The sequence below is a fragment of the Crateriforma spongiae genome (assembly GCF_012290005.1).
Classification (GTDB): Bacteria; Planctomycetota; Planctomycetia; order Pirellulales; family Pirellulaceae; genus Crateriforma; species Crateriforma spongiae.
Genome location: NZ_JAAXMS010000006.1, coordinates 230,686 through 346,028 on the forward strand (window position 1 = coordinate 230,686; position 115,343 = coordinate 346,028).

Sequence of the window (115,343 nt, forward strand, 5' to 3'; positions counted from 1 at the left end):
CAATGATACGGTTCCAATGAACAACGGGGTAATCTGGCCTGTGATGTTACGGTTCGCAAGGTCCAATCCAGCGACGATTCGCCAAATGTAAGGAAAAATGTGTCACCGTCGATGTGATTGTAACACGGTGTGATAGACACAGGGTTAGATGTTCACCACCATCGCGACTCATGTTTGGGGGCTCATAGTCGGGGGCGGCAGACATGCCGAATCGTGGGCATGTTCGTGGGCTACGGTTGATCCGATTCCTCGCCGACCCACTGTCCCACGGTGTCGGTGCCCAGGATCAGCCCCAAGAATTCTTTTTCGTCCAAGACCCGAATGTTCTGGCCGGCGGCGCGGCGTTGTCGGGCGGTTTGTTCTTTGACGCTTTCCGTTCGGCCCGCCGCAGCGGTTCGTTCGTCGGGGCATCCGCGGACCAGCAAACTGGTTTTTCCGTTCACATTGCCTTGGCACTGGCCGCCCGATTCGCAAGCCAATCTTTCGGCCTGTTCACGCTGCAGGACGCGCAGGCGACCGGTGAAGACGATCCGCTGTCCCGCCAACGGCTGAATAAACTGGGCGCGGATCAGCAGACGCTGAAAATCGACGCCGGGTGTGTCTTCCGGTTCACTGTGCGATGGCGTCGGTGTGGATAAAGCAGCGTCGTTCGCTTGGGATGCTTGGCGGCTGCGGCGACGGCGGCGCTGAGTGGTTGCCCCGCGATATCCCCAGGGGCCGGCCCCGCCGCGGGCGAGTCCCAATCGCGATTCCAGATCCGCCACCGATTCGGCTTTGCGGCTGATCCCTGCAGCCAACAGGATTTTGGCACAGGCGACGGAGTCTTCCAAAGCGTCGTGGTGACGAAAATCAACACCCAGCCAAGTGGCCAGCGGCTTCAGACCGTAGCGGCGCCGATCGGGCCAAGTGCGTTTGGCGATGGCGCGGGTGCAGGTGAAGCTGAGCTCTGGAATCTCGCAGCGATGTTGTTGCAGGCAAGCACGCAACACGCCGATGTCGAACGCCGCGTTATGGGCCACCAAGATCTGATCTTTCAGCCACGGTTGGATATCGGGCCAAAGCTGGCCGAAGGTCCGTTCGTCGGCGACTTGATCGGGAGTGATCCCGTGGATGCGGATATTCGATGGGTTGAAATACGCCGGGACCGGGCGGATCAACCAGTTGGCCGAATCGATGATCTTGCCTTCGCTGACACGCACCGCCGCCAATTGGCATGCGCTGTCTTTGCGGTGGCTGGCCGTTTCGAAATCGATAGCGGTGAAATCCATCCGTGATCCGGCGGTGGTCCAGGCAAACCGGCGGTGGCACTTGAAAACAATCGCGACCGCCATCGGGAAATTGCCGCCGGCTCGCATCTTCCAACTCGGGCCTTTCGGCTGGAATTTTCCGGCTCGAATCTTCCGGATCGGGCGGCGGGCATGCCCTGATTGTCGCCGCTGGAAGCGCCGCTGCCAATCGGCGGTATGCGTCGCGGTGTCCGGGAAGGAGAGCCCGCCCCGATCGGATCACGGCCCGCGCTGACAGAACCGGGTCAGGCCACGCTTTCGGGCATCCGAATTTCGCCGAATTCTTGGACGACCAAAGGTCGGGTCACGAACAGTTCCGATTCCTTCAGATTGATTTGGCGGCCCGCTTCGTCGATGTCTTGGACGATCGGGTATCCGTAATCGGAACCGTTGGTGTGAATCGGGCGGACTCGCGATGCGTCGCTCAGTTCGACCATGCTGCCAAGCGGGTAAAGCGAAATGGTTTCCAGTAACCCCGACACCGCGATCGGGGCGAACTTTCCGGAACTCATCCCGTTGACGATGTAGGCGACCGCGTCACAGGGAACGATGCGGGGAGCCGACGGCGGCGGGCTTGTCAGCGTCAGATAGGTGTCCACCACGGTCAGGATGCGTCCCAGCGGGTGAATCGATTCACTTTTCAAACGTCGTGGGAAACCCGTTCCGTCCAGACGTTCGTGAACCTGGCCGACGATCATCGACGAGGTCGAGGAACACCGTGGATCGGCCGCCATCATCTGTTCGCTTTGCAGCGGATGCTGTCGATAGATCGCTTCGCCGGCTTCGTCGCGACTTTGATGGGGAAAGCGTTGGTCGGGCGGTAATTCGAACAGAGTCCAATCGTGCGCCATCGCCGCGCGGCCCAGGTCCATGACGTCTTTGTGGGCCAAGTTCATTCGCAAGCCCACGCCGATCGCCAACGTGGAAAACTGGACGCACCGTCGGGTCAGGTCCAGATCGCTTTGCCGCAGCAGGGTATGGGCGACGACCGGGTCGGATTCGTCGGTGACTTCGTCGGCGATGTTTTCGATGGCCGGGTCGACGGTGCGAAGGTCGACGCGACCGGTTTCGGCGTATTGCTGAAGCAGGTCGTCGACAATGGCCGCGTTTTCGAAGAACAGTTTGGCGGTCCGTTCCCGTTTGATTTCGTCGTAGGCCGACATCGCCGCATCCGCTTGCTTTTGTGCGGGCGATGCGGGGGCAGTGGCTTTGGCCGCATCCGCGGATGTTGGGGCGGTCGGGGCGTTGCCGTCTTTGCCGCCACGACCGGGCGTCGTGTACAGCTGTTCGACGCCGTTGCGCATCAGCTTTTCGATCAACAGCCCGGTGATCAATGATCCCTGGGCGATCATCAATTCGCCGGCCGAGTCATAAAGATCCGTCTCGGTCTTCTGCCCCAGCTCCAAATCCGCGGTCTGGATCATTTCCGTAAACTCAGCCTTACTCATCCGATAGTTACCCCCTTTGGTTAATTCTTAAAATCGGCAATCGGGCAAAGTGGCGCACAGGCAAGCTGTCAAAACTGCGGCGCTTCGCGATGATTTATTGGCGATTTCCTGCGGCTTTCGCCAATGATGCGGGTCGCCACAGGCGAAATTCTCGCCCCCTCGCCGAAACCGGCCCGGCGGTAGCCGTTCAGGCGTATAGCGGGCCTCGGGGGAATCCCCCCAGTGAATCGGTTGATCCGGAACGTTGAAGAGCAGTTCGATCGCGGCCGGAGCCGGCGAGCGATGAAAACGGGCCAGCGAGCGGTGAATTCTGAGTCCGCTTGAACGATTCGGCCGAATCGATCTTGATTGTGGGGGGCACGTCCTGCTTTTAAACTGCACCGTCCCCGTGGCGGAATCAAAGTTCGCGGGCAACAGTTTCTTCGACGTGGCGATTCATGGCATTCCTTTCCTGCAGTTCTCGTATTCCCGGACAGGCCGACGCGGCACCCGCCGAACGGTTTGAATTGACCGAGGCGGTGACCACCATCGGTCGCCACCCCGATTGCACCATCGTGGTCGAAGCCGGCGCGGTCAGCCGATTCCATGCGCGGATTCTGCACACCGACGACGAATTTCGAGTCGAAGATTCCGGCAGCCGAAACGGCACGTTCTTAAACGGACAATTGATTGCCGAACCGCATGTCTTGCAGGAAGGCGACCGCGTCCGGATCAGCGACATCGATTTCGTCTTCCACCGCGAAGATGTCCCGCAGTTTGCCGCCGGCCAGGCGATGACGTTCGACGGTTCCAGTTTCGGAATCGTGATGGTCGATGAAAACGAAACGAAGAACGAACCGTTGCCTCAGGTGCAATATTCGTCTTCGCAAGAAGGCTTGAAGATGTCCGCCACGCCGGAAGCCAAGCTGGCGGCGCTGATGCGGATCAATCGAAACTTGACCGGTGCACTGACGCTGGACGAGGTCTTTCCCAAGGTCTTGGAAAGCTTGTTTGAAATCTTTCCGGCCGCCGATCGCGGATTCATCGTCACGCAAACCAGCGAAGGCAAGTTGGTTCCCCAGTGGGTCAAGACACGCCGCAGCCGTGATGAAACCGAAACCGTCCGGATCAGCCGGACCATCATTCGCAAAGTGATGGAAAGTGGCGAAGCGATTCTGTCGTTGGACGCGATGGACGACAGCCGATTTGACAGCAGCGAATCCATCGCCGATTTTTCGATCCGGTCGATGATCTGCGCACCGCTGCAGGACGAAGATGGAAATTCGATCGGTGCATTGCAGATTGATTCGACTCAAGGTCACGGACAATTTCGCGATGAAGACGTGGACTTGTTGTCCGGCGTCGCGGCCCAGGCCAGTATTGTCATTAACAACGCTCGGATGCACCAACAAGCGCTCGCGCAACAAGAAGTCGAACAAGATCTGCGCCTGGCGACCGAGGTCCAACAAGCGTTCTTGCCGCAAGCGTCACCCGACGCGGTCGGTTTTCGGGTCCGCAGTTTCTATCAGGCCGCCAACCACATCGGCGGTGATTACTTCGATTACATCTCGCTGCCCGATGGTCGCATCGGTGTCGTCGTCGCCGATGTTGTCGGTCACGGTGTTGCCGCTGCGATGTACATGGCGAAGCTGTCGGCGGAGACTCGGTTTTGTTTGGCCAGCGAACCCGATTTGGGCAAAGCGATCGAGATGTTGAACAATCGGATGAGCCGTTTGCATGTCGAACGGTTTGTCACGTTCTTGTTGGTGGTGATCCAGCCCAATGAAGATCGCATCAGCATCGTCAACGCCGGTCACATGCCGCCTATCGTTCGCGATTGCGGCGATGGCCAGCTGTGCGAACCGGGCGAAGAAGAATCGGGCTTGCCGATCGCGATCGACGAGGGCATGGACTATGAATCGGTTGATTTTCAAATGTCCGTCGGCGATCTGTTGGTGATGTACACCGACGGCGTGAACGAAGCGATGAACGTGGCGGACGAAGAATTTGGAACCGACCGGATCAAGGATTTGACCGCCCAAAGTGGCACCGCGGACGAAGTGAAGCAGCGAATCGTCGACGCGGTGTTCGAACACATCGGCGACGGTGACCAGTTTGATGATATGTGTTTGGTGGTCATCGAACGCATCAGCGAAACGCAACCGCCCGATGGCATCAGCGATACCGCGGGCGAAATTGTGGACTCGGTCTGATGGCGGCTTCGTCGGATTCACGCAAGCAACGTGTCGATGACCGATCGCGCCGAGTCGTGGTGACCTATCGTGGGCATGTCCAGGGCGTCGGCTTTCGCGCCACCGCCTTGCACTGTGCCCGCGGGCTTGCGGTCGATGGCTTTGTCCAAAATCTGCCTAACGGCGACGTTCGCATGGACGTGCAGGGACCGCGGGGCGATGTCGATGAATTGATGCGACGGATCGCGGTGGAAATGTCGGGACGGATCGATGACACGCTGATCGACCCGCGCGACGCCATGACGACGCGCGACGGATTCCGTATTCGATATTAGTGGCCGATCATCGCTGGGCGGCCGTGCTTCGGTTTTCTTTCGCGAGTGGCGTTCAGTGGCATCCGGCGGCGGTCAAGAAATTCATCAGGTTTTCAGCATCGTCGGCGGACTGATCCGATAAGCTTGTCGGCCACGTCATTTTGGGGCATCCGTCGTTTTTCGGCACCTTCCTTGGGATCGGTTTGCCACGCGGGCATGATGAACCGGGCCTTTCTTGTTCTTTCGGAGACCTCATTTGATGAATCGATCATTCCTGGTCGCATCCGCGATCGCTGTCTTGTCTGTATCGGTGGTTTCACCGGTTGTTTGGGCTGGGAACTGGGGACACTGGCGCGGCGAAGACGGCAATGGTGTGGCGACCGATGCCAATCCACCGGTGAAGTTCGGCGCCGATGAAAATGTGCGTTGGAAAGTCGACTTGCCGGGCAAGGGATCGGGATCGCCGGTCGTCTGGGATGATCGCGTGTTCGTCACGTCGGCTGTTGCCCTGTCGTCTGACCCGCTTGGGATGCATGAGTTTTTGGTGATGGCCTTTGATCGCAACACCGGGCAAACGTTGTGGTCGCAGGTGGCGGTCAAAGCCAGGCCGCACGAAGGCACGCACAGTACCAACGGATTCGCTTCCGCATCGCCGTGCACCGACGGGCGTCACGTATACGCATCGTTCAATTCACGCGGCTTGTTTTGCTACACCATGGACGGCCAATTGGTTTGGAAGCGTGACTTGGGCGACATGGCCATGCGCAACGGCTTTGGCGAAGGCAGTTCGCCGACGATCGAAGGCGACATGTTGTTGGTGCCCTGGGATCACGAAGGTGCATCCAGTCTGTATGCCTTGGACAAGAATACCGGCGACATCATTTGGAAAACGGATCGTGATGAGCCGTCCAACTGGGGAACGCCGTTGGTGATCGAAAGCGAGGGGCGTTCGCAGGTCGTGTTGACCGGCCAGAACAAAGTCCGTTCGTATGATTTGCAAACCGGCCAGGAACTGTGGTCGTGCGGCGGTCAAACCGAGCGGCCGGCGGCATCGCCCGTGGCGACCGACGATTTGGTGATCGTCACCAGCGGATTCCGCGGTGCGTTCTTGGGGGCCTTTGATCCTCGTGGCCGTGGCGACATCGAAGGCACGTCAAGTGTCGTCTGGACACGTCATCGCGATACGCCGGACATCGGATCGCCGTTGCTAAGCGGAAACCGCCTGTACTTTTACAAAGGCAAATCCGGTGCATTGACTTGTGTCGACGTCTCGACCGGACGTGAGCACTATGTCGCGCAGCGAATCAGCGGTTTGCGAACAATCTATGCGTCGCCGGTCGCCGCCGGCGGACACGTTTACCTAAGCGACCGAAGCGGATCGATCGTGGTGATCAAGGACAGTCCTGAGTTGCAGATCGTGTCGGTCAATCAAATCGGCGAAACCGTCGACGCGACTCCCGCACCCGTGGACGATCAATTGATAGTTCGTGGGGAAGACCATTTGTTCTGTCTGCAACGGTCCGAGGAGGGTTGACTGTTGAAGCCTTCGCGGGAATCAAAAACGCATCATCAAGTCGGGGGCTGGGGGTAAGGTCGGACAGAGTGCCGGTTTTTCAGGCTGGACCTGTTTTGGCGGATTTCATGGCTTCAACCGCCCACTTGGCGGGATCGCCCGCCGGGATCGGTGGGCCAAACGGTCGCAAGCGAGCTATGCATTGTTGTTGACGATCGACGGGATCGTCGGCGATGCCATTGACCTGACTTGTTTGTTGCCGCGTTGGCACGGGATCGACCCCTTATGAAGGTGCAGCGTTTTGTCGTCGTTGAACCTCGCAATTTCCGCGTGATGCTGGGCGGGTTCCTGGCCACGCTGGCGTTGGTCGCCGGTGGCACTTTGGCGTTGCTTCAGCAGCGTTACGATTCGACCGGTCGGTCGTTCGATGCCGCGGAAGTGACGCAACAATTGGCTGCCACGCCGCTCGGAATGCAAATCGTGCGACGTGTCGAAACGCTGCGTCCCGATGCCGACGGCACGGCCAGTTTGCAAGTGGTGATCGGTCAAGCGATCGAAAAGTTACCGCCACAAGCCGACGTGCTGCGGTATCTGGGGATCGCCACCGCGGTCGCCGTGCTGGGGTTGGTGATATGTGGCAGTGGCGGGCCGTCTGTCGTCGGATGCATCTTGTATCCGATCCCCGCGATTCTCAGTCTGTTAGGGTTTTGTCTGCGTTACGGTCGCGGCACGGTGATGGTGCGTCTGGTGCACTTGGTCGCAGGTGTGGGCATGCTGGGGTACGCCTATCAGTTGGGCTGGATGCCTCAGGACGCATCACCCTATTCCGATCCGGCGACGCCGTGGTCGATGGTGCTGGCGGTTTATGGATTGGGCACGCTGGGGATGGCGGCTATTGCGGGCGCGATCATCAACACGTGCCTGGGCGGAAAGCGATACGATCCGGATTGTTTGAACGTGCACACCGCCGCGATGATGAACGCCCCCGATTCACAGGTGTCGCGTCAGTTGCAAAACGTTGCGGCGTCTTGCGGCGAAGACGGCTTGGCGGGAATGAAGATTGATCATGTTGTCCGGCACTACCATGACCCGTCGATCACGATTTCGATGGACGGCAACCTTTCACCCAAGCTGGCCAAGTTCACGTCGGAACTGGAATCGTTGGATTTCGAATCACCCTTGGTGATCGAAGTCGGCGGCCACGAAGGGCTGGTCAATCAAGTGGTTCAGGTCGGCTGTCAAAACATGGTGCTGGCGGTCAGTTTTGATCGCTCCGGTGCAAATGATGGTTCGGACGGTTTGTGCGTTTGCCTGTTCGGCGTCTTGGCCGACGGTCAGGTCGTCTGCACCGTCACCAAAGACGCCGTGGCGGGAATCACCAAGCGGAACGCCAACAGTGGCCAAATTCAGATCGCAGGCAGCCGATCGGCGGCGGGGATCCTGAAGCAGCATCTGGAAACGTTGGTCCAGCGGGCTCGTCGATCGGGAACGGAGGTCGCCGAACTGTATCCGGGCGAATGGCGTGACGTTTACGCATACGTGCACCGAGTGATGCTGGATATCGGGCACCAGCACGGCGACAACGGTTTTAAGGTGACGCCGTCATCGCACGGCCGTTTCCAATTCCCATTTCAAGCCGTGCAGCCGCTGAGTGTGGCCAGCGGGTCGGCACCGGTTTGACCGTCCGGGTTTGGCGAACCGATGGGGGAACACCGGTGACGTGATCGGATCAGCGTGACGGCGGCGGGACAAGGTTGCACCGCGATTGCGGTCGGCCGCTCAAGTTCGGTCGGCCACTCAATTCTGTGCGGTTCGCATGTTGTCCATGCTTTCGCGGACGATGCGTTCGACGCCGGGGGAATAGTCGAACACTTCGACGCTGACATAACGGTCGTACTTCGCGTCCTTCAGCGCTTGGAAGATCGGTCGAAAATCGACGTCGCCCATGCCGGGCCCCAGCAGGTTGGGATCGTTGGCATGGAAGTGCAGCGTGACATCGGCGTTGTCGTGAATGATGTCGGGGATCGGATCGGCTTCGCTGCTCATTGCTTTGACGTCCAAGTGCAATCCCACATGATCGCTGCCGACCAATTCGATCAACTCACGCGCCTCGGCGGCGGTGTTCAGGAAGTTTCCTTCCTGGGGGCCCAAAGGTTCCAGGGCGATTTTGACGCCACATTCTTCCAGCGTCGGGCTGATGTCCTGCAGGACCACCGTGGCGGCGGCCGTCGCATCGACCATCGATTCGCCTTCGGGGACGTTACGTTGTTGCGGTGAACCCAGCACCATGACTTCGCCGTCCAGGTCGGCACACAATCGGATCAGATCGCGAAAGTACTCGACCGTTTCCAAGTGAATCCGCGGATCGGTGCTGGTCAGGTGATAGCCCTCGGTCTTTGCCAACAGCCAGTGCAGCCCGATCACTTCCATCCCGGCCGCATGAACCGCATCGCGATAGGCGCGGCGTTGCGCATCACCGTAACTGCGGATGTCATCGGTCAGCATGAACGGCGCGACTTCCCACCCGTGGTAGCCGGCTTCGGCGGCGAACTGGAGGGCACGGTTCAAGTCCCAATCGCCGAACGTTTCGTTACAGATGCCGTATTTCATGGGGGGCCGTTGCTCCGTGATGGCTTTGGCGTTTCGTTCGTCGGTCCAAAAGGATCGTCGGTAAATATGCGGTGACGCGACGTTTTAACCGCGCACCCACGCTCGTCCCAGGCGACGCGGTTGGTCGGCCGGTCACATCGCCCCGATCAAACGTTCGCCGACGGGCCGAAACTCGTGTCAGATGGGGCAACCGTGTCGACCGTGTCAGGGTTCGTTGACGTGGTGCTGATGGGCGCCGTTACGGCCGGACTTTGGTTGACATCTTGGCCGACGAAAGATAGGCTCCAAACATTCGAGTCCAGCAAATGCACGTGTGCCCGGGCCCATTCAGGTTCGGGCTGTTTTTTTACACCCCCACGCCGACATGAATCCACAAGACATTCTTCGCTACGTCGATTCCATGCATCGCGAGAAGAATATCGATACCGATCTGGTTTTTTCGGCAATCGAATCCGCGCTGCAATCGGCCGCGAAGCGTCAGTACGGCGAAGAGTCGGATATCACGGTCAATTTGGACCGCAGTAACGGCCGCATCATGGCGACGCTGGACGGTCAACCGTTGGGTGACGACCAGATCGGGCGTATCGGTGCCCAGACCGCCAAGCAGGTGATCATTCAAAAGGTCCGCGAAGCCGAACGCGATTCGTTGATGACCGAGTACCGCGAACAGATCGGCGAGATCGTCAGCGGCATCATCGGAAAAGCCGACGGCGGCGTTGCCACTGTCAATCTAGGTAATGTCGAAGCGATCTTGCCGCGCAGCGAACAGATCCCCGGCGAAACGTTGCACGCCAACGAACGCGTTCGTGCGATCGTGTTCGAAGTCCGCGCCGCGGGTAATCGCGTGCGGGTCGTTCTAAGCCGCACGCGGCCGCAGTTGGTCCAGCGTTTGTTCGAACAGGAGATCCCCGAACTGTCCGAAGGCGTGATCAGCATCAATTCGATCAGCCGCGAACCGGGGTACCGCAGCAAAGTGGCCGTCAGCAGTGTCGATTCTCAGGTCGACCCCATCGCCGTGTGCGTGGGTTATCGCGGCAGTCGGATCAAGGCGGTTCGCGAGGAACTGGCGGGCGAACACATCGACGTGGTGCGTTTCAGCGATGACCCGCAGGTCCTGATTCCCAATGCCTTGCAACCGGCGGAAGTCGAACAGGTTTTGCTGTGTGACTTGATCGGCCGGGCCATCGTGCTGGTTCAAGAAGACCAGTTGTCGTTGGCGATCGGTCGTCGCGGTCAAAACGTTCGGTTGGCTAGCAAGCTGTGCGGCTGGGACATCGAAATCATGACCGGCGGCGAGCTGGAAGAACAAATCGAACGCGCTGTGACGGGCTTTAGCCAGATCGATGGCGTCACCGAAGAGATCGCGCAGGCTTTGGTCGAACAAGGCTATCTGTCCTACGATGACCTGTCGGTGATCGAACCGGACGTGTTCGCGGAAATGAGCGGTTTGCCGCTGGAGACGATTGACCGGATCGTCGAAGTCGCCGAAGCAAGAGCCGAGGAAGCCGAGGAAGCGGCGGCCGAAGAACGGGCCCAGCGTCGCGAACGCGAGAAGGCGCAAAAGGCCGTGGAGGCTCAGGGCGGCGAAGCCCCGGCCGGTGAGGCTCCCGCCAGCGAAGCACCGGCGGATGAAGCGGCCGCCGAGCAAACGGCGTCGGCTGAAGCGGAGGCGGTGGAATCGGAAGCTGAATCACCCGAGCCACCGGTCGCAGAAGCGGAGGCTGAGCCAGCCGAAACTGAGGTTGCGGCCGAAGAAGTCGAAGCATCGGCGGAGGCCGAAGAGGTGGTTGCCGAATCGGCTGACGATTCAGCCGAGTCGGACGCATCGCAGGCCCAGCCGACGGCGGTCGGGCAAGACGGCGGTGACGTTGACGGTTCGGACGACCCCCAGCGGAACGAACCGAGCTGACGTCGTGTCGGGCCGTCAAGGCCGGGGATGTCGACCAACAAAGTCGGCGTGTCGGAGCCCCGAGTCGCGAAATTGACGGCTTTTGGCTACGGAAGCGGTTTCCCAATTGTGGAACCTTGCGTTATTCTACCCGACTGGCAGAGCCGCGCTCGCCGTCCCCCGATGGCATCCCACCGAAAGCGGACGCTTTGATTCTTCGGTAATTCCCCCCGGGATTCCTCACAGATCGATGAATCCCGGCGTTGGAGGACCAAGTTTATGTGACCGAATATTTGAACCAAGGATCGGGGTGCGCCGACGCATTGCCGATTCACCATTGATTTCCCCAGGATCTTACCCCCGTGCCCGTACGCATTTACGCGCTCGCAAAAGAACTGAACCTCGACAGCAAAGACCTTGTTGAAATTGTCAAGAAAGTCGGGCTGACCGGCAAAGGTTCGGCGCTGGCCAGCTTGACGGATGACGAAGCCGTCAAGGTACGCGAACACCTTTCCGGCGGCGGTGCTCCGGCTGGCAAGAAAGCCCCGGCCGCCAAAGCCGCTCGCGCCGATTCGAGCCCCGCGGCACCCGTTGCCGCTGTCCGCGACGCCGTTGTTCCCAGCGGGCGTCGCCCGATCACGATCCGAGGCGGACGTGGGGCAACCGATCGACGAAACGAGGCCACCGCGACGTCCGGTGACGTGACCACCGCCGATGCCCCCACCGGTTCCGGGGCCGACGAAGTTCCGGTTTCCGAAACACCGACGGCGGAAAAAGCATCCGCCCAGGCCAAACCGCCGGTCAAACCGCCACCGGCCATGCCGCCGCTGGAATCCGATGCAGCCGCCTCCGGTTCGGATGACGCCTCGGCCAAGGATCGCTCCGCCCCGACCGAACGCCCGGTGCCCAAGATGCCCAAGGCCGGTCCGCTGTCACGCGGCCCGCTGTCCAAGGATGCGTCGCCATCGCGTCCGGTTCCCAAGATGCCGGCCAAGTCAAACAAGCCGGCCGGCCAGCCGTCGGCGCCTGCGACGCCACCCAAAACCGAAAAGAAGGCGGCACCCGCTTCGCCGGCTGCCAAGTCCGGTGATTCGTCGATGGCCGAACGCATTGCCAGCCGCATGGGGTCCACCGGTAATCGCGTGGTGCCCAATCGCCCGGGACAGCCGGTGGCTCCGGTCCGCGGCCAAATGGGCGCCGGCAATCGCGTGCGGTCGCTGGATCGTCCACGACGTGGTGGTGGTGAAGGTGACGCCAATGTCAAAGGCGGCGGCGACGCCGGCAAGGGCAAGAAACGCGAACCCAAAATCAAAATCAATCTGGCCCAGCTGCCCGATGCTCCGGCCCCGGCCGAGAAGCCGGCTGCCAGTGGACCCGCTGCTCAAAAGCCCGATATCAAGCTGAGCAAAGACTTGATCGCCGGCCACAAGAAAGGCATGTCGGCACCGCTGCAAAAACTGGAATCGGAGGAAAAGGAACGCACCGCGGCCAAACGCGGCGGGGGCGGTCTGAAAGGTTTCAGTGGCCGCAAGAAGGGTGCGGAGGAAGAAGAAGAACGATCCGGCCGCAAGAAGGGCAGCTTGGCCGGCATGGCCAGCGCCCGCGCCGAACGTGTACGTGGCGGCGGTGGCCGTCGAAATCTGGGCACCGGGGATTACCGCGGTGGTCGCCGATCGGCCGGCAATTTCCGAAAGACCACGCTGAAGCGTAAGGGGACCAACACGGCCGCGCCGCGGAAGGAAAAGGTGACTTTGGAGTTGCCTTGTACTCTGCGTAGCTTCTGTGAAGCCGCCGGGGTTCCCGTTGCCCAAGTGCTGCGTGTCCTGATGGGCATGCAGATGATGGTCAATATCAACAGCGAAATTGATCTGGAAACCGCCGATTTGCTGGCGACCGAATTGGACCTGGATATCCAGCTGAAAGAAACCGAGACGCTGGAAGAAGAGGTCATCACCCAGCTGGAGGAGACCGAAGACGATCCGGAATCCTTGATTGCACGGCCGCCGATCGTGACGTTCCTGGGACACGTCGACCACGGGAAAACCAGCCTGCTGGATTACCTGATCGGAATCGACGTGGTCAGCGGCGAAGCCGGCGGGATCACCCAGCACATTCGTGCTTACCAGATTGACAAAGACGGCCAGCCGATCACGTTTGTCGACACGCCGGGCCACGAAGCGTTCACCGAAATGCGAGCCCGTGGTGCGAACGTCACCGATATCGCAGTGTTGGTCATCGCGGCCGATGACGGCATCATGCCGCAAACCGAAGAAGCGATTAGCCACGCCAAGGCCGCCGAAGTGCCGATCGTCGTCGCGTTGAACAAGATCGATCTGGAAGGCGTCGATCCGAACCGCGTGATGACGCAGTTGACCGAACACCAGTTGACGCCCAGCGAATGGGGCGGCGACGTGGAAGTGGTGCCCACCAGTGCGATCAAAGGTACCGGCATGGACACCCTGTTGGACACGTTGCTGACGGTGGCCGAACTGCACGAATTCACTGCCAACCCCAACCGTCAAGCTTTGGGCGTTTGTTTGGAAGCCGAACAGCACGGTGACAAGGGGGTGATTTCTAAACTGGTGGTTCAGAACGGTACGATGAAGGTCGGCGACATCATCGTTTGCGGTCCGGCCCACGGTCGTGTCCGTGCGATGACCGATCCGTTGACCGGAAAACCGATCACCGAAGCCGGACCGTCCACCCCGGTCAGTTTGACGGGCTTGGATCAACCGCCCGGTGCCGGTGACCGTTTCCACGTCTTGGATGACATTTCCAAGGCCCGTGAAATCGCCGCACAACGTGCCGAATCGTCCAGTCGCCAATCCCTGTCGGGCATCACCACCAAGGTGTCGTTCGAGAACTTCCAAGAAATGTTGATGGAAGGCAAACTGGGATCGCTGGAAGACAAGGTCAAGTTGAACATCATCGTTCGGGCCGACGTCAAAGGTTCGTTGGAAGCGATCGACAAGGAATTGGGCAAGTTCGATCACCCCGAGGTCGAAATCCGCGTGCTGCAACGCAGTGTCGGCGGGATCACCTTGGCCGACGTCACCCTGGCCAGCGCATCCGATGCGGTGATCATCGGTTTCAACGTCATCCCGGATGAACAAGCTCGGTCGATGGCGGACGAACGTGGCGTCGAAATTCGCCGCTATGACGTGATCTACAAGTTGACCGACGACATCAAGGCGATGATCGAAGGCCGCTTGAAGCCGGAAGAACGGGTCGTCGAATTGGGACGTGCGTTGGTCAAACAGACCTTCAGCATCAGCCGCGTCGGAACGATCGCCGGGTGCTATGTCGCCCAGGGCGTCATCGAACGTGGGTGCCGCATCCGCGTCAACCGCGACGGCCGGACCATCGGCGATTACGCCTTGGACACCCTGCGACGGGTGAAAGAGGATGTCAAAGAAGTCCCCCGCGGAATGGAATGCGGGATTCGATTGGCGAACTTCAACGACGTCAAACAGGATGACGTTCTGGAGGCTTACAAGATCGAAGAGGTTGCTCGTACGCTTGATTGATCCGTCCGACGGCCCTGTGCCTGATTTCGGCGGGATCGTCCGTGGCGGCGATCGACCTTGCGATGGTTTCGACCACCGGAGACGCTGGACGAAACGGATCACGGATCACAACGGCGGAACCCATCGCCGTGGTGCCGGCGGCCCGGGACATCGTCCGATTTCCGCGGATCATCGACCCGCGGCACGAATCGGCAACCCCCGGCAAAGATCCCACGCCATCGTTTTGGTTCGTCCGGACGCGTTCAAAATCCCGGCCTTCCACCACGCGATGAATGCGGCGATTTGGCAATCACGATCCGGATTGATTGCACGCGCGAGGGGGGGGATGCCGGGCCTGTCGAATCAATGCAGACGTGATCCCATCGGCACCGGACATCGCCACGATTTTCATCACGGCGATCCGTTCCGGCAAAACGGGTCCGCCGATCCGTTGGCCCCCGGGTGGGGAGGCACTTGGCGGTCGTGACGATCGCATCGGTGCGTTCCCCGCCACTAGCCGCCCGACGACCGACGTTGCAATGGTCGCCGGGCCCGCCCGAATTATTCTGACCTGTCCATCATCCACGAATCCTTATCGACCACCTTTGTCCAGCCGACGCCTATTGAAAGCCGCCGAAGCGATCCGCGAAGTCGTCGCCCAGGCCATCTTGACCGAACTCCGTGACCCCCGCGTCAAAGACGTGACGGTGGTGGGTGTCTCGGTCAGCCCCGACATGCGCGAAGCCAAAGTGGCCGTCAGCGTGATGGGCGATGAAAAGCAACAGAATCTGTCGCTGCGTGGTTTGCAGAACTCCGCCGGATTCTTGCAAAGCAAAATCGCCCAACGGATCGACACGCGTTACACGCCGCGGCTGCAATTCAGCCTGGACAAAGGCCAACACAACGCCATGGTCGTGGGTGAATTGCTGGCCAAGATCCGCCGCGAACAACAAGACGATTCTGACGACGACGGGGCCGACGATGTCGACACGTCGCCGTCCGATGACCAACCCACATCCTGATTGACGCTACCCACACAAACGAATGTCCGCAAGCAATCGCGCCAAGCTGATCGAAAAGCTTCACAAGGCACTGAAGAAGAACTACAAGGTGCCGCCCACGCAACCGTCGCGTCCACTGTTGGAACACGTGTTGTACGCGTCGCTGTTGGAAGACTGTCCCGCCGATCTGGCCGACGAAGGGATGGCCAAGCTGGAACAGGACTTCTTTGATTGGAACGAAGTCCGGGTGACGACCATCAGCGAATTGGCCCAGGTGTTGGGCCGACTGCCCGATCCGATCCGTGCCGCGTCACGGCTAAAAGGAAACCTGCAGGCGATCTTCGAGGAGTTCTACACGTTCGACCTGGATCACCTGAAGAAGGAAAACTTGGGCAAGGCCGTCAAAAAGTTTTCCGAGATGCCGTCGATGAGTTCGTTCGTGCTGGGATACACCATCCAGCACGGTTTGGGCGGTCATTCGATCCCGTTGGACTACAGCGCGATGGTCGTGATGTTGGTCTGTGGCATCGCGTCGACATCCGAAGCGTCGACCGGAAAGGTCCCCGGCTTGGAACGGGCGATTCCCAAGAGCAAAGGTTTGGAGTTTTGCGCGCTGTTGCACCAGTGTGCCGTCGACCTGAACCAAAACGCCAAAGACAAGACCGCGATGCAAACGCTGGTCGCCGTCGATAAGAACGCCGAAGCTAACTTGAAGGATTGGTTGTCCAGCAAGAAGGAAGCTCGCAAACGCGCCGCCGAACGTAAGGCAGAAGAAAAGGAAGCGGCACGCGAAAAGGCCAAGGCGGAAGCCGAATCGGCACAGCGGGCCGCGATGGAAGCCGCTGCTAAGAAATCGGCTTCCGCGTCGCGACGAACCAAGAAAGCCGCCGCTCAACCGTCGGCGGCCGAACAAGCCGCCGCCGAACAGGCCGCCGCGGCAAAGAAGGCCGCTTCGAAATCAAAGTCCAAGTCGACCAAGACGTCCAAGGCAAAGTCGGACAAGCCCAAGGCGGAAACCGCCAAGCCCAAAGACAGCTCGACCAAGACCAGTTCGACCAAGTCTGGCACGACGAAATCGTCATCGTCCACCAAGTCGGCTTCGTCGGGAAAATCGGCGTCGAAGTCCACCGCAAAAAAGAAATCGTCCACCACGGCTGATGCCGGAAAGAAGCCGGCCAAAACCAAATCGTCATCGACCGGTGACACCAAATCGGCGTCCAAGAAAGCGGCCAAAAAATCAAGCTCTCGTAAGCTGAGCAAACGCAAGCCGCGTTGACGGCCAGGTGGCGGATGGTGACGTTATCGGGTCGACGTCCCCGGACGTTGAAATCGAACCGATCTTAAAATCTTCTGTGCAACTGAATTGATACCGGAGTGTTTCCATGGCAGGCCACTCGAAATGGGCCAACATTCAACACCGCAAGGGACGCGTCGACGCGGCTCGCGGCAAGATGTGGAGCAAGCTGAGCAAAGCCATCATCATGGCCGCCAAATCCGGTGGCGGTGATCCGACGGCCAACTTTCGGCTTCGCAAGGCGATCGATGACGCGAAAGCCGTCAGTATGCCCAAGGACAATATCGAACGTGCTATCAAACGTGGTACGGGCGAATTGGACGGCGGGGACATGGAAGAAATCCTGTACGAAGGCTACGGCCCCGGCGGCGTCGCGGTGATGTGCGAAGCGATGACGGACAACCGGAATCGTACCGCCCCGGAGATGAAGCAACTGTTTTCCAAGTTCGGCGGTAATCTGGGAAACAGCGGCTGTGTGTCGTACTTGTTCGACCGCAAGGGCGTCGTGGTTTTTGATGACGGCGTGGACGAAGAACAGGTGACGATGATCGCCATGGAACACGGTGGCGAAGACATCGACCACAACGACGACGGCAAGCTGCAGGTGACCTGCACGCCCGACGCTTTTGACGGTCTGGTCGAGGCTTTCACCGATGCCGAGTTGGCGATCGATTACAGCGAAGTTTCACAGGTCCCCCAGACGACCGTCGATCTGGAATCGGACATGGCGCGAAAGGTGTTGTCGCTGCTGCAGGCGTTGGATGACCATGATGACGTCCAAAATGTCAGCACGAATCTGAACATCACCGACGAAGCGTTGCTGGAAGAAGACGCCTGAAAACCGGGCGGATGACCTAAGCTGGTCAAACTTTGACGGTTGTGTGGGCGCGGGCCGGTGCGCCCGGTTATTCGCTCCGACACTGTTCAAAGGTTCGTGTGGGTCGTGCCGATCGCAACGATATGCGTTCTGGTACACCCATCATCCGATTCCCGCGACAGGGCGTTGCCCCGTCGACTCGCTGGCGCCGCGGCCGATCGCTGCGACGCGGTCGACGATGGCTGGTGATCGCGCTAGGGGCAATCCAGGTGGTGGGGGCCACGCCGATGGCAGCCCAACCGCCTTGTCCGATCCGCTTGCCCGCGTCCGATTCCGGCCCTGCGACTGCCGACAGTCGCCTCCGTCCCGGTCAAAAGTCGTTTGATCTGGCGTCGGTTCGAATCCAGGTGACCGACGATTTCGCGTTGCCACCCGAATCGTCCGACGGGGCAGATGCCGTCGATCCGCCATCGCTGGGATCGGCTCAAGCGGAACCGACGCCGGTCGCACCGGTGGCTATTGATGCCCCATTTGTTCCCTTGGAAACGCCCGACACGGTGTTGCCACCAACACCCCAGGTGCCGGGTGATGTTTTTTCGCTGGCGACGCCGATCACCGACAATCACGGTTGGCTGGATCCGTATCGCGGCAGGGTGCTGGAGATTGAAACGGATGCCACGGATGTTACCGAGGCACCGAACGGCCAAAGCATCCCGTCGTCGGACGAAGTTCACCTTTGGTGGCAAGACGCCCTGAAGCAACCTTTGGGCATGTCGCCACGTGCGATCCCGGTCGACGTTTCTTGGCTGACCCGGACGGCACTGCAATCATCGCCGCTGGTTCAATCTTTGCTGACCCAGCCAAAGATTGACCAGACGGCGGTGGTGATCGCCGACGCGGAATTCGATGCCGCGGTTTATCTGGAAGGCAAGTTTGTTGACACCGATGAACCGGTCGGCGACACGTTGACGACCGGCCGCGCGTTCGGTCGCTACCGTGACGAAACGTTTTCCGCCGACGTCGGCATGAATCGCCAGTTGCGTGGCGGGGGAACGTTGGAAGCGGTACAGCGTGGTGGTTTTCAACAAAACAACAGCGACTTTCTGGTACCCAATCCTCAGGGAACCACACGGTTGGAACTGAACTATTCCCAACCGTTGCTGAAGAACCACGGACGTGCGGTCAACGAAATCAGCATCGTTCTGGCCAGCATCGACGTCCGATTGACGCGTGGCGAAGTCCGGCAAGCGTTGGAAAAGCATTTGGTGTCGGTCACCCGTGCGTATTGGGATCTATACCAGGCCCGTTGCGAATGGATGCAGCGGAGCCGCTTGCTGCGACGCACCGAAAAGCTGCATTCCATCGTCGTGGCACGTCAGCATGTCGATACGATCACACGGCAACGTTTGCGATCCGAGGCGGCTTTGGCCGAACGCCGCACGGGGCTAAGTCGTGCGGAGGCATCGATCGGCGACGCCCAAGCCAAATTACGGATGCTGACGGGCAGCGAGATTTTGCAGCACGACGTGCATGTCGAATTGACGCCCCAGGAAGTCCCACCGGCCGTGCTGATTCCCATCGCCACGCGTGATGCGGCGGTCATGGCGCTGGATAATCGTCCTGATTTGGATGTCGCAATGCAGCGGATTCGATCGGCATCGGCCAAGATCGGGGTCGCCAAAAATCAGGTTCTGCCGCGGCTGGATTTGTTGCTGACGGGATACGTCGCGGGTCTGGATTCACGCCGCGATACTTGGGGGGCCTTTCTGAACCAATTCTCCGACGGTGCACCCACCTACGCGGCCGGATTGCGCTGGGAATTGCCGGTCGGCAATCGCGCGGCGCGGGCACGATTGACGCGCAACCGTTGGGAATACTGTCGGGCGCTGGAAGAATTCCGACAAGCGACCGAGTCGGTGTTAGCCGATGTCGACATCGCCACACGCGAAACCAAGACCAGCTATCAAGAAATGTCGGCTCGCTATCAGTCGATTTTGGCCGCGCGTCGCGAAGTCGACTACTTGCAACAACGCTATGAACGCTTGGTCGAACCGCAACAGTCCGCAATCGTACTGATCGAAGACTTGCTGGACGCCCAACAGCGATTGTTCAACGCGGAAAAAGACTTTGTCGACGCGCAGGTGGCCTATGCGATGTCGTGGGTCGAATTACGTCGATCCATGGGGGTCTTGTTGCGGGCCGCGTCAAACCAAACGGATGACGTGGACGCTGTGCAACAGGTTGATGCACCGGAGATGATGTCTGGCGATGTCGTGGAGCTGACGCAATGATTCCGCGATTCACCATGGGTTTGGCACGCAAACGTGATCGCATGTCGATCGGGGACCGTTATCGCGTCGGGGTTCGTGAGATGGTTCGTCGTGGCTGCGACGAATTGACCCCGCTGTGTGAAGACGCCCATGATCGCTGGATGGGACGGTCACCACACCAGGTGCGCGATCAGTTCACCATGCTGCGTGGCCAGATCGTTGATGGCATCTTTGCGACCGACGATGCTTCGGTGTGGGCTGATTTGGCGGGATGCATTACCGCGGCGCTTCAGCACACGCTGGGCAAGCGTTTGTATCCGACTCAGATTCTAGCGGGATGGCATATCGCCGCCGGCCGGATCGCTCAAATGCAAACCGGTGAAGGCAAGACGTTGGCGTGTTTCTTGCCGGCTTGCCTGATGGCGGCAACCGGACGCGGTGTGCATGTGGTTTGTCCCAATGATTATCTGGCACAACGTGACGCTCAGTTGCTTTCGCCGGCTTTCGCATCGCTAGGGTTGGCGTGTGGTGTCGTTCTGGATGATCAGGATTCGGCGGCGAAAACGGATCTGTATCATGGCGACGTGGTGTATGCACCGGGCGCGGTGTTGGGGTTCGACTATTTGCGCGACCGATTGGCCGAAACACAGTGGATGCGGCTGGGGCGATCCCAACGTCTGGCCCAATCAGCGATGGGGCACGGACGGCCGCCTGCGATGATGCGTCCGTTGCACGCGGTCATTGTGGACGAGGCGGATCACGTATTGATTGACGACGCCGTGTCGCCACTGATTTTGTCACAGCGTCGTCAAGTCGGGCGGCAATTGGATGACCTGTTGATGTCGGCTCGTCGGGCCGCGATGCGGATGCAATCCGACATCGACTATGTGGTTCGTCAGGAGGATCGCCAAGTCGAATTCACCGCCGATGGGTTTCATCGCGTCTACGCCGATCAATGGCCCGTGGATGATGCAAGACTGAAAAGACCGTGGCATGACTACGTGCGTGCGGCGCTGTTGGCTCAGCACGTGTTTCAACGCGACCGTGATTACGTGATTCAAGATCAAACGGTCCAGATCGTCGATCGGTCCACCGGGCGAATCTTTGCCGACCGCAGTTGGTCCGGCGGCATCCACCAAGCGGTTGAAGCCAAGGAAGGTGTCCCGGTGACGGCCGAAACGGAATCGGCCAGCCAAACGACGCGGCAAGCCTTCTTTCGCCGCTATCAATGGATCGGCGGGATGACGGGGACATCGGATGGTTGTCAGCGGGAATTTGCTTCGGTGTATCGCTGTTGCGTCCAGACGATTCCGTTGCGTTTGGCCAGTCGCCGGTGTGTATTGGCCGACGCGATCTTTGCCGACCAAGATGCCAAGTTCCAGTGGATTGTTGATGAAGCGATGCATGCTTCGCGGATCGGTCGTGCGGTGTTGATCGGCACGCTAAGCATCGAACAGTCGCTGGCGATTTCCCAACTTTTTGATCGGTGCGGTGTCCGGCATCAGGTGTTAAGTGGGATTCAAGACCGTGGGGAAGCGGAGATCATCGCCGACGCCGGGCAAAGTGGTGCGGTGACCGTGGCGACCAGCTTGGCCGGACGCGGGACCGACATCGCATTGGATGCGACGACTCGGCAACGTGGCGGTTTGCACGTCATCGTGTGCGAACACCATCGTCTGGCTCGGGTGGATCGTCAGTTGATCGGTCGGTGCGCGCGTGGTGGCGATCCGGGGACGGCGCGGTTCTGTCTGGCCGCCGACGACGGAATCGCCCAAGGCCGCAACGACTGGTTCGGGGGCCTGATTCGCGGGCACGTTCGGTCGGCCGGAAACGGCGTGGCCGGATCGCATGACCACGGGGCGCTGGTTCATCCAGTCGATGTTCCGCCGGGGCAACTGCGTCAACACGTTTTGGATATTCAACAGAACCAACAACGCAACGAAACCGCCGCGCGGCTGGCAATGATGCGGCAACATCAGGTCGATCAGGCTTGGCAGACGTCACGGCCGGCCTGGCAACCCGATTCCGAGCTTTCCTTTCAAGGATGAATGTGATGCGTTTGTCGATCATGGTGCCGGCCATCGCATGGCTGGTTTGCACATCAATGGTTCGGGCCGAAGGCGTGCGGGGATTCTCCGAACCATATCGTCGCGTGATGGTTTCCGCCTCGGAGATGGGGACGTTGGCGGCGATCGACGTGGTCGAAGGACAGCATGTACAGCGCGATCAAGTTTTGGGCCAATTGGACGATCGCGTTCTGCAAGCCAGCTTGAAGATCGCACAAGCCGCCAAGGATGCCGAAGGAGCCCTGCGGGCCGCCAAGATCGACTTGGAAATCAAGAAGCGTCACTTGGAAGGCTTCGTCGAACTCAGTCAGGCGGGCAATGCAAGTGTCCGGGAAGTGGAGCGGGCCCAGGCGGACTTTGACCAAGCACTCGCGCGGGTTCAGGCCGCCGAAGAACAGATTTTGTTGCGGCAGCTGGAATACGATCGCACGATTCAGCAGATCGAACAACGCCGGGTTCGCGCGCCTTTTGATGGCATCGTGACGGAGATCATCAAGCGCCCCGGCGAATTCGTTTCCCCCACAGACCCGGTGATTTTCGAAGTGGTGCAACTGGATACGCTCCGGTGCAACCTGACGATTCCCAACGATCAGATCCAGCACTTGCGTTTGGGCATGGAAGTCAAATTGGTCGTGGGACAGCGGCAGGAACCCGTCACCGCGATGGTCGAATACATCTCGCCCGTCGTCGATCCACAAAGCGGAACGGTTCTGGTGAAGTTGCGAATCCCTAACAGTTCACAAGAGCTGAAGGCGGGGTTGGTTTGCCGTTTGGATTTGCCAGGTGATACACGCACCGCACGGTTGTTGCGGACCCGCTGATGCATTCGGTTCGCGTGCCTCAAGCCACGCGGATGGGATCGAGTGAACAGGAAGGTGGGAGTTCCGTGTCGCAGTATGAATCCATCACGAATCGCAGCAGCGACGCCGGCGGGCGGGCGGTGCCCGATCGTTCGCACTCTGGTTCGGCCGATGCGACGGCGGCGCTCGATGACGCCGTGCATTTGTTGTCCCGTTTGGGACAGGCCGGTGATTCGATCGATCCTGCCGCGGTCGTTTTGGCCGACGCTTTAGAGCTTCAGATCCGCTTGGAATCGCATCGTGACCTGCACGATGCCATGTGCGAAGCGGCCGGTTGGATGGGACGGTCGTGGGCGGCGCGGACGGTCATCGTCGGCTTCATCGATGCCCCCGAATCGCCTTGCCGCGATGCGATCGTCTGGCACTGTCAAACGGGGGAGGATCCCGAAGAAAGGATCGAAAGCAAGCTTGATTCGCAACAAGACGCCGCGCTGGACGAGGCGCTGCGGCGTGGCGAGCCCACGTGGTTCCCGCCACGGCATTCCGGCGATCGCTGTGGGGCTTTGGCGATCGAGCGATTGGCGAAATCGATCGATGCGACGCTGTTGCTGACCGCTCCCTTGGTCGACGAGCGGCTTCGTTGTTGTGGCGTGGTGTTGCTGGTCGATCCGTCACCACCCGATCCATCCATTTGCATTCAAAACCGCGTGGATGCGGTGGCGGTGCCGCTGGCGGAAAAGCTTGCGCAACTGCATCGGCATCGACCGTCACGACTGCAACGCTGGTTGGGGGACGTCGGCAATGCGATCAGCGGCCGAAGCGGCACGATTCTGTGGTGCTGCGTCGTGTGCGTGTGTTTGTTGTTGATGATTCCCGTTCCGTACAACATTCATGGCCAGTGTGAATTGCTGCCCAGCGGACGCCGTTTCGTGGTGGCACCGGTCGATGGTCCTTTGGAATCTTCGCGGGTGCGACGTGGGGATTCGGTCGCCCGGGGCGATGTGTTGGCCGTCATCAATGCGTCGGAGATGGATTTGGAATTGGCGGCGTTGGAAGCGGAATTGGCGCGTTCTCGCAAGGCAATCGACACCTATTTGGCGGAAAGCAAAACGGCACAACAACAGTTGGCGGAACTGGAAGCAGAACGCTTCGAACTGGAATCCCAATTGTTGCGGCATCGTCGCAGCCAACTGCAATTGACCAGTCCGATTGATGGAGTGGTCATCCGCGGCGATCTTCGTGACGCCGAAGACGCACCGCTGACGCGCGGTCAAACACTGTTTGAAGTCGCGCCTTTGGGACGTCAGCGTTTGGAGATCGCGATCCCACAAGCGGAAATCGCCTACGCCGCCGCGGGGTCAACGGCCACGTTTCGGCTTCACGCTTTTGCCGATCGCGATTGGATGACGACGGTGCGTCGCATTCACCGGACCGCTGATGTCAAAGACCGAGAAAACGTATTCATCGCCGAAGCGGTCATCGATGACCCGGAACATCTTTTGCGACCAGGCATGAAGGGGCGTGCCTGGATCGAATCGGGGACGGCTTCGTTGGGGTGGGTGATGTTGCATCGGCCCATCGCCCGGTTACGTGTCTGGTTGGGATGGTGATCGGATGGCGGAATCATGCGACACCTTGGATGTCATGACACGGCCGGTGCGTCTGGAACCGGGCTTGCGTTTTCGGCCCGTCCGCCAGCGTGGACGTTGGCTTTGTCAGATCGAACAACCGTCACAGCATCGCTTTTTCCGCATCGGACCGGCGGAATATGCGCTAATCAGTTTCTTTGACGGACAGACGACGTTGGCCCAGGCCTGTGCGATGGCGGCGGCCAAGTTGGGCTGCGATGCACCGTCGACCGAACGTGCCAAAAGCGTTTTGCAGTGGATGGTGCGTCAGCGTTTGGCGTCGTTTGCGGACAACAAAAATGACGTCCGGATCAACGAAACCGCCGCGCACTTGCGGCCGCGCGTCTCGTCGCATTCCGCCACGGCGGGGAACTCGGGCCGAACCGCCTGGTGGCACAGATTCAATCCGTTTTGGATCAAGGTGCCGTTGCCAAATGTTCATCGCGTTCTGGATTCGGCTTCGATCGCTGTGTTGCCGTTGTATCGAAGTCTCGGATGCATCCTTTGGTCGATGTTGATCCTGGTCGGACTGGGGATGGCATGGATTCAACGTGGCGAGTTACTATCCGGCGGAACCGACGTCTTTGATCCCGACCAGTGGGCCTACTTGATCGGCATTTGGCTGGTGCTGAAATTGGTTCACGAACTTGGGCATACCGCGGCGTGCCGGCGATACGGTGTGAAGGTTCGGCAGGCGGGGATTGTGGCCGTCTTGTTGATGCCGATGGTCTACGTGGATCTGACAGATGCTTGGATGTGTCGCAGTCGCCGTAAGCGGATGATCATCAGTGCCGCCGGAATCTATTTGGAACTAGGGATCGCGGCGATCGCCGTCTTGGGATGGACTTGGTCGGACGATCCGGTGCAACGATTGGTGTGTCACCAGGTGCTGTTCGCCGCTGGGGTTTCGACCGTGTTGTTCAATGCGAATCCCTTGATGCGTTTTGACGGCTATTACCTATTGGCCGACGCTTTCGATTTTCCCAATCTGTATTCCGTCGCACAGCAAAGGGTTGCGTCGGCAATGCGTTGGTTGTTGTTGGGCCAACGTCCACCGGATTTTGACGAACCGTGGTGGCGTCGCTGGGCGATCGATGCGTATGGATGGGCATCCCTATTTTGGAAGGGAATCATAGCGGTGACGTTGGTGATTGCTGCCGCCTGGATGTTTCAGGGCGCCGGCGTGCTGATCGCCATCCTGGGAATCACACAGTGGGTGGGGCGGCCCCTGGTCGCCGCGTTCAAAACCATGAAGCAAGAATCGGCGGGGACGTCGATGCTGCGACCGGCTTTCGTCACATTCGTCGGCGTGGGGCTGATCACAGGGATTGTGTTTTGGATGCCGTTTCCGACACGACTGGCGGCCCCCGCGGTGGTTCGATTCCCGCCGGAATGTTCGGTCCGCTGCGGCGTGGACGGGTTTGTCACCGCCGTGTTTGTCCGCGAAGGGCAATGGGTATCACCAGGCGATGTGTTGGCATCACTGGAAAATGATGCCTTGCGAATCGAACTGGCCGATGTGGAAATTCAGTTGCAACAGATCGAACAACAGCAACTGACTGCGATCCACCAACTGGATGCCGCCGCCGATCAGATCTTTCAACAGCGGCGGGCATCCCTGATCAGTCGTCGTGATCACCTGGCGGAACAGGTGGACCGTATGCGGCTGGTGGCGCATCGCCCTGGGCGAGTCGAAGCGCGCGGATTGCAAGAGCGTTTGGGGACGTACGTCCAGAAGGGCGATTCCTTGATGAAGATTGTCGATGACGGGCACAAAGAGGTGGTCGCATTAGTCAACCAAGCGGGCATTCGCACCGCACGACGATTCGAAGGTGACGCCACGATCTTTGCTAGCGAAGCGGTGGGGAATTTCACGGGAAAACTGGAACGCATTGAACCTCAGGCGACCGATCGATTGCCCACACCGGCTCTAGCGGCCACGTCCGGCGGGCCGATGGCGGTGCGAACGGATGAATCGCCAGAGGAGACGTTGGAGCCGAACGAAGGGCCCGGTGAATCCATCCGCTTGGTCGAACCGCACTTCATGGCAATTGCTAGGTTGGATGAGCCGACGGCGAAACGGGTACCCGCCGGATTGTTGGTGGAAGCACGACTGGGGTACCGCGACGAAACGATTGCACAGCGAGTTCGCACCGCTTTGTTGCAACGCTGGTACGACGACGCGGCCGATTCGAACCGTCGGTGAACGACAATTTCGCCGTCGTCTACGAAACCAATGATTGCACCTGGCGAATCAGACCGCGGTAGATCGTCGATTGCGTTAGGGGGCCTGTCAGTGTGACGATCGGCTGGCCGATGGCGATGTCGTCGGTCTGTGCGGGGATGTCGGTGCAACGGATCGGTTGGTCTTCTGCGTTCAACCGGCGGCACCACTGCTGGATCGCTTGCGAACACAGCTTTCCTTTTCGAAGCGAATAGACGATCCGTTTGAATCGTCGACTTGAATGAGCTGGATTCGGGACCCGCACCCAAGTATCGAGTCGCTCGGTTTGTGCCCGAACATGCCAGCGGATCAGCGATGGTTGCGTGGCCGGGCTGGAACCGGAGGACTCCGGTGCAAGAGTGTGTTCGACTAGTTCCATCGACGCGGACCACCGTGGATTGACTTCCAATAACCACGGTGGCTGGTCCCCTGAAAGAACGACATCCGTATTGAACAGGCCGCGGTATCCGGTTCGTTTCACCAGGCGTTGGCCAAGACACCGCAGCCGATCTTGTGTCAACGGTTGCAAGGGCATCGGGCCGAGGGAACCGGCATAGATGAACGGCAGATCGCCGAAACTTGTCGTGATGGTTCGGCACGCCCCCAGCAGTATTGCTTCGGTCCCATCAGCGATGAAGGTTACGCCGTACGTTCGCCCGGCGACCCATTGTTGTTGAAACGTCATGCCGCCTTGGGGTTTGCGATTCGGATCCGACCATCGGACGCCCAAGCCGCCTGTGCCCGTCATCAATTTTTCCAGCCAGCGGTCATGGTCGATCGATTGCCGCCGGTGTTGGTGCGGACTGTTTTCTTCATCGGCGATCGAACGAGTCGTGGGAAATCGACAACCCGATTCCGCGGCCAACTGAGCCCAAAGATCGCGGGAGCGGATGGGTTGTGTTTCGCGCCCCAACGCATGATCGACTTCGACGTCGGGCGGAGTGATCAGATCACCGGCGGCGACAACGGCCGCGTCTGGCCACCGGGTCTTGGCCCGGCGAAGGGCGGTCGCGATCTGGTGCGGACCGGAAATCTGCTGGAATTCTTCGCAAAGTTCCCGAGTGTCCGCGTCGCCGAATCGGTCAATTCCCCAAATTCGCAGGCCTCCACGGCGGGCCGACGCGGCGGCGGATCGCACCGACGCCCCCATCAGAATGACTTTGCCGGCCGCAGCGGCCGAATCGGTCGTTTCGGATGGTTCGCCGCCGGGGTTCGGCTGCGGTTTTGGATCGTCCGGGATCGCGTCAGGTGCTTGCATCACGGTGCCGCTCTGCTACGTTCATCACTTCCATGGCCCACCCCCGCCCCCTCGAAATTACATTCTTGAAAGGTACCGACACTCATGCAGTTTTACATCGGCGAAGCCCTGGTCGGCGACGGCAACGAAGTTGCCCACATTGACTTGATGATCGGCAGCAAGAACGGCCCGGTTGGAACCGCATTTGCCAATGCGTTGTCGACCCAGAGTGACGGTCACACCAATCTGCTGGCGGTTCTGGAACCCAACGTTGCTGTGAAGCCGTCGACGGTCATGATCACCAAGGTCACGATCAAGGGCATGAAGCAAGCCGTGCAGATGTTCGGTCCCGCTCAAGCCGCTGTGGCCAAGGCTGTTGCCGATTCGGTCGCCGACGGCGTGATCCCCAAGGACCAAACCGAAGAATTGGTTTGCGTCTGTGGCGTGTTCATTCACCCGGCCGCTGAAAGTGACGAAAAGATCTATACGTACAATTACGAAGCCACCAAGCAAGCGATCGCTGCCGCGATGAAGAACGAACCGTCGGCCGATCAAATGTTGGCCAAGAAGGACAGTGCGGCGCACCCGTTCAAGGGCTTCTAGTCTTGGCGGGTTCGCCCGCTTGCAACGACGCCAACGACTTTCAATTGTTCCCCGGCCGCGCAGTTATTGCCGGTCGGGGTTTTCTTTGGATACACCATGCCCAAAAAGATTCTGTTGCAGTTTGACACCGGCGATCATGCCAGTTCCTTTGATTCGGTGGTGGCAATCGATTCCGGAGTGGATCACCTGTTGACCTATCGTGACGTTCATCCGTCGGCGGTGCGTGGTCTGGTTCACGGTGCGATGTTCACACGTGGTGGTGACGACTTGGCATCGACCGCGATTTTCATCGGCGGCGAAGACGTCCAAGATGCCGAGAAGTTGTTGCAGTCGGTGCGCAACACCTTCTTTGGGCCCGTCCGCGTTTCGGTGATGTTGGATGCCGGCGGCTGTAACACGACGGCCAGCGCGGCGGTGGTCGCGGCGGGACGACACGTCGAACTGGGACAAGCCAAAGCGGCGGTGTTGGGCGGTACCGGACCGGTCGGTCGACGCGTCGCTCAGTTGCTAGCCGGTGAAGGCGCCGACGTGGTTTTGACCAGCCGTTCGCAGGAGCGTGCCGAAGCCGCGTGCCAAGACATTCGTGAAAAAGTGGGGGCGGATCAAGCATCCACCGCGACGCTGACCGCTGCGGCACCCCGCGGCGAAAACGATTTGAAACAAGTGATGGCAGATCGCGACTGCGTGATTGCTTGCGGGGCCGCGGGGGTCCAGTTGTTGTCCGCCCAGGTGGTGGAATCGATGTCCGATCTGGCAGTTGCGATCGACCTGAATGCGGTCCCGCCGGCGGGCATCGAAGGCGTGTCGATGACGGACAAGGCCGTGCCTGTTGGCAGCGGTGTCGGATACGGCGCGATCGGAGTGGGTGGTTTGAAGATGCGAACGCACGTCCAGGCGATCGAGCGGTTGTTCACGGCGAACGATCTGGTGCTGGATGCCGAAGAGATCTATGGAATTGCAAAAACAATCGGGTGACAAGTCGTTGCACCGGAGCCGGCCGGCGTGAAAAACTGGTTTCACGCCGGTCGCGTCGGGGGCATTAGCGGTGTGAAACTTGATCTTTCGTGTTTGACTTGTTTTCCGCACAAAATCTGGGTCAATTTTCGCGGATTGATCTTGCACGGCGTTTTCGCCATTTGGCAATTTGCCCCGGTCTATGGATCTGTCTTTGATAGTTCGAAAGAGATCAGGGTTATTCCCGCCATGCGATCAAATACCACTTGCCCACCCCATCGTTTTCAACGAACGACCCGTCGTTGCATCGCCATCGCCGCTTTGGCATTCAGCATTTGTGTCAATGCCACGGTCGCGAATGCACAGGAACCGTCCGGCGTCTTCAGTGGCGACAGCGCCACACCGCCGGCACCGACCTTTGGTGAAATGGCGTCGAAGATGAATCCGATGAACTGGCAGATGCCCAAGTTCAAAATGCCCAGCTTTTCGGGTGTCATGCCCGGACAAGAGGACAAGGACCGGATCATCAAGAAGAAGGACAGCCTGTTTTCCGACGTCGGCGCCACGGCCAAACGCAGCTGGACGCGGACCAAGGAAGTGCTGAATCCTGCAAGGCTGAACCCGATGAACATGTTCGCCGGAAACGCATCGAAACCGGTGACGACCGAGACGAAGAAGCCGGGCTTCTTTGGGTCGCTGTTCGCACAGCCGGAACCAGAAGAAAAGGTCGCTACCGTGGGTGAATTCCTGAGCCAGGACCGCATCCGTTAAAATCGTGTCGAACCGACCGCCCGATGTTTTTGATCGGGACGGCCCGACTTGTCCGGCGACCTTGGTCGGACGATGATGCACGTGGGGCGACGACTGGACCATTGGATCTCGTCGTCGCGGAACCAACACGCCACGATCAAGTGCATCTAACATGGCCATGCCTCCCTGGACCGTCGAACTTCTGTATCGCCAGATTTCTGACGCCGCGAAACAAGCACAGCAGTCCGAGACGATCGACAAGATCAAGTCTCGCGCATCGGAACTTGTCCAAGACCTGCCCGAATCAGCAGCACGCGGCATCGAATCGGCCGGGCGTCGTTTAGATCGGCTGATGAAGTCGGCGGAACAATCGACCAAGGCGTTCCGACAGTGGTCCGAAAAATTCAACGCGGTGACGTTGCCCTGCGTCAATGCGACCGGGACGTTGTTGGACCCGCGTTGCAGTCCGCCGATCAATGAAATCGTCGTGGCCGCGGGTATCGAAGCGATGCAAGGCAATCGTGTTTGCGATACCTCGCTGGATCTTCGGTTGCATCGACATTTGCACCAAGCCATGAACTTGGGCGACGATCAGGACGTTGCCGTGGCCGCATCCATGTCGGCGGCACTGATGGCGGTGTCGACGATTTCGCTGGATCGCCCGTTCTTGGTGCCCCGCAGCGAAGTTTTTCGCGTCGATGGTCGGCCCACGTCGGATTTGTTGGGCGGGGTTTTCGCAATGACCGCAGAAATTGGCGACAGTCGAACATTTGTTGCCGAGGATTTGGCCGGCAATCCCGATGCGATTCTGATCCGCGGCGACAGCGGGGCGGCGCCGATTTCCTGGGACACCGTTGCGGCGGATGATCAACCTTGGGCGGCGGTGCTACGTTGCGGGACGCTGCGCGGCGGCGGCGATCCGGCAACGGTTGGATCGATCGAAGGCGGTGATCTGGCTTCCGTTGGCGATCTGTTGAATCAGGGAGCCGAATTTGTTGTGGTCCCCGGTGATGGTTTGATCGGCGGTCCGGCTTCGGGCGTGATCGTCGGGAAGAAATCGGTGTTGGCCGACATCATCGGTCACGAGTCTTGGTCCGCATGGTCCGCGGGCATCGCGACGATTGCGATGTTGTGTGAAGCTTGTGAACGTCAAGCGTCGGCCGCAGTTGATGGATCCGCCGCATTGTCGATGCTGAACACATCGGTCGGAAACCTGAAGGCACGATGCGAACGCTTGGCGACGCGACTGAGTGCGACGGAAATCGAACAGACGATTCAGATCACTGATCGGCCGGCCGGAATCATCGCGGACGGTCGCTGGCAATTGCCGTCGCGACAGATTGAATTGCGACGTCCAGGTTTGGACGCGAAAGCCTGGGCTGAAAAGCTGGCCCAGCATCACCCGTCTGTCTTGGTAGACGCCGAAGACGATGCGCTGCGGATCGATTTGCGTTGGGTCAACCCGGCCGATGACGGGCGAATCGCCGAAGCGATTCTGGATTAGTGGGATGTGTCAGGATCCCGTGTATCGAACGCGGACGCGGTGGGTGGCTTTGACCGTCTGTAGCTGAAGTCGTCGGTTGGCGAAACGCAATGGATTGATCTTGTGCGCCGATTAGGTGTCGGTCGATGCGTCGTCAAACATCGACGGCGTGCTGACGGCGGTGGCCTGTTTCTTTTTGGGTTTCTTGGCTTTATCCGCCAAGCGACGACCTTTGGATGTTGATGGTGCGCTGCGTTTGGGATCGGATGCACCGACCAGCGGATCGCCGACACGGGTTTCGTCCAGACGCTGTTGCCCGCGGCCGGCATAGTCCACCGACATTTCCAGTGCGATCGCTTTTCGTGAAAGCTTTTTCGCGACAACCGCCGTTGAACCGCTGCCAGAAAACGGGTCCAAGACGACTTCGCCCGGTCGGCTGCAAGCACGGATGATCCGGCCGAGCAACTGTTCGGGCATTTGGCATCCGTGGAAACCGGCGCGTTCTTTAAAGGTGCCGGCGACGCGGGGAAAGTACCATGTGTCTTCGTCTTCGGCGAAGCCTTCGGCCAGGTCCTGTGGCCTCAGAATCCACGTGTCGTCGGGCAACCGGCCTTTGGGGTTCGCTCGGCGATCGCCGTATACCAGTTGGCGTGCCGATGGGACACGGACATCGGGATCGTCCGCGTTGAAGACGAAGTGGTCCGGGTCTTTGACGAAGTAGAACAGGTGTGCGTGGGAACGGGTGAATTTGTTTTTGCAGTTCACGCCGAACGTGTAATACCAGATCACCCAATTGCGACAGTGAAAGCCGACCTTCTGGGATTCGATTTTCAGTTCCGCGGCAAATTCGTCACCGATTGCCAGCCAGAACGTGCCGTCGTCTTTCAAAACACGGTGGACTTCGCTGATCCACTGGTTGGACCATTTCAGGTAATGGTCCACCGGCATGCGATCGTCATAGATGTCGTAGTCATAGCCGATGTTGAACGGCGGGTCAGCGAACGCCAAGTCGATGCTGCCGTCGTCCAACTGTTTCATCAGTTCGACGCAGTCGCCTTGATGAATTTGATCAAGCTTTAACACGGATGCTGTCCATCGTTACACGGCGTTTGACGCGAGCGCGGGACGCTGTGTCATCGCCGCGTCATCGAAACGACCGAAAGCCAGCGGAGGCGGACTTTCGGTCGTCGCAAGTGATGTTGGGATGACGATCAATTTTGGGTCTGCAAAATGTCGTCATCCCGATGTTGGTTCAGCTACAGCCCATGCTGTTGCCGCAGTTGTGGCACAGATAGCAGTTGCCGTTTCGCACGGTGATGCTGCCGCAGTTGTCACAACTGGGGGCATCGATTTGGAAGCGTGCGAATTGCTCCGTTTGGCCGGCGGCGTTGTTACCGTCGGACACGACATCCAGCGAACCATGGCCGTTGCCATTGCCATTGCTTTGGCCGTTGCCACTACCGTTGGACGGGCTGGCGGACTTGCCGTTTCCACCGGCCGATTTCTCGGTGGCCGGTGGGGTGGAGCTGACGCGACCTGAAAGACCAGGGATGTCTTTCAGGTTTTGCTGCAGGGCGGCTCGTTCGGCCAACTGGACCGCGGCGGCGGCACCGTCGCGCAGTTCACGCATCACGGGGCTCTGGTTGACGGCGACTTCCGGGCCGTTGCCCGCACTGCCGCCAGGGTTCACGCTGCCGGTGGGCACATTTTGGTTGCCTTCACCGCTCATGAAGGTCAGACCCAGCCAACGTGCGATGTAATCCACGACGCTCTTAGCGATCCGGATGTCCTTGTTGGACGTGTGACCCATCGGTTCAAAGCGTGTGTGGCTGAACTTGTTGACCAACACTTCCAGCGGGACGCCGTACTGCAGGGCGATCGACAGGGCGGTGCCGAAACTGTCCATGATGCCGCCGATGGTCGATCCTTCTTTCGCCATCGTGATGAAGATTTCACCGGGACGACCATCGGGATACAGACCCACACACAGATAACCTTCGTGACCGGCGATGCTGAACTTGTGCGTCAGGCTTTGGCGGGTGTCGTTCAGACGTTCACGCCGCGGCTTGTAGACGACCTTTTCCACCGTCTTGGTGACGACCTTGGCTTCACCGGATGCTTCGGCCTTGCCGTCGTCGGACTTGGTGTTCAGCGGTTGCGATTGCTTGCTGCCGTCGCGATAGATGGCGATCGCTTTCAGGCCCAGTTCCCAACCCCAGAAATACGCGTCGGCGATGTCTTGCGGGGTCACATCGTTGGGCATGTTGACCGTCTTGCTGATCGCACCGGACAGGAACGGCTGTGCGGCGGCCATCATCGTGACGTGGGCACGCCACGCGATGCTGCGGACGCCGTTGGCCGCTTTGAAGGCACAATCGAAAACGGGCAGGTGTTCGGCTTGCAGGTCCGGTGCACCTTCGATCGTGTCGTTTTCGTCGATGAACTTCAGGATCGAATCGATTTGTTCGCTTTGATAGCCCAGCTTGTCCAAGCCGCGGCGGACCGTCTGGTTGACGATCTTCAACATGCCGCCGCCGGCCAGTTGCTTGTACTTCACCAACGCGATATCCGGCTCGATGCCGGTCGTGTCACAGTCCATCATGAAGCTGATCGTGCCGGTGGGGGCCAACACGGTCGCTTGGGCATTGCGGAATCCGTAACGTTCGCCGATTTCGCAAACGTCGTCCCACAATTTCGTGGCGGCTTCCTTCAATTCGCTGGGGCCGTCGTCGTTGATTTCGTCGCAGGCTTCACGGTGCATCCGCATCACGTTCAGCATCGGCTTTTCGTTTTCCGCGTACGCTTCGAACGGGCCGACCACACCGGCCAGTTCGGCGCTGGTGCGGTTGGCTTCGCCGTGCAGGATGGAGGTCAGCGAACCGCACAGACCACGAGCCGCGTCGCTGTCGTATGGCAGGCCCGACGACATGATCACGCTGCCCAGATTGCTGTATCCCAGACCCAACGGGCGGAAACGATGACTGTTGCGAGCAATCGGCTCGGTCGGATAGCTGGCGTGATCCACCAAGATTTCTTGGGCGATAAAGAACAGGCGTGCGGCGGCGCGGAAACGCTTGACGTCAAAGCTGCCGTCTTCGCCCAAGAACTTCATCAAGTTGATGCTGGCCAGGTTGCACGCCGTGTCGTCCAGGAACATGTATTCGCTGCACGGATTGGACGCGTTGATGTCGCCGCTGTTGGGGCACGTGTGCCACTTGTTGATCGTCGTGTCGTACTGAACGCCGGGATCGCCACAGTGCCACGCACATTCGGCCATCTTGTTCAGCAATTCTTTGGCATCGTACGACGGCGCGTCGACGGTCGGTTTGTCGGTGACCCAGCGGGTCTGCCACTGGCCGCCCGCCCGGACGGTTTCCATGAAGTCGTCGGTGACACGCACCGACAGGTTGGCGTTTTGGAAACAAACGCTGCTGTAAGCTTCGCCGTTGAAGTTGCTTTCGTAGCCTTCGCGGATCAGGGCGTGAGCCTTCTGTTCTTCCTTCCATTTGCATTCGATGAATTCCAACACGTCCGGGTGCCAGACCTTCAGCGATTGCATCTTGGCCGCGCGACGAGTCTTTCCGCCGCTTTTGATCACGCCGGCGATGGAGTCATAAACCCGCATGAAGGACAACGGGCCGGACGGGGTGCCACCACCGGACAGCTTTTCGCGTTGGCTGCGGATTGTCGACAAGTCGGTGCCGGTACCGCTGCCGAACTTGAACAACATCGCCTCGCTGCACGCCAGACGCATGATGTCTTCCATGTTGTCGTCGACGCTTTGGATGAAGCACGCCGAACCCTGCGGAAACTCGTAGGGGTTTTCCGGCTGGAGCGTTTCGTCGCTGGTCCGATCCCAGTGCCAGTTGCACTTGTCGCCCACCACGCCGTATTGCGGGTACAGGCCGACGTTGAACCACACGGGGCTGTTGAACGCACCATGTTGGTGCAGGCACAACCAGGTCAGGTCACGATAGAACCGATCGCCGTCTTCGGCGGAATCAAAGTAACCGTCTTCCAGCCCCCAGTCGGTGATCGTGCGGGTGACGCGGTGGATCAGTTGGCGGACCGACCGTTCACGTTCGGTACCGTTCTTGGGATCGCCATAGAAATACTTCGAAACCACGACGTTGGTGGCCAGTTGGCTCCACGACGACGGGACTTCGCAGTCGGTCTGTTCGAACAGCGGTTTGCCGTTCTCGTCCTTGATCGCCGCACTGCGCAGTTCCCAGGTGGTGGTTTCGAAAGGCGTCGAATCGTTCTGGGGGCAGAAAACCGTGTCGATTTTCAGTCCCGAGCGATCTGTACGCAACGCATCGCTGAACCGTTGCCGGGCATAGGCGACACCATGTTCGGCATTGACCTTCTCCAGAGCCGGGTCGGAACTTTCCTTGCGATCGGATGCGGGCAGAACAGTAGCCATGACTTTTGAAGACTCCTAAAGGTCGTCCGTGAACGCCGGGGGTGTGAAGTTGGTACGCGGTCCTCGCGTCACACCCGATCGACGTCGCTGCGAAAATAGAAACAAGACTTGCCCAACACATCTGGTCGCCCCGACCACGAGTCGATGCACACTTTCGGCCCCTTAAGTCCATCGGAGGGATCGGAAAATTCCATCTTTCCCGCAGAGTGGTTGAAATCGGCCGAATCGGTAATGCCAGCACTACCGGTAGTGCATTCTAGGCTCGTGAAGCACTAGATGTGGGTCAACGCAGGGGATGATAGGGATCCCGGCGCTGCTGTCAACAAAAATTTGCTACCGAACCTAAGTCGTTTAATAAAAGTACTTTACGTCAGTTTCGGCGAAACGGCCCGATTGTCGCCTTCGTCCCGCCGATGCGCGCAAAGCCATGCCGCATGAAGGTTTACAGAAATTTGCTAGCAAATTCCGACAAGCCGTGGAAAACTTGTCAAGAAAAACAAAATTCTTCGGTCCAATCGACGCGGCCCGCAGGACCCTTTGGTTTTGACACCTGCCGATCGCCCCCAGTGTTCCATTTGAACAGGGACATCTGCATGGGGCTTGGAGGTCGAGCCATTTCGTTAGCAGACATCCGAGCGTAGCCACCGGGGCCGACCGGCATCGCGGGATGGAATTCGGTCGCGGGCGATGGGGCGACCCCCGCGGCCAAAGATTATCCCAGACTTCAAACTTTCTTCGCCATCGGCCCGACGTGCGGCGATTGGTCAACTAGGATTTTGACGTGGATCGGCCGTTTCCGCTGTGGCTTGTTTGTCTGGCCCGAGGCTCCCGGTCCCGCCATCGTCGCGTTGAACGCAACCGTTTCTGAAACGTCCCCCTCGGATCGTCCCGTTGATGCCCCGCGTCCTTTTGACCGCTTTCGAGCCGTATGACCGCTGGAAAGACAATGCCAGCTGGCAGGCGTTGGTGGAATTGACCAACTGGTACGACGGTCCCGCGCAATTGGTCACCCGACGCTATCCGGTGGATTTGTCGGAAATGAGCCACCGGTTGCGGGAAGACCTGCACCAGGGATTCGATTTGGCCATTCATTTGGGCCAGGCCCCCGGTTCGGCGGTCGTCCGGCTGGAATCGGTGGGATTGAACCTGCGTAGCGATGGCACGCCCTTGATCCCGAATGCCCCAGAGGCGTACCGGACGGCTTTGCCCCTGGACGCGGTCGCCGACGCGCTGAACGCCGCAGGAATCCCCGGGCGTGTGTCACACCACGCGGGAACGTTTCTGTGCAACGCCGCTCTTTATCTCAGCCAGCATTATGGCCAGTCCTTCGGGATGTCGACGCAAAGCGTCTTTGTGCACCTGCCGCTGACGCCGGCCCAAGTGGCCGCTGATTCGCAGGATTTCGCCAGCATGAGTTCGCAGTTGTCCGCCGCGGCGATCGCGATGACCATCGCTCGGTTGACCGAACGCGTCGCCTGAGGGGCGGCGGCGACCGATCCCCCGGGTGACCCGGCCAAGCCCGCAATGCAGATTTTTGACCGTCGGGGGTAAAGATATGACGGTCGTTCGGCCGATACCGGTTGTGACGAGCGTTTCGGACAGCAGTCCGAAGCGTGTTTCACACATTTCAGATTGACTGTCGAAGCCAATCCGCGAAGGCGAGAATCGATGACCCGCATCACGAAAAAACAACGATTGACCGGCGGTGCCTTGCTGACCCTGATCATCGGTTCGACGTTGGCTGCGGCCACGGGGTGCCAGTCCAGCATCAACGGCCAAACGTTGCCCAGCGCGTACTACCTGCAAGACGACGTGCAATACTTCCCCGTCGGCCCGGAATTCAAGCTCTCGCGTGAAGCCGCGGCGTTGCAGGCCGCTCGCGCCGAAGAAAAGGCCAACCGCTGATCCAAAGCCGACCGCTTTTGCGGTTCGCTTTGTTTCCATGCCGGGGTCGCATCCTGTGGTGTTGATGTGATCCTGACGCGGGACGTGGACATTGCCTTTGCTCCGCGTCGCCAACCGGGCGGTGTGCCGATATCATGCGGCCATGAACAAGCCACATCCCAACAAACACCGCTTCTTGCCGGCCACCGTTCTGGTCGCCCTGGCCTTCTTTCTAGCGCTAGCGCCGGGTTGTCGTGACGCCACGGTTACAGGCCCCGCGACGACCGATGATGTCGCCGTGCCGACCGGACCGGTGACCGTCGAAGTCATTTCGGATTATTCCACCCAGACGGTCACCATCGATGATGTGGCCGAAGGCACGACGTTGGAAGACGTCATGCGACAGGTCGAATCGCTGGACGTCGGTGTCACCGGCAGCGGTGAAATGGCATTCGTCGACAGCATGCTGGGCCAGTCCACCGGGACCGAAGGCGGCTGGACGTTCAAAGTCGACGGCGAATTTTCCAAGCTGGGCATCGGATCGGTCAAGCTGAGCCCGCCGACCACTGTGACGTGGGCCTACAGCGATTGGCCCGACGCGGCGTCGGAGTAAGACGTCGACGCAGTGGCTTTGGAGTGAAACATCGGCGGCCGGTCGATGTTCGGCGCGGATTACGACGAAAGCGAAGCGGGCTGGCTGGCGATCTGACGCATCCAGTCTTGGACTTTGGTCAGCGTCGGAAACTGTGACGCGATCCCCGCGATGCCGATGGCGGGAAAGATCAAGAACAGCAGATCGCCTTGTATCATCATCAGGATGCTGCCCATCACGCCGACGCCTTCGAAAATCGCGCTGGTCACGATCCGCGCCGCTTGGTCGCCGCCGGACAGATAACGCATCGGGCCTTCGATCGGATCGTCGCCGTCGGGTACGGTAAATCCACCGGACTGTTCGGCGCGAAAACGTTGCACGGCCGCTTTGCGGATGGTGGGCGGAAGGAAGAACGCGGCGGCCAGGCTGATGGCTGTGAACGCCGTTGCAATGCCCGGCAGGACCAAGTCCCCGGCACCGGCGGGTTCACGTTCCTCGGCCGCCATTTCCTGGGCCACCGCTTCTCTCTGGTCGGCCGACGACAGGGTCATGTAGGTCATCACCGCGGCGATCAGGATCAAGCCTTGGATCAGAGCGAACGTAATGATCTGGCCGATGCGGATCAGCGCGGAAAACGTCGGGGTGGGCTGGGCGTCCATGGTGGCGTCGGTCTTGTGGGGAAACGTGTTCGGTGATGCGGGTCTTGCGAGGCGTTCGTAAACGCGGTTTCAGGGTCGCACGTTGTACTTGGGGCTGCGGCTGCGGATCAATTCGCTTTCATACGCCCGTCGCATCGCCGATTTCGATGCCGGCGAATCGGCGGCAAAGACGTGCAGTTCAACCGAGACGTTTTCGGATCGAGGACTCTGCAACATCGCCGCCAGCGCCGCGTTGTGGCTGCCGTCAAAGTGTTGTTTCAAGCGTTCGGCCAGGTTCACTGCTTCGCCGATGTAAAGGTACCCGCTGGCGTCTTTGAACAAATAGACGCCCGGTCGCTTCGGGACGTCGGTTTGTTTCAGTTCGTCCAGCGAATACGTGGTGACTTTGCGTTGCCAGTCGGCGACCTGGAGTACCAATTCCGGACGCAGCCGACGCGTCTTGCGTAGCCGTAGCAGTGTCCGCCGCACGGCATAAGCGTCAACGTCGGGGGAAAGCTTGCGTGCTTCTTCGGTCAGCTCGCGATACGTGCGTGGGTCGGCCAACAATTGATCGGTCGTCATGCGGTGTCGGTCCATCACCGCACGTCCCGCCATCTCGGCGATCACTTGCACGTCACTATCGATCGGTTGGGCACGCCGCGTCGCCGATGTCGTCAGCTTGCCGGCTTTGCGAAGCCCCAACAGCCGCAGGAAAAGTTGACGCCGTTGATCGTCGGACCATTTCGACGTGTCTTGAAGTCCAGTGCCTTGCGCGACCGCTTTCAGAAAATCGGCGCGCAAGTCGTCCCGCACCAGCAACTCATCACTGCTGAATCCTTGCGACGACCGCGCGAAGGCTTCGTCGATGACCGTATCCGGTGCAACCGCATCGTCGGCGGCTCGGGGGGCATCGGCGAAACATCGACTGGATATCGAAACGGCCAAGGCGAGGCCGACCAAGATCGTCACGGCAGGTGATGGGCGGGATCGTTGGGATGAGTGGCGGATCGGCATCGATGCCTGGGCAAACGACGGTTGGGGGCTACGATTGTCGGTCGATATTGTTGGTGACATGCACCCGAGTTTACCCCAAGCCGATGTCATGCGAATCGTGTTGTGTTTTCCGGTGACCGACAGCCAAGTGGCTCGGATCGCCGATACGGTCCCCGATGCGGAAGTGGTCAATGCCGGTCAATCGCGGATCGACGAACTGTTGCCCACCGCGGACATCTTCATCGGTCACGCCAAAGTCCCCGTGAATTGGGATCGCGTGCTGGACGCGGGGCGTCTGCGCTGGATCCAATCGTCGGCGGCGGGGCTGGACCACTGCTTGGTGCCCGGCGTGATCGAAGACGATTCGATCATCGTCAGCAGTGCGTCGGGGCTGTTCGCGCCCCAGGTCGCCGAACAGACGTTTGCATTACTGTTCGGTGTGATCCGACGGGCTCCGGTGTTCTTCAACGCTCGCAAAGTCCGCGACTTTTCACGCCAGCCGACCGATGACCTGCGTGGAAAGACGGTCGGCATTGTCGGGCTGGGCGGCAACGGTCGCGCGATCGCGGAAATGTTGTCGCCCTGGGATGTCCGTGTCGTCGCCACGGATTTCTATCCCGTTGATCGCCCGGATTCGGTGGAAACGTTGTGGCCGGCGGACCAGTTGAATGATTTGCTGGACATCAGCGATGTGGTGATCCTTGCGATTCCGCTGAACGAGAACACCGACGGCCTGTTCGACGAAGCGGTGTTCAACCGAATGAAACGTGGCAGCTACTTAATCAACGTGGCCCGCGGTCGCGTGGTCCAGGAATCGGCTTTGGTGGCGACACTTCGCAGCGGGCGTTTGGCCGGCGCAGGGCTGGATGTCACGGAGGTCGAACCGTTGCCGGCGGACAGCCCGCTTTGGGATGATCCCAAAGTGATGATTTCGCCTCACATCGGCGCACAGTCGTTTCGTCGCGTCAGCGATACCGTCGATCTCGCGTGCATCAATTTGAAACGTTTTGTCGCCGGACAACAGCCCTACAATGTGGTCGACAAGCGGTTGGGCTTTCCCCATCCGTCGGACGTCTATCGCCCGGGCACCGAGAACCCGAACGGATGATGGGATTCAATGAGCAGTAGTCCAAGACGTATCGCGCCGGCCGACGCGATCATCGAGAAAGGCCACGGGCACGCCAGTCCAATTTTGTTGCCCGCCAAACCGGAGCAGCGAAGTGATTTCGTGACCGAGTTCAACGAGACGTACGCTGCGTTGGGCTGGCGAATCGATTGGAACGAAGATGGGACGATCCGTTGGCCCGGAAAAAAACACTGATCGCGTTCGTGGCTGCGCGTCTGTGTTTTTTCTCACGGAGACACGAAGGCACGGAGGAAGAGAGAGGGTGAGGAAGGCTAGGGATCGGATTCCGTGAAATCTTCGTCCCTTGGTGCCTTTGTGAGAGGTTATCGATTGCCGGTGTTGCTGTTTTTCTCACGGAGACACGAAGGCACGGACTGGAGGGGCAGTGGGGAATGGTGCAGGTAGAAATGTTGATGGATGACCATGGATGAGAATTCAATCGGGACAATTGTCGTTGATTGTGCCGTCAAGTTGCACAAGTCTCTTGGTCCAGGGTTGCTGGAGAATGTGTACGAAGCCGTGCTTGCGAAACAGTTGCAGCAAGCTGGATTGAGGGTTCAAAGGCAGAGGCCGATTCCCATCCGATTCGATGGCTTGACGTTTGACGAAGGCTTTCGCGCCGATTTGGTCGTCAATGGTCTGGTGATACTCGAACTGAAATCGATCGAGAAAGTGCATCCTGTTCACAAGAAGCAACTGTTGACCTACCTGAAGTTGATGGATCTAAAGCTTGGTTACCTGTTGAACGTCGGCGATGAGTTGATGAAGAACGGAATCACTCGGGTCATCAACGGTCAGCTCTAGCGTTCGTGCTTGGTCGCACGGAGCATCTTTGTGCGGCTATCGGTTGCCGGTGTAGCTGTTTTTCTCACGGAGACACGAAGGCACGGAGGAAGAGAGTGGGTGAGGAAGGCTGGGGATCGGATTCCGTGAAATCTCCGTGCCTTGGTGCCTTTGTGAGAGGTTATTGATTGCCGGTGTAGCTGCTTTTCTCACGGAGTCACGAAGGCACGGAGGAGGAGAGAGGGTGAGGAAGGCTGGGGATCAGATTCCGTGAAATCTCCGTGCCTTGGTGCCTTTGTGAGAGGTGATTCGACCACGGGAATCGCATCAGGTGGGAGTGCCACCGGCGCATGAAAAAACCCCGTCGATCCAATGATGATCGACGGGGCCATGCATTTTCTAATCAAGCTTTACAGCGGATCAGTGACCGCAACCGCAAGCCGGAGCAGCTTCGCAACCGCAAGTCGGTTCGATGATTTCGCAGCCGCAGGTGGGCTCGATCACTTCGCAACCGCAATCGCATCCGTGATTGTGCTTGTTGAACAGCTTCTTGAACAATCCCAGCGGGTTGCAGGGCTTGTGGCAAGGTGCGGGAGCGTCGCAGCCGCAAACCGGCTCGCAACCGCAGACGGGTTCGCAAACGGCAACTTCGCAACCGCAAGCGGGTTCAACAACCGGTGCGCAGCAGGCGTCGCAAGCGCTGTGACGCTTGAACAACTTGCTGAACAGACCGCACTTCGGTGCGGGAGCTTCGCAGCCACAAACCGGTTCGCAAACCGGAGCACAAACGGGCTCGCATCCGCAAACCGGCTCGCACACGTCACAACCGGAATCACATCCGTGACCACACAACTTGTCAAACAGGCCGAACGCGCTGGCGCTCGGGGCACTGCTGGCGGCAATCGCGAAAGCCAACAGAGCAGGGACGATTACACGACGCATCGTGAATTCTCCATGGAAAGGTAACTGAACGGGATTCGCCAGCCGCAACACGTCCGAACGGCCGAGCAACCGTGGGATGTCGAAAGCGTCGGCCACAGCCATGACAACCTTCGCGACTCCGACGGGTCGACCTTGAAACGTGGGAGGAATCAAAGGCCGGTCGGCGTGTGGCGGCAAGCGCGACACCGAAATTTGGTGTCGTGAATGGCTATCGGTCAGGTCGCCAATGCGTGATGCGTTGACTTGGCGGGAAATGCCGGTGGCCGCCGGAATCGGTGACGATCGCGACGACTTTGACGGTCGCCCGGACCTGTCGGGTCAAGCCGGTCGGTGAACACGGGGAAAGAAGGCTGCCGGATACCGGGCAGCGGCCCATCGTGATCAGGGCAGCAGGAAGACCTGGAGCTTGCGGCACCCGTGGGCACCGAGCACGAGGGATTGTTCGATGTCGGCCGTCTTGCTGGGGCCGCTGACGAAGACGCCGAAGGGCGATTCGATGTTACCGATCCGCTGGTAGGCTTGGTGCATGTTGCTGACGATCTGGCTACGCGAGACGACGATCGCCAAATACTGTGCGATGAAGATCAGCACGCGATGCGGCAATGTCGCCCCGTCGATCCAAATGGCACCGTTTTCCGCGACGGCAAACTGGCCCGGTGCGATCGTCCAGTCCAGCGGCGCGAATTCGTGTGGGTCATCGACCGCGGACGCATCGACGTTTCCATCGACAGCGTCGGGGACCAGCGAACAGATTTGCCCGGCCGACGAAAAGACGTCGATTCCCCGCAAGATTTCCGCAACTTGTTCCGGCCGGTCGACCAAATGGCTTTCGCCGCCGACCGCCTGCAAGTTTTGCTGAAACACCGCCAACGGATCATCGAATTGTGTCACCGACGCCAGATCGATCGGCGGGATCGGTTCGCTGTCGATCACTTGGCCACGCAGCCGGTCCATGATCGCGCGTCGGCTGTCGGTCGTTGCTGTCACGGATGACTTGACGGTGGATTCATTCACGATGCGTCTCCGTTGGACCGCGTGTTTGCGTGGGCTGTCGCGTTCCCGTTGGCCGAATCACGCCGCTGTGGGTTGCCCCGATTGGCGATGTACCACTGACGGAAGCTTTCACGTGGCGGTTTTGGCAATTCGCGTGCCTTGGTCCACGTGTTGAATCGGTTGTGAGTGACGAAGTGCGGCAAGACACGCAAGGCCGTGCGTCCCATGGATCCGGCGGTCCGGTACAGCCCCGGTCGCTGGAACAAAAACGAAGCCGTCTTCATCGCGACGCGTTTGGACAACGGCAACAGACCATTGCCGACCAATTCACCACGCCAAGCCAACAGCTGGTGATGCAGTGGGATCTTAACGGGACAGACGTCGCTGCAAGAACCACACAAGCTGCACGCATAGGGCAGCGACTTGTACGATTTGGCGTCACGCGATGGCGACAACACACTGCCGATTGGTCCTGGCACGGTCGCGCGGTAACTGTGTCCGCCGCTGCGACGATACACCGGGCACGTGTTCATGCACGCGCCACAGCGGATGCAGTGCATGGCGGGGCGGAACGTGTCGTTGCCCCGCAATCGTGTGCGGCCGTTGTCGACCAAGACGATGTGCAATTCGCTGTTGTCGTCTTTGGGGCCGTGAAAGTGTGACGTGTAGGTGGTCACGGGCTGTCCGGTTGCGCTGCGGGCCAGCAAGCGAGTGAATACCGACAGATCCGCCAGCGACGGGATCATCTTTTCGATCCCCATGCAGGCGATGTGGACCTTGGGAAGCGATACGCCCAAGTCCGCGTTGCCTTCGTTGGTACAGACGACAAAGCCGCCCGTTTCGGCGATGCCGAAATTCACCCCCGTAATGCCGACTTCACCGGACAAAAATTTGTTTCGCAAATGGTTGCGTGCGGCTTCGGTCAAGTACTGGGGGTCGGACGCGCCGGCATCGGTGCCCAGGTGCGTGTGGAACGTTTGGCCGACTTCTTCCTTCTTGATGTGGATCGCCGGAAGCACGATGTGGCTGGGCGTTTCTTCGCGAAGTTGGACGATGCGTTCGCCCAGGTCGGTGTCGACGACTTCGATGCCGTTGTCTTCCAAGTAGGGGTTCAGCCCGCATTCCTCGGTCAACATCGACTTGCTTTTGACGATGCGTTCAGTGCCGTGCTGTCGCAGGATCTTCAACACGATCGCATTGTGTTCTTCCGCGTCCGCGGCCCAGTGCACGGTCGCACCGCGGGCGGTCGCGTTGCGTTCGAATTGTTCCAAGTAATCGCCCAAGTTGGCGATCGTGTGGGTCTTGATCGCCGAAGCACGTTCACGCAAGTATTCCCATTCGGGCACCGATGACGCTTGACGGTCACGTTTGACACGGACAAACCACAATGCGTCGTCGTGCCAGTGCGAACGGTCTTCGTTGGTCACGAACGGCTTGGCGGCGGTGGGATGGTCGACGATCGGAAGCTTCATGATCGCTGTGCGGCGGCAAGAGGAGTGGTTTCCAATTCGCGTCCGACCAACACCTCGGACACATGCATGACTTGCAAGCGGTTTTGTTGGCGACGCAAGATTCCCTGCAAGTGCATCAGACAACTCATGTCGGCCGACACGATCACCTCACTGCCGGAACCCGAATGATCGGCGATCCGGTCGCGACCCATCGCGGCCGACACGTCCGCTTCATTGACCGCAAACGTCCCGCCGAATCCACAGCATTCGTCGACGCGAGTCAGCGGCATCAGTTCGATTCCCTGAACCTGCTTCAATACCGCGGCGACTTTGTCCGGACGCTGCGTCATCCGTTCGCTTTGCGACCCCAGGCCCAATTCGCGCAACCCGTGGCAGCTTTGGTGGACACTGACCCGGTGCGGAAAACAGACATCCGGGATGCGACCGCCGTGCATGTCGTGGATGTATTCGCAAAGTTCAAACGTTCGGTCACGGACCGACGTGAATGCGGGGTCGTCGTCGGCGAAGTACTCCGCGTAGTGGTGCCGCACCATCGCCGTGCACGATCCGGAAGGGCAAATCACGGCGTCGTAACCGGCAAACAGATCGACGAAACGCTGGGCAACCGGCGCGGTGTCGCTGTTGCACCCGGTGTTGGCCATCGGCTGTCCACAACAGGTTTGTCCGTCGGGAAAGACGACATCCAGACCCAGGCTTTCCAACAGTTCCAGCGTCGCGACGGCGACCTGAGGAAAGAACTGGTCGATGTAACAGGGAACAAAAAGGGCGACTGTCATCGACGTCGTTGGGGATCGGTGTTGCGGTCAAGAATAGTGCGGCGCCGGTTTGGGTGTGCAACCGTGCGCCGACCGCCAAGATAACCCATCGTGGGGCAGTGGCGAGATCGTCAACGATCAATCATTGACGATTTTCGCAAAGCAAATTGTTAACCACTTGACGCGGATGTCGATCACCACCGTAAAACCGCGGTTCCCCAAGCCAGTCCGGCGCCGAATCCGCTGATCAGCACCAAATCGTCGCGTTTCAACCGACCGTCCTTGGCCGCTTCGTCCAGCACCAGCGGAATACTGGCCGCCGACGTGTTGCCATAGCGGTCAAGATTCATCAGCGCCTTGTCGCCGGCGATGTTCAGCGCCGCGACCGAGGCATCCAAAATCCGCTGGTTGGCTTGATGCAACACGACCCAGTCGATCTGGTCGGCCGACAAACCGGCGTCGCCCAGCACGTCTTTGCCGCTGTCTTCGATCACGCGGACCGCCCATTTGAAGACCGCGCGACCGTCCATGCGAAAATATTGACCGCCGCAGGCGTACTGCTCCGGTGTAAGCGGGTGTTTTGATCCGCCGGCCTTGATTTGCAACAAATCCCCGCCGCTGCCTTCGCTGCCCAGTTGATACGACAGCAAGCCATAGCGATCGTCCGCAGACCCGTCGGCGGCGAATCCGTTGGAATGCGGTGCATCCAACCGCAGCGACACATCGTCGTCTTGGCCCGTATCACCGGCCGCCGCCGCATCGTTGCCGACCGCAACGTGATCCGGGACCAACAGCACCGCGCCGGCGGCATCGCCGAACAGGGGATAGGTTTTCTTGTCACTGGGATCGACCGTGCCGTTCATCGCATCGGCACCGACGACCAAGACACATTGGTGATTACCGCTGGCGACAAACTGTCCCGCGGTGATCAATGCATAAACGAATCCGGCACAGGCGGCATTGACGTCCATGGCCGGCGCCAACGCACCCAGCCGTTCTTGCAGCTGGCACGCCGTTGACGGCGTCGGATAGTCAGACGTCATCGTGGCAACAATGATCAGGTCGACTTCGTCCGCGGTGCGACCGGCCGACTTCAGGCAATCCATCGCGGCTTGATAGGCCATGTCGCTGGTGGTTTCACCTTCGGCCATCACACGTCGTTGCCGAATGCCGGTCCGACGGACGATCCAATCGCTGTCACAGCCCAACGCGGCCAGGTCTTCATTGGTCACGATCTGCTGCGGTGCATACGATCCCGTCCCGGCGATGCGAAATCCTGTCAGACGTCCCAAACGACCACGGCCGCTGGGCGTCGTGGTGGGGGCCGGCGACGTGTCATTTCGCAGACGTTCACGGCGCGTGGACGACCCGCTGGTGGGGCGACGTACCTGTTCGGACGAAATCGGCGTGGAGGTCATGGGCGGTCAAACGCGGGATGAACACGCCGGGTCGGTGCAGGATGCCGGGCCGACGGCGATCGTGTTGCCGGATAATAATGCGATGCCGGTCGACCGACGCGGCAATCCAGCGGCGGTGTCAATTCCGGCCGGCAAACGCGGTCAATTCAACCATCGGTTCGCCAATCATGAGCGGGAGTATAACGATCAGGCTTCAGCAGCGGCAGACGAACCTGTGGCGGACGCTTTTTCGGCCACGTTGGACCCACCAATCAGCCCGGTCGATTGCCAGGTCAGCCCGACGGGTCGGCTTTTTCGTCCGACGGTCGATCGCGGGCGTTATTCTGATCGCCGTACCGCTGCTTGTCACGGGTTGCCGGCCGCGGCAGAGCGACGAAGTCACCCTAATGAAAGTGGCTGGCGGGTCCATGGCCCCGACATGGGTGGGGCGGCACGGCGAAGTCCGCTGTCAGCATTGTCTTTCGTCGCTGAGGATCGTCACCGCGATGATGCCGCCCAAAGGGCAGGCGTACGTCTGTCCGTTTTGCGGTGGCGAAGTGACCAGTCCCGGTGTGGCCGATCGATCGGGCGATGTTGTGGCGGTTCATCACCCCCGTGGCAATGACCACCTCTGGCAGCGTGGCGATTTGGTCGCGGTGCGACGAAACGGCATTCCGCGTTTGAAGCGATTGGTGGCATTGCCGGGCGATGTGCTTGCCTTGGACGGCTTGCGTTTGACCGTCAACGGTCGTGCAGCGGGTGACCACTTTGATGCTCCGTTGATCGTCGTCAATCAAGATTGGTTGTCCGATTCAGAAGCCGAGGGGCCTTCATCGGAGGGACGTCCGTTTTCTTGGTGGCAACCGTCGGACTCACAAGGGCGGCCGGACGGCGGATGGACACGCCAGGATTCTGCCTGGATCGCGGCCCGATCGCGGGACGACGCGATGCCTTTTTGGCTGGTGTATCGACACCGGAACGTTTTTCATTCGCTTCGTGAGGACAGCATTCGCGACAACTATCCTGGAAACGTGTCGCTCGTGCGACCGTTGTACGAAGTCGATCGACTGGTGCTGACGGCCAACGTCCAGGCCCACCCGAACTCCGGTGCGGCGACAGATCTATCGACCAGCCCGTCGGCAAGCGGTGACATCGAAGTCTATTTCTGGACCACCAATGGTATCGTGATGCATCGACGTCCGCTGCCCCACGAAATGTCTGCGATGCGATTCCACAGCCGCGACGCGGTCTCGGTGTCAGCGGATCGGAACGCCGAAATTCCGGTGACGCAAAAACGTCCAGTCGCCATCACGGCACCGCAGGGCACCATCGTGGCGGGTTTGTTGTTGGAGCGCCCGGTCGATTATCGGCTGCGACGAATCGATGCGACGGGGGCGTTTCCGCTGCGTCTGGGCGAAGACCAATTCTTCGTTTTGGGTGACAACGTGCCCGTTTCGGTCGACAGCCGAAAATGGGGGCCGATCCGACGCGATGATCTCATCGGGTGGATTCCCGCGACGGCCGAACCTACCGCCGCTGGTCGCTGACCGGCCCAGGCGATCAATCGGGAATGATCTCGCCACGGGTCAAGTCGTCCATCGTTTCCCGCTGGCGGATCAACTTGGCCGATCCGTCTTCGATCAGGATTTCGGCCGGACGCAGCTTGCTGTTGTAATTGCTGGCCATCACGAAACCATAAGCACCCGCGTTTTCCAGAATCAGATAATCGCCCACACCGACGGTCGGCAGCATTCGCGATTCCACGAACCCACCTTCGCGTTGCGTAAAGATGTCGCCAGATTCGCACAGCGGGCCGCCGACGATCGTCGGGACTTCTTCGCGTGCCGCCGCGTTGCCTTTGATGCTACAGACGCTGATCGGATGATAGGCGCCGTACATCACCGGACGTGCCAAGTCATTGAAACCAGCGTCGACCAAGACGAACAAGTTGTCGCCGACCTTCTTCACGGCGCGGACTTCGGCGATCAAGTATCCACTTTCGGCTGACAAGAACCGGCCCGGTTCGATTTCCAACTGCAACCGGTGGCCGAACGATTCACTCAAGCGGTTCCGAGTGTCGTCCCAGATCTGAAAATACTTTTCGATGTCGACGTATGATTCATCATCCTTGTACGGCACGGGCAATCCACCGCCGGCGCTGATGGTTTTCAACGTGCGTCCGACTTCGCGAGCCGCCGATTCCATTGCCGCGCCGACTTGGCCCAAGTGTTCCAGATCGGTGCCCGATCCGATGTGCATGTGCAGCCCCGTCACGGTCACGCCGTTCTGGTCGGCTCGCAGCAGACAGTCGTTGATCTGCGAATGCCAAATACCGTGCTTGCTGCCGTCGCCACCGGTGTTCGTCTTTTGGCTGTGCCCGTGTCCGAATCCCGGGTTGATCCGCAAGGTGATCTCACAGCCCGGCAGCCGATTGCCGATTTGGCTGATCATGTCGGGCGACCCGCAATTGACGTGCAGCCGATGGTCGACACACATCTCCAAAGCTTGGCGGTCAAAAATGTCGGCGGTGTAGACGATTTCGTGGGTCCCCGGACCGCCCTGGTATCCGGCCTTCATCGCCCGGTGGATTTCGCCCGCGCTGACCGCGTCGACGACAACCCCGCGTCGTCGCATCCGTTCCAAGATCGCGATATTGCTGCACGCCTTTTGTGCGTAGCGGATCACGTCGAACGATTTCAGCTGTTCGATCCGCTGGTCAATGACGTTTTGATCGTACACGTACAGCGGTGTGCCGTACTGGCCGACCAAATCGGCGATCGTCTGTCCGGCAATTTCGGTGCGGGCGGTCGGAAAAGCAGTGGTGGCGGCCATCGAACGCGTCATCCAGTTCTAACAATCGGGGCAACGAATAGGTCAGCAATTCAGTCGACGCAGGATACACCGCCGCCGCGTTTTTGGGCAGCAAGGGCCGCAGCGACGGCGTGCGGCTCGGCGGCCGGCGTGAGACTCGGGGCGGTCGACCGAGCCGGGAAGCCAACCCCGTTTGCCCGATCGCCCCAACCATCGGATTCCCCGTCGTCGGGTTAACCGCGAAGAAGTTCAGCGGCACCACCGCGACAAATCGGCGGCTGTGAAAAACGAGCGTGTCGGCAACGCTCTACCTGAGAGACAATAAAGGACGCAGGTTCGTCTGAGCCACGCTCGCAGTCATGCTTTGAATCATGATGGTGTGCCCCCGGCGGCCAACCCTGCCCACCCCACCCGCCTTTGTCTGCGTCGGCGCATCATCCCTTGTGGTTGCCACGCGCATCCCCACCCTGAACATCATGACCGACGCCCCCCGACCCATGCGCCGTTGGATCAAACGCATCGCGATAGCTCTGGTGCTGTTGTCCGCCGTCGGTGCGGCGTCGACGATCGCGACATCGTCACTGCGTGTCGAAGAATCCCCGGTCGGGATGACTTACACCGTTCGCCGTGGATCGCTGGCGGTGACTGTCACGGAAAACGGCACGGTCGAAAGCAGCAACAACAAAGAAATCAAATGCATGGTCAAAGGCGGCAGCACCGTCTTGTGGGTCATCGAAACCGGCACCATCGTCCAGCCCGGTGACGTCTTGGTGCGTCTGGACCAATCGCAAATCGAAGACAACATCTTGGCCCAAGAGATCGTCTACGAAAACGCGCTGGCCAATAAGATCACCGCGGAATCCGATGTGGCGGTGGCACGCAAGAGCATCACTGAATACTTGGAAGGCACTTATGTCGAAGAACGAAGCACGATCGAAAAAGACATCTTCGATGCCGAACAAGCGCTCACCCAAGCCAAACTGAATTACGAGTCATCCGTCCGCATGGCGGGCAAAGGATTGATCAAATCGTTGCAGCTGAGCCGTGAGAAGTTTGCCGTGGAATCGGCACGCAAAGATTTGGAATTGAAACAGACTCAACTGGAGTCGTTGGAGAAGTACAAGAAGGAAAAAGAACTTCAAACCCTGAAAAGTTCACTGCGTGCTGCCGAAGCCCGCCTGGCATCCTTCGAAGCTTCCCTGAAATTGGAACAGGCTCGGCTGGATCGCGAAAAGGAACAATTGGAAAACTGCACCATCGTTGCCGACGTTCCCGGCATGGTGATCTTTCCATCGATGGCCGAATGGAAATCCACGCCCGACATCGAAGAGGGCGCGGTGGTTCGCGAACAACAAACCCTGTTGATCATTCCCGACGTTTCCAAAATGCAGGTCAAAGTTGGGATCCACGAATCCAAAGTCGATCGTTTATCGGTCGGAATGCCCGCCAGGGTCGAATTGCAAGACGACGTGTTGGCGGGCGAAGTCAGCGAGATCGCCGAAGTCACGCGACCGGCCGGTTGGTGGACCGGCAACTTGGTGAAATATGACACGCTGATCCGCCTGGAATCTCAACCCGGACTGAAGCCGGGCATGACCGCATTGGTGGACGTGGTGCTGGCCCAGTACGACGACGTGCTGACCGTGCCGGTGGCCTGTGTTTTTGAGGACGGCGATCGTCACTTGTGCTGGGTCGTTACTGAGAGTGGTGTCCAACGCCGTGAACTGTCCTTGGGCGATACCGATGACGAATTTGTGATCGTCCAGGCGGGGTTGGCCGAAGGCGATCGCGTGATTTTGAACCCCACCGTCTATGTGGATGAAGCCCAAAACGCGGCCGAACGCGTCGGCGGAAACGTGGTCGATGAATCGAGCGATTCGGAGGCCACCGCATCATTGGAGCCGACCGAAACATGATGCGGTTTTGGCAAACGCTGTTGCTGGGCGTCAAAAGTCTTCTGTTACAGAAGTTGCGATCGGCCCTGGCAGCCCTGGGGATCTTCATCGGGACGACCACCGTGATTTGGCTGGTCGCGATGGGGGAAGGTGTCAGCCATGACGCGCAGCAACAGATCTTGGAACTGGGCGCGACCAACATCATCGTCCGCAGTATCGAACCGCACAGCAGCGAAGCGGCCGGCGAACGCGTCAAAACGTATGGACTGACCCGCGCCGATTACCGGCGCATGATGTCCAACATCCCCACGATCGTTCGCGCGGTTCCCATTCGCGAACTGCGGCGTGAATTCATGGTCGGCGGTCGTCGCTTGGACGCCAAGCTGATCGGCTGCACGTCGGATCACTTGGCGTTGAACCGGCTGCAAATCGCTCGTGGACGATGGTTGCGTCGCGACGATGATCGCGAGAACGTGATCGTGTTGGCTGACGGTACTGCCAAGCGTTTGTTCGGATACGAAGATCCGATCGGACAAAAAGTGCGGGTTGAAAGCGACGTCTATACCGTGATCGGCCAAACCAAACCTCGCGAAGCGTCCGCAGCGGTCGGTGGCAGTTTGGAAGCCCGCGATTACCGTTTCGACGCCTACATTCCTTTGGAAACGTTTCGGCATCGGGTCGGTGACCAGATCATGACGCGGACCGGTGAAGGGTTTAACTTCAAAGGCGAAGTCGTCGAGCTGACGCAAATCACATTGACCGTTGGCAGCGTAGACGAAGTCGATGAAACCGCGTCGATCGTCAGCTTTCTGTTGCAAAAATATCACGACCAAGAAGATTACGCGGTGGTCGTGCCCAAGGAACTGCTGCGGCAAGCCGAACGTACGCGAACGATGTTCAATGTGTTGCTGGTCGTGATCGCCGGGATTTCATTGTTGGTCGGCGGGATCGGCATCATGAACATCATGTTGGCGACGGTGACCGAACGGACCCGAGAGATCGGTGTGCGTCGTGCGATTGGCGCTAAGCGCAGCGATATCGTGCAACAGTTTTTGGCCGAAACGTTGGTGCTGACCGGCGGCGGTGGGTTGCTGGGCGTGTTGTTTGGCCTGATGTGCGGGCCGATCTTTGATTTCGTGCGAAACACGGCGGAGATGGTTTCGCCGGATCTGTTGCCACCGATCGTTCACACGTTGGAGCCGCGGATCGCGCTGTGGTCGGTCTTCCTGTCGCTGTTCATCTCGCTGGGGGTCGGTCTGATCTTTGGTGTCTATCCGGCACGTCGTGCGGCGATGATGAATCCGATCGACGCATTGCGTCACGAATAAAAACTTGGGGGGGACATGATGTAGTAGTAGACCGGCGCGTCACGCCCGGTTAGCTTGACGAGTGATGGGGCTGCCACCTTGTTCACTTGTCTCTTTTCCTGGCTCGGTTTCAGGCGAATGTCTTAGGTCGTTTCTGGTCTTTGGATGTTTGCTGAAGTTTCGGTGTTCATTCCGAACCTTCGTCCGACCCAACAGCTCAAGGATTCAGCGTCATGAGAAACGTTTTTGGCTACGCGCTGTTAATGCTATTGTTCATCGGTGGACGATGCCCCGCAGCATTGACCATCGACATCGATTACACGTTTGATACGAACAACTTTTTCGGCGCAGCTGGTTCTGCACAGCGAGAAGCGATTGAGGCAGCAGCCGGTTTTTTCGAGAACACGATCAGCCAGAATTTTGCTGCGATCACGCCGGGGGGCGATAACTCTTGGGATGCACAGTTCTTTAACCCTGCAACGGGCGGATTATCAACTGTCTCCAACGCGACCATTGCCGCGGACACGATTCGGATCTACGTCGGCGGTCGCAATCTGGGTTCGTCGACTCTGGGACAGGCTGGACGTGGTGGATGGTCGGCGTCGGGGTTTGCTCCGTTTTTTGACTCCATCAATCGGGGCGACTCAGCGACTCAATTTGGCCTTTGGGGTGGTTCGGCGACATTCAATACCACATCCAACTGGAACTTCAGCGTTGCGAGTGGCCCCAGTGCTGGGCAAAACGACTTTTACTCAGTCGCGTTACACGAACTCGGGCACGTGCTCGGTTTGTCGGCGACAAGTGATGCGTGGGACGACCATTGGATCGCGGGCACCGACAGCATTGCCGATGCGAACCCAGGCACCGATGGGCAGTTCACGGGCCCCAATGCGCTTGCCGCATACAACGCGGACAACGGATTGTCCGAAGCGTTCATTCCAACGGTTGCCGCAAGGTTGGATAATCCGGGAACAGCGCAGAACGAAGAAGACCTGACCAATCGGCACTTCGCCCGGAACACGATGTCGTACATCTACGGAACGACGACATTACAAGAGATCGCTTTGGATCCAGATATCACAGTTGGCACACGCAAGCTTTTTACGAATGTCGATGTTGCCGCCTTGTCGGACATCGGTTGGCAAGTAACGGCCGTCCCCGAACCGTCGACGTGGTTTGCACTTGCTATGATCGGTGGCGGTGCTTGTTATCGCCGTCGTCGCCAACGTGCCAAGCAATCAACGGAGGCTGCGGCGGACGTTTGATTCTGTCACGGCTTTGCGGGGCTTTCGCCGATGGATTTCTTTCACAGTGGATCCTGGCAATCCAAAAACGAATCCTTTGACGTCACCCACCCGGCGACCGGCGATGTGGTCGAACGGGTACCCGCCGCGGACGTGAGTGATGTCGACGCTGCGATTGAACACCTGGACCGAATCGGCCGCGATGTGATGGGCCGCATGCCTGCCCACCAGCGGGCGGAGATTTTGCATAGGGTCAGCCAGGCGATCGGCGAACAGTTCGATTCGCTGGCTCGAACGATCAGCAGCGAATGCGGCAAGACGATCCGTGAGGCTCGTGGCGAAGTCGCGCGTGCGGCCGAGGTGATGCGGCTTAGCGGCGAAGAAGCCAAACGAATCAACGGCGAAGTGTTGCCGTTGGATGCGGCCGCCGGTGGCGAACACAAGCTGGGATTCACCCTGCGTGTTCCCTGTGGCGTCGTGGCTGCGATCACGCCGTTCAACTTTCCGCTGAACCTGGTTTGTCACAAAGTCGGTCCGGCCATCGCCGCCGGGAATGCGGTGTTGATCAAGCCCGCCAGCGACACGCCGCTGTCTTCGCTGAGGCTGGTCGGCATTTTGATCGACAGTGGTTTGCCCGCTTCGGCGATCGCTTGTTTGACCGGTGGTGGTGGAGTCTTGGGCCAAGCCATCTGTGGCGATGACCGGATCCGAAAAATCAGCTTCACGGGCAGCCAAGTTGTCGGCGAAGCAATCTGTCGATCCGCCGGTTTGAAACGCGTGACGATGGAACTGGGCAGCAACAGTCCATTGGTCGTGTTGCCCGACGCCGACTTGGACGCGGTCGTTGCCGCCACCGTCGCATCGGGGTTCGCCAACGCAGGCCAGGTCTGTATTTCCGCCCAGCGTTTGATCGTCGATCGATCGGTGCACGATGATTTTCTGCAGCGGTTGTTGCCCGCGGTCGAGGCGATCCGTCTGGGAGATCCGCTGGACGAACACACCGACATGGGCCCGCTGATTCGGCGCAGCGAAGCCGATCGGGTGAAGGCTTGGCTGGACGAAGCAACGACCGCCGGTGCTCACGTTGCGACCGGCGGCGAACAAGACGGCGCGTTTGTCCGGCCGGCCGTGATCACGGACGCAAGTTCGAAGATGAAAATCGTCCGTGATGAATTGTTCGGACCCGCGGTCGCCGTCCAAGCGGTCGCCGATGTCGACACCGCGATCGCGGCGGCCAATGACACATCCTTCGGTTTGTCCGCGGCTGTGTTTACCCGCGACCTGGACGCGGCGATGCGTTTCGCCCGCAACGTCGACAGCGGCAACATTCACATCAACGGTGGGCCGATGTGGCGATCCGACTTGATGCCTTACGGAGGCCTGAAAAACAGCGGAATCGGCAAAGAGGGCCCACGTTATACGATCGCCGAAATGACGGAAACCAAAATGATCGTTTTGCATTTGGGCGACTGATCACGTCCAATCGGCTTCACAAAGCGTGCCGCGGCCATTCAACTGCGGACGGTTTTTCCCGCTTCGCCCCCATTCCATTGCAGGAGTCCTCCAGCGTGAGTCCCACCGAAGATCTGGCCGCCCGCAAGACCGAAATTCGCAAGGCAGCCCACGCGGCTCGCAAAGCCCAGGAAGATAAGGACACCATCAGTCGCCAGATCACTGACCGCATTTTGCAATTGTCTGAATATCAGCAAGCGAAATGCGTGATGTGGTACGTCGATGTCCGCGACGAAGCCCGCACGCGCCACGCATTGCCCGATGCGATTGCCAGCGACAAGAAAACCGTCATCCCGTTCTGTGTCGATGGGGAATTGGAATTGTTCCACCTGGAATCGATGGAAGAACTGGAACTGGGGATGTACAAAATCCTGGAACCGGCCGAGTCGCTGCGGCACGTCGCCGAGAAACGCGTTGATGTCAGCGAATTGGATTTGATCCTGGTACCCGGCGTCGGATTCGATGACCGTGGCGGACGCACCGGCCACGGCAAAGGCTATTACGACAAGTTGCTGGAAAACGCGCGAGCCGATACGCCGCTGGTCGCACTGGCGTTTGAGTGCCAAATGTTCGACGAGATTCCGATGCAGGATCACGACATCTACATGGACAAGGTCATCACCGAAGACCGCGTGATCGAAGGGCGGGGACGCAATGGCTGATCTGAAGCAACTGGTCGAAGACACTTATGCGGAAGGGTTCCGCAGTATCTATGGCGAAATCCTGATCACCGCGCGGGACGAAAAATGGTTGCAGCATGCATTGAATGCCGTCACCGGTCACGCCAGCAGCACGATCTTGTGTGATTGCGAAGCCGGTGTGGCCCAAATCATTTCCAGCGATCAGACCCCCGACGGTCGGATCGGCGGTGTCGTGCAATTTCACGTGCCGCGGTTTCGCAAAGACCGTCGTGAGCATTTGGAAAAAGTCATGCTGGCGCGGATCAGCCAAAACGTGCTGACGTGTCCGACCGCCCGGTGTTTCAATCGACTGGACACCGAAGACTATTTCAAATTGGGACGCAAAGTCGCGTTCTTTGGTGACCGGCATCAGTTCCGCGACCAACGTTATGGAACCAAAGGTTGGGTGATTCCGATCTTGGGCGGCGAGTTTTATTTGACTCGCCGGTTTGGTTTTCGCGACGGCGTGATGGGCGGCAACCTGTGGTTCTTTGGTCCCGATGAAGATGTCGCATTGGCGGCTGCCGAAAAAGCCGCTCGGGCAGCCGATGCCGTGCCCAATGTCATCACCACCTTTCCCGGCGGTGTCGCCGCCAGCGGGTCCAAAGCCGGCAGCAGCTATGATTTCACAATTGCATCGACTTACGCCGAGTTTTGTCCGACGCTGAAAGACAAGCTGGGGGAAAAATCCAAGGTGCCCGACGGTGTGGGCAGCATCATGGAAATCATCATCAATGGTCGTGATCTGGACTCATTGAAAGACGCGACGCGTGCAGCGATTCATGCCGCCGCAGACACGGACGGATTGATACGCATCACCGCCGGCAACTATGGCGGACGTCTGGGCAAATCGTTGATCCATCTACACCAGTTGCTGGATTAAATCGTCGCCTTTCGCTCCGCCGAAAGATTGCGAAAAGAAACAGCCGCCTCCCAACCACTCCCACTCCTCCGTGCCTTGGTGCCTCCGTGAGAGCCATCTGCGCTGTTCTTGGGAGGTCTCTCACAGAGGCACGAAGACACAGTGGAGAAGATGAAGAGGGCGATAGGAATCGTGGTGAAAGTTAACGGATCAATCGCGTTGGTGGCCTGACTCGATCAGCCCCTTGTCCACTCCCACCCCACCCCACCGTGCCTTGGTGCCTTCGTGAGAGCCATCTGCCCAGTGCTTGGGAGGTCTCTCACAGAGGCACGAAGACACAGAGGAGAAGACGAAGAGTGCGATAGGAATCGTGGTGAAAGTCAACGGATCAATCGCGTTGGTGGCCTGACTCGAACAACCCCTCGGCCACTCCCACCCCGTCCGTGCCTTGGTGCCTTCGTGAGAGCCATCTGCCCAGTGCTTGGGAGGTCTCTCACAGAGGCACGAAGACACAGAGGAGAAGATGAAGAGGGCGATAGGAATCGTGGCGAAAGTTAGTGGATCAATCGCGTTGGTGGCCTGACTCGATCAGCCCCTTGTCCACTCCCACCCCTCCGTGCCTTGGTGCCTCCGTGAGATCCATCTGCCCAGTGCTTGGGAGGTCTCTCACAGAGGCACGAAGACACGGAGGAGAAGATGAAGAGTGCGATAGGAATCGTGGTGAAAGTCAACGGATCAATCGCGTCGATGGCCTGACTCGATCAGCGCCTTGACCACCCCCACCCCTCCGTGCCTTGGTGCCTTCGTGAGATCCATCTGCCCAGTGCTTGGGAGGTCTCTCACAGAGGCACAGACGCGAGGATGAAAGTAACTCTGGTGGTTGGCGGCCCGGTTCGAACAGTCGCCCGTTACGCACCGTTGGCGCAAAGAAACAGGCTTGGTCGCGACACCAAGCCTGAATCGTGTTCCCCGTTCAGGAACAATTGTCGTGTTGCCAAACGCTACGGCGTCGTCGCAGGCTGCTGGCCGGGTTGGACCGGCTGACCTTGTTGGCCCATCAACATCATCAGCATTGGCACCTGTTGTTGCCCGCCACCGTTGTAGGTGTAGCCTGCGTCCAAAGCACGATCGATCCGTTCCTTGGATTCCGTCAGGTGAGCCATCGTATAAGCGTCGATCTTTCCGGCACACTTGTCCATCGTCACCTTGATGCGATTGCTCAGGTTCCGAAGTTGCATGCGGGACAGGTTGCTGATCGGCATTTGTGCGGCCACGTCATCGCTGCTGTCCAGGATCAAATCGATCAAGCGTTGCAGGTGTTCGCGTTGCAAGTTGCGTCGCAGCGAACTGATCATCGGATTGCGATCGTTGCGATCCTCCGGGCATTCTTCGCCCAACTCGGTCCACACCGCATTGCTGATACGGTCCAGCAATTCTGGCAACGTCAACGCATCCTCCTCCGGCGGCAGACGCAATTCGTTGTCGTACACACGACGCAGCGTGGTCGGATTCATCAACATCGTCAACGCTGACGCTTGCATCCCAAGCACCCGGTCATGGATCGGCCAAGTCGCTTCGTCGGACAAAGCCGAACGGGATCCGCCGCCCAGCCATTTGTCCACGCCCATGCGTTCCAGCAGTTTGGGTTCCAGGCCAAAAGCTTCGTCACGGAACGTGGTTTCAATCACGTATTCCAGGGCTTCACGCTGGTCCTTGGCGGGCACCACTTGGACAGGCGGTCGGTCACCGGGGTCACCCTTCTTGTCGCGATTGACGAACGCACCGCCGATCCAGTTGGCCATCATGCTGACCGTTCGGGATTGCAATGACAGCGTCAATTCATAACCGCGTCGCGCCTTGGCCCAACTGTCGCCGTCTTTGACGAACGAATCCAGCAGACGGCCACGATACAGATTCACCAGCTTCATCTGTTCCTGACAATACGACAGCGGATCTTTGGCAAAGTCATATCGACGTGCATACGGATCCGGTCCGCTGGTGTCTTCGTCGGTTGCGTATTGCAGTTCCGGTTCGACGCAGCGTTTCAGGATTTCCGGCAGTTCCTTTTCTTCAAAGGTGTAACCGTACTCGATGGCCCAGAAATCATACGGACCAATGTCGATCATCGCGTAATCGCCCTGTGTTTCGCCGGCCTCGTAGCGATAGTTGATCGGAGCGTAATCCATCACCGAGCTTGCGAAGGTGCGTTTGCCTTTGACGTCTTTGCTGTTGATTTCGTCCAGCGTCAACATCGAACTGGCTTTGAAGTTGTGCCGCAGGCCCAGTGTGTGTCCGACCTCGTGGGCGACCAAGTCGGCCAGCAGCGGACCGACGAACCATTCAGGCATGCCGTCCAGCAATTCACCGGGATCCGCCTTTTTGGACCTCGCGTCGTCATCATCTTTTTTGGCGACCGCTTCGTCATCTTTGTCGGCTTCTTCGTCTTCGTCATCGGACGATTCGTCGTCGTCGTTCTCGTCGGCATCCTTGTCTTTATTGTCGTCCTGTTTCTTCTTGTCCGACTCGGCGGCTTCCTTTTCCTTCTTCTCTTTTTCCTTTTCGGCTTCTTCGTCCGCCATCAAGGTCAGCGCCCAGTCCATGCGGGCCAACGCCAGGTCCAGGCTGCGGCTGCTGGCGGCCATGCACAGACCGTTCTTTTGACTGATCTGGCCGTACAGCCCATCAAATTCATCGTCGCCCAACAGGCTGGGGTCGGCTTGTGCCATCTTGAACCCGGCCATCGGCTGTTGTGCTTGGCGTGCGTACTTGGCACGCAAGTGGTTGGCGTTTTCGGGAGCGGCCAAGCGGACACGCGGATCCCAATTCGGGTGACGTCCCAGCCATGCCAGCGTTTCCGCCGTCATGCCTTCCATCGCCAATTTGGGCATCAATTCGTGATAGTTGAAATTGAAGTGGCGGATCCAGCCGTCGGTCAGGATGATATCGGCGTCCAGGATTTCACCCGTTTCGGGATGCACGCGGCTCGGACCGATGGCCGTCCCGACGTCATTGTTCAGCCAACGGATGAAGTTGTATCGAACGTCCTCGGGGTCCTTTTCCATGTGGACCTTGCTTTCGGCGTCCTGATATTCGATCACGATCGCATCGACGATACCGACCTTTTCAAATGCCTTGTTCCAATAGTCGACGCCGGCTTTGATCCAGCGGCGATAACGCACCGGAGCGGTGTGTTCGACGTAAAAGCGGATCGGTTCTTTGGGCGGGCTAAGCTTCAGCTTGGGATCCCGCTTTTGCAGTCGCCAACGATTGATGAAGCGAATGACGGTTTCATCGTCCTCGTATTTGCCCAGGTCGGTGAACGACGTCGTGAAGTAACCCACACGTTCGTCGGCTTTGCGGGGACGAAAGCCCGACGATGCCGAGGGGACTTCGCTGAACGAATAGTGGATCGTTTGCAGACGGCTGTTGGCGCCGACAATCTCAAATGCGATCTCGACGTTCTCCGGAAAGACCTTCGCCTTTTCCAACGACTTGATCCGCGACCGTGACGATTGCCGAACCGACGATCCAAAGAACGTCGACGCGCTGCCGACCAACAGGTTGTCCAGATCGATCACCGGACCACCGCTGGGGCCGATCGCGACGATCGGAATGTCCAACAGGACTCGGTCGGTGAACAGTCGTTTGACCGACGACTTGGCTTCCGGTTCGCCCGACGCCTTGATGTCCAGGTTCGGGGCGATCAGTGCCAGCCGGTCATCGTAACGACGCCACTGGACGACCCATTCGCCGGCCTGTAGTCCCGCGTATCGATCCCCGCTGCTGACGGTCAATGCGATGAAGTAACGCTTGGTGCTGAAGTTCTTGGGCAGTTCGCCCAGCAGCTGAGCGTCTTTCTCCCGCTTCCACAAACGGAACAAGCCTTTGCTGGCCGTTTGATCGGAGACTTTGATTTCGGTGTAGTCTTCCGAAACCTTATCAAACGGGGGCAGGCTGGCGGCCGAGGCCGGTGCGGACATCAACATTCCGCAAATGGCGCTAGCGGCTACCCATCGGGCACGGTCCCACAATCGGGTCATGGCATTCACTCTGGCAAAGAAATTCTGTTCCGTCGGCTCGTCCATCGGACCGACGTTGGCGTGACGAAGGCGGGCAGGCCGGATCATCCGAAGATTCCAAAACTTCGACTCATTCCGATCGGTTTCGTCCGCCCAGGACGGGATCAACAAGAAACGGTAGCTCAGAAGAGCCGCCGCCACCGGCAAAACGGTTACTCCAGCGCGTCTTCGATTCTGACGCACGGCGGGGCCGGAATGTTTTGCCGTCTTTACCGTTTTATCCGATATTCTCCTTCCAACGCAAACAATGGCGGCCGGATCCGCTTTGGGATCGCCACGTCCGCAACCCCTTAAAGAAAAGTGGGGCGTTGATGCCGTCGCCCCCCCAACGAACGCGGGGCCGCGGCGAAAGCGAATTTCGCAGCGGCCCCGGTGAACGTTTGCTATTTCGGCGGATCAGCCGACTTTGATTTCGATCTTCCGCGGCTGGACTTCCGGACGCTTGGTCAGGGTCACACGCAGCACGCCGTGGACGTACTCGGCCTCGATCGATTCCGGATCGACCGATTCCGGCAGCGTGATGCTGCGGGTCAATTCGCCGAACCGGCGTTCTTGGTGCAGATACTTGCGGTCTTCCGCGTCGGTCCGCTTCGCCGTCACGGTCAACTTGCCGTCATCGACCGTCACATCCAAATCATCCGGTGCGATGCCGGGTAGGTCCAATTCGACGGTGAAGTTGCCATCGTCCTCCCAAACCGACGTTGGCGCGAACCAAGCTTGCGATCCGCTGACACGCAACGGAGCATCAAACAGACGGTCAAACAAATCATTCAAATCGCGTGACGCCGAAGCGAGCGAATCGGGGACCGCAAAGCCGGGGCGCCGAGTCATGCCATTGTTCATCGTGATTTTCTCCACACTTAAAAGCCAACACAAACCCTCTGACAAATCACCAGTCCCCACGCTCGGTCCGAACGCATGGATGCACCGGAGCAATCGCAACGCCGCGGCGATCACGTCGCCCGCGTCGAAAGCTTTTGCGGGGGACTGGTCAATTTGACAGTCAACCTTTTCGATTCCCGATAGATGCATCGAGCGTGCCAAATTTGGTTCCGATGGCGGTTCGGAACGACGCATCCCCGACCTATGGAGCACCGGGCGTCGAACGGCAGACGAGCGAAAGACGCCCAAAAAAACGGTATTTTCAGTGATAGGCTGTGCCTATGACTGGCTTCGTTATTTCGTATTGGACGAATGGAAAATCCTCGCGTAATTTTCTTTCATCCGACCGATGCCACTGAAAGGGCGGTCGGAGTTCTGTCCCCGTTTTTCCAAAGTACTGCTTACGAAAAGGAACCCAAAACCATGTCCAACGTTGTCTTCTTTCATGCCGGATGTCCCGTTTGTGTGGCCGCCGAACAGACCGTCGCCGATGCCTTGCGAGACGATGTCGAAAAGGTTCACCTGGGGATTCAGAAAAATCGCCTGAAGGAAGCCGAAGCGGCGGGCGTTCGGTCGGTGCCGGCATTGGTCATCGACGGCCAGCCGTTTCACATCAATCACGGCGCGGACCTGGCCGACCTAAAATAGAATCGCACCGTTCGTCCAAGACCCACCGAGGAAGACATCGTGACCGCAGCGACGGATACGGCATTTCGCATCGTTTCCATTCACGTCGGTCGTCCTCGGGCGATGGATGCGGGCGATGATCCCGGTAAACCCTGGACCTCCGGAATCATCAAAGATCGGGTCGACGGCCCGATCGGCGTGGGACGTGAAAACTTGGACGGGGACGGGCAAGCCGACTTGGTGCACCACGGCGGTGTCGACAAAGCTGTGCTGGCCTATCCGGCGGTCCACTTCCCATTTTGGAAACAAGAATTTCCCGACGTCCAATGGGGTGATGGAACGTTCGGTGAGAATCTGACGATCGCCGAGGCGGACGAAACTAGGGTTTGCATCGGAGACGTTTTCGAAATCGGCGACTGTGTGTTGCAAGTCAGCCAGCCGCGACAACCGTGCTGGAAACTGTCCCGGCGCTGGCGTTTGCCCAAACTGGCCGTGCGGGTCCAACAGACACGCCGGACCGGTTGGTACTTTCGCGTTCTGTCGACCGGAACCATTCGGCCCGGCCAAAGCATGCATTTGACGCGTCGTGATTATCCCGAATTCACCGTCGCATTTGCCAACGACGTGATGTTCGCCAAGCCGCGGGATGCGGCCTTGGATTTGCGTCTGGCCGCATGCGAGGCGTTGTCGGCGTCGTGGAAGAAGACATTGACCACCCGCAGCGGCGGCAGCGAATCGGACCACCAATCGTCGGTCGACGCGCGATTGCGTGGCGACCGCTGAACCGACGTCGATGGCAACCTTCGTTCAGACTTCGCGAAGCTTTTCGGGCAACTGATTCTGAATGAAGTCACGGATTTCGTCACGAACCCGACGATAGGCGTCCAGTGCTTCTTCCTCGGTCTTGGCTTCTTTGGCCAACTTGGGTGGGTCATCGAAGCCGACGTGAACCGTCTTTGCCTTGGTCAGAAACATCGGACAGTTTTCGTCGGCGTGCCCACACACGGTGATCACCAAGTCCAGCGGGACGTCTTTCACCGTGTCGGCCAACTTGGATGACTGGCTGCTGATGTCGACACCGGCTTCCTTCATCACCGCCATCGCGTTGGGGTTCATCCCGTGGGCTTCGATCCCGGCGGAGTACGGTTGAATGGAATCACCGTGAAAGTGTCGCGCCCAGCCTTCGGCCATCTGGCTGCGGCACGAATTTCCGGTGCACAAGAAAAGGACGTTCTTTCTGGTCATCGTTGTTTTCGGTTTCGGTGGTAAGAAAAGGAAAAGTGGTTGGACGAAGAAAACGCGATCAGGATCGCGATTGCAGTGGGGCGTGGTGACGCTGCCCAAGTTTTGAAAGGGCATCGACACCGGTGGGCGGTTCCAATTGCCAGGGAACCAAGGCCACCGAACCACCGGACAAGGCTTTCACTTCGTCGATATAGGCCTGCTCGTGCGACTGGCGGCGTTGCAACGCGGGATCGGTTGTTTCCAGCGGAGCGATGCTTTGGTTGATGACCCAAGCGGTCGGTTGGATTTCGGCGCGAATCAAGTCTTCCTGCAATTTGGCCGCTTCGTGAACCGGCGTCGCTTCGGGCAATGTCACGATCAGGACTTGGGTGAAGTCGGGATCCCGTAATCGCGGCAACAACTGCTGCACCGATTCGGGAACTTCACTTCCCTGGCGACTGACTTCGCGGTGATAGGCCATCGCCGAATCGAGCAATAAAATCGTGTGGCCGGTCGGTGCGGTGTCCAGGACAACGAAGCGATCGGTACCGGCGGCGACCGACTGTGCAAACGCACGGAAGACAGCAATTTCCTCCGTACAGGGTGACCGCAAGTCTTCTTCCAATAGAGCGCGGCCGTTTTCATCCAAGTCGTCGCCCGCGGTGGCCAAGACTTCGGCGCGATACGCTTCGACCTCCGCGGCCGGATCGATGCGATCAACGGTCAAGCGTTCCAGTGATTCGCTGGCCAACGTCGCTGCGACGTGCGCGGCCGGATCGGTGGTCGACAGGTGAACGTCAAAGCCACGACGTGCCAACGCGACGGCGACGGCGCTGGCGACAGTGGTCTTGCCGACGCCGCCTTTCCCCATTGCCAAAACCACGCCGCGTCCTTTGTCGGCGATACCGTCAATGAGATCGGACAAATCGCCGGGCAATTCAGTCGATGACAGCGACACTTCCAGTGGCGAACCAGCGTCTGCACCGGAGCCTTCGTGGTCCGCTCGTCCGACTTGCCGCAGTCGATCGATACCCATCACGCCCGACGGTGAAAGGGCGACGGACAACCGTGGAAGTTCGGCCAGGTTGGAGGGCATTTGCTCCAGTGCGTCATCGCCACGTTTCTGCATGGCCGCGGCCACTCGGTCGCCTTCGTCCGACGCGGTGAAGACGCCGTTGACGATCAGACGTTGGTTCAACACGCCCAACTGACGCAGTTCGTCGCTGCTGCGGGCCGCTTCGGCAAACGCCGATGTTTCCGGACGTGTGACCAAGACCAGGGTGGTTTGATCGCCGTCGCCCAGCGCTTCGACAGTCTTTTTGTAGATCGCTTGTTGGGCCTGCAGTCCGGCTAGGGGGCCCAGGCATGACGCCCCGGTGGTGCTGGATTCCATGAACCCGGACCAAGCCGACGGCAACGTCAATAACCGCAGCGTGTGACCCGTCGGTGCGGTGTCAAAGACCACGTGGTCGTAATCGGACGTCGCGGTGTCGTCACCCAACAGCTTCGCGAATTCATCGAACGCCGCGATCTCCACCGTGCACGAACCCGAAAACTGTTCTTCCATGCTTCGCACGGCCGCGTCGGGCAACACGCCACGATACGGCTGGACCATCCGTTCGCGATACTCCGCGGCCGCGATCTGTGGATCAATGTTGATCCCATCCAGGCCATCGACGCCATCAACCGGTGTCGGCGTATGCCCCAGACGACAACCCAGCACTTCATCCAAGTTGGACGCCGGATCGGTCGACACCAACAGGACCCGCTTTCCGGAATGTGCCAACTGGACGGCGGTCGCACAGGCCATCGACGTTTTGCCGACGCCGCCTTTGCCGGTGAAAAAAAGATGCCGGGTAGAGTTTTCGGTCAACGGGATCATGGAACGTGAATCGGTTTGAAGGTGGGTGACAGAGTGTGTCCGAACGTGGCAACGCACGGTTGCCGTCGATGGTGGTGACGTGTCAGCAGCAACCGGATCCGCCGCAACAATCGTCGCCGGTGACCGGCAATCCGGTCGGCTTTGACGTGGTGGCGACTTCACCACTTGGGGCTTTCCCCAGCCAGAACAACAGCTGATCGCGATCGGGATAGTCACCCTGTCCGACGATGACATCGTCGATGATCACCACGGGCAAGCACTCCACGCCTTCGCTAGCCAGCTTTTGCTGAATGGTCGCATTTCCCGCGAATTGGCCGGCGTCTTGCGCCAGGTTGTATCGTTCGATTTGGTGACCTTGCTTGGCTAGCCAGTCCAGATCGGCGGCAAAGCGTGGCAAGACGTTGTCGACTTGAGGACCACAAACGCCGGTCGAGCAACACATGGCGCGGTCAAAAATTTGGATTCGACTCATGGGAATTCCTTTGCCGGATGAAGTAAACGTTAATCGGCGATAAACGATTTAATGTTGTAAAAAAATTGGCGGTCGACGACGGCTACAGAGCAGCCACCAACGTCCGCAAACGCTTCAGCATCCGTGGGTTGATGCAGTAACAGACCTTCGGGCCGTCGACTTCGCCTTCGACCAGTCCGGACTGTTTCAAGATCTTCAGATGCTGGGATACCGTCGACTGGGCCAACGGCAGGCTGTCGACGATTTCACCGCAAACACAGGCCTCGCGACCGATCAACAGACGCACGATTTGGACCCGTGCCGGATGAGCGATGGCCCAAGCCAGATCCGCCAACTCTTTGTCGGTCGGATCGGTGGGAAGTTTCACCGGTGCAGGATCGCACGCCTTGCTGGTCGTTGTTTTCGGCATCGCTGGTCCCGAAGATTTGATTTCTAAATCGTTAATCGACGATCAACGCTACGATCCGCCAGCCTTTTTGTCAACCGACGACAGATTCAAGAGCTGGCGACGGTCGCCGAATCGGGCTGATAAGGCGGAAAATCGGTGTAGCCCGCTTTGCCGTGCGAATACCAAACATCCATCGGTGCGGTGTCGGCCAATGGCCATCCGTTGGCGAATCGTTGGACCAAGTCGGGGTTGCTGATGAACGGGCGACCAAACGCAATCAGTTCGGCATCGCCCTCGGCGATGGCGGTTTCGGCTTTTTCGGCGGTGTAATCGACGTTGCCCATCAGCGGTCCCGAAAAGACTTGTCGAAAATCGGCCAAGGTCATCGCGGGGCCCAGTTCGTGAAATCCGAACCCCGTCCCGTCCATCACGTGCAGGTAAGCCAATCCGTAGGTGTTCAGCTGCGCGGCAACGTAGGTGAACTGTTCGCGGTAATCGGGCGAACCCATGTCGTTGAACGAACCGTTGGGCGCCAGGCGAACGCCGACGCGACTTGCGGGCCAGATCTCGGTCACGGCATCGACGACTTCGCCCAGCATGCGATAACGGTTTTCGGTGCTGCCGCCGTACTGGTCGCTGCGATGATTGGTTTTGGACTGCAGAAATGTGTCCAGCAAGTATCCGTTGGCAGAGTGGACTTCGACGCCGTCAAAACCGGCTTCTTTGGCCCGCCGCGCGGCGTTGCGATAGTCATCGACGATCCCCGGGATTTCATCGGTATCCAGTGCACGCGGCGTTTCATAAGGCTTCTTGCCTTCGGGCGTGTGGCTGTGATCACCTTCGATCGCGATCGCCGACGGCGCGACCGGCAGTTCACCGCCATGGAACGCGCTGTGGGACGCACGACCGGTGTGCCACAGTTGCAAGAAGATGCGTCCGCCGTGGTCGTGAACCGAATCGACAACACGTCGCCAACCCTCGGTCATGGCGTCGTTGTAGATCCCCGGGGTTTGTGACCAACCGATCCCCTGAGGCGACACGACGGTGGCTTCGGAAATGATCAGACCGGCCAAGGCGCGTTGTGAATAATAGGACGCCATCATGTCATTGGGCACGCGGTCTTCACCCGAACGGGCGCGGGTCAGCGGCGCCATCACGATGCGGTTGGGCAACGTCAAGTCGCCCATTTCCAGTGGCGAAAACAGATGCGGAAGCGAAGAATGAGTTTCGTTGGATTGGGCCATGGTAATTCTCAGGTGTAATGGATTGCGATGAAGTTGGCTTGGAAACGATTGTTGTGACGACGTGTTAAACCATTGTCGGAACGATCCCTCCGTCGACACGCAGCGCGGCACCGTTGATGGCCGACGCGGCAGGGCTGGCGACGAACGCGACGGCGGCGGCGATTTCGTCCGGTTCGATCAATCGGCCGATGATCGATGTCGGCCGGTTCTCTTTCATGAATCGTTTTTCGGCTTCTTCAAACGAATCGTCGGGAAATAGATTGCTGACGAACGTTTCGACACCCGGGGTCTTGGTCGATCCCGGCATGACGGTGTTGACCGTGACTTGGGTGCCCCGAGTTTTTTCGGCCAGACTGCGCGAAAGGGACAGTTGGGCGGCTTTCGTGACGCTGTAGTGGGCCATTTCGGGGGCCGGAGTGACGCCTGATTCACTGGAAATGAAAATGACGCGACCGGTGCCTTGGTCCAGCATTTTCTTAAGGTAGTGACGCGTCAATCGAACGCCACTGATCACGTTGATTTCGAACATCTCCATCCACTGGTCATCGGTGATGTCGAAAAAGTCGACCGCTTCGAAAATGCCCAAGTTGTTGATCAGGATGTCGACCGATTCGTGCGTGCTGATGGCTTCGGCCACACCCTGGGCAGTTGAAAGATCGGCGGCCAAGGCAACCAGATCCGCATCGGTGGCTTGCCCGCGTATTTCGTCCATCGCTCGATTCACGCTGGATTCGGAGCGCCCGTTGATGATCACCCGCGCGCCCTCGATGGCCAATTTGGTCGCAATGGCTTGGCCGATACCGCCGGACGAAGCGGTGACCAATGCGGTTTTGTTTTGTAGTGGTCGTTCCATGTTCGTTTGCTTGTTGGCAACGTTCGCTTGATGAATGGCAACGGTCGATCGATTGCAAAAACAAGGATCGACCGCCGACGGGTATCCCAATGACTGTCGCGTGGTCTCCACCGCCATGTGCCGGCGAATGCAGCATCGGCGGGGCCGCCTTTCGGACGCACGGTGTGTTGTTGCCGAGCATCTCTTTGCAATCATCATGCCAACCGACGTTGTGCAGTGATCAGTGGCGGATCGCGATGACGACACGGAGGCCAAAAAAATTCCGGCAAGCCCAGCAGGACTTGCCGGCGATGAAAGGCCGACTGGTTTGCGGATGCCCCGAGAGGACAGGCCATCGACTGGCTTATTCGCTCAAGTCAAAGTCTTGGGCCTCGTCCGGACCCGGCTTCGCATAGGCGGGGTCTTTCGCACGAATGTAAACTTCGCCGTTGTCCAGCATGCGAACATCCAGCGGCACGATCGTGACGCCTTGTTCGTTGATGGTTTGGGCGTTCTCACCAAGGTCGCGATCCTGGATGCCGTCGCGAGGCACGGGGGGGACATTGGCATTGAAGAATGCCGTGTTCCACCACTTGCCTTCTTTGTCTTGGAACGGCGTACCGTGACCCAAGAACCGTCCGGCAAACTTTCGCGGACCGTAAGGACCGTTGATGTCGTCGGCTACGCAGTAGTAGAGATTGTAGGATCCCTTGCGACCTTGATCGGTTGACCAAGCTGTTCCCAAATGGACGTACTTGCCGCCGACTTTGATCATCGTCGCGCCTTCGTGACCGATGCGACTGATCGGGGTTCCATCGGGACCAGGTCGGCTGCCGGCCGGATCAATGCGAACCGGTTCGCCGGTGTAGCCTGACAAGTCCTTTTTCATCGGGGCGACCAAGGTGTTCTGCCATAACAGGTAGGGCGTTCCATCGTCGTCGGTGAAGATCGACGGATCGTGCCGCGGGCCCATGTTCCCATTCATCGGGTGCACCCAGGGGCCTTTCAATTCAGGTCCCGTCGTGAGGGCCAGGCTGGATTGGCTTTTGGGGCAATGCACCAAGGCCCAACGATCGCCCATCCAGTGGACTTCGGGGGCCCAGATCAAACGTTTCTTGATCTTTTCACCGTTCTGTTCTCGGTACGTGTCGCTCAGGTCGAACACAACGCCCAAAGATTCCCATTCAATCAAGTCGGGGCTGCGATACACACGGACTTGATCGCCGACAATGCTTTGGTCGCCCAGGCCGATGTTATAAGGATTCTCGGCTTCGCGAGGATCGTTTTTTCGCGGCTGCGTTCCGGTCAAGTAGTAGTAACCGTCCGGTGCCAAAGTGATATAAGGATCGCGGATCCAGCCGGCCTTGATGTACAGGGCACGGTCGTGACTTTTCAGTCCGGCACGAATCGTTTCCGGGTCCATGACGGGGCCCGGTTTGCGGTCCGTGGGGACTTCTTGGAACGCCGACTTGGGAAACGCGTCGGCGGCTTTCTGGTCCGTGGAGGTGAATAGGATCTTGTGGACCTTAGCCAAGCGGTCGGCGGGAATCTTGATGACTTCGCGATCGTAGGTCATCAGTCCATTGATTTCGCCTTCGACATCGGTCGTTTGCGTGTAAACGCCGCCCGCGATGCCTTGGCGTCGCAGACGGTCCAGGCCTTCGATAGAGGTCAGGTAACGTTCCAAGTATTCCTTTTTGTTCTGTGGCAGGCCGCCGTAACCCCAATTGCGGCGATCGGCATCCCACAAGTGACCACGAATCGGCAGACCGTGTCCGCCGAATTCGCCGACGACTTTGATGAAGTCGTCAAAGCGTCCGCCCTTGTCCAGGTCGAACGGGAAATCAGGATGGGGGTATTGATGGTGATCGACGACGTCACCGACCGGCCAAAAATTTCCGCCGCTGGCGATGTTGATCAACCGCGACGGGTCTCGATCGACGGTCCATTGCCCCACTTCCATGGTGCGGTGCTGGCCCCATCGTTCGTTGAACGGAACCCAGGAAACGATCGACGGGTGATTTTCCAGTGTGTCGATCATCCGTTCCAGTTCCAGCATGAATTGATCGTGCTGGTCATCGGGCCAAACGGCATCGGTGGGATCGGGTTGCAATCGCGTCCACGGCGGTTGGGGGCCACCGCTGACGTGGTCTTGCCACATCATCATGCCCAGTCGGTCACAGTGATAGTAATATCGTCGTGGTTCGACCTTGATGTGTTTGCGGATCATGTTGAATCCGGCACTCTTTAAGTACTCGATGTCGAACAACATCGCTTCGTCCGACGGCGGCGTCAGCAACCCGTCGGGCCACCAACCTTGATCCAGCGGTCCCCAGTGGAACAAGACGTCGCCGTTGAGCGTGAATCGCCAGTGCCCATCCGCGTCTTTGACTTTGCCGACCGTTCGGATGCCCGCGTAGGAATCGACGGAGTCGACGGCGTTACCCGAGTCGTCGTTCAACGTGACTTCGATGTCGTACAAGTGCGGTTGGTCGGGCGACCACAGCTTGGCGTTGTCGATCACCAATTCGATCGTGTCGTCGGTTTCGCCTTCGGCAACGACGCGTTGGCCGTCGCGGACGACGATGCGACAGTTCTGGCCGGATGTCGTTTCCGGGGAAACGGTGATGCTGCCGCGATCTGCATCGGTGCTGATCTTGATGTCGCGGATCGATTCGCTGGGAACCTGTTCCATCCAAACCGTTTGCCAGATGCCCGAAACGCGTGTGTACCAAATGCCGCGGGCGTTGAAGGTTTGCTTGCCACGCAGTTGGAATTGTTCGGTGGCGTCTTCGACACGCACGACCAATTCATTTGCGCCCTGTTTGACCGCGTCGGTGATGTCGAACTGGAACGGCGTGTTTCCGCCGGTGTGCGTTCCGACGGACGTTCCGTTGACGAAGACTTCGCAGTGATAGTCGACCGCTTCGAAGTTCAACAGTTGCCGATGTCCATCGGCGATGTTCGCATCAAAGGTGCGTCGATACCAAAGGGCTTCCGATGGATCCAGCAAACGCTGGACGCCCCCGAGTTTGGATTCCAAACAGAAAGGGACCAAGATCTTCCCGTCCCATTGGCCGGGCGTGTCGTGGGATTCCAACGACGTGACGGCATAGTCCCAGTGCCCATTCAGGTTTGTCCAATCGGCACGTTTCAATTGAGGACGCGGGTATTCGGTCCACGCGTTTTCGGCTGTGACCTTCTTACCCCATCGGGTGATCAGATCAGACTGAAAAGGTTTGTTGCTGCCGACCGGTTGGGGCAATTCCGGCAGTCGGCCTGGTCGTGCAAAGTGAACGTCGATGAATTGTCCGCCGCTGGTTTGTTTGCAATGCACGGCCAAGACGTTGGTGCCGGTTCGGACCGCGTCCTTTTTGTCGGCGGGAATTTTGACCAGCTTGTATTGGCGGGTGTATCCGTCCAGATCCGCGACCAACACACCGTTCAAATAGATCTGGGCGTCTTCGTCATGATGGACATACAACGCGATGTCTTTGGCGGGATTGTTCAACCGGATGGATTTGCGCAGCCAGATTTCATCGGTTTCCCATCGGGTGCCCACGCGTGCGCCGGGCGTGTCCGCGGTACCAAAGCCGCCGGAACCTTCTTTCCAACCCTGGGCGACGTAGTCGGGTTGTTGCCAATCGCCATCAGGATGTTCAAACGTGTAACGCCAACTGTCGACGATGGGCTGGGCCCAGGCGGTCGACCCGGCACCGATCATCACGGCGACGGTAAACAGAGTGGACAGAATCTTCATCAGTCTCAACAAATCACTTCGAGGGGTGGGGGGAGGGAGGGGAAAAGTGTGCGTTGAAGGATCTCATACCACGAGGTCACCGTTCGGTTTGCAAACGAACGTCGGCGTTGCGATCACAGGTCAAGCGGCCGTCGTTGATCTGGAGTTCCGCGATTTGCAGGAATGAGATCTTCTGGGTGGGCGTGCGTTTTTCCGCGGGCGGCGTCGGATAGGGACGATTCGGTTCGGTGTGATAAAAGATGAACGCGCGACCGTCACGGACTGCGACGCTGGGGTGTCGGGCTCGTGTCCCGTCGGCCGGTCCAAATCCCGGTTTCAACAGAATGCGTTCTTGCTGATGCCAGGTGATGGCGTCATCGCTGTGAAAGACCGCAAGCCCGTCGTGCGGATCAGTCAGCATCCAAAAACGGTCGGCGAAGCGAAATACATAGGGGGCTTCTTGATAGCCGAAGCCACGATTGTCCGCGTTGACGTCGCCGGGGCAGGGTCCATGGTTTTGCCAATGCAGCAAATCTTCGCTGGTCGCCCACTGAATCCCGCCGCCTTTTCCGACGCGATAGTAGGCCTGGAATCGGTCCCCCATTTTCAATAGAGACACATCGATCGGGTCGGGCTGGTGAAAATTGGGAACACCGACCAACTTCCATCCATCGATCGGATCGGAAAGCGGGGCGACGTAATGACGAATCACGCCATCGCCACCCCATGGCGGCATCGCCGACGCTTTGTAGGTGGCGAACATGTGAATCTGGTTGCCGTCGACGATGATCCCCGGTGCCCAATGAGTGTCCGGGTTGTCGGGTTGGCCTTTGCGACCATCAAACGTGCAGTAACCGCGAAACTTCCAATGCTTCAAATCTTTCGATGCCAGCACGCCGATCGGTGTCCCGACATATGACGCTTGCTGACGGGTTGCACGTCGAGCGGTGTAATAGATCAGCCATTCCTGGCTGGACGGATTGAACACGATTTCCGGGTCACACGATCCGTGGTAGTTCGGGTCGACAAACATCGGCTTGCTGACATCACCAAAACGTTTTGGCGTGAACTTTGACGTGTCCACTTCGGCATGGCTGTCCGCTTCGTCATCTGGTTTTCGTTCGCCCGTGGTGATCTTGTGGGAAACCACGGTGCCGTTGAACTTGTTGGGGGCCGCATAGTCGCCCGCGGACGTTCGTTCGTCAAAGCCGATGCTGAGCGCGTCGACCGGCTGGATCGGAATCAAACCGGGTGACGAACCAGAAGTCGCCGGTTGGTCGTTGACGGTCAAAGTCATTTGATCGGCGGTCAGGCTGGCCGACAGTTTGACCGTACCACTGACGCGGTGCGACGATTTCAGCCGTGTGACTTGGCCCTTCAGACGGACATCCAGCATCGCAATACCGTCATCGAAATGCAGTGCGTAGCCGTATTGATTGCCACCTTGAGCAAGAACGACACCACGGGGCGAATTCGCGTCGATGACGGCTTGGATATGAATGGGGCGACCGGCGATTGATGGCGAGGCGTCCGCCGGGTCCGACTGCGTTTCTGATCCCTTGGGGTTGTCCCAAATCACGCCAACGCGGCGGGCCCAATCGGTCCAGTCTTCGGTCATCGTCCGCAGTTTGTCGGGGTATTGCGAAGCGACGTCATTCATTTCGCAACGGTCGGACGACAGGTCGTACAGTTCCCACTGAATTTCATCGGGCATGCGTTTGGACCAGACGGCTTTCCAGCTGCCTTGGCGGATCGCGTGGGCGCCCTGATGGTCAAAGCCGATCGTGCGTTCTGGCAACGATTCGCCCGTCATGGCGGGCAACAGGCTGGTGCCTTCCGGCGGCAAGCGTCTTTTGCCGTTGATTGTGTTCGGGTATTCGGCACCGGTTGCATCCAACAGCGTGGGCATGATGTCCATCACGTGGGCCGGTTGGCGGATCCAGCGATCAGGTTTTCCAATCCCTGCCGGCCAGTGCGCGATCAGGGGCGTGCTGATTCCGCCTTCGTGCGTGAAGTGCTTGTACAGTCGAAAGGGGGTGTTTCCCAAGTTGGCCCAAGCACTGCCATACGATTGATGCGTTCCCGGTTGGCCGATTTCGCGAAAGTCGTCTCCGGTGCGAAGAGTTGTCGTTCCTTTGCGTGACGTCCCATCGAATCCGAACGGACCCCATTCGTAACAGGCGCCGTTGTCGCTAAGGAAAAGGATCAGCGTGTTGTCAAAGTCGCCGGTCTGTTTCAGGTGTTCGACGATTTTCCCCACGCCTTGATCGACACCGCTGACCATCGCGGCAAAGACGGCCATGCGTCGTGCCAGATCGGCTTGGCGGTCGCTGGGAAGACTGTCCCAGGCCGGGTTAGGTTGACCGGAGTAACCGTTGGCGATGTCGTCGCGGTCGACCGGCACAATGCTGCGGGGGGACATCTGCCAGTGATCACCGTCGATCAGACCGATCGACTTCATCTTTTCAAAACGCTGTTGCCGCAGCACATCCCAGCCTTGTCGATAGACGGCTTCGAACGCGTCGGCACGTTCGGCCGGGGCTTGGACGGGAAAGTGGGGCGATGAGTGACCGAGGAACAAAAAATATGGACGACCGCTCTGCTGGCCTTGCCGAAGGAACTCGATCGCATATCGGTTGAAGACGTCGGTCGCATAAAACTGGTCGGCCGGAGGATCGATTTCCTTGTCGCGACCCTCGGGCAGACGGATGTAGTAGTCCGCGTCGTATTGATCGTGCGAATGGCCGCGGGTGTAGCCATAAAATTCGTCAAAGCCACGGGCGATCGGACCAGTTGCCTCATGCATGTGCCACTTGCCGACGTAGTAGCAACCGTAACCGGCGGTCTTTAACGCTTCGGCCAGAGTCACGCATCGGCCATTCAATCGTCCGATGTATCCGGGACCGCGTGTGGGGCTGGGTTTGTTGGTGGTGAAATCACCAATGCCGGCTTGAGACGGGTACAGGCCGGTCATCAAAGATGCGCGACTGGGACAGCAGCGTGCGCTGTTGTACATCTGGGTAAAGCGGACGCCGTCACCAGCCAACGCGTCGATGTGAGGCGTCGGGATTTCGGATCCGTAGCAACCCAAATCGCTGTAGCCCAAATCGTCGGCCAAGATGACGATGACGTTTGGTGGTTTGGGATCGGTCGTTAAGGACGGTGCTGTGGCGTCGGCGTGGTGCAACGCCACCAGCATGGCCAAGGCGGCCAAGATGATGCGAGTCATGGGGAGGGGCGGAAAATCGCGTGGGGTGCGGAAAGGGCGAAATCAAGGATCGGTCGACGATGTGGATTGGGAATCATCCACCAGGACACGCAAGTGATCCGTCAACGCGCCGACGTGAAGGCTGAAATACAGTTGCCGGCCGTCATCGCTGATCGTGATGCTGTCGGCGGGCAGGCTGCCGAACTCCGTGTCAACGTCTTCCAAATGTCGCCCACGAAAAGCTTTGTAATCCAGGTCATCGATACCGAACGGTTGGTCGCTATTTCGCAACTGATCGCCGGTCACCGCGATGCCCAGAATCGGGTGTTGGAAACTGATCGAACCCGATAGCGTTTGCCGCGAACCAAAGTTGCTGGTTTGCGGCTTGTACATCAACAGGTAACTGCTGACGGATTGCTTGGGCGTGACCCGGAACTTCTGCGTGGGACTGGACGGCCAAGTCTGGCCGGGCAGCACCAATTTCAAATCCGCCGGTCGGCTGACGTGATGATTCAGCTTTTCGGGCACCAAAAACATCTTGTGATTGTGGGCCAGCGAGCTGAGCGAAACGTCGGGACCGGGCGGCACAAAGTCGACAATGGACGAGGCTTCATCGATGCCCAAAGCCAGCGGCCAAATGTCTTGGTACTTGCCCGGTTCATAGGGGATTTCGGTGGTTCTTCCGGCCGATCGATAGCTTGCCAATGCACAACCTTCGACCACCATCTGCTCGGACGGCGGATCCACGTCGTCGGTCACACGCACCGAGACGTCGCCATCGAAGACGGCCAGATCGACATCGCCATCGGTCGTCGCGGTGACACCAAAAGCGGTCTCCGAATCGCGGATTTCCAAATCGCCGGCACGGATGACTAGATCGGTTCGATTGCCTGAGGTGCGGGCGGTCATCTTGCCGGCCAACAGGTCGATGCTCTCCGGGCCGACAATGCGAAAGGACGCCGGCGCGGCGACTGAAACGATTGCACCGGAGTTCAATCGCAACCGGATCGATCCGCTGTCCAGACGGTACGAATCCGAACGCGTCAAGTAACGGCCGTCGACGGGCCACTGGTCGGCCGCACCACCCCAAGACGCTTGTTCGGCGAAGGTCATCACCGCATCGTGTTCGGGAATTTGTCGCGAGGATTTGCCAGGCAAGAACGCCACCAACACACAAGCGGCCAGGGCCATCGCGACCGCCGCCCAAGCGAGCGTACGTTGCGATCCCGGAGTGAGCGATGACGTGTCGTGTCCGGTGCCGGGTTCGATCCTGGTCCGCTGCGGTCGTGAGGAAAACGAATGCGTGTCCGTGTCGATACGATCATTGCCATGGACCGCTTGGCCACGGAAGCATTCGACCAGGGTGGCGGATTGTTCCTGGAATTCGATGAACCAGCGTCGCAGTTCCGGGCTCCGCTGTAACGACTTGTCGAACTGTTCCAGTTCCTCCGGTGACATCGCACCGTCTTGGAACATCGTCGCAGCACGCAGAAAGTCTTCGTAGGACATCGGTGATGATGAATCGTGACGGTTCATACCGTTTCGGCCTCCATTCGACGACGGACACATTCCGCCAAAGCTTTGTGGATACGCGCGATCGCTTGGTAAGCGGACGCGATTTTGGCGTCCATGAAGCTGGCGATTTCTTTGCCCGACCGGTTCTCGAAATACCGCATGCGGACAATTTGGCGACTGCGTTCGGACAGTGATTCGATGCACTGGGACAACGCGTCAACGCGGTCGTTGTCCGGAACCAAGGACGTTTCGGTCCACTCGGATTCCAAGATCGACATCGCTTCGTCGGACAACCCGACGTAGCGGCCTTCACGAGTGCGAATGACGTCGATGGCTCGGTTTCGCGATGCCACACGAAACCAGTTCATCAGGTGTTGCGGAGACTCCAATTTGCCGACTTGGCCGATGGCTTTCACGCAGACTTCCTGATAGACGTCTTCGGCTAAGTGGAAATTGCGAGTCACCGTGGCGATGTGTGCCGTCAACGGCAGTCGCTGGCGCAGGACGATTTCGGTGATTTCTTCGGTGGTTAACATTCGTTGCCTCTCACTGGCTGGTACGAACGTCGCACCTCGTTCTATACGCGGTGAGCATGAAAATGCGGTCGAGCGAATCGAACAATCGGGCCGAAAAATCGCTCCGTTTCCATCCCCGCGACTGAGGCCCCCGTTACGTGGCGATAAGCCCGGGCCGTTGGCCATTGCCATCAAGATCCATTTGTCAAACTTGGATCGTCCGGCCGCGAATTTTGACGGCGGGCGATTTTCGCGATGCTGTTGTTTTGTTCACGCATGGCCCGGCAATCATAGCCGGTCTTGGCCGGAAGCATCCGGGTTTTCACGGCAAAGACCCGGCGGAGATCCTAGGACACAAGGGGCCCGGTAAGATTCCGGGCCGGTGTCGCCTCGGCCGGGACAGTGATGTTGGGGGGGCACCCACAGCCGACCCTGGCATTGCCCGCCGAACAAATTCCCGACCGACGGTGTCTGGTCGTAAAGTCGATTCCACTGAGGTGAAATGAAATGAGTGATACCGCGATCCAGCGATTCTTAATGGCCGGCACGTTCGCGGTCGCCGGCGCGTCGACGAACCGTGAAAAGTATGGCAACAAGGTTTTCCGCGCGTTGCTGAAGGCGGGCCGCGACGTCTTTCCGCTGAACCCCGCGCAGGACGAAATCGAAGGCCATCGGGCGTATCCAAAGATCGATGCGTTGCCCACGCGGCCCGATGCTTTGTCGATCATCACGCCGCCGCCGGTGACGCGATTGGTGGTGGCTGATGCGATCGCCGCCGGAGTCCGACACATCTGGATGCAGCCCGGCGCCGAAGATGACCAGGCCAGTCAAGCCGCACGTGAGGCAGGTTTGGACGTGATCGATGACTGCAGTTGCATCCTGGTCTTATTGGCTCGCGCGTCTTGAACACGTTTGGGTTTCATCACAGCGGATCAGCGGTGGTGATCGAAGCCGCCGTGTGGGACCATCCATTGGCGAAAACGCAATGATGGATTTTCTCTGGTTTGAAAATCCTGGTTCGAAAACACGGTCAGGCGAAACAGGCAGACTGAAAGAAAGCCGCCGACTGGTCATTCATGGACGCCATGTCATCGATCAACTGCGCCTTGCAATCTTCCATGATGGCCACCGATGACCGTGCTTGGCGGGCGGCGGATCGCAATTCGCCACAGTCGTCGATCGTGCTTTGGATGTGCTTGTTGACGACGTCGAACAACCCACGGAACGGGTGCGATTCATCCAAGCTGGCGGATTCTTTGACGCCCGCCATGCGGACAAAACGCAGGGTCTTTGCGTTTCGCTGTAAGCATTCGGTCAGCTTCGCAAGTTTTGCAAACCAGTCGTCGGCGTCTTGCAACCGTCGAATCAAGTCGTCGGCACAGCGACCGGCTTGATCCGTCAGCAATTGCACGTGGCCGAGTGCTTCGGAATTGGCGTCGTCCGTATGCACGTGCAGTTCACGCAGAAACGTCGTGTTCGTTTCGCTTTGCAATGCGGCGGCGGACAATTCGAAAGACAACGCGTCCAGTGAATCGACCAGTTGGTCGACCGATTGGTGGATGGCTGCGATCGCTTCGCGGTTTTCCGATTCGGATTCCGCCAACGCGACAGCGATGGCTTCGCGCGGTGCAGAGTCGGCGGAGACGCGGGCGTTGATCGCGACCAAACCGATCTTGTCTGAAAACTGGCTCATCCGCTGATTGATGGCTTGGATCGTCGTGGTCGCGGTGCGGATTTTTGCCAGCGAATCTAACATTCGGTCCAGGGATCGGGTGCACCTTTGGTTGCAGCGCAGCATCGATGCGACCGAAGAATCACCGATGACGGCGTCACCGGATCGGGGGTGGTGCGACATGGCGTCGGGGGCTGGTGATCCCTCCGCCAACACTTTGCGACGCGATGCCATTTCCGTCGAAAGCGCGTATCGCATGAACGACGGGTAATCGGCAAAGCCCAGCTGTTGGATCTCGCGACTGGCCGCTTCCAATCCGATGTCGGACACTTCGTCTTTGGATGCGCCGCCCTCTGCCGCTTCGATTTCGATCTGTCGCACCCGATCGTAGACGCCGATTACCGTTTCCAGTAATTGGCTGGTGGGTTTCAGACGCACCGAAAGGTGGCCATCGTTGATCATCGTGGCAAAGGCCATGACCCAGTAGTAGCTGCCGTCTTTCGCGCGGTTTTTCACGTATGCAGCAACGGTGCCATCGTTTTCCAGCAATTGCCAGAACAAGCGAAACACGCCACGTGGCATATCCGGATGACGAATGATGCTGTGGGCTTTGCCGATCAGTTCGTCTTCCTTGAATTTCGACACGCGAACGAAAACTTCGTTTCCAAACCGGACGACGCCGCGACGGTCGGTGGTCGAAAAGAACAGTTCATCGACACCGAACGGACTTTCCTGGTCGATGCAATGTTGGGATCGGGGTTGGTGCATGGTGAGTCAGAACGCGACACGAAAGGGGCACAAGTCACGGATGTTCATCTGAAACCTGTCATAGGATTTCCTTGCCGCGGCGACCAATGGGCGATTTGTCGGCTGATTCCAATTTTGCCGGGCCGCCAGATCGTCACCGGAAAGGAATGTTGCGACTGTGATGCCACTGCCCCCACGAAAGGGGCGGTGGTTGCGTCCGGTGTCACGGCCGCTGAGAAGCTGGCAAGTAGCGACGGTGTGGGAAATCTCCTGGCGAATGGTGTGTTCGCAGGCACCCGGTCCGGGTTCGCCATGGGGGGCGAATCGCGTACACTGTCGCCGCGAAAGACGCCGACCAGCGGCCTTGTCACAAGGCGGTTGTTGTCAGCAGAAAGTCGACGCGTCGGGCCAGTAGCTCAGTTGGTTAGAGCAGGGCACTCATAATGCCTGGGTCGCGGGTTCAAGTCCTGCCTGGCCTATTTTTTTCACGCACCGTGTTGGGCAAGCGGTGGATACCGTGGGCTGTTGCCTGGCCGGGCATCTGCCGCCACGCCGGGCACCCATCACCAAGCCGGCTGAACCGGTTGGGGCAGACGGCTTTTGGGAATCAGTTCCGGACAGACCGATTTAGGCCTCGGTGGGCAGTGCAGCTGCGGCGGCTCGGTCGACGATGAAGGTCGCGTTGGGGTGCCGTTGCAGGAACGACGCCGGACAATCGGGCGTCACCGGCCCGGCCACCGCGTCGGCGATCGCTTGTGCCTTGGCCGCGCCGAAGGCCATCAGGACCAACCGCTTGGCTTTCAGAATCGTAGCGATGCCCATCGTGATCGCTTGGCGAGGCACATCATCGGGCGAATCGAAGAATCGCGAATTGGCTTCGATCGTTTCATCGGCCAATTCGACCAGCCGCGTCCCGCTTTCGCCGGGTGACCCCGGTTCGTTAAATCCGATGTGGCCGTTGTCGCCGATGCCCAGCAATTGCCAGTCGATGCCGCCGGAGGTTTGAATCTTCTTTTCGAACAATTCGGCGGTCGACAGAAAATCGTTCGCCACGCCCGCCGGGATGTGGGTGTGATGATCGGGAACGTCGATGGCGTCGAACAGGTGCGTTCGCATGAACGCCGCGAAGCTTTGTGGATGCTCCGGCGACAAGCCGACGTATTCGTCCAAATTGAACGTCGTGATTTTTGAAAAGTCGACGTCGCCGGCACGATACCGACGGATCAATTCTTCGTACACCGCAATGGGTGTGCTGCCGGTGGCCAATCCCAGGACGGCCGACGGTTTCGCGCCGACCAACTGAATGATTTCGTCGGCGACGTGGTGCGATGCCTGCTGGATGTCGTCGAAGACAAGCATCCGTTTGGCATCGAAGGACGGGCGAGGCGTTGAGTTCATACGATTTCTTTCTCTGCTTGGTCGATCGCGCGGGCGACCAAACCTTCGACGGCTTCGGGGGAATCCAAGCTGCGCATCAACGGTGTCTTCAAATCGGGTCGGACGAACAGGCGAACACGCTTGACGTGCCGATCGAATTGCCGGTTGGCCAGGACCGAAGCGACGGGGCTTAACCGGCCCAGGGGGCGAACCTGGGCATCATCGTCGACGATATCGATATTGATGTCGACTTCTAATTTGACCGGCGGTGCGTCGATCAGGACATCCGATGCATGAACCGCCAAGCCGGTTTCGGTCGACATCAACCGTGCCAAATTTTCCGCCGCCGCGACAAGCCACCAGTACGGCCGCCGCGCCAATCGACAGTGTAGCGATTCACCCTCAATGACGTCGAATTGCGCCAGGCGTTTATGCAGACATCGACGGGGACCAAACAGCCCTTCGGCCAGGGGTTCGGCCATACTGCCGGCGGCCATCCGGCGGATCATGGCGATCCAAGTTGCATCATCCATCCGGAACGACGATTCCAGATCGACACGGTTTTGAAGCAGGAAAACACAGCGTTGAAGCATCGCGGTGGCCGATCGTACCGCATGGTGCCAATACACTTCGCTGAACATGACGTAACGCGCAAAGACCATCATCTCCGCCGCCGTTCGTCCTTTTTGGTGGATCGCCAATTCCGGACGCTCGGGGTGCACCACCATCGAATGGACCAGACGATCGGCGTCGAAATTGCGTCCGTACGGCACGCCCGCATGCCAGCTGTCGCGTTGCAAATAATCCAGCTTGTCGACGTCGATCGGACCGCTAAGACAACTGGTCAAAAAACGACAGGCGTCATCGTTTGCCCAAGCATTGTTGTGACGTCCGGTCAGAAAACCCATCACTTGGTCGGGCGTGCAGCGCCAGTCCTGTTCGAACGCTTCGGTGATTTCCGCGTCGTTCATCCAGAGTGCCGCGTGGTCTTCGTGGCGGCTGAGTCCGCCAAGCTGCATGTCTTCGATCGGGTGGCAAAACGGCCAGTGCCCGACATCATGTAGCAACGTTGCCAACAGAAACGCTTCGCCGACCGCCGGATCGGCGAAACGGTCATCGATGGCAAATCGATCCAGCAGCTTCAGCCCGTAATGGTACACGCCCAGAGAATGTTCCCACCGACTGTGTGTCGCGCCGGGATAGACCAACGCGACCATGCCCAGCTGGCTGATCGATGCAAGTCGTCGCACCGGAGCGGTGTCCAGGATGCGACGGATGCGCGGTGTGATCGGGACGTCTTGCCGATCTGGAATGCGGACGACCGATTCGGGACGTCGCAGGGCGGTGATTTCGGGCAGATCCATCAGTGCGATTGGGCCTTTCGGATTCCGACGCTTAAACGTTCCGCGACGATTCGACGTCTTGCAGCAATTTGTTGATTGGCGGAATCGCCGCAAGCGATGACGAGGTGGATGGCAACGCGGTCGCTGCTGCCGGTGCGGCCCGTGGTCCCGGGCGGTCATCCACTTCGCGTCCGGCCAACACCACGCCGGCGACCAATGCCAACAAGACAACCGACAGGAAATACAGACCGCTGATGACCAGGCCGCTGGGGAATTCCAAATCAAACGCAGCCAGTGCGGCGAAGGCGCCACCGATGATCATCACGGCGAACGCGATCCCCGCGACCATCCAAGACATCTCTGATGCTTGGTCCAGATCCAATACATAGGCCGGCGCGAACGCATAGACGGCCCACAACACGGCAAAGACGGCCGACACGATCCCGACACGCTGCCACAATTCGGTGCCGCGGTACGGTTCCAATTCGCGGTCGTAAACCAAGTTGTATCCGGACCAAACCAGCGGTGGTGCCAACAATAGGATCCCCGCGATGGATGCCCAGATCGGCGTTTGGTCGGGGCCGGACATCATCCGGACGCCGACCGCAGCGGCAAAGATGGCGATGACCGAAACGATCGTCAGGATCAAGCCTTTGCGCGTGACATCGGTGTCTTCACGCGTGATGGGCTTCAGTACGCTGCGACCTTTGGAATCGGTCGGGGCGTCACTGGGGGCTTCGTGAATGACGACCTGTTCTTCGGCCGACGGGACCCTGATGACGTTCTTGCAATTCGGGCATGGCCCCTCTTTTCCCGCGAATTTGTCACTGACTTGGAATCGCTTCAGGCACTTGGGACAGGTGACTTGGATCGGCATGGTGGCGGTCAATCAGTGACGTCGAATCTCAATCGCGAAGGATCGACAGGGGGATTACAGACAAGGAAAGACAATCAGGGGGGGGCAAGCCGCGATGAAAGTTGGCTGCGGCAGTCAGCCGCGCTCGCATAGTTTCCCATGGCTCGATCGTTGCCCGCAACCCAGCGTTGACGAACCCGTCGCGTCCGATCCAATAGGCCGGCAAACCCCGACGCAAGAGATTCACCCCGCATGAACGATTCGACCCAAACCGGTGCGGCCGATCCGCCGGCCCACGTGGTGCTGTATCAGCCGGAGATCCCACAAAACACGGGCAACATCGGGCGAACCTGCGTGGCGACCGGAGCGCATCTTTGGCTGGTCCGGCCGATGGGGTTTCGCATCGACGAACGGCGGTTGCGACGCGCCGGGCTGGATTATTGGCAACATCTGACGTGGCATGACGTGCCCGATTGGGACCACTTGCGTCAGACGCATCAGGGACGTCGCATGTTCTATTTTTCCAAGACGGCCCAGCGGACGCTTTGGGATGCGGATTTTCGGCACGGGGACGTGTTCGTGTTCGGTCGCGAAACATCTGGCTTGCCACCGGAGATCTTGGATCCCAGCGACAGCCATGCGTTGCGGTTGCCGATGCAACCGGAGGTTCGCAGCTTGAATCTGTCCGTCACCGTCGGAATCGCGCTGTACGAACACCAACGACAGATGCTCCGGCAACAGGCTTGAAGCGATTCGATCCAGCGTCGATCAAACCCGCTAGGCTGCTTCGTCTTCAGTTTTCTGTGGGATTTCCAATGCGTCCGTGAAGGAGGTCTCTCACAGAGGCACGAAGGCACGGAGGTTTTGTTCGAGGTTCGGATGGAAAGCCGTGCTGGACCGATCGCTGGATCAAGCGTTCTGCAGCGTCCGCCCGACTCCCGGTTCTTTCCTCCGTGTCTTTGTGCCTCTGTGCGAGGCCCATCTCGTCCGGGGAAGGAGGTCTCTCACTGAGGCACGAAGGCACAGAGGTTTTGTTCGAAATTCGGATGGAAAGCCGTGCTGGACCGATCGCTGGATCAAGCCTTCTGCGGCGTCCTGCCAACTCTCCATACTTTCCTCCGTGTCTTTGTGCCTCCGTGCGCGGCAAACCGCACCCGGGAAAGGGAATCTTTAAAGAAGTCACGGAGTCACAGAGGATTGGTCCGCGGATGATCCGTCGGCATCAGTCTTCCGCTGTGTCGCATTCCGTGACGCAGCGGATCCATTTGTACAACGCCATTCCGGTGAGAGATCCCAGGACCGTGGCGATCAAATAGACCCAGATGTTGGTCAAGTTGCCTGACACCAACGCGGGACCCAACGAACGAAATGGGTTCATCGAAGCGCCGGTCATTGGGCCCGCCGTCATCGCTTCCATTCCGATCACCGCACCGACCGCCAAGCCTGCGGTGATCGATTTTTCCTTGGCGCCTGTCGAAACGCCCATCACGACGAACATCAAAATCAGCGTCATCATGAATTCGATCGCAAAGCCGCCAGCCACCGTGATGACCGGGTTGATCGCTGTCGAACCCAAGTTGGTTGAATCCACGCCGAACACCGCACGCAACGCTGCCGCACCAGCGATCGCACCGGCCAACTGTGCGATCGCGTACGGTCCGACTTCCCGCAACGGGAATCGGCCGGCCGCAGCAAAACCGATCGTGACCGATGGATTGATATGACATCCGCTGATATCGCCGATCGCGTAGATCAGCACCAGCACGACCAACCCCCAGACGATCGCCACGCCTTCGTGAGTCAGCGGTTCGACGAGTCCGGCGACGACCACGGCGCCACAACCGATGACGATCAAAAACATCGTCCCCAGGAACTCGGCGACGCAGCGGTGAAACAGTGGTGTTTGCATGGGCGAAAGCGTATCAGCCGGTCACCGGCCGTAAACCGCACCTTGGTAAAGATGAAACGTCCCGCCCTCGGGCAGTCCCACGCGAATGAAACGTCCACGGGTGTTCGGCGGCAATTCGATCATCCACTGGCTTTGTGGCTTCTGTGCTTGCCAGACTTCGCGGTAATTCTTTCCGTCGTCCGAAACCCAAACCGTCAGTCCATCGGCACGTTCTTGCAACCCGGTTCGATTCCGCAACCACACGTAACGAATCTCCGATGGCCGAGCCAATCGAATGGTCACGTGCGGGTTGTCGGTATCGTGATCACTGTGGAACGCAAAGTCGAAGGCTTCGCGCGGCACGTCGCTTAGGAACAAGTACGACTCGTCATTCCATCCGGAATTGCTGAATCGCCCGCCGAAGCGAATGTGGGCGTCACGTGAGATTTCTTGGAAACCGTCGTGTGACCGCAGTTTGACGTCTTTCTGTTGCAGTCCGATCCAACCGTCACGGTCGCGTGTGCCGCGGATCGATTTTTGTGACGACAGGTAACTGATCAAGTCCAAGAATTCGATCGGGGCGATGGTCTTGATCAAACCTTCAGGCATCGAACTGGCCTTTTTGGGCTGAACAAAATCGATGTCGTCCTGCAGGATGTCGACTTGTTTTCCGTCGGCGATGCCGAGTGACAGAACTTCATCGGTTTCCTTCAACACAAAACCCGTTTGCACCACGCCGTCCAGCGTCAATACGGTCACCGTTTCGAATCCTTTGGCGATCGTGTCATTGGGATGGATGATCGCCGTGATCAGTTGCTCCTTCGTCATTCGCGATCCAATGTCGCTCAAGTCGGGGCCAAACTTTTTGCCCAGGTCACCGATCATGTGACAGGCCGAACAAACTTGTTTGAAAACGCCTTCGCCACGTCGGCTGCTGCCGCCGCGTAAGCCGGCCAAGGTGCGGATGGCGTTGTGCCGATCGATTTCGGATGCATCTTCGTTTTCGGCGATCTCCAGCGGTGTCACCGCCGCACCGCCCGGTCCGGTCTTGCGTTGAAAGCGAACCAGATAGTCTTTCGCCGTTTGCGACGAATCGGCCAGAAAGTCGTCACGTTTTTGGGCCGGTTCCCAGACGGGCTGTAACGCATGCAGGGTGTGTTCCAGCGTGTAATCGATCCAGTAATCCATCGATCGCTCGGCCGCGCTTAGCGCGATTTCCAGCGACCGCATGGTGTGGATGAAGCTGAGACCACGGACCGCTTCCAAGCGGACGCGCGGGTGCGGGTCGTCCATCGCACGTTCCAGGTATTCGATCAGCGCCGGCTGGCGATCGCGTTCGTTGGTCAGGACATGGATCGCCGCGGCGCGAGCCCGATAGTCGTCGCACGCCAAGATGCGATCGACCAATGCAGTGTCGACGGCGCGGAACGCTTCCTGTAACCACAGTCCTTCGCACCATTGTTGCGGGTCGTCGGTCGCGTTGACGTGACGCTTCACCGCCGCCAAGACTTCCGTTCGGTCACGATCCCACAGTTCGCGTCGGGCGCGATAACGTGTGCGGGGTTCGTAAACGCTGAGCTGTTGGACTAGTTCGTCCACCGTTTTGTCGGCTTGCGTGATCGGCTGCAGCAACGGTTTGTTCTTATTGACCAATCGATACACACGACCGTGTTTGTGGTCGCGGTTGGGGTCACGTTGTGAATACTGCATGTGACCGATCAATGCGTTGCACCAATCGCCAAACCAAACCGCACCGTCGGGACCGATCTTCGGATCGACCGGACGAAAAATGATGTCGGTCGATGACAACAGGTCATCCACACGCCGGCCGTCGAATCCCGCGCCGTCGGATTCGTTTTGCAATTCGAACCGTGGCATGCCGTGCATGTTGATCACGCACGCATAGATGAATTGCCCCTGCATGTCATCGGGCAGGTGTCGCGACAGCAAAAATTCGTTGCCCACCGCCGGTCGCATGCCTTCGTTGTCGAAGTTCGGCTCCAGTGTCCGTCGGGTGTTCACTTCGAATCCCGACAGCGGGCTGGTCCAGTGTTGTTTGGCGTTGGTGCCATCGCCGACCATGCCGTTGCCCCAGGGATCAAATACCAGGCACCATGGATTGCCATAACCGGGAGTGCGAAAGTGTTGAAAGCTCAGGCTGTGAGGATCCAACACATAGCATCCGGCGGTTCCTTTGTTTCGAAACGCTCCCCAAGGTGTTTCCAGGGTGGTCGACAAAGAGATGCCTTCCAGCATGTGGAGCCGTCCACCGTGGGACCATTCCCAAGCGCCGACCGTGTGGTGAGTGTCATCGGTCGCGATGCCATCGACGACGGTTTCGACCAGATCGGCGCGGTCGTCGCCGTCGGTGTCTTTTAGAAACAAGATTCGCGGTTCGTCGACGACCAGGACGCCGCCATTGTAAAACTCAAATCCCGTTGGACAGATCAGCTTGTCATAGAACGTGATGCACTTGTCCGCCCGGCCGTCGTTGTCGCTGTCTTCGAAAATCAACAAACGGTCGCTGGGACGCTCGGCACCCGGTTGCCATTGAGGGTAATTCGGCATACACGAAACCCACAAACGCCCCCGGTTATCGAAAGCAATCTGGTTCGGGTTTGCCAGTTCGGGAAATTCACGCTCCGATGCAAACAGTTGGACCTCCATGCCGTCGGGGACCGTCATCATCTGGATCGACTGTTCCGGCGTCGGGTATTCCAGCACCTCCGGTTCGCGCAGCTTGCGAAAATTTTCATCTCGCGTGCCGAACATCGTCTCCGGGGTGAACAGGTCGCCGGTGTTCGAATCGTCGGGCTGTTCGGGCACGTCACGACCGGCGGCCAAGTCCCAGATGTATTGATCGCGGACTTCGACGATCCCGCGGATCTTTTTGTATTCTCTCGGGAACGTTTCGGTGTCCCAGGTGCGGCGGCCGCCATAGACATACCAACCGTTGAGCATTCGATAGTCTTGCAAGTGAAACCAAGACTTATCGTTGACCCAGCGGCGGACGTCTTCGAATTTGGACATCCCGATTCCGACCGGATGGTTGTCGCCAAAGATCGCCGTGTCGATCAGTCGGCCGACCAAGCGATCGCCCGCTTCGTTGACGTGAACACCGTTGATCGTGAACTGAGCCCCGGCTTCCTTTTGGAACTCGGCCAGCGTGGGCGTGAAAAGGTCGACAAAGCCGTGTCCGTCGTCGTCGGCCAGTTGCCGAATCGCTTCGGTGTACGCGGCCAGATTGCGATTGTGTTGGACGCCATTGGGCTGCAGCGGGTTGCCGGTCGGCTCAAACGCGATCGGGCTGACCAAGATGAACGAGGGCTGCCGGCCGTCTTGGGTGAAACGTTCGGTTTGCTGTTTCAGATAATCGCGATAGTCGGCGACGAAAGCTTCCAAAGCCGCCGGATCGGTACCGGCGAACGATTCATTGAACCCGAAGAAGCACAGGAACGTCTGGGGGTCGAACACCTCCAGCGGGTCGTCGATTTTGGTGTAATTGCTGGGGCGTTGTTGGTTTCCGACTTCGTCGGCCGGCCAACCGAAATTGCGAAAGCGAATTTGTTTGTCGGGAAAACGCGTGTGCAACAGCGCTTCGAAATGCCCGTACTGGTTCATCCGCTCGGCCAGCGAATTGCCGACCGCGACGACTCGTTCATTTTGGCGAATCGGCCAAACTACGGCGTCTTTTTTTTTTCCGGCCGGTCGCGTGCTTCGAAGACGGGCGACCCTTTCGGATCGGGCATGGAGGGTGACCGGCCCAAGCCGAAATCGGCGGGCTGTAGGTCGGCGTTCTTCCAGTACCCTTCGGTACGAATGAAGCCATAGAAGCTGGGATAGAACGGATCGACGAATGCGACATCGGCCGACGCGGGGACGTCCAGGCCTGTCAAATGATACGTGGCATTGACCACCAAGCGTCGCAGGTCTTCGTCCGCCAAGTCGATTGCCGCGCCGGCGGTGGTGCAGAACGACGTGCCCGTGCCGCCGTCGGGGGCGGTGTAGGTGTGCAGCCAAGCAAACGGTTGCATCGGAGCGTTCAGTTCGCCGTCGACGTTGACGGACTTGGGATCCAACGATTCGGTGACCGCACCGCGAAGCAACACGCGGTCGGCGTCGGTCAAGTGGGTGACGCCGTACACGTCACTGGGCACAAAAATTTCGCCGACGCCGTTTAAGATCGGATGGTCGGCATATTCTTTCTGGACGACGCCGCGGGCCCCTTGGACTTTGTGTTTGCCGTGGTGATTCACCCATTCTTCGCCCAAGACACGCAGTCCCCATTTGTCATAAGAAATGTCGCCGCCGAAGGATTGGTCGCCTTTGAATCCGTGTGTCGATGTTCGCAAACCGATGATCGGTTTTCCGGCGTTCAAGTAGGCCGTCATGTGGGCGGCGTCGGCCGCCGACGGCGTACGGAATCGTGTGCCGACGATGATCAGGTCGGCATCGTCCAGCGTTTCCCAGCCGCGGACGCCGGTGTGATTGTTCGGGTCGATGTAGGTGCCGTCCTCGGACATCGAAAACAAGACGGTGCAATGAAAGCCATGCTTTTGGCTCAGGATCTTGCCCAGCATCGGCATCGCTTCTTCGGACCGATATTCCTCATCACCGCTGATCAGGACGACGTGTTTGCCGTTGCCGTCGCCCGGTGGGGTGAACACCAGCCGATCGTCGGCGGCGAAAACGGGGGACACAAGGAACATCGCGGAGCAAAACGCGACGACGCGAGACAGAACCGAGGACATGGACGCTCTGTTGAAACAGGTGGGGCTTGGACGGGGTGGGGACAGGCTGGCCTGTCGAGAAGTGTCGCAGTATAGATCAAACCGACGCCGGGGTGGCGTTGCCGATGGTCCACCAGGTCTGGCCGAATGCGGCCCGCCCAGCCGTCGGTGATATCTGTTCAGTGGCGGCGGCGTGCGGCACGAGCGCCGGGGTCTCGTGGCTGGTGGGTGCCGCGACTCTGGCGGATCGCCGCGATGGAGGTGGCTTTGACTTTTTTGACCATGACCGCTGTGCGATCGTCGTATGTTGTTGCGCACAAGCCTGTCGCGTGAATGCATCCCACGTTGCATCGACGCCAGGTCCCCGCCATTGCCTTCCTTCCCACCTTTGATGCTCCTTCGATTCATGTCCCCCCGAATTTGGTTGATCGCGTTTCTTGCCGTCTGGTCCGTTCCACTTGCCACTCCCGTGTTGTGTTCCGCGGCGGATCGGACGTCCGACGGCGATGGCCCGGTTGATCCCGTCTTCAATCGTGCGCCGCTTGCGGCCAAGCCGTACAGCGAATTGCCGCTCGGTTCGATCCAGCCACGTGGCTGGCTGCGCGATGAATTGCAGCGGATGGCCGATGGGATGACCGGTCACCTGGACCAGTGGTATCCCGAAGTCTGTGGCGATCGCAACGCGTGGCTGGGTGGCGACGGGGACACGTGGGAGCGTGGTCCGTACTGGATCGATGGTCTGTATCCCCTGGCCAAGTTGTTGGACGACCGTGACTTGGAAGCCAAGGCGATGCGGTGGATCGAATGGACGTTGGCCAACCAGCGTGAAAGCGGTCAGATCGGCCCCTACGGAATCAAGTCCGCCGATCGCACCGTACCGCCGCCACGCGGTGCGCAAGTGTTGAAGCCGGACGATTGGTGGCCGCGGATGGTGATGTTGAAGATCTTGCAGCAACACTACATGGCCACCGGCGATCCGCGAGTGGTCGAAAGCTTGACACGGTACTTTCGATTCCAGTTAAGCGAACTTCCCGAGCGACCGTTGCATGATCCCGACAATCCGGCCAGCGGATCATGGTGGGCCGCCCAACGTGGTGGCGACAATTTGATGGTCGTGTTGTGGTTGTACAACGTGACCGGCGATGCGTTCTTGTTGGAATTGGCCGATCTGATCCATCAGCAAACCGTCCCGGTGACGGATTGGTTTTCGCCGGGCGTGGACAACATGATCCGTCGCCGCGGTGACCAGGGGGACGCGCTGCACTGCGTCAACTTGGCCCAGATGATGAAGACGCCGGTGATCCGTTGGCAGCAGGACCAAGACCATCGTCACCTGGCTGCGGTGGCCAACGCGCTGGCCGACATACGCACGTTCCACGGACAACCGCATGGGCTGTACGGTGGCGACGAAGCGATGCATGGCGATGCACCGGATCGTGGCAGTGAGCTGTGCACGGCGGTGGAGATGATGTATTCGCTGGAAAAAATGTTTGCGATCACCGGCGATGTTTCATTCGGCGACCGTCTGGAAAAGATCGCGTTCAACGCCTTGCCAACTCAGTGCACCGACGACCATCACGCAAGGCAATACTTCCAACAAACCAATCAGGTGCAGTGCACGTTCGGGTCGCGTGACTTTTTCAACGACCACGGCGACCGAGTCGTTTATGGGCTGTTGAGTGGTTATCCCTGTTGTACTTGTAATCTGCACCAGGGCTGGCCCAAGTTTGCACAGCATTTGTGGATGGCATCGGCCGACGGCGGGTTGGCTGCGGTCGCCTATGCACCGTCGGTGGTGACCACTCGGGTCGATGGCAATCGAACGGTGACGCTTTCGATGGACACGGGGTACCCGTTCCACTCGGACATCGCAATCGATGTCAGTGTCGACGGCGGTGCGGTGTCATTTCCGCTGCACGTTCGGATTCCCGCGTGGGCCGAAGGTGCGCAGGTCCGCGTCAATGACGGAGCGATGCAATCGGTGGACGCCGGCACGATGCACGTGCTTGCGCGACGCTGGGAATCGGGTGACCGTGTGGAATTGCGTTTCCCCATGCCCCTGCGCAGTACCACTTGGTTTGCGCGATCCAAGGCGATCGAACGCGGGCCGTTGGTGTTCGCCCTGGATGTCCCGGCCCGGTGGGATGACGTCATTCAGCCGCGTCCCGATGGGGTTCCCGAAACGGCGATGCACCGCGGCTATCGCGAAGCCCACCCGAAGCAGCGGTGGAATTACGCGTTGCCCGGCGCGGTTGTGAACCAGCCGGACGCCAATGTCCAGGTCGACGTCGCCGATTCGATCCCCGACAACCCGTGGACCAGCGAAACCGCCCCGGTGCGTTTGACGACCGTGGGGATCCGATTGCCCGATTGGACGGTTCATCGCAACAGCGCCGCGGTGCCACCGCTGAGCCCGGTGGATTTGCCCAAGGATTTCCAGCGTGACGAAATCACGTTGATCCCCTACGGCGCGACAACGCTGCGTGTGACCGAATTCCCGTGGGTTCGTAATGCGGATGCTTCGCTGGCGTTCACGCCGGATCAGTGGAAGTTTTCCCGTGCCTTTGCGTCGTACACGCACCCCAACAACACGGCCGATGCGGTGCGGATGCCGATCAAGCCGGTTTCTTCGTCTGACAAGTCGCGGCCGCGTTGGACCAGTTGGCCGCAACGTGGCCAGGATCAATGGATCGAAATTCGTTTTGATGGTCCCAGGGAATTGCGATCCTTGGGCGTCTATTTTTATGACGATCAACGCGGGATCCGTCCGCCGGGCGATTGGACCGTGCAAACTGACGACGGTGATGGCTGGAAAGACGTCACGTTGCCGGCTGGTACGACGTACAAGGCCAAGATTGACCAGTACAACGACGTCGACTTGGGCGGCATCGTGACCAGGGCGGTTCGTTTGTCATTGCGGCCATCCGGTACAGACAAATGCATCGGAGTGATGGACGTTCGCGTCGACAGCCGTCCGGCCGACACGTCATCGGCGTCACAAGAAGATTCGCAGGTCGGGGTGGCGTCGACCGACCCGCGTCCGAACTTTGTGTTCTTGATCACCGACGACATCAGTCCGGATGACCTGAGTATTTACGGCAACGGTTTTGTGTCGACGCCGAACCTGAAGCGGCTGGCCGATCGTGGGCTGGTGTTTGACAACGCCTATTTGACGATCAGTTCTTGTTCGCCCAGTCGATGCAGCATGATCACCGGTCGGTATCCGCATAATACCGGCGCTTCGGAGTTGCACCTGACGTTGCCGGAGGATCAAACCACGTTCGTCCAACTGCTGCGTGATGCCGGTTACCACACGATGATCTCGGGAAAGAACCACATGGCACCGCCGCAACAGTTGGGGTTCGTTGAATCCAGCGATGCCAAGCCCGCCGGGGCGGAAAAGTGGGTTCAGCACTTGCGGGACCGTCCCGCCGATCGGCCGTTCTTCGCTTGGTTTGCTTCGCATGATGCCCACCGGGCGTTCGAGATCACCGACGACGCACCGGTTTACGATCCCGAGCAGGTGAAGGTGCCGCCGATGATGTACGACGGACCGGAAACGCGGGCCGAGCTGGCCGGTTTTTATCACGAAGTCAGTCGGACGGATCACTTCTTGGGCAAGGTCATGGATGAACTGCAGCGTCAGGGCATCACGGATAACACCTACGTGGTTTATTGCAGCGACAACGGTCGGCCGTTTCCCCGGTGCAAGACGTATCTGTATGACAGTGGCATTCAAACCCCGTTGGTCGTCGCGGGCCCGGGGGTTGCCGTCGGGCGGACCGAATCGTTGGTCAGCTCGATTGACTATGCGGGGACGTTTTTGGAATTGGCGGGGCTGGAACATCCGGACACCGTTCAGGGCGTCAGTCTGGTGGACGTGTTCCAGGATCCGGACGCTCGCGTGCGAGACGTGGCGTTTGCAGAGCGAAACTGGCACGTTTACCAGAACCACCAGCGTGCCGTTCGTGCGGGCGACTGGTTGTACATTTGGAACGCGTGGCCGGACCGATACAGCGTCGCCGGCGAAAGTTCGTCGTACGTGTTTGCCGCGGTCCGTGAACTTTGGCAGGCGGCCGAGCGCGGCAAGCTGAATGACGCGCAGGCCTTGCTGACTCTGCCCCAACAGCCGGCGGAGATGCTGTTCAACGTCCGCAATGATCCCTACCAATTCGACAACTTGGCGGACGAAGCACGCTATGCGGAAACCCTGGCCACGATGCGAGGGCTGTTTCGTGATTGGGAACGCGAGACCGGCGACTGTGTGCCGCAGCAGCCCACGCCCGACCGGCAATCGCTGCACAAAGGCGGCGGTGGCAACACCAAACGCGGCCAACAGCCGGGGCAGGCCAACGGTGCGACGGAGATCAATGCGGCGGGCCCGGTATGGATCGACTGACGCCGATGCGTCAAAACGGTGGAGCCACCGACGGCCTTGTTAATAATGTGGCCCCGCCGCCAGTGGGGCTTCTGAATATTGGATACACGTCACCCTGCGAAAAGTCGCCCCAGCTATGCTCTGTTCGTCACGTCATTCATGGATTCGATGCATCGTTCCCGCACTGGTCTTGCCACTGGTGGTTTTGCCGGCCTTGGCCGTGGCGGCTGACGGTCGCGCCGAGGTCGATGCGGTGGAAACGCCTCAGGTGGCCGATGCGGAACTCACAATCCAGGCGACCGTCGTGTCCGATTTGCCGCACGGCGTGGTGCTGGCCCAGGGCGGTCAACAGAACGGGTATGCCCTGGGGTTTGATTACGGCCGTCCGGTCTTTTCGATTCGCCGCGACGGCAGGGTGACGGAGGTGGCCGGTCGCCAGGTGGTCATCGGCCGCGTGGATCTGACGATCAACTGGGACGCCGAAAACGTGACGATTCAGGTCTTGGGTGGCGAGAAGGTTCAGGCGAAGTCGCCCGGTTTGCTGTCTCGCCAGCCCGGCGAACCGCTCAGCATCGGCCGCGACCGTGGCACCGCGGTCGGCAGCGACTGGGATCCCCGGGAATTCCGCGGCAAGGTGGTCTCGTGGGACGTCATGGTAGGGAAGGTGGCAGGGGAGCAGGTCGACGGGGGACAGGAAGAGGAGAAGGTGGCAGGGGAGCAGTTCGACGGGGGACAGGAAGACGGGGGACAGGAAGACGGGGGACAGGAAGACGGGGGACAGGAGGCGATGGAGGAATCGGCCGAGGAGTCAGGATCCGGAAACCCGTCTCCTGAGGACCCGTCTGCTGAGGACCCATCTGCTGAGGACCCGTCTGCTGAGGACCCGTCTGCTGAGGACCCGTCTGCTGAGGACCCGTCTGCTGAGGACCCGTCTGCTGAGGACCCGTCTCCTGAGAACCCGTGATCAGCGGGGGCGTTCGGCCGTGCATAAATCGGGCCAAATTTGTGGGCTTTCCCCTTTTCGGTCCAATCTTATCTTGCTAGGTTACCGCGGTGATTATCGGCCCCGGATTTGCGCACTGCGTATTGCTTGATTCAGCCCTCTCCGGGCGGACGACTCTGTCCCGCCCCAAATACTGCCTGACGAGGTTTCCCGACGTGGGTCGGCCGCCCTTGCGGTCTGACTTGGTGACGTCGCGGCGACTCCGCTGAACGTTCGCGCCGCAAACGCTTCGCACGCACGGATGACATTCTTTCCAACTCACGCAGCCCAGATTCTTGATTCCGACCGCTTCGGCGGTGCCTGTCGTTAGATCCGACGCTGATTCTCCCTGACCCGAGCCAATCGTTTTTCCTCTTTGGAGCCACCCACCCACTATGGCAACGACCAGCAAGCGACGCCTGGAACCGACCGAAATCCGCAGGTTTGGCACCGGCCTTGGAAGCTTCGAACTGCCAGATTTGACGGCCCTTCAAACCGCCTCGTATGCGGATTTCTTGCAGGAGGAAGTGGAGCCGCAGAAGCGAAAGGATTTTGGTCTAGAAAGTGTGCTTCGCGAAATCTTTCCGATCGAAAGCTACGACGGAAATACGACGCTGGAGTACCTGTACTACGAACTGGGCAAGCCCCGCTACACCAGTCAGGAATGTCGCCAGTTGCGACTGACCTACGGCCGGCCGCTGCGGATTTGGCTGCGGCTGAATCGCGAGGAACCGCACGAGGAAGAGGTCTACCTGGGCGACCTGCCGATCATGATGGGTGGCGGTGAATTCATCATCAACGGTGCCGAGCGAGTCGTCGTCAGCCAGTTGCACCGCAGCCCCGGTGTCGACTTTGTCTTGGAGCAAGACACGACGACCGACCGCAAGTTGCCCAGTTGCCGCGTGATCCCCGAGCGTGGTTCGTGGATCGAAGTCAACGTGACCAAGAAGGATTCGTTGACCGTCCGGATCGACCAGAGCGGTAAGTTCGCGGCGACCACGTTGCTGCGTGCGATGGACCCGCGTTTGTCGACCGACGCAGACCTGCTGAACGCATTCTACGAAACCTACACCGAGAAGCTGGACAGCAGTTCGGCCGAAAAGATCGAGGGCCGCATCGCCGTCGACGACATCGTGTACCCCCGTGGTCACGAACGTGCCGGTGAAATCTTTGTCGAAGCCGGTCACCGGATCAGCAAGGACGTTGCCGAAAAGATCGTCACCGCGGAGGTGAAGTCGGTCGAATTGATGAATGCCCCCAAGGTGCCGTTGATCTTCAACACCTTGGGTGAAGACAACACCGCCAGCCACGAAGAAGCGTTGCTGCGGATCTACCAGCGTCTGCGTCCGGGGAACCCGCCGCAACTGGAAAAGGCCAAGACGCTGTTCGATGAAAAGTTCTACGACAGCAACCGTTATCGCTTGGGCAAGGTCGGTCGCTTCCGCTTGAATCGCAAGCTGGATTTGGGCGTCGCCGAGTCGGAAATGACGCTGCGTCCGGACGACATGATCGCAGCGATACGCTACCTGATCGACTTGTTCGATCCGGACACCGGTGCGGAGATCGATGACATTGACCACTTGGGCAACCGTCGTCTGCGAACGATCGACGAATTGGCCTGCGAAGAACTGCGCAAGGGCTTCCTGAAGCTGCGCCGGACCGTCCAGGAACGGATGAGCGTCAAGGATGCCCAGGACATGACCCCGCGTTCGCTGATCAATCCGAAGAGCGTTTCGGCGGCGATCGATTACTTCTTCGGTCGTGGCGAACTTTCCCAGGTCGTCGACCAGACCAACCCGTTGTCACAGCTGACTCACGAACGACGTTTGTCGGCGTTGGGTCCGGGCGGTTTGAACCGGAAACGTGCGGGCTTCGAAGTCCGGGACGTCCACATTTCTCACTACGGTCGAATTTGTCCGATTGAAACGCCGGAAGGCACGAACATCGGTCTGATCAGTTCGTTGGCGATCTTCGCCGGCGTCGATGATTACGGTTTCTTGGTCACGCCCTATCGCAAGGTCGCCGAAGGGAAGGTCACCGACGACGTCGTTTGGCTGCGTGCCGACGAAGAAAGCGAGTCTTACGTCGCTCCGGCTGATACCGAGGTCAAGGACGGCGCGTTGGTGCCGGGGCCGAACATGATCGCCCGCTTCCGCAGCGACTTTGAAATTGTGCAGCCGACTCAGGTCCACTACATGGACGTCGCCCCGGCCCAGATGGTCGGTGTTTCGGCCGGTCTGATTCCTTTCCTGGAACACGACGACGCGAACCGCGCGTTGATGGGGTCGAACATGCAGCGGCAAGCCGTGCCGCTGTTGGTCGCCGAACCCCCGATCGTCGGCACCGGGATGGAGCGCGAAGTCGCCAAGAACAGTTCGATGGTCATCCGTGCTCGGCGAGCCGGGAAGGTGACCCGCGCCGATGCGACCCGAATCGAAATCGGCAGCGACCACTACGAGCTGAAGAAATACCAGGGTCTGAACGAGCGGACCTGCCAAAACCAGAAGCCGCTGGTCACGGTCGGTGACAAGGTCGAAAAGGGCCAAATCATCGCCGACGGTGCCGCCACGCGGAACGGCGAATTGGCGCTTGGCCGAAACGTCTTGGTCGGGTTCATGTCTTTCGAAGGCTTCAATTACGAAGACGCGATCATCATCAGCGAAGAACTGGTTCGCAACGACACGTACACGTCGATCCACATCGAAGACTTCGACGTGGAGATTCGCGAAACCAAGCTGGGTCGCGAAGAATTCACTCGCGATATTCCCAACGTTTCCGAAAAAGCGTTGGCCGCGTTGGACGAAAGTGGCATCGTTCAGGTCGGAACCTATGTGAAGCCGGGTGACATCCTGGTCGGCAAGGTTTCACCGAAGTCGAAGACGGAATTGACGCCGGAAGAAAAACTGTTGCACGCGATCTTTGGTCGTGCCGGTGAAGACGTGAAGAACGATTCGCTGGAAGTCCCCTCGGGGATCGAAGGGATCGTCATCGACACCCAGAAGTTCTCGCGTCGTATGAGTCTGTCGGACGAAGAACGCAAGGCGTTCGAGCGTGAGCTGAAGGAGACCGAAACGACGGGCAACGCGGAAATCGCCAGCACCTTCGAATCGTTCGTTCGCGACCTTGAAGAAGCGGCCGGCAAAAAGCTGAAGGACACCACCGGGACCCCGCTGGCCGACGGCCAAGATCCCAAGTTCGTCGCCGAACGGGCCAACGTGTTCCGCATCGACCACGTCATGGACCAAGTCGAAGACGAGGAAAAGAAGCAAGCCGTCCACCAGGTTTACAAAAACCAGTGGGGGAACGTCGAAAACGCGCTGGATAACCGCGACCGCAAGCTGAACAGCATGAAGCGGGGGGATGAACTTCGCAGCGGCGTGTTGCAGATGGTCAAGGTTTACATCGCGACCAAGCGTTGCATCAGCGTCGGCGACAAGATGGCCGGTCGTCACGGGAACAAGGGTGTGATCGCCAAAATCTTGCCGATCGAAGACATGCCCTTCCTGCCCGACGGCACGCCGATCCAAATCATGTTGAACCCGCTGGGCGTTCCCAGCCGGATGAACGTGGGTCAGATTTTGGAAACCCACTTGGGCTGGGCCGGTGCCAAGATGGGCTTCCAAGCGATCACGCCGGTGTTCGACGGTGCCAGCGAAGAAGACATCAACAAGGTGTTGGCCGACGCCGAATTGCCCGCTCACGGTAAGGTTCGACTGCGTGACGGTCGCACCGGTGAACCGATGGAGCAGGAAACCACGGTGGGTTACATCTACATGTTGAAGCTGCACCACTTGGTCGACGACAAGGTTCACGCACGTTCCACGGGCCCGTATTCGTTGATCACCCAGCAACCGCTGGGCGGCAAGGCTCGCTTCGGCGGCCAACGTTTCGGGGAAATGGAAGTCTGGGCACTGGAAGCTTACGGTGCCGCTTACATCCTGCAGGAACTGTTGACGGTGAAGTCCGACGACGTCGAAGGTCGTACGAAGATCTACGAATCGATGGTCAAGGGCGAAAACACGTTGGAAGCCGGCACGCCCGCCAGCTTTGACGTGTTGACCAATGAAATCCGCGGCCTGGCGTTGAACATGCAGCTGGAGAAACGCCCGATCTGATACGAGGTGAAAGGTAACGGCTCGGCAGCCCCATCGGTCGGCCGGCCGTTATCGATCAGCGACGTCCCAAACCAGTCACCTGAAACCCAAAACCTGACACCTTTCCATCATGAGCATCGGCGAAACCAGCAATTACGATCGCATCAACGATTACGCCAGCGTTCGGATCTCGCTTGCCCGTCCCCAGGACATCAAAAGTTGGTCGTTCGGCGAAGTCAAAAAGCCGGAAACGATCAACTACCGGACTTATCGTCCGGAAAAAGACGGACTGTTTTGCGAACGGATTTTCGGACCTGAAAAGGACTGGGAATGCGCCTGCGGTAAATACCGTGGGATGAAATACAAGGGCATGATCTGTGATCGTTGTGGCGTGAAAGTCACACACAGCCGTGTCCGCCGTAAGCGAATGGGCCACATCGAATTGGCCGCTCCGGTCGTGCACATTTGGTTCTTCAAAGCCATGCCGTCGCGATTGGGCAACCTGTTGGCGATGAAGACCAGTTCGCTGGAAAAGGTCATCTACTTCCAAGATTACGTCGTGATCGACAAGGGATCGACGGACCTGGAAGAACAGCAGCTGTTGACCGAAGAGGAATACCGCGCCGCGCGGACGCAGTACGGACCCGGTTCGTTCGAAGCCGACATGGGTGCCGAAGCGGTCCGCAAGCTGTTGAACAAGTTGAATTTGGTCGAACTGTCCGAGCAGTTGCGCAAAGAGCTGGATGAGACCGGCAGCAAGCAAAAGAAAAAGGACTTGATCAACCGGCTGAAGATCGTTGAATCGATCCGTGACAGCGACAACCGTCCGGAATGGATGGTGCTGGACGTGATCCCCGTGATCCCGCCGGATCTGCGTCCGCTGGTCTTGTTGGACAGTGGCAACTTCGCCACCAGCGATTTGAATGACCTGTACCGCCGGATCATCAACCGAAACAACCGGCTGCGCAAGCTGGTCGATCTGAACGCGCCGGAAGTCATCATTCGCAACGAAAAGCGGATGTTGCAGCAGTCCGTCGATGCGTTGTTCGACAACAACCGCTGCAAGCGTCCGGTGTTGGGTTCGTCCAATCGCCCGCTGAAATCCTTGACCGACATGATCAAGGGGAAACAAGGTCGATTCCGAGAAAACCTGTTGGGCAAGCGTGTCGATTACTCGGCACGTAGCGTGATCGTGGTCGGTCCGCGTTTGAAGCTGCACCAGTGTGGTTTGCCCAAAAAGATCGCGCTGGAACTGTACCAGCCGTTCATCATCCGTCGCCTGAAGGAACTGGGCCACGCCGACACGATCAAGTCGGCCAAGAAGATGCTGGAACGGAAGGATGAAGAGGTCTGGGATATCCTGGAACAAGTCATCACCAACCACCCCGTGTTGCTGAACCGGGCACCGACGCTTCACCGGATGGGTATCCAAGCGTTCGAACCGACCTTGGTCGAAGGCAACGCGATCCACTTGCACCCGTTGGTTTGCAAAGGTTTCAACGCCGACTTCGACGGTGACCAGATGGCGGTCCACTTGCCGCTTTCGATCGAAGCCCAGGTGGAAGCCCACACGTTGATGATGTCGACCAACAACGTGTTCGCGCCGTCCAACGGTAAGCCGATCATGAGTCCGTCGCAGGACATCGTCATGGGTTGCTATTACGCGACCTGTGAATTGCCCGGTCGTCCCGGCGAAGGCATGGTGTTCGGGACGTTCGAAGAAGTCGAAATGGCTTTGGCCCAGGGCAAGGTGGAACTGCATACGAAGATCAAGATGCGGTTGCCCAAGTACCAACGTCTGAAAACTGAAGACGACAGCGCCAAATACGGTGCGGTTATTGAAACCACGCCGGGCCGCGTTCGCTTCAACGAAATGCTGCCCAAGGGCATGGACTTCTACAACAAGGCCATGCGAAGCGGTGATTTGGCCGAATCGATCAGTGATTGTTACCAACGGTTGGGGCGTCGCGCGACGATCCACTTGTTGGACGACATGATGCAGATGGGCTTCCGCGAATCGACCCGCAGCGGTTTGTCCTTCGCGACCGACGACTTGGTGACCCCCGAAACCAAGCAGGACTACATCAAGTCCGCGGAAAAGGAGGTCATGAAGTACAAGAAGGCCTATGACCGCGGTCAAATGACCGGCAAGGAACGTTACAACCAGGTCTTGGACGCTTGGACCAACGCCCGCGAAGCCATCACCAAGGACATGATGGACGCGATGGAAAACGACATCCGCGAAGGCGGTTGGTACATCAACCCGGTGTACCTGATGTCACACTCCGGTGCTCGTGGTGGTATCGCTCAGATTCGACAGTTGGCCGGGATGCGTGGTCTGATGGCCAAGCCCACCGGTGAAATCATCGAAACGCCCATTAAGGCGAACTTCCGTGAAGGCCTGTCGGTGCTGGAATACTTCAGTTCCACCCACGGTGCCCGAAAGGGTCTGGCCGATACCGCGCTGAAGACCGCCGACAGTGGTTACCTGACTCGGAAATTGGCCGACGTCGCGCAGAACGTCGTCATCACGATGGAAGACTGTGGCACCACCCAAGGGATCACCAAGGGTGTGGTGTACCGCGGCGAAAAGGTCGAAGTCCGCTTGGCCGATTCGATTAACGGTCGCGTCAGCCTGCAGTCGATCGTCAACCCGGTGACCGACGAAGTCATCGTGGCCGAAGGCGAAATGATCACTCCGGTCATTGCACGCAAGATCGAAGCGATGGGATTGGAAAAGATCCAAGTCCGGTCGCCCATGTGCTGCGATGCTCCGCTGGGGGTCTGTCGCCGCTGCTACGGCATGGACATGTCCACCGGTGCGATGGTCGAAGAAGGCATGGCCGTCGGTATCATCGCCGCCCAGTCGATCGGTGAACCCGGTACTCAGCTGACCATGCGGACGTTCCACATCGGTGGTTCGGTGTCCAAACAGGTCGAAGAATCCGACATCAAGTCGAAGAAGGCCGGGAAGATTCGTTTGACCCGGATGCGAAGCGTCACCAACGCCAATGGCCGCGACATCGCGTTGACGCGAAACGGCGAAATCATGTTGGTCGATGACCGCGATCGTGAAATCGAATCGTACGAAGTCCCGCTCGGGTCGACCTTGATGGTCCAGGACGGCGATTCCGTCACGGCTGGTCAAATCTTGTGCGAATGGAACCCGTATGCGATTCCGATTTTGTCAGAAACGACCGGGAAGATTCGTTTCGAGGACGTCGTCGATGGCGAAACCGCGCGGACCGAACGCGAAGCGTCCGGTAACGAACGGGTGATGATCATTGACCACAAAGGTGACCTGCACCCGCAGATCGTCATCGAAGACGAAGACGGCAAGCCGCTGGATGTCCAGTACCTGCCGGAGCGTGCGTCGATCAGCGTTAAGGAAGGTGCGGAAGTCACCCCCGGTACGGTCCTGGCCGAAATGCCGCGTGAAGGCGGTGGTGTCCACGACATCACCGGTGGTCTGCCTCGGGTCACCGAAATCTTCGAAGCTCGTAAGCCCAAGGATCCGGCCGTGATCGCCGAGGTCGATGGCGAGGTCGAGATTTTGACCGAACGCAAACGCGGCAAGCGGACGATCATCGTTCGCAGCGAATCCGGGATCGAACGTGAGCACTTGGTGCCGCACGGGAAGCACTTCCTGGTGCACAGCGGCGACATCGTCAAAGCCGGACAGGCACTGGTCGATGGCCCGTTGGTCCCGCACGACATCCTACGTGTCAGTGGCGAGGAAGCCGTGCAGCAATATTTGTTGCACGAAATCCAGCAGGTGTACCAATCGCAGCGTGTGGAAATCAACGATAAGCACGCCGAAATCATCATCGCGCGAATGCTGCGGAAGGTGAAGATCGAAACCAGCGGCGACACCAACCTGTTGCCCGGCTTGGTCATGGACCGGTTCCAGTTCCGTCAAGCAAACCAGGAACTTTCCGGTCGCATCAAGATCAAGGATCCCGGCGACAGCGATTTCACCGAAGGTCAGATCATCCCGAAGGATTTGTTGGAACAAACCAACGCCGAAATCGAAGCCTTGGGCGGCACACCCGCCAAGGGCAAGCGGCCCAAGAGTGCGACCGCATCGACTCAGTTGCTGGGGATCACCAAGGCGGCGGTTCAGTCCAACAGTTTCATCAGTGCTGCGTCGTTCCAAGAAACCACCAAGGTGCTGACCGAGGCCGCGTTGGCCGGAAAGGTCGACCGTCTGGTGGGTCTGAAGGAAAACGTGATTTTGGGTCACCTGATTCCGGCCGGTACTGGTTTCCGCGTCTTCCAGGAATCCGAGGTGAACTATCGCCGCGAAGCTCTGGAGGAACTGGCCAACGCCCCGGCACAGATGATGGAAGAAAGCTTCCCGCTGCTTAGCGAGGGCGCCGACGCGTCATCGGCCGCCGAAGGTGCAACGCCACAGCCCGCACCCGGCGAATTGGGTTCGACCGGCGAGACGCTGGACAGCCACAGCGGCGGACAAGACTGATCGTCACCGGCCCGGGACTCCACACGCCGTCGGTGCCGATGGCGTGTGGCGGCGAGTTCCGGTCGTGTGCCACCAGGCCGTCTTCGCCGTCCGGGGCTGCCGCCAGGGACGACATGGAATGAACTTCGAAAGCCCGGCAGTCAACCGTCATCGGTGGCTGCCGGGTTTTTTCGTGCGCGGTACCGTCTGTCCGCATTTTGCGGTGCGGCCATTCGACGCAGGTCCGGTCTGACGCGCGGTCGCGCAGAGCGTGCGGATTGGGCGATCCGGTGTGCGGATGTGGGTCAGGCGAAGGGCCAGGATTGACCAGATTTTGCAGTATTTTGCGACATCGTTGTCCCAGGCCGCCGATCCCGAACTCGGGGCGAAAAGAAAAATGCGGCAGAATGTCGCGGAGGCGTGCGTGGCCTTGCCACGAACTCAACTTCGCGGTGATACTGCCGACCCGCAACTGCGACAATTTTTCGTCGGCGACCGGTACGGACGACATCAGGAACGATGACGGTCCGGATTTGTTCCGCCCCTGGAATAGGGATTTTCCTTTTTCGGCGGCGTTGGCAGGATCGGTCAACGATGACTTGGCTTTGCGATCGGTATTCCGGCGTGCCAGTGATGGCGGGTCGGCCGCGTGAAATGGCTCGGGCGATGCGTCGGCAATGGTGCATTGAATCGGGCGTCCGACGCGGGCCTTACCGGTGAATCGTCAAGTGATGGCGTCGACCGCATCGCGGTTGATCCGGAAACCGATTGGACGCGGCGACGGCGCCGACGGTCGGGGACCGACGCGATGGCTGATCGGGATGTAACCGCCGGCCGAAAACTCGCGTGTCCATGACCGGCCTGTCGCCGGTGCGGATGAATGGACACTGACAACGAATCTTGACCGAAACTTGAAGAAGCCTCTCTGAGGCGAACGAGCATGCAACGGTTTCTGTTTCCCCGCTGGGTCAACCCTTTTCTAGCGGTGCTCGGTTTGGCCGCAATCGGCGGCGCGGGCTATGCCGCGGTGATGGGCGGTTTGATCACCGACCCTGAAACGCTGAACGTCGGATACAAGCCGGAACAACCGGTGCCGTTCAGCCACGCGCTGCACGCCGGCCAGTTGAAGATGGATTGTCGCTATTGCCACAACACCGTCTTCGATGCGGCCCACGCGGCGGTGCCTCCGACGGCGACGTGCATCAATTGCCACAGCCCGGCCAATGCCGACGGGCAAACCGCACTGGCGGCGGTGCGCACCGACAGTCCCAAGTTGTTGCCGATCCACGAAAGCTGGTTGACGGGCAAAAGCGTCGCTTGGAAACGGGTGCACAACCTGCCGGAATACGTTTACTTCAACCACGCGGCCCACGTGAATTCCGGGGTCAGTTGCAAGACGTGTCACGGTCGGATCGACCAGATGGAAGTCGTCTATCAGCACGAACAACTGTCGATGGCGTGGTGCATCGATTGTCACCGCAATTTCAAGAAGGAACTGCGGCCCCAAGAGTTTGTCACCAAGTTGGACTGGCAGCCGCCGGCCGACTGGGATGAAGAAGCCATTGAGGCTCACGTCCAGGAATTCAATATCAATCCACAAGTCCACTGTGCGGTGTGTCACCGCTGATCGGCCGCCCGGTGGCCTTCGCTGATTCGGTGGTCGGGGCGATCGACGCCACCGCCGAATCGCACCCAGGCAGCACGGCAATTTGCAATGGATCGCCTCCGCGGCGGTCAAAGCGTCAACAAGCCAACTCCTTTCTGAATCGCAGACCAGTTCGACATGGCTCGTCCTTCTGAAACATCATCGTCCGCCGCCGCCAACGGCCGACCGGCATCGTCATCCAAGAACCGTTCGCGGTTTTGGCGAAGTCTGTCCGATTGGCAGCAAAGCGAAGACTTTGACCAGTACCTGCATCGCGAATTTCCGGTCGCCGCATCGGAGTTTCCCGAAGGCGTGTCGCGTCGTCGGTGGATGCAAATCATGGGCGCTTCGCTGGCCATGGCCGGCGTGGCCGGGTGTCGGTATCCGGAAGAACTGATTGCGCCGTTCGTGCTGCGTCCCGAGGGCCGTGTTCCCGGTGAACGATACCTGCGGGCGACCAACATCGAATTGGCCGGCCGCGTTTATCACTTGCTGATCAGTTGTGTTGACGGTCGGCCGCTGAAGGTCGAACCGAATACCGATCACCCCGCCGGTGGCGGCACTGATGTTTATTCGCAAGCGTCGATTTTGTCGCTGTTCGATCCCGACCGTGCCCGCGTCGACGATGGTCCATTGGCCAAAGCGTCCGAGAACGGACGACGCGTTGCCGCCGGCTGGGATGAATTCACACGTTACGGCCAAGCCCTGATTCGCACAGCGGAATCCAGCAAAGGCCGCTCGTTTGCTTTGTTGATGCAACCCACGCGATCCCCGTCGACCGTGCGGATGATCAAGCAGTTGCAGTCGAAGTTGCCCGAGATGACGATCGCCCGTTACGACTCGGTCACCAACGAAGTCATGCGGAAAGCGACGACCCAGGCGTTCGGCAAGCCCGCACAGCAAGTCCTGAATCTGGCCGACGCCAAGACGATCGTCACGTTGGAAGCCGACGTGCTGGGCCGTGATGCCGGGTTCGTCAACAACGCCGCCGGCTTTGCCCAGTCGCGGGATCCGAATTCAGAATCAATGAGCCGGTTGTACGTCGTCGAAGGCGGGTACACCCAAACCGGCGCAACGGCCGACGCGCGGTTGTCGCTGCGTCCCAGCCAAATGGCGGCCTTCTTGGCCGAACTGGAACGTCGCGTCGATGCGGCGTCGGGTGAATCGGCTGATGAAGAGACCAAAGCTGACACGGCCTACGACCAACTGGATCACGCCGGCCGACTGAAACGCTTCATCGAAAGTTTGGCAAGCGACATCGCCGCTTCGCCCGCGGACAGCGTGGTCGTCGTCGGCGAACATTTGGGGCCCGAGGCGATCGCCGCTGGCATTCGGCTGAACCAAAAGCTTGGTTCGCTTGGCAAGCTGCAAACGTTTACTTCGCCCGCCGACGCCGAAATCGAAGACTCGGTTTCGGTCGCCGAATTGGCCGACAAGATTGGTGCCGGCGAAATTGATTCGCTGGTCATCGTTGACGGCAACCCGGTGTTCACCGCACCGGCCGACGTGGACCTGGCGGCCGCGATCGCCGCGGTCGACAACTCGGTTTACTTGGGCGAATACGACGACGAAACCGGTGCCGTTTGCAAATGGTCGGTTCCGGTCAGTCATCCGTTGGAAAGCTGGAACGACACCGTCGACGACCACGGCTATTACGGCGTCACCCAGCCCCAGATCCTGCCGCTGCTTTCCGGCAAAACGGTTCCCGAAGCACTGGCCGTGATGATGGGCTTGCCTGTTACGTCAGGCGAACAGATTGTCCGTGCCACGGCCGAACAGGTCTCCGGTGCGTCGATCAGTAACCGCCAATGGCGAAAATTGCTGCACGACGGTTATGCCGAAGACTTGAAGCAAGACGACGAGGAATTCACGCCCAGCGGTGACGCCCCCACGGCGGACGCCGACGCACTGGTCGTCGTTGAACAAGCCGACAAGGATGACATCGAAGTCATCTTCCATGCCGCTGATGGCATTTTTGACGGTCGTTTTGCCAACAACGGTTGGCTGCAAGAATTGCCACAGTCGATCACCAAGGTGACCTGGGACAACGCGGCGGTAATGAGCCCGTCGACGGCGTCGGTGATCGACATTCATCACGGTCAAATGGTGACCATCCGCAACAGCGACGGCGTCAAGGTGACGTTGCCGGTTTACGAGTTGCCCGGATGTGCCCCCGGTGTGATCAGCGTGCCGATCGGCTACGGTCGCGAGCGGGCCGGAATGGTCGGCGGACTTGTCAGCGAAGAAATCGAAGCGGTCGGTGTGGATGTCCAGCCGATTCGGTTCAGCGACGCGATGTTGCTGGCCACGTCGATGGAAGCACGCCGTGTCGAAACCACCTACGACTTGGCAACGACCCAGGATCACTGGGCGATCGACGAACTGGGACGCGAAGAAACCGAAGCCCGCAGTTTCAGCCTGGTCCGCGAAGGCACCACGGCACTGTTGAAGAAGCTGCCCGAGTTCGTGGAGGCCAAGTCGCCGCACGTGCCCGCGGTCGGACCCGCCGGTTCGCTGTGGGAAGAACCGATCAACACGATCGAAAAGGAAGAGCCGAACTTGCCGCAATGGGGCATGTCGATCGACCTGACCAAGTGCATCGGCTGTAACGCCTGTATGGTGGCCTGCCAAAGCGAAAATAACGTGCCGATTGTCGGGCGTGAACAGGTCAAGAACAGTCGCGAAATGCACTGGCTGCGGATCGACCGGTACTTCCAAGGCGATTCCGAGTTCGCCGATGTGGTCCAGGAACCGGTCGCCTGCATGCACTGTGAAACGGCACCCTGTGAACAGGTCTGCCCGGTCGCCGCGACAGTGCACACCGACGAAGGCCTGAACGCAATGGCGTACAACCGCTGCATCGGAACGCGGTACTGTGCCAACAACTGTCCGTTCAAAGTTCGACGGTTCAATTACTTCAACTACAACAGCGACGTCGGCGTCGGCTACGGCATCGATGCATACGAAAGCAACATTGAAAACGCCAGTCGTAAGCTGCAAGCTCTGGTCTTGAACCCCGACGTCACGGTTCGCGGCCGTGGGGTGATGGAAAAGTGCACGTACTGTGTCCAGCGGATCGAAGCCGCCAAGATCAACGCCCGCAAAGACGGCGGACGACCGATCGAAGACGGTGAAGTCGTCACCGCTTGTCAGTCGGCTTGTCCCACCCGGGCGATCGAATTCGGCAACGTCGGCGATTCGGAATCCAAGGTCAGCAAGGCACGCGAAGACATCCGCAGCTACGGCATGCTGCCGCAGTTGAACGTCAAGCCGCGGACGACGTACATGGCCCGCATTCGCAACACGCCGGCGTCGTTGATGACGACGGCACAGTTGCACGACTTGGAACACCTGGAAGCGCCGCATCACGGCGACCACCACCATGGCGATGGCGACCACGACGATCACGGCGATCATGGTCATGGCGATCAGGGGCATGGCGAACAGGGGCACGGCGATCACGACCATGGCGAATCGGGGCACGATCACGACGCACATGACGCCGGATCGGCCAAGCCCGCCGAGACGACTTAGACAATCGACGGTTTTTACGGACTGACTTTCAAGGCTGGCCCAGCCGATTTTATCTGGCAACCTTTCACCGCTAACTGCATAACCGCTGATCATGGCACTTGCCGTACCCACAGGACTGGACAACACCAAAGAACGGCCGGGCGAACGCGCCCCGTTGGTGTTGGGTGATACGACGTATCACGACATCACTGAAATGGTTTCCAGCATTGCAGAAAAGCCACCCGGCCGGGCTTGGGTGCTGGGATTCATCGTGGCGTTCGCCCTGCTAAACATGCTGGGCCTTTGCATCCTGTATTTGATCTACACCGGTGTCGGCGTCTGGGGAAACCGGGCACCGATTTTCTGGGGCTGGCCCATTGTGAACTTCGTGTTCTGGGTCGGGATCGGTCACGCGGGAACGTTGATCAGCGCGATTCTGTATCTGTTCCGGCAAGAATGGCGAACCAGCATCAACCGTGCGGCCGAAGCGATGACGATCTTTGCGGTCGTTTGTGCGGGAACCTTTCCTGGGATTCACGTCGGTCGGGCTTGGTTGGCTTACTGGTTGGCACCGTATCCCAGTTTGAACCTTTGGATGTGGCCACAATTCCGCAGCCCGCTGTTGTGGGACGTGTTCGCGGTCAGCACCTACGCGACCGTGTCGCTGTTGTTCTGGTACATGGGGATGGTGCCCGACTTGGCAACGTTCCGCGACCGCAGCAAGAACAAATGGCGGCGAATGGCCTACGGCATTCTGTGTCTGGGATGGAGCGGTTCGTCGCGTCACTGGATGCGATATGAAAAGGCCTACGCCTTGTTGGCCGCTTTTGCCGCCCCGCTGGTTTTGTCGGTGCACACGATCGTGTCGTTTGACTTTGCGGTTTCACAGGTCCCCGGATGGCACACCACGATCTTCCCGCCGTACTTTGTCGCCGGGGCGATCTTCAGCGGTTTCGCGATGGTGATCACGCTGATGGTTCCGGCCCGAAAGATCTTCAGTCTGGAAAAGATCATCACGCTGCGGCACTTGGACAACATGACCCGGATCATCTTGGCCACCGGCATGATCGTCGGTTTGGCGTACGGGACCGAGTTCTTCATTGCCTGGTACGGCCAAGTCCCCGAAGAAAAATTCGCGTTCATCAACCGTGCGTTCGGGCCTTACGCCTGGGCGTACTGGACAATGATCACTTGCAACGTGATCAGCCCTAACCTGTTCTGGTTCAAGAAGGTTCGCACGACGCCCTGGATGATGTGGGTCGTGTCGATCTTCGTGAACATCGGCATGTGGTTTGAACGTTTCGTGATCACGGTGACCAGTTTGTCACGTGATTACTTGCCCAGTGCATGGGCCTACTTTGAACCGACCTGGGTCGACTGGGCGATGTTGGTCGGATCGTTCGGCCTGTTCTTCACCCTGTTCTTGTTGTTCTGCAAGTTCATGCCGGTCGTGAACATGGCGGAAACCAAAGCGACGTTGGCACACGAGCTTCACCTTTCGCACTCCGGACACGGGGGGCACTGACGCAACGATGACTGAGCAAACCAAAGACAAGAAAGTTCACGGCGTCGTCGCCGAATACACGGATGTTGATTCGTTGATGGCTGCGTGCCGCCGGATCCGCGACGCGGGTTACAAGCGGACCGATGCCTTCACGCCCTTTCCGGTTCACGGGATCGATGACGCGTTGGGCATCAAGCCGACCGTGTTGCCGTGGATCGCGCTCGGTGCGGGTGCAACCGGAACGATGATCGCTTTGGCGATGCAGATCTGGATGAACGGCATCGATTACCAATACATCATTTCGGGCAAGCCGTTCATCAGTCTGCCGGCCTTCATCCCGGTCGCCTTTGAATTGACGATTCTGTTGGCTTCCTTCGGGACGTTCTTCGGAATGTGGGCGCTTAACGGGTTGCCGCGTTTCAGCAATCCGATTTTCACCAACCCGCGTTTTGATCGGGCGACCGACGATACGTTTTTCTTGTACATCGACGCCAAAGATCCTCAGTTCGATCAGGCCGGTGTCGAACGGTTGCTTGGTGACGCCGGGGGCGAACAGATCACCGCGGTTGTCGATGATGACACGCCGACAAAGATTCCGCGTTTCTTGTTGACCGCGATCGTTTCGGTCATCGCCCTGTCGATGATTCCGGCGTTGATCGTGGCCAAGATGCGGGTGACGACCAGCGACAAGCCTCGTTTCCACATCTTCATGGACATGGACTTGTCGCCCGCCAAAGACGCACAGCAAACGTCAACGCTGTTCGCCGATTTGCGTGCGATGCGTCCCGACGTTCCCGGAACCGTCGCGCGTGGTGCGTTTGACGGCAATCTGGATTACCTGACCGGCATCGACATGGAAGAACTGTCGATGACCGATGCCCCACGCGCACAGCGGTTGGTGGCCGCTTACGCCCAGGGCGATGACGCTTCGGGTCAGGAAGGTGGTGACGACGAATCGGCAGATTCCGGTGACGCCGCCGCCCAGACGGACAAGACGCCTTGGCTGAAGTACAACCCGCTAGACGTCGACATGGACGTGCTGCAGCGTGGCCAAACCCAATTCGGAATCTACTGTGCCACCTGTCACGGTCTGGATGGTCGCGGCAACGGATTGGTCAACCAGCGTGCCCAACGCATTCTGGCCACGGCCTGGGTACCGCCGTCGAACATGCACGATCCGACGCTGTACCAAGACCAGTATCCCGACGGAAAACTGTTCAGCACGATCACCAATGGCGTCCGTAAGATGGCCGGATACGCGTCACAGATCGAACCGGAAGACCGCTGGGCGATCGTGGCTTATGTCCGGGCGTTGCAGAAGAGTCAGAACGCTTCGCTGGACGAAGTTCCGTCGGCTGACCGCGGCACGATCGAGCAAGAAGTGGCCGACGTGAAGCAACAGTTGAAGGAGGCCGCGGAGGCCGAGCGTCAACGCCAAGAAGAAGCGGCCGCCAAAGCGGCGGCGGAAGAAGCCGAGCAGGCGGAAGAGGCTGCCGCCAAGGAAGCCGAGTCCGCCGAAGCCGAAAACACCGAAGAATAGTGATTCGTGGTGTCGGTTTCCGTTGCCGCCGCATGTGGCATCGGCCCCCGACGCTCGCCTGAAATAACCGACGTCCCGTTCGTTCCAACCCGTTCGTTCAAACAAGCATCCTGCGGTTCCGATGTCCGATCACGCGATCCAATCCAAACCCGCCGACGACCCGGCTTTTCAACTGCCGTCGTTGTTACAGGGCCTGACTTTTCCGCTGATCATCGCCGGTGTGTTGGCGTTGATCGCCGGTGCGGCCTTGGGCCACTTTGGCGTCAATCCCACGTTCGGCATGTCGGTCTACCTGACGTCGGTGATGTACGTGTTGACGATCGCCATCGGCGCGTTGTTCTTCGTGCTGATTCAGCACTTGTGCAAAGCGGGCTGGAGCGTGGTCGTCCGGCGTGTCGCTGAATTGATGATGGTCATGATCATCCCGTTGGCGGTGTTGTTCATACCCATTCTGGTTTCGTTCACCGGCGAAGGCGTGTTGTACAAGTGGGACGACCCGGGCTATGCCGCCGCGACCGGGATCGACACCACGGTATGGGGTGAAAAATCACGGTGGCTGACGCCCGGTTGGTTCATCGTTCGCACGGTGCTTTATTTCGCGATCTGGGGGGGATTGGCCGTCTGGTATTTCCGCCGCAGCCGAACGCAAGATGAAACCGGCGAACGCACGCTGACCGAATCGATGCAGGGTGCCGCCGGGCCGGCGATCATCGCATTCGCCTTTGTGACCTCGTTCGCCGCCTTCGATTGGTTGATGAGCCTGGCACCGATGTGGTTCTCCACGATGTTCGGTGTTTACATTTTCACCGGCGGGATCTTGTCAGCACACTGCGCGATCGCGTTGTTCACCTACCTGTTGCAGCGTCAGGGTGCCCTGCGTGACGAGGTGACCAAGGAACACTATCACGACCTGGGCAAACTGATCTTCGGATTCATTTGCTTCTGGGGATACATCTCGTTCAGCCAGTACATGTTGATCTGGTACGGGAACATTCCGGAAGAAACGCATTGGTTCTACGAGCGATCACAGGGGCCATTCCTGTCGATCAGCGCGATCTTGATTGTCGCCCACTGGGCGGTTCCGTTCCTGGCGATCATGAGCCGTCATGTTCGTCGCCGGCCGGCGTTGGTCGCCATCATCGCGGCGTACATTTTGGTGATGCACTTCATTGACATCTATTGGGTGGTGATTCCCGAAGCCGATCACGCCCACGAAGGTCTTGGCGTCGGCGGTGCGGTGGGCGTGCTGGCCAGTCTGGTGTGCGTGCTGGGCATGGTCATGTTGATGGTCGGCCTGATGTTGAAGGTCGCCGGCAACACCCGTTTGATTGCCGTCCGCGATCCGCGGCTGCAAGAATCCTTGGCTTTCCACAACATCTGATCGGCTACCAATCCCCCCCGGAAGTGCTGCCCACCGGCGTGCAGAGCTCCTCGGGGGACGAATGAAAACGACGCGATTCGCGATCAAGAAATTTTGCAAAGGCACTGAAACCGATGGCACAATACGATGACCTCAACGGCGGACGAATTGCCCTGGTCGGGGTGATCTCCGTGGTCGTGACTGCGGTTACTGCACTGGCGGTCCAAGTCGCGTTTTATGCGATGGCTTCCTACAACGACGCCAAGAAGCAGGCCGAAAGCGATTACCGTCGACAAAACGAGTTCCTGATGAGCCAGGAAACGGAACTGGCCCAGTACGGCGTGGACCCCAGCAACGCCAACGTGACCATCCCGATCGAAAAGGCGATGGAACTGGTGGCGGCCGAAAGCCATTCGGAATCCCACGACGACGATTCAAACAACGAAATCTGAACAACCCGCTGACACTGACGTGAC

At 59.1% G+C, this 115,343-nt stretch carries 78 protein-coding genes and 1 tRNA gene (1 of these 79 running past the window's edge); 47 read left to right on the plus strand and 32 right to left on the minus strand.

Features of this window, described 5'->3' with window-relative positions; genetic code table 11:
• Window positions 1-230: 230 nt before the first annotated feature.
• Entirely contained in the window at window positions 231-1,268 is a 1,038-nt protein-coding gene (locus tag HFP54_RS17365; protein WP_168566135.1) for an exonuclease domain-containing protein, read from the minus strand.
• A 263-nt stretch (window positions 1,269-1,531) separates the two neighbouring features.
• A complete protein-coding gene (locus tag HFP54_RS17370; RefSeq protein WP_168566136.1) occupies window positions 1,532-2,734 on the minus strand; it encodes an HD-GYP domain-containing protein in 1,203 nt (400 codons plus the stop codon).
• Between the two features lie 437 nt (window positions 2,735-3,171).
• Between HFP54_RS17370 and HFP54_RS17375 the strand changes: the two genes are divergently transcribed.
• The 4 genes from HFP54_RS17375 to HFP54_RS17390 all read left to right on the plus strand — a co-directional run bounded on the left by HFP54_RS17375 (window position 3,172) and on the right by HFP54_RS17390 (window position 8,412).
• Window positions 3,172-4,926, plus strand: a complete 1,755-nt coding sequence (locus HFP54_RS17375; protein ID WP_168566137.1) for a SpoIIE family protein phosphatase — start codon at window positions 3,172-3,174, stop codon at window positions 4,924-4,926.
• Window positions 4,926-5,240, plus strand: a complete 315-nt coding sequence (locus tag HFP54_RS17380) for an acylphosphatase (RefSeq protein WP_168566138.1) — start codon at window positions 4,926-4,928, stop codon at window positions 5,238-5,240. The genes HFP54_RS17375 and HFP54_RS17380 overlap by 1 nt, the downstream gene beginning before the upstream one ends.
• Window positions 5,241-5,478: 238 nt before the next feature.
• A complete protein-coding gene (locus HFP54_RS17385; RefSeq protein WP_168566139.1) occupies window positions 5,479-6,753 on the plus strand; it encodes a BamB-related PQQ repeat family beta-propellar protein in 1,275 nt (424 codons plus the stop codon).
• Between the two features lie 264 nt (window positions 6,754-7,017).
• Window positions 7,018-8,412 (plus strand): hypothetical protein, encoded by a 1,395-nt coding sequence (locus HFP54_RS17390; RefSeq protein ID WP_168566140.1) that lies wholly within the window; start codon window positions 7,018-7,020, stop codon window positions 8,410-8,412.
• Window positions 8,413-8,529: 117 nt separating this feature from the next.
• On the opposite strand, the gene HFP54_RS17395 is transcribed toward HFP54_RS17390, so the two are convergent.
• Window positions 8,530-9,342 (minus strand): sugar phosphate isomerase/epimerase family protein, encoded by an 813-nt coding sequence (locus HFP54_RS17395; RefSeq protein WP_146414600.1) that lies wholly within the window; start codon window positions 9,340-9,342, stop codon window positions 8,530-8,532.
• A gap of 364 nt (window positions 9,343-9,706) precedes the next feature.
• Between HFP54_RS17395 and nusA the strand changes: the two genes are divergently transcribed.
• The 10 genes from nusA to HFP54_RS17445 all read left to right on the plus strand — a co-directional run bounded on the left by nusA (window position 9,707) and on the right by HFP54_RS17445 (window position 26,818).
• Window positions 9,707-11,251, plus strand: a complete 1,545-nt coding sequence (gene nusA / locus HFP54_RS17400; protein ID WP_168566141.1) for a transcription termination factor NusA — start codon at window positions 9,707-9,709, stop codon at window positions 11,249-11,251.
• Window positions 11,252-11,592: 341 nt separating this feature from the next.
• Complete coding sequence (gene infB / locus HFP54_RS26230) at window positions 11,593-14,757, plus strand: translation initiation factor IF-2 (RefSeq protein WP_168566142.1); 3,165 nt, start codon at window positions 11,593-11,595, stop codon at window positions 14,755-14,757.
• 584 nt (window positions 14,758-15,341) lie between these two features.
• Window positions 15,342-15,758, plus strand: coding sequence for a 30S ribosome-binding factor RbfA (gene rbfA / locus HFP54_RS17410; protein WP_146414597.1), 417 nt, complete (start codon window positions 15,342-15,344; stop codon window positions 15,756-15,758).
• Window positions 15,759-15,780: 22 nt separating this feature from the next.
• Window positions 15,781-17,013 (plus strand): hypothetical protein, encoded by a 1,233-nt coding sequence (locus HFP54_RS17415; protein ID WP_168566143.1) that lies wholly within the window; start codon window positions 15,781-15,783, stop codon window positions 17,011-17,013.
• Between the two features lie 106 nt (window positions 17,014-17,119).
• Complete coding sequence (locus HFP54_RS17420) at window positions 17,120-17,869, plus strand: YebC/PmpR family DNA-binding transcriptional regulator (RefSeq protein WP_146414595.1); 750 nt, start codon at window positions 17,120-17,122, stop codon at window positions 17,867-17,869.
• A 386-nt stretch (window positions 17,870-18,255) separates the two neighbouring features.
• Entirely contained in the window at window positions 18,256-20,139 is a 1,884-nt protein-coding gene (locus HFP54_RS17425; protein WP_168566144.1) for a TolC family protein, read from the plus strand.
• Complete coding sequence (locus HFP54_RS17430; RefSeq protein ID WP_168566145.1) at window positions 20,136-22,166, plus strand: preprotein translocase subunit SecA; 2,031 nt, start codon at window positions 20,136-20,138, stop codon at window positions 22,164-22,166. Before HFP54_RS17425 ends, HFP54_RS17430 begins: the two co-directional genes overlap by 4 nt.
• A gap of 5 nt (window positions 22,167-22,171) precedes the next feature.
• Entirely contained in the window at window positions 22,172-23,005 is an 834-nt protein-coding gene (locus HFP54_RS17435) for an efflux RND transporter periplasmic adaptor subunit (protein WP_168566146.1), read from the plus strand.
• A 65-nt stretch (window positions 23,006-23,070) separates the two neighbouring features.
• Entirely contained in the window at window positions 23,071-24,594 is a 1,524-nt protein-coding gene (locus HFP54_RS26235) for an efflux RND transporter periplasmic adaptor subunit (RefSeq protein ID WP_168566147.1), read from the plus strand.
• A 4-nt stretch (window positions 24,595-24,598) separates the two neighbouring features.
• On the plus strand, window positions 24,599-26,818 hold the full coding sequence (locus HFP54_RS17445) for a site-2 protease family protein (protein ID WP_168566148.1): 2,220 nt from the start codon (window positions 24,599-24,601) through the stop codon (window positions 26,816-26,818).
• A gap of 19 nt (window positions 26,819-26,837) precedes the next feature.
• On the opposite strand, the gene HFP54_RS17450 is transcribed toward HFP54_RS17445, so the two are convergent.
• Window positions 26,838-28,094 (minus strand): ATP-grasp domain-containing protein, encoded by a 1,257-nt coding sequence (locus HFP54_RS17450; RefSeq protein ID WP_168566149.1) that lies wholly within the window; start codon window positions 28,092-28,094, stop codon window positions 26,838-26,840.
• Window positions 28,095-28,178: 84 nt separating this feature from the next.
• On the opposite strand from HFP54_RS17450, the gene fae reads away from it, so the two are divergent.
• The 4 genes from fae (at window position 28,179) to HFP54_RS17470 (ending at window position 31,884) form a co-directional block, all read left to right on the plus strand.
• Window positions 28,179-28,676, plus strand: coding sequence for a formaldehyde-activating enzyme (gene fae / locus HFP54_RS17455; RefSeq protein WP_145296356.1), 498 nt, complete (start codon window positions 28,179-28,181; stop codon window positions 28,674-28,676).
• 96 nt (window positions 28,677-28,772) lie between these two features.
• Window positions 28,773-29,651: an NAD(P)-dependent methylenetetrahydromethanopterin dehydrogenase gene (locus HFP54_RS17460; protein WP_168566150.1), complete on the plus strand. Its 879-nt coding sequence runs from the start codon at window positions 28,773-28,775 to the stop codon at window positions 29,649-29,651.
• Window positions 29,652-29,879: 228 nt separating this feature from the next.
• A complete protein-coding gene (locus HFP54_RS17465; protein WP_235951984.1) occupies window positions 29,880-30,401 on the plus strand; it encodes a hypothetical protein in 522 nt (173 codons plus the stop codon).
• A gap of 157 nt (window positions 30,402-30,558) precedes the next feature.
• Complete coding sequence (locus tag HFP54_RS17470; RefSeq protein WP_168566151.1) at window positions 30,559-31,884, plus strand: PLP-dependent aminotransferase family protein; 1,326 nt, start codon at window positions 30,559-30,561, stop codon at window positions 31,882-31,884.
• 111 nt (window positions 31,885-31,995) lie between these two features.
• On the opposite strand, the gene HFP54_RS17475 is transcribed toward HFP54_RS17470, so the two are convergent.
• Together HFP54_RS17475 and HFP54_RS17480 are read right to left on the minus strand one after the other, a co-directional pair.
• Window positions 31,996-32,946, minus strand: coding sequence for a DNA-methyltransferase (locus HFP54_RS17475; RefSeq protein WP_315853923.1), 951 nt, complete (start codon window positions 32,944-32,946; stop codon window positions 31,996-31,998).
• A gap of 169 nt (window positions 32,947-33,115) precedes the next feature.
• Window positions 33,116-36,286 carry a vitamin B12-dependent ribonucleotide reductase gene (locus tag HFP54_RS17480; protein WP_168566152.1) on the minus strand — a complete coding sequence of 1,057 codons (3,171 nt, stop codon included), beginning with the start codon at window positions 36,284-36,286 and terminating at the stop codon, window positions 33,116-33,118.
• A gap of 894 nt (window positions 36,287-37,180) precedes the next feature.
• Here HFP54_RS17480 and HFP54_RS17485 point away from each other — a divergent pair.
• The 3 genes from HFP54_RS17485 (at window position 37,181) to HFP54_RS17495 (ending at window position 38,783) form a co-directional block, all read left to right on the plus strand.
• A complete protein-coding gene (locus tag HFP54_RS17485) occupies window positions 37,181-37,765 on the plus strand; it encodes a pyroglutamyl-peptidase I (protein ID WP_168566153.1) in 585 nt (194 codons plus the stop codon).
• A gap of 189 nt (window positions 37,766-37,954) precedes the next feature.
• On the plus strand, window positions 37,955-38,191 hold the full coding sequence (locus HFP54_RS17490; RefSeq protein WP_145296371.1) for a hypothetical protein: 237 nt from the start codon (window positions 37,955-37,957) through the stop codon (window positions 38,189-38,191).
• A gap of 142 nt (window positions 38,192-38,333) precedes the next feature.
• Window positions 38,334-38,783: a DUF4430 domain-containing protein gene (locus HFP54_RS17495; RefSeq protein WP_168566154.1), complete on the plus strand. Its 450-nt coding sequence runs from the start codon at window positions 38,334-38,336 to the stop codon at window positions 38,781-38,783.
• A 59-nt stretch (window positions 38,784-38,842) separates the two neighbouring features.
• Here HFP54_RS17495 and HFP54_RS17500 read toward each other — a convergent pair whose 3' ends face one another.
• Both HFP54_RS17500 and HFP54_RS17505 read right to left on the minus strand, forming a co-directional pair.
• Entirely contained in the window at window positions 38,843-39,421 is a 579-nt protein-coding gene (locus HFP54_RS17500; protein ID WP_168566155.1) for a hypothetical protein, read from the minus strand.
• A 69-nt stretch (window positions 39,422-39,490) separates the two neighbouring features.
• Window positions 39,491-40,369 (minus strand): nucleotide excision repair endonuclease, encoded by an 879-nt coding sequence (locus HFP54_RS17505; protein WP_168566156.1) that lies wholly within the window; start codon window positions 40,367-40,369, stop codon window positions 39,491-39,493.
• Between the two features lie 133 nt (window positions 40,370-40,502).
• Here HFP54_RS17505 and HFP54_RS17510 point away from each other — a divergent pair, with 133 nt between their 5' ends.
• The 3 genes from HFP54_RS17510 to HFP54_RS17520 all read left to right on the plus strand — a co-directional run bounded on the left by HFP54_RS17510 (window position 40,503) and on the right by HFP54_RS17520 (window position 42,323).
• A complete protein-coding gene (locus HFP54_RS17510; protein WP_168566157.1) occupies window positions 40,503-41,501 on the plus strand; it encodes a D-2-hydroxyacid dehydrogenase in 999 nt (332 codons plus the stop codon).
• 9 nt (window positions 41,502-41,510) lie between these two features.
• Window positions 41,511-41,714 carry a hypothetical protein gene (locus tag HFP54_RS17515; RefSeq protein WP_146414581.1) on the plus strand — a complete coding sequence of 68 codons (204 nt, stop codon included), beginning with the start codon at window positions 41,511-41,513 and terminating at the stop codon, window positions 41,712-41,714.
• 228 nt (window positions 41,715-41,942) lie between these two features.
• Window positions 41,943-42,323 (plus strand): GxxExxY protein, encoded by a 381-nt coding sequence (locus HFP54_RS17520; protein ID WP_168566158.1) that lies wholly within the window; start codon window positions 41,943-41,945, stop codon window positions 42,321-42,323.
• A 1,302-nt stretch (window positions 42,324-43,625) separates the two neighbouring features.
• On the opposite strand, the gene HFP54_RS17525 is transcribed toward HFP54_RS17520, so the two are convergent.
• The 4 genes from HFP54_RS17525 to HFP54_RS17540 form a co-directional block, all read right to left on the minus strand.
• On the minus strand, window positions 43,626-44,258 hold the full coding sequence (locus HFP54_RS17525) for a LutC/YkgG family protein (RefSeq protein ID WP_315853924.1): 633 nt from the start codon (window positions 44,256-44,258) through the stop codon (window positions 43,626-43,628).
• Entirely contained in the window at window positions 44,255-45,709 is a 1,455-nt protein-coding gene (locus tag HFP54_RS17530; RefSeq protein WP_168566159.1) for a lactate utilization protein B, read from the minus strand. The genes HFP54_RS17525 and HFP54_RS17530 overlap by 4 nt, the downstream gene beginning before the upstream one ends.
• Complete coding sequence (locus tag HFP54_RS17535) at window positions 45,706-46,485, minus strand: (Fe-S)-binding protein (RefSeq protein WP_146414578.1); 780 nt, start codon at window positions 46,483-46,485, stop codon at window positions 45,706-45,708. The genes HFP54_RS17530 and HFP54_RS17535 overlap by 4 nt, the downstream gene beginning before the upstream one ends.
• 173 nt (window positions 46,486-46,658) lie before the next feature.
• Complete coding sequence (locus tag HFP54_RS17540; protein WP_168566160.1) at window positions 46,659-47,882, minus strand: beta-ketoacyl-ACP synthase III; 1,224 nt, start codon at window positions 47,880-47,882, stop codon at window positions 46,659-46,661.
• 386 nt (window positions 47,883-48,268) lie between these two features.
• On the opposite strand from HFP54_RS17540, the gene HFP54_RS17545 reads away from it, so the two are divergent.
• Window positions 48,269-49,408 carry a S26 family signal peptidase gene (locus HFP54_RS17545; protein ID WP_168566161.1) on the plus strand — a complete coding sequence of 380 codons (1,140 nt, stop codon included), beginning with the start codon at window positions 48,269-48,271 and terminating at the stop codon, window positions 49,406-49,408.
• A 13-nt stretch (window positions 49,409-49,421) separates the two neighbouring features.
• On the opposite strand, the gene lysA is transcribed toward HFP54_RS17545, so the two are convergent.
• Complete coding sequence (gene lysA / locus HFP54_RS17550) at window positions 49,422-50,693, minus strand: diaminopimelate decarboxylase (protein WP_168566162.1); 1,272 nt, start codon at window positions 50,691-50,693, stop codon at window positions 49,422-49,424.
• 455 nt (window positions 50,694-51,148) lie between these two features.
• Between lysA and HFP54_RS17555 the strand changes: the two genes are divergently transcribed.
• The 6 genes from HFP54_RS17555 (at window position 51,149) to fhcD (ending at window position 58,193) form a co-directional block, all read left to right on the plus strand.
• Complete coding sequence (locus HFP54_RS17555; RefSeq protein ID WP_168566163.1) at window positions 51,149-52,588, plus strand: efflux RND transporter periplasmic adaptor subunit; 1,440 nt, start codon at window positions 51,149-51,151, stop codon at window positions 52,586-52,588.
• On the plus strand, window positions 52,585-53,895 hold the full coding sequence (locus tag HFP54_RS17560; RefSeq protein ID WP_168566164.1) for an ABC transporter permease: 1,311 nt from the start codon (window positions 52,585-52,587) through the stop codon (window positions 53,893-53,895). The genes HFP54_RS17555 and HFP54_RS17560 overlap by 4 nt, the downstream gene beginning before the upstream one ends.
• Window positions 53,896-54,107: 212 nt before the next feature.
• Window positions 54,108-55,139 (plus strand): matrixin family metalloprotease, encoded by a 1,032-nt coding sequence (locus HFP54_RS17565; protein WP_168566165.1) that lies wholly within the window; start codon window positions 54,108-54,110, stop codon window positions 55,137-55,139.
• 30 nt (window positions 55,140-55,169) lie between these two features.
• Window positions 55,170-56,591 (plus strand): aldehyde dehydrogenase family protein, encoded by a 1,422-nt coding sequence (locus HFP54_RS17570; RefSeq protein ID WP_168566166.1) that lies wholly within the window; start codon window positions 55,170-55,172, stop codon window positions 56,589-56,591.
• A gap of 95 nt (window positions 56,592-56,686) precedes the next feature.
• Window positions 56,687-57,292 (plus strand): 5-formyltetrahydrofolate cyclo-ligase, encoded by a 606-nt coding sequence (locus HFP54_RS17575; protein WP_146414569.1) that lies wholly within the window; start codon window positions 56,687-56,689, stop codon window positions 57,290-57,292.
• The gene (gene fhcD / locus HFP54_RS17580) at window positions 57,285-58,193 is read left to right on the plus strand and encodes a formylmethanofuran--tetrahydromethanopterin N-formyltransferase (protein WP_168566167.1); all 909 of its coding nucleotides are present in this window, start codon (window positions 57,285-57,287) and stop codon (window positions 58,191-58,193) included. The genes HFP54_RS17575 and fhcD overlap by 8 nt, the downstream gene beginning before the upstream one ends.
• Before the next feature lie 980 nt (window positions 58,194-59,173).
• Here the strand turns inward: fhcD and HFP54_RS17585 are convergent.
• Both HFP54_RS17585 and HFP54_RS17590 read right to left on the minus strand, forming a co-directional pair.
• Window positions 59,174-62,152, minus strand: a complete 2,979-nt coding sequence (locus HFP54_RS17585) for a zinc-dependent metalloprotease (protein WP_235951985.1) — start codon at window positions 62,150-62,152, stop codon at window positions 59,174-59,176.
• Between the two features lie 495 nt (window positions 62,153-62,647).
• A complete protein-coding gene (locus HFP54_RS17590; protein ID WP_168566168.1) occupies window positions 62,648-63,082 on the minus strand; it encodes an Hsp20/alpha crystallin family protein in 435 nt (144 codons plus the stop codon).
• Between the two features lie 474 nt (window positions 63,083-63,556).
• Between HFP54_RS17590 and HFP54_RS17595 the strand changes: the two genes are divergently transcribed.
• Window positions 63,557-63,781 (plus strand): thioredoxin family protein, encoded by a 225-nt coding sequence (locus HFP54_RS17595; protein ID WP_146414566.1) that lies wholly within the window; start codon window positions 63,557-63,559, stop codon window positions 63,779-63,781.
• A gap of 39 nt (window positions 63,782-63,820) precedes the next feature.
• On the plus strand, window positions 63,821-64,543 hold the full coding sequence (locus HFP54_RS17600) for an MOSC domain-containing protein (protein ID WP_315853925.1): 723 nt from the start codon (window positions 63,821-63,823) through the stop codon (window positions 64,541-64,543).
• Window positions 64,544-64,567: 24 nt separating this feature from the next.
• Here HFP54_RS17600 and HFP54_RS17605 read toward each other — a convergent pair whose 3' ends face one another.
• The 10 genes from HFP54_RS17605 to HFP54_RS17650 form a co-directional block, all read right to left on the minus strand.
• Window positions 64,568-65,005: an arsenate reductase ArsC gene (locus tag HFP54_RS17605; protein ID WP_168566169.1), complete on the minus strand. Its 438-nt coding sequence runs from the start codon at window positions 65,003-65,005 to the stop codon at window positions 64,568-64,570.
• A 58-nt stretch (window positions 65,006-65,063) separates the two neighbouring features.
• Window positions 65,064-66,863: an arsenical pump-driving ATPase gene (gene arsA, locus HFP54_RS17610; RefSeq protein WP_168566300.1), complete on the minus strand. Its 1,800-nt coding sequence runs from the start codon at window positions 66,861-66,863 to the stop codon at window positions 65,064-65,066.
• An 85-nt stretch (window positions 66,864-66,948) separates the two neighbouring features.
• Entirely contained in the window at window positions 66,949-67,338 is a 390-nt protein-coding gene (gene arsD, locus HFP54_RS17615) for an arsenite efflux transporter metallochaperone ArsD (protein ID WP_168566170.1), read from the minus strand.
• A gap of 82 nt (window positions 67,339-67,420) precedes the next feature.
• Window positions 67,421-67,747, minus strand: coding sequence for an ArsR/SmtB family transcription factor (locus HFP54_RS17620; protein WP_168566171.1), 327 nt, complete (start codon window positions 67,745-67,747; stop codon window positions 67,421-67,423).
• Window positions 67,748-67,833: 86 nt separating this feature from the next.
• The gene (locus tag HFP54_RS17625; RefSeq protein ID WP_168566172.1) at window positions 67,834-68,970 is read right to left on the minus strand and encodes an alkene reductase; all 1,137 of its coding nucleotides are present in this window, start codon (window positions 68,968-68,970) and stop codon (window positions 67,834-67,836) included.
• A gap of 64 nt (window positions 68,971-69,034) precedes the next feature.
• Window positions 69,035-69,823, minus strand: a complete 789-nt coding sequence (locus HFP54_RS17630; RefSeq protein WP_168566173.1) for an SDR family NAD(P)-dependent oxidoreductase — start codon at window positions 69,821-69,823, stop codon at window positions 69,035-69,037.
• A 343-nt stretch (window positions 69,824-70,166) separates the two neighbouring features.
• Complete coding sequence (locus tag HFP54_RS17635) at window positions 70,167-73,562, minus strand: family 43 glycosylhydrolase (protein WP_168566174.1); 3,396 nt, start codon at window positions 73,560-73,562, stop codon at window positions 70,167-70,169.
• Window positions 73,563-73,638: 76 nt separating this feature from the next.
• On the minus strand, window positions 73,639-76,770 hold the full coding sequence (locus tag HFP54_RS17640; RefSeq protein WP_168566175.1) for a sulfatase-like hydrolase/transferase: 3,132 nt from the start codon (window positions 76,768-76,770) through the stop codon (window positions 73,639-73,641).
• 42 nt (window positions 76,771-76,812) lie between these two features.
• Entirely contained in the window at window positions 76,813-78,285 is a 1,473-nt protein-coding gene (locus tag HFP54_RS17645) for a FecR domain-containing protein (protein WP_168566176.1), read from the minus strand.
• Complete coding sequence (locus HFP54_RS17650; RefSeq protein ID WP_145296452.1) at window positions 78,282-78,800, minus strand: sigma-70 family RNA polymerase sigma factor; 519 nt, start codon at window positions 78,798-78,800, stop codon at window positions 78,282-78,284. Before HFP54_RS17650 ends, HFP54_RS17645 begins: the two co-directional genes overlap by 4 nt.
• Window positions 78,801-79,286: 486 nt before the next feature.
• Between HFP54_RS17650 and HFP54_RS17655 the strand changes: the two genes are divergently transcribed.
• Window positions 79,287-79,685: a CoA-binding protein gene (locus HFP54_RS17655; RefSeq protein WP_168566177.1), complete on the plus strand. Its 399-nt coding sequence runs from the start codon at window positions 79,287-79,289 to the stop codon at window positions 79,683-79,685.
• A 124-nt stretch (window positions 79,686-79,809) separates the two neighbouring features.
• On the opposite strand, the gene HFP54_RS17660 is transcribed toward HFP54_RS17655, so the two are convergent.
• Window positions 79,810-81,219, minus strand: a complete 1,410-nt coding sequence (locus HFP54_RS17660; RefSeq protein ID WP_168566178.1) for a PAS domain-containing protein — start codon at window positions 81,217-81,219, stop codon at window positions 79,810-79,812.
• Window positions 81,220-81,603: 384 nt separating this feature from the next.
• Between HFP54_RS17660 and HFP54_RS17665 the strand changes: the two genes are divergently transcribed.
• Window positions 81,604-81,677 (plus strand) — tRNA-Ile (locus tag HFP54_RS17665).
• A 148-nt stretch (window positions 81,678-81,825) separates the two neighbouring features.
• On the opposite strand, the gene nagB is transcribed toward HFP54_RS17665, so the two are convergent.
• Genes nagB through HFP54_RS17680 form a run of 3 tightly spaced genes read right to left on the minus strand, consistent with a single transcriptional unit; the run spans window position 81,826 to window position 84,795 of the window.
• Window positions 81,826-82,596: a glucosamine-6-phosphate deaminase gene (nagB, locus tag HFP54_RS17670; protein ID WP_197137739.1), complete on the minus strand. Its 771-nt coding sequence runs from the start codon at window positions 82,594-82,596 to the stop codon at window positions 81,826-81,828.
• Window positions 82,593-83,939: an HD domain-containing protein gene (locus HFP54_RS17675; protein WP_168566179.1), complete on the minus strand. Its 1,347-nt coding sequence runs from the start codon at window positions 83,937-83,939 to the stop codon at window positions 82,593-82,595. Before HFP54_RS17675 ends, nagB begins: the two co-directional genes overlap by 4 nt.
• A gap of 31 nt (window positions 83,940-83,970) precedes the next feature.
• Window positions 83,971-84,795, minus strand: coding sequence for a zinc ribbon domain-containing protein (locus tag HFP54_RS17680; protein ID WP_168566180.1), 825 nt, complete (start codon window positions 84,793-84,795; stop codon window positions 83,971-83,973).
• Between the two features lie 231 nt (window positions 84,796-85,026).
• Between HFP54_RS17680 and HFP54_RS17685 the strand changes: the two genes are divergently transcribed.
• Window positions 85,027-85,521, plus strand: coding sequence for a tRNA (cytidine(34)-2'-O)-methyltransferase (locus HFP54_RS17685; protein ID WP_146414553.1), 495 nt, complete (start codon window positions 85,027-85,029; stop codon window positions 85,519-85,521).
• A gap of 475 nt (window positions 85,522-85,996) precedes the next feature.
• On the opposite strand, the gene HFP54_RS17690 is transcribed toward HFP54_RS17685, so the two are convergent.
• The 3 genes from HFP54_RS17690 to HFP54_RS17700 are packed head-to-tail and all read right to left on the minus strand — an operon-like array spanning window position 85,997 to window position 91,413.
• A complete protein-coding gene (locus tag HFP54_RS17690) occupies window positions 85,997-86,683 on the minus strand; it encodes an aquaporin (protein ID WP_168566181.1) in 687 nt (228 codons plus the stop codon).
• 21 nt (window positions 86,684-86,704) lie between these two features.
• Window positions 86,705-90,334 (minus strand): PVC-type heme-binding CxxCH protein, encoded by a 3,630-nt coding sequence (locus HFP54_RS17695; protein WP_315853932.1) that lies wholly within the window; start codon window positions 90,332-90,334, stop codon window positions 86,705-86,707.
• An 8-nt stretch (window positions 90,335-90,342) separates the two neighbouring features.
• On the minus strand, window positions 90,343-91,413 hold the full coding sequence (locus HFP54_RS17700) for a type 1 glutamine amidotransferase family protein (RefSeq protein WP_168566183.1): 1,071 nt from the start codon (window positions 91,411-91,413) through the stop codon (window positions 90,343-90,345).
• A 385-nt stretch (window positions 91,414-91,798) separates the two neighbouring features.
• On the opposite strand from HFP54_RS17700, the gene HFP54_RS25755 reads away from it, so the two are divergent.
• The 11 genes from HFP54_RS25755 to HFP54_RS17755 form a co-directional block, all read left to right on the plus strand.
• On the plus strand, window positions 91,799-95,791 hold the full coding sequence (locus HFP54_RS25755; RefSeq protein WP_235951986.1) for a sulfatase-like hydrolase/transferase: 3,993 nt from the start codon (window positions 91,799-91,801) through the stop codon (window positions 95,789-95,791).
• A gap of 169 nt (window positions 95,792-95,960) precedes the next feature.
• Entirely contained in the window at window positions 95,961-96,734 is a 774-nt protein-coding gene (locus HFP54_RS26020; RefSeq protein WP_168566184.1) for a hypothetical protein, read from the plus strand.
• Between the two features lie 413 nt (window positions 96,735-97,147).
• Window positions 97,148-100,867, plus strand: a complete 3,720-nt coding sequence (rpoB, locus tag HFP54_RS17715) for a DNA-directed RNA polymerase subunit beta (RefSeq protein ID WP_146414549.1) — start codon at window positions 97,148-97,150, stop codon at window positions 100,865-100,867.
• 109 nt (window positions 100,868-100,976) lie between these two features.
• Window positions 100,977-105,326 carry a DNA-directed RNA polymerase subunit beta' gene (gene rpoC, locus HFP54_RS17720; protein ID WP_146414548.1) on the plus strand — a complete coding sequence of 1,450 codons (4,350 nt, stop codon included), beginning with the start codon at window positions 100,977-100,979 and terminating at the stop codon, window positions 105,324-105,326.
• 919 nt (window positions 105,327-106,245) lie between these two features.
• Window positions 106,246-106,932: a cytochrome c3 family protein gene (locus HFP54_RS17725; RefSeq protein ID WP_146414547.1), complete on the plus strand. Its 687-nt coding sequence runs from the start codon at window positions 106,246-106,248 to the stop codon at window positions 106,930-106,932.
• A gap of 156 nt (window positions 106,933-107,088) precedes the next feature.
• Window positions 107,089-110,484, plus strand: coding sequence for a TAT-variant-translocated molybdopterin oxidoreductase (locus HFP54_RS17730; RefSeq protein WP_168566185.1), 3,396 nt, complete (start codon window positions 107,089-107,091; stop codon window positions 110,482-110,484).
• A 91-nt stretch (window positions 110,485-110,575) separates the two neighbouring features.
• Window positions 110,576-111,988, plus strand: coding sequence for an NrfD/PsrC family molybdoenzyme membrane anchor subunit (nrfD, locus tag HFP54_RS17735; protein ID WP_145296498.1), 1,413 nt, complete (start codon window positions 110,576-110,578; stop codon window positions 111,986-111,988).
• Window positions 111,989-111,995: 7 nt separating this feature from the next.
• Window positions 111,996-113,507 (plus strand): quinol:electron acceptor oxidoreductase subunit ActD, encoded by a 1,512-nt coding sequence (locus HFP54_RS17740; protein ID WP_168566186.1) that lies wholly within the window; start codon window positions 111,996-111,998, stop codon window positions 113,505-113,507.
• A 121-nt stretch (window positions 113,508-113,628) separates the two neighbouring features.
• The gene (locus HFP54_RS17745; RefSeq protein WP_168566187.1) at window positions 113,629-114,888 is read left to right on the plus strand and encodes a hypothetical protein; all 1,260 of its coding nucleotides are present in this window, start codon (window positions 113,629-113,631) and stop codon (window positions 114,886-114,888) included.
• A gap of 113 nt (window positions 114,889-115,001) precedes the next feature.
• Window positions 115,002-115,319 (plus strand): hypothetical protein, encoded by a 318-nt coding sequence (locus tag HFP54_RS17750; protein WP_146414543.1) that lies wholly within the window; start codon window positions 115,002-115,004, stop codon window positions 115,317-115,319.
• A 19-nt stretch (window positions 115,320-115,338) separates the two neighbouring features.
• Window positions 115,339-115,343 carry the 5' portion of an SCO family protein gene (locus HFP54_RS17755; RefSeq protein WP_315853926.1) on the plus strand. The gene runs 1,003 nt beyond the window's last position, so the window shows 5 of its 1,008 coding nt (coding positions 1-5); the start codon lies at window positions 115,339-115,341; the stop codon falls past the right edge of the window.

Coding starts and splice junctions, on each gene's coding strand:
- rpoC (WP_146414548.1), top strand. CDS start 100,977: ATGAGCATCGGCGAAACCAGCAATTACGATCGCATCAACGATTACGCC.
- HFP54_RS17690 (WP_168566181.1), bottom strand. CDS start 86,683: ATGCAAACACCACTGTTTCACCGCTGCGTCGCCGAGTTCCTGGGGACG.
- HFP54_RS17585 (WP_235951985.1), bottom strand. CDS start 62,152: ATGTCCGCACCGGCCTCGGCCGCCAGCCTGCCCCCGTTTGATAAGGTT.
- HFP54_RS17740 (WP_168566186.1), top strand. CDS start 111,996: ATGACTGAGCAAACCAAAGACAAGAAAGTTCACGGCGTCGTCGCCGAA.
- HFP54_RS17725 (WP_146414547.1), top strand. CDS start 106,246: ATGCAACGGTTTCTGTTTCCCCGCTGGGTCAACCCTTTTCTAGCGGTG.
- fae (WP_145296356.1), top strand. CDS start 28,179: ATGCAGTTTTACATCGGCGAAGCCCTGGTCGGCGACGGCAACGAAGTT.
- HFP54_RS17650 (WP_145296452.1), bottom strand. CDS start 78,800: ATGTTAACCACCGAAGAAATCACCGAAATCGTCCTGCGCCAGCGACTG.
- HFP54_RS17605 (WP_168566169.1), bottom strand. CDS start 65,005: ATGACCAGAAAGAACGTCCTTTTCTTGTGCACCGGAAATTCGTGCCGC.
- HFP54_RS17655 (WP_168566177.1), top strand. CDS start 79,287: ATGAGTGATACCGCGATCCAGCGATTCTTAATGGCCGGCACGTTCGCG.
- HFP54_RS17560 (WP_168566164.1), top strand. CDS start 52,585: ATGATGCGGTTTTGGCAAACGCTGTTGCTGGGCGTCAAAAGTCTTCTG.
- HFP54_RS17430 (WP_168566145.1), top strand. CDS start 20,136: ATGATTCCGCGATTCACCATGGGTTTGGCACGCAAACGTGATCGCATG.
- HFP54_RS17700 (WP_168566183.1), bottom strand. CDS start 91,413: ATGTCCTCGGTTCTGTCTCGCGTCGTCGCGTTTTGCTCCGCGATGTTC.
- HFP54_RS17645 (WP_168566176.1), bottom strand. CDS start 78,285: ATGAACCGTCACGATTCATCATCACCGATGTCCTACGAAGACTTTCTG.
- HFP54_RS17435 (WP_168566146.1), top strand. CDS start 22,172: ATGCGTTTGTCGATCATGGTGCCGGCCATCGCATGGCTGGTTTGCACA.
- HFP54_RS17460 (WP_168566150.1), top strand. CDS start 28,773: ATGCCCAAAAAGATTCTGTTGCAGTTTGACACCGGCGATCATGCCAGT.
- HFP54_RS17365 (WP_168566135.1), bottom strand. CDS start 1,268: ATGGATTTCACCGCTATCGATTTCGAAACGGCCAGCCACCGCAAAGAC.
- HFP54_RS17445 (WP_168566148.1), top strand. CDS start 24,599: ATGGCGGAATCATGCGACACCTTGGATGTCATGACACGGCCGGTGCGT.
- HFP54_RS17730 (WP_168566185.1), top strand. CDS start 107,089: ATGGCTCGTCCTTCTGAAACATCATCGTCCGCCGCCGCCAACGGCCGA.
- HFP54_RS17675 (WP_168566179.1), bottom strand. CDS start 83,939: ATGGATCTGCCCGAAATCACCGCCCTGCGACGTCCCGAATCGGTCGTC.
- HFP54_RS17450 (WP_168566149.1), bottom strand. CDS start 28,094: ATGCAAGCACCTGACGCGATCCCGGACGATCCAAAACCGCAGCCGAAC.
- HFP54_RS17480 (WP_168566152.1), bottom strand. CDS start 36,286: ATGGCTACTGTTCTGCCCGCATCCGATCGCAAGGAAAGTTCCGACCCG.
- HFP54_RS17485 (WP_168566153.1), top strand. CDS start 37,181: ATGCCCCGCGTCCTTTTGACCGCTTTCGAGCCGTATGACCGCTGGAAA.
- HFP54_RS17570 (WP_168566166.1), top strand. CDS start 55,170: ATGGATTTCTTTCACAGTGGATCCTGGCAATCCAAAAACGAATCCTTT.
- lysA (WP_168566162.1), bottom strand. CDS start 50,693: ATGGCCGCCACCACTGCTTTTCCGACCGCCCGCACCGAAATTGCCGGA.
- nagB (WP_197137739.1), bottom strand. CDS start 82,596: ATGAACTCAACGCCTCGCCCGTCCTTCGATGCCAAACGGATGCTTGTC.
- HFP54_RS17470 (WP_168566151.1), top strand. CDS start 30,559: ATGCCTCCCTGGACCGTCGAACTTCTGTATCGCCAGATTTCTGACGCC.
- HFP54_RS17380 (WP_168566138.1), top strand. CDS start 4,926: ATGGCGGCTTCGTCGGATTCACGCAAGCAACGTGTCGATGACCGATCG.
- HFP54_RS17395 (WP_146414600.1), bottom strand. CDS start 9,342: ATGAAATACGGCATCTGTAACGAAACGTTCGGCGATTGGGACTTGAAC.
- nusA (WP_168566141.1), top strand. CDS start 9,707: ATGAATCCACAAGACATTCTTCGCTACGTCGATTCCATGCATCGCGAG.
- HFP54_RS17680 (WP_168566180.1), bottom strand. CDS start 84,795: ATGCCGATCCAAGTCACCTGTCCCAAGTGCCTGAAGCGATTCCAAGTC.
- HFP54_RS17545 (WP_168566161.1), top strand. CDS start 48,269: ATGAAAGTGGCTGGCGGGTCCATGGCCCCGACATGGGTGGGGCGGCAC.
- HFP54_RS17625 (WP_168566172.1), bottom strand. CDS start 68,970: ATGGCCCAATCCAACGAAACTCATTCTTCGCTTCCGCATCTGTTTTCG.
- HFP54_RS17490 (WP_145296371.1), top strand. CDS start 37,955: ATGACCCGCATCACGAAAAAACAACGATTGACCGGCGGTGCCTTGCTG.
- HFP54_RS17520 (WP_168566158.1), top strand. CDS start 41,943: ATGGATGAGAATTCAATCGGGACAATTGTCGTTGATTGTGCCGTCAAG.
- HFP54_RS17375 (WP_168566137.1), top strand. CDS start 3,172: ATGGCATTCCTTTCCTGCAGTTCTCGTATTCCCGGACAGGCCGACGCG.
- HFP54_RS17465 (WP_235951984.1), top strand. CDS start 29,880: ATGCGATCAAATACCACTTGCCCACCCCATCGTTTTCAACGAACGACC.
- HFP54_RS17495 (WP_168566154.1), top strand. CDS start 38,334: ATGAACAAGCCACATCCCAACAAACACCGCTTCTTGCCGGCCACCGTT.
- HFP54_RS17510 (WP_168566157.1), top strand. CDS start 40,503: ATGCGAATCGTGTTGTGTTTTCCGGTGACCGACAGCCAAGTGGCTCGG.
- HFP54_RS17620 (WP_168566171.1), bottom strand. CDS start 67,747: ATGCCGAAAACAACGACCAGCAAGGCGTGCGATCCTGCACCGGTGAAA.
- HFP54_RS17555 (WP_168566163.1), top strand. CDS start 51,149: ATGACCGACGCCCCCCGACCCATGCGCCGTTGGATCAAACGCATCGCG.
- HFP54_RS17595 (WP_146414566.1), top strand. CDS start 63,557: ATGTCCAACGTTGTCTTCTTTCATGCCGGATGTCCCGTTTGTGTGGCC.
- HFP54_RS17745 (WP_168566187.1), top strand. CDS start 113,629: ATGTCCGATCACGCGATCCAATCCAAACCCGCCGACGACCCGGCTTTT.
- fhcD (WP_168566167.1), top strand. CDS start 57,285: ATGGCTGATCTGAAGCAACTGGTCGAAGACACTTATGCGGAAGGGTTC.
- HFP54_RS17390 (WP_168566140.1), top strand. CDS start 7,018: ATGAAGGTGCAGCGTTTTGTCGTCGTTGAACCTCGCAATTTCCGCGTG.
- HFP54_RS17535 (WP_146414578.1), bottom strand. CDS start 46,485: ATGACAGTCGCCCTTTTTGTTCCCTGTTACATCGACCAGTTCTTTCCT.
- HFP54_RS17420 (WP_146414595.1), top strand. CDS start 17,120: ATGGCAGGCCACTCGAAATGGGCCAACATTCAACACCGCAAGGGACGC.
- HFP54_RS17750 (WP_146414543.1), top strand. CDS start 115,002: ATGGCACAATACGATGACCTCAACGGCGGACGAATTGCCCTGGTCGGG.
- HFP54_RS25755 (WP_235951986.1), top strand. CDS start 91,799: ATGTCCCCCCGAATTTGGTTGATCGCGTTTCTTGCCGTCTGGTCCGTT.
- nrfD (WP_145296498.1), top strand. CDS start 110,576: ATGGCACTTGCCGTACCCACAGGACTGGACAACACCAAAGAACGGCCG.
- HFP54_RS17635 (WP_168566174.1), bottom strand. CDS start 73,562: ATGAAGATTCTGTCCACTCTGTTTACCGTCGCCGTGATGATCGGTGCC.
- HFP54_RS17500 (WP_168566155.1), bottom strand. CDS start 39,421: ATGGACGCCCAGCCCACCCCGACGTTTTCCGCGCTGATCCGCATCGGC.
- arsD (WP_168566170.1), bottom strand. CDS start 67,338: ATGAGTCGAATCCAAATTTTTGACCGCGCCATGTGTTGCTCGACCGGC.
- HFP54_RS17415 (WP_168566143.1), top strand. CDS start 15,781: ATGTCCGCAAGCAATCGCGCCAAGCTGATCGAAAAGCTTCACAAGGCA.
- HFP54_RS17660 (WP_168566178.1), bottom strand. CDS start 81,219: ATGCACCAACCCCGATCCCAACATTGCATCGACCAGGAAAGTCCGTTC.
- HFP54_RS17640 (WP_168566175.1), bottom strand. CDS start 76,770: ATGACTCGCATCATCTTGGCCGCCTTGGCCATGCTGGTGGCGTTGCAC.
- HFP54_RS17540 (WP_168566160.1), bottom strand. CDS start 47,882: ATGACCTCCACGCCGATTTCGTCCGAACAGGTACGTCGCCCCACCAGC.
- HFP54_RS17685 (WP_146414553.1), top strand. CDS start 85,027: ATGAACGATTCGACCCAAACCGGTGCGGCCGATCCGCCGGCCCACGTG.
- rpoB (WP_146414549.1), top strand. CDS start 97,148: ATGGCAACGACCAGCAAGCGACGCCTGGAACCGACCGAAATCCGCAGG.
- HFP54_RS17515 (WP_146414581.1), top strand. CDS start 41,511: ATGAGCAGTAGTCCAAGACGTATCGCGCCGGCCGACGCGATCATCGAG.
- HFP54_RS17385 (WP_168566139.1), top strand. CDS start 5,479: ATGAATCGATCATTCCTGGTCGCATCCGCGATCGCTGTCTTGTCTGTA.
- HFP54_RS17565 (WP_168566165.1), top strand. CDS start 54,108: ATGAGAAACGTTTTTGGCTACGCGCTGTTAATGCTATTGTTCATCGGT.
- HFP54_RS17590 (WP_168566168.1), bottom strand. CDS start 63,082: ATGACTCGGCGCCCCGGCTTTGCGGTCCCCGATTCGCTCGCTTCGGCG.
- HFP54_RS17630 (WP_168566173.1), bottom strand. CDS start 69,823: ATGGAACGACCACTACAAAACAAAACCGCATTGGTCACCGCTTCGTCC.
- HFP54_RS17370 (WP_168566136.1), bottom strand. CDS start 2,734: ATGAGTAAGGCTGAGTTTACGGAAATGATCCAGACCGCGGATTTGGAG.
- HFP54_RS17530 (WP_168566159.1), bottom strand. CDS start 45,709: ATGAAGCTTCCGATCGTCGACCATCCCACCGCCGCCAAGCCGTTCGTG.